Origin of the sequence: Roseovarius sp. (assembly GCF_030373445.1) — a bacterium.
Lineage (GTDB): Bacteria > Pseudomonadota > Alphaproteobacteria > Rhodobacterales > Rhodobacteraceae > Roseovarius.
Genome location: NZ_JAUCYU010000004.1, coordinates 169,509 through 280,480, shown reverse-complemented (window position 1 = coordinate 280,480; position 110,972 = coordinate 169,509). Strand labels below are relative to the sequence as shown.

At 67.5% G+C, this 110,972-nt stretch carries 109 protein-coding genes, 1 tRNA gene and 1 pseudogene (2 of these 111 cut by a window edge); 47 read left to right on the top strand and 64 right to left on the bottom strand.

Annotation, left to right across the window (positions count from 1 at the left end):
• The 8 genes from QUV18_RS09750 to QUV18_RS09715 all read right to left on the bottom strand — a co-directional run.
• Positions 1-98 carry the 5' end (the start) of a 6-hydroxynicotinate reductase gene (locus QUV18_RS09750; protein WP_300893657.1) on the bottom strand. 1,360 nt of this gene lie to the left of the window's left edge, so 98 of the gene's 1,458 nt are visible here — the first part of the coding sequence; it begins with the start codon at positions 96-98; the stop codon falls past the left edge of the window.
• Complete coding sequence (locus tag QUV18_RS09745) at positions 95-2,788, bottom strand: molybdopterin cofactor-binding domain-containing protein (RefSeq protein ID WP_300893656.1); 2,694 nt, start codon at positions 2,786-2,788, stop codon at positions 95-97. The genes QUV18_RS09750 and QUV18_RS09745 overlap by 4 nt, the downstream gene beginning before the upstream one ends.
• Positions 2,785-3,636, bottom strand: coding sequence for a xanthine dehydrogenase family protein subunit M (locus QUV18_RS09740; RefSeq protein WP_300893654.1), 852 nt, complete (start codon positions 3,634-3,636; stop codon positions 2,785-2,787). The genes QUV18_RS09745 and QUV18_RS09740 overlap by 4 nt, the downstream gene beginning before the upstream one ends.
• A gap of 139 nt (positions 3,637-3,775) precedes the next feature.
• Positions 3,776-4,471, bottom strand: coding sequence for an ABC transporter ATP-binding protein (locus QUV18_RS09735; protein WP_300893653.1), 696 nt, complete (start codon positions 4,469-4,471; stop codon positions 3,776-3,778).
• On the bottom strand, positions 4,472-5,179 hold the full coding sequence (locus QUV18_RS09730; RefSeq protein ID WP_300893651.1) for an ABC transporter ATP-binding protein: 708 nt from the start codon (positions 5,177-5,179) through the stop codon (positions 4,472-4,474).
• Entirely contained in the window at positions 5,176-6,120 is a 945-nt protein-coding gene (locus QUV18_RS09725; RefSeq protein ID WP_300893649.1) for a branched-chain amino acid ABC transporter permease, read from the bottom strand. The genes QUV18_RS09730 and QUV18_RS09725 overlap by 4 nt, the downstream gene beginning before the upstream one ends.
• The gene (locus tag QUV18_RS09720) at positions 6,117-7,043 is read right to left on the bottom strand and encodes a branched-chain amino acid ABC transporter permease (protein WP_300893647.1); all 927 of its coding nucleotides are present in this window, start codon (positions 7,041-7,043) and stop codon (positions 6,117-6,119) included. The genes QUV18_RS09725 and QUV18_RS09720 overlap by 4 nt, the downstream gene beginning before the upstream one ends.
• 135 nt (positions 7,044-7,178) lie before the next feature.
• Positions 7,179-8,138 carry an L-malyl-CoA/beta-methylmalyl-CoA lyase gene (locus tag QUV18_RS09715; protein WP_300893646.1) on the bottom strand — a complete coding sequence of 320 codons (960 nt, stop codon included), beginning with the start codon at positions 8,136-8,138 and terminating at the stop codon, positions 7,179-7,181.
• 391 nt (positions 8,139-8,529) lie between these two features.
• Between QUV18_RS09715 and QUV18_RS09710 the strand changes: the two genes are divergently transcribed.
• The 4 genes from QUV18_RS09710 to QUV18_RS09695 all read left to right on the top strand — a co-directional run bounded on the left by QUV18_RS09710 (position 8,530) and on the right by QUV18_RS09695 (position 11,344).
• A complete protein-coding gene (locus QUV18_RS09710; protein ID WP_300893644.1) occupies positions 8,530-9,513 on the top strand; it encodes a hypothetical protein in 984 nt (327 codons plus the stop codon).
• Between the two features lie 196 nt (positions 9,514-9,709).
• Entirely contained in the window at positions 9,710-9,916 is a 207-nt protein-coding gene (locus QUV18_RS09705) for a cold-shock protein (RefSeq protein WP_300893642.1), read from the top strand.
• A 107-nt stretch (positions 9,917-10,023) separates the two neighbouring features.
• Positions 10,024-10,278, top strand: a complete 255-nt coding sequence (locus QUV18_RS09700) for a hypothetical protein (protein WP_300893640.1) — start codon at positions 10,024-10,026, stop codon at positions 10,276-10,278.
• Positions 10,279-10,351: 73 nt separating this feature from the next.
• Positions 10,352-11,344, top strand: a complete 993-nt coding sequence (locus QUV18_RS09695) for a fatty acid desaturase (RefSeq protein ID WP_300893638.1) — start codon at positions 10,352-10,354, stop codon at positions 11,342-11,344.
• Here the strand turns inward: QUV18_RS09695 and QUV18_RS09690 are convergent.
• Positions 11,341-11,826 carry a hypothetical protein gene (locus QUV18_RS09690; RefSeq protein WP_300893636.1) on the bottom strand — a complete coding sequence of 162 codons (486 nt, stop codon included), beginning with the start codon at positions 11,824-11,826 and terminating at the stop codon, positions 11,341-11,343. The two genes, QUV18_RS09695 and QUV18_RS09690, sit on opposite strands and share 4 nt — an antisense overlap.
• Positions 11,827-12,045: 219 nt before the next feature.
• Between QUV18_RS09690 and QUV18_RS09685 the strand changes: the two genes are divergently transcribed.
• A complete protein-coding gene (locus QUV18_RS09685; RefSeq protein ID WP_300893633.1) occupies positions 12,046-12,534 on the top strand; it encodes a hypothetical protein in 489 nt (162 codons plus the stop codon).
• Here QUV18_RS09685 and QUV18_RS09680 read toward each other — a convergent pair.
• Both QUV18_RS09680 and deoC read right to left on the bottom strand, forming a co-directional pair.
• The gene (locus tag QUV18_RS09680) at positions 12,522-14,867 is read right to left on the bottom strand and encodes an aldehyde dehydrogenase family protein (protein WP_300893632.1); all 2,346 of its coding nucleotides are present in this window, start codon (positions 14,865-14,867) and stop codon (positions 12,522-12,524) included. The genes QUV18_RS09685 and QUV18_RS09680 overlap by 13 nt on opposite strands.
• A gap of 51 nt (positions 14,868-14,918) precedes the next feature.
• On the bottom strand, positions 14,919-15,881 hold the full coding sequence (gene deoC / locus QUV18_RS09675; RefSeq protein WP_300893802.1) for a deoxyribose-phosphate aldolase: 963 nt from the start codon (positions 15,879-15,881) through the stop codon (positions 14,919-14,921).
• Positions 15,882-16,102: 221 nt separating this feature from the next.
• Here deoC and QUV18_RS09670 point away from each other — a divergent pair, with 221 nt between their 5' ends.
• The 4 genes from QUV18_RS09670 (at position 16,103) to QUV18_RS09655 (ending at position 20,290) form a co-directional block, all read left to right on the top strand.
• The gene (locus tag QUV18_RS09670; protein ID WP_300893630.1) at positions 16,103-17,068 is read left to right on the top strand and encodes a zinc ABC transporter substrate-binding protein; all 966 of its coding nucleotides are present in this window, start codon (positions 16,103-16,105) and stop codon (positions 17,066-17,068) included.
• 4 nt (positions 17,069-17,072) lie between these two features.
• A complete protein-coding gene (locus tag QUV18_RS09665) occupies positions 17,073-17,870 on the top strand; it encodes a metal ABC transporter ATP-binding protein (RefSeq protein ID WP_300893628.1) in 798 nt (265 codons plus the stop codon).
• A gap of 297 nt (positions 17,871-18,167) precedes the next feature.
• A complete protein-coding gene (locus tag QUV18_RS09660) occupies positions 18,168-19,367 on the top strand; it encodes a metal ABC transporter permease (RefSeq protein ID WP_300893627.1) in 1,200 nt (399 codons plus the stop codon).
• Positions 19,364-20,290, top strand: a complete 927-nt coding sequence (locus tag QUV18_RS09655; protein WP_300893625.1) for a metal ABC transporter permease — start codon at positions 19,364-19,366, stop codon at positions 20,288-20,290. Before QUV18_RS09660 ends, QUV18_RS09655 begins: the two co-directional genes overlap by 4 nt.
• Before the next feature lie 85 nt (positions 20,291-20,375).
• Here the strand turns inward: QUV18_RS09655 and QUV18_RS09650 are convergent, their stop codons facing one another.
• A complete protein-coding gene (locus tag QUV18_RS09650; protein ID WP_300893623.1) occupies positions 20,376-21,092 on the bottom strand; it encodes a 2-dehydro-3-deoxygalactonokinase in 717 nt (238 codons plus the stop codon).
• Positions 21,089-21,505, bottom strand: a complete 417-nt coding sequence (locus tag QUV18_RS09645) for a TIGR01244 family sulfur transferase (protein WP_300893622.1) — start codon at positions 21,503-21,505, stop codon at positions 21,089-21,091. Before QUV18_RS09645 ends, QUV18_RS09650 begins: the two co-directional genes overlap by 4 nt.
• 132 nt (positions 21,506-21,637) lie before the next feature.
• Here QUV18_RS09645 and QUV18_RS09640 point away from each other — a divergent pair, with 132 nt between their 5' ends.
• Both QUV18_RS09640 and QUV18_RS09635 read left to right on the top strand, forming a co-directional pair.
• Positions 21,638-25,216 (top strand): hydantoinase B/oxoprolinase family protein, encoded by a 3,579-nt coding sequence (locus tag QUV18_RS09640; RefSeq protein WP_300893619.1) that lies wholly within the window; start codon positions 21,638-21,640, stop codon positions 25,214-25,216.
• A gap of 73 nt (positions 25,217-25,289) precedes the next feature.
• A complete protein-coding gene (locus QUV18_RS09635; RefSeq protein ID WP_300893618.1) occupies positions 25,290-25,553 on the top strand; it encodes a hypothetical protein in 264 nt (87 codons plus the stop codon).
• 10 nt (positions 25,554-25,563) lie between these two features.
• Here the strand turns inward: QUV18_RS09635 and QUV18_RS09630 are convergent, their stop codons facing one another.
• The 10 genes from QUV18_RS09630 to QUV18_RS09585 all read right to left on the bottom strand — a co-directional run bounded on the left by QUV18_RS09630 (position 25,564) and on the right by QUV18_RS09585 (position 33,871).
• Positions 25,564-26,007 (bottom strand): molybdenum cofactor biosynthesis protein MoaE, encoded by a 444-nt coding sequence (locus tag QUV18_RS09630; protein ID WP_300893617.1) that lies wholly within the window; start codon positions 26,005-26,007, stop codon positions 25,564-25,566.
• A 5-nt stretch (positions 26,008-26,012) separates the two neighbouring features.
• The gene (gene moaD, locus QUV18_RS09625) at positions 26,013-26,258 is read right to left on the bottom strand and encodes a molybdopterin converting factor subunit 1 (RefSeq protein ID WP_300893615.1); all 246 of its coding nucleotides are present in this window, start codon (positions 26,256-26,258) and stop codon (positions 26,013-26,015) included.
• A gap of 4 nt (positions 26,259-26,262) precedes the next feature.
• The gene (gene pgsA, locus QUV18_RS09620) at positions 26,263-26,922 is read right to left on the bottom strand and encodes a CDP-diacylglycerol--glycerol-3-phosphate 3-phosphatidyltransferase (RefSeq protein WP_300893614.1); all 660 of its coding nucleotides are present in this window, start codon (positions 26,920-26,922) and stop codon (positions 26,263-26,265) included.
• Between the two features lie 195 nt (positions 26,923-27,117).
• Entirely contained in the window at positions 27,118-28,989 is a 1,872-nt protein-coding gene (gene uvrC, locus QUV18_RS09615) for an excinuclease ABC subunit UvrC (RefSeq protein WP_300893613.1), read from the bottom strand.
• Between the two features lie 286 nt (positions 28,990-29,275).
• Positions 29,276-30,058, bottom strand: a complete 783-nt coding sequence (locus QUV18_RS09610; protein WP_300893611.1) for an SDR family oxidoreductase — start codon at positions 30,056-30,058, stop codon at positions 29,276-29,278.
• A 17-nt stretch (positions 30,059-30,075) separates the two neighbouring features.
• Positions 30,076-31,038 carry a calcium/sodium antiporter gene (locus QUV18_RS09605; RefSeq protein ID WP_300893610.1) on the bottom strand — a complete coding sequence of 321 codons (963 nt, stop codon included), beginning with the start codon at positions 31,036-31,038 and terminating at the stop codon, positions 30,076-30,078.
• Positions 31,035-31,223, bottom strand: coding sequence for a hypothetical protein (locus QUV18_RS09600; RefSeq protein ID WP_300893807.1), 189 nt, complete (start codon positions 31,221-31,223; stop codon positions 31,035-31,037). The genes QUV18_RS09605 and QUV18_RS09600 overlap by 4 nt, the downstream gene beginning before the upstream one ends.
• On the bottom strand, positions 31,204-32,001 hold the full coding sequence (locus QUV18_RS09595; RefSeq protein ID WP_300893609.1) for a S49 family peptidase: 798 nt from the start codon (positions 31,999-32,001) through the stop codon (positions 31,204-31,206). The genes QUV18_RS09600 and QUV18_RS09595 overlap by 20 nt, the downstream gene beginning before the upstream one ends.
• A 179-nt stretch (positions 32,002-32,180) precedes the next feature.
• The gene (locus QUV18_RS09590) at positions 32,181-32,942 is read right to left on the bottom strand and encodes an ABC transporter permease (RefSeq protein WP_300893608.1); all 762 of its coding nucleotides are present in this window, start codon (positions 32,940-32,942) and stop codon (positions 32,181-32,183) included.
• Positions 32,939-33,871 (bottom strand): ABC transporter ATP-binding protein, encoded by a 933-nt coding sequence (locus QUV18_RS09585; RefSeq protein WP_300893607.1) that lies wholly within the window; start codon positions 33,869-33,871, stop codon positions 32,939-32,941. The genes QUV18_RS09590 and QUV18_RS09585 overlap by 4 nt, the downstream gene beginning before the upstream one ends.
• Before the next feature lie 275 nt (positions 33,872-34,146).
• Here QUV18_RS09585 and QUV18_RS09580 point away from each other — a divergent pair, with 275 nt between their 5' ends.
• Positions 34,147-34,833, top strand: coding sequence for an SGNH/GDSL hydrolase family protein (locus QUV18_RS09580; protein WP_300893606.1), 687 nt, complete (start codon positions 34,147-34,149; stop codon positions 34,831-34,833).
• A gap of 87 nt (positions 34,834-34,920) precedes the next feature.
• Here the strand turns inward: QUV18_RS09580 and QUV18_RS09575 are convergent, their stop codons facing one another.
• The 6 genes and pseudogenes from QUV18_RS09575 to rpiA all read right to left on the bottom strand — a co-directional run bounded on the left by QUV18_RS09575 (position 34,921) and on the right by rpiA (position 41,484).
• Entirely contained in the window at positions 34,921-36,339 is a 1,419-nt protein-coding gene (locus QUV18_RS09575) for a Do family serine endopeptidase (protein ID WP_300893801.1), read from the bottom strand.
• A 230-nt stretch (positions 36,340-36,569) separates the two neighbouring features.
• Entirely contained in the window at positions 36,570-36,767 is a 198-nt protein-coding gene (locus tag QUV18_RS09570) for a DUF2065 family protein (RefSeq protein WP_300893605.1), read from the bottom strand.
• Positions 36,768-37,246: 479 nt separating this feature from the next.
• Positions 37,247-38,089, bottom strand: a pseudogene (locus tag QUV18_RS09565) (protease modulator HflC); the annotation flags it as partial.
• A complete protein-coding gene (gene hflK, locus QUV18_RS09560; RefSeq protein WP_300893604.1) occupies positions 38,089-39,258 on the bottom strand; it encodes an FtsH protease activity modulator HflK in 1,170 nt (389 codons plus the stop codon). The pseudogene QUV18_RS09565 and the gene hflK, both read right to left, overlap by 1 nt.
• 69 nt (positions 39,259-39,327) lie before the next feature.
• Positions 39,328-40,683: a glutathione-disulfide reductase gene (gor, locus tag QUV18_RS09555; RefSeq protein WP_300893602.1), complete on the bottom strand. Its 1,356-nt coding sequence runs from the start codon at positions 40,681-40,683 to the stop codon at positions 39,328-39,330.
• A gap of 12 nt (positions 40,684-40,695) precedes the next feature.
• Positions 40,696-41,484, bottom strand: coding sequence for a ribose-5-phosphate isomerase RpiA (gene rpiA, locus QUV18_RS09550; protein WP_300893599.1), 789 nt, complete (start codon positions 41,482-41,484; stop codon positions 40,696-40,698).
• Between the two features lie 346 nt (positions 41,485-41,830).
• On the opposite strand from rpiA, the gene QUV18_RS09545 reads away from it, so the two are divergent.
• The 3 genes from QUV18_RS09545 to QUV18_RS09535 all read left to right on the top strand — a co-directional run bounded on the left by QUV18_RS09545 (position 41,831) and on the right by QUV18_RS09535 (position 44,953).
• Positions 41,831-42,538 (top strand): glutathione S-transferase family protein, encoded by a 708-nt coding sequence (locus tag QUV18_RS09545; RefSeq protein ID WP_300893597.1) that lies wholly within the window; start codon positions 41,831-41,833, stop codon positions 42,536-42,538.
• On the top strand, positions 42,538-43,911 hold the full coding sequence (locus QUV18_RS09540; RefSeq protein WP_300893596.1) for an L-serine ammonia-lyase: 1,374 nt from the start codon (positions 42,538-42,540) through the stop codon (positions 43,909-43,911). Before QUV18_RS09545 ends, QUV18_RS09540 begins: the two co-directional genes overlap by 1 nt.
• A gap of 139 nt (positions 43,912-44,050) precedes the next feature.
• Positions 44,051-44,953, top strand: coding sequence for a hypothetical protein (locus tag QUV18_RS09535; protein ID WP_300893594.1), 903 nt, complete (start codon positions 44,051-44,053; stop codon positions 44,951-44,953).
• Between the two features lie 41 nt (positions 44,954-44,994).
• Here QUV18_RS09535 and QUV18_RS09530 read toward each other — a convergent pair whose 3' ends face one another.
• The gene (locus tag QUV18_RS09530) at positions 44,995-45,663 is read right to left on the bottom strand and encodes a thiamine diphosphokinase (RefSeq protein ID WP_366914632.1); all 669 of its coding nucleotides are present in this window, start codon (positions 45,661-45,663) and stop codon (positions 44,995-44,997) included.
• A gap of 239 nt (positions 45,664-45,902) precedes the next feature.
• Here QUV18_RS09530 and QUV18_RS09525 point away from each other — a divergent pair, with 239 nt between their 5' ends.
• Positions 45,903-48,221 (top strand): hypothetical protein, encoded by a 2,319-nt coding sequence (locus QUV18_RS09525; protein ID WP_300893592.1) that lies wholly within the window; start codon positions 45,903-45,905, stop codon positions 48,219-48,221.
• Between the two features lie 130 nt (positions 48,222-48,351).
• Complete coding sequence (locus QUV18_RS09520) at positions 48,352-48,810, top strand: DUF2267 domain-containing protein (RefSeq protein WP_300893591.1); 459 nt, start codon at positions 48,352-48,354, stop codon at positions 48,808-48,810.
• A 4-nt stretch (positions 48,811-48,814) separates the two neighbouring features.
• On the opposite strand, the gene QUV18_RS09515 is transcribed toward QUV18_RS09520, so the two are convergent.
• From QUV18_RS09515 to QUV18_RS09490, 6 genes are all read right to left on the bottom strand, one after another.
• Positions 48,815-49,579, bottom strand: coding sequence for a TIGR01458 family HAD-type hydrolase (locus QUV18_RS09515; RefSeq protein ID WP_300893590.1), 765 nt, complete (start codon positions 49,577-49,579; stop codon positions 48,815-48,817).
• A gap of 42 nt (positions 49,580-49,621) precedes the next feature.
• Entirely contained in the window at positions 49,622-50,623 is a 1,002-nt protein-coding gene (locus QUV18_RS09510) for a helix-turn-helix domain-containing protein (protein WP_300893588.1), read from the bottom strand.
• A 57-nt stretch (positions 50,624-50,680) separates the two neighbouring features.
• Positions 50,681-51,250 carry a sarcosine oxidase subunit gamma family protein gene (locus tag QUV18_RS09505; RefSeq protein WP_300893587.1) on the bottom strand — a complete coding sequence of 190 codons (570 nt, stop codon included), beginning with the start codon at positions 51,248-51,250 and terminating at the stop codon, positions 50,681-50,683.
• On the bottom strand, positions 51,243-54,191 hold the full coding sequence (locus QUV18_RS09500) for a sarcosine oxidase subunit alpha family protein (protein ID WP_300893585.1): 2,949 nt from the start codon (positions 54,189-54,191) through the stop codon (positions 51,243-51,245). Before QUV18_RS09500 ends, QUV18_RS09505 begins: the two co-directional genes overlap by 8 nt.
• Complete coding sequence (locus QUV18_RS09495; protein WP_300893584.1) at positions 54,188-54,475, bottom strand: sarcosine oxidase subunit delta; 288 nt, start codon at positions 54,473-54,475, stop codon at positions 54,188-54,190. Before QUV18_RS09495 ends, QUV18_RS09500 begins: the two co-directional genes overlap by 4 nt.
• Before the next feature lie 70 nt (positions 54,476-54,545).
• Positions 54,546-55,796 (bottom strand): sarcosine oxidase subunit beta family protein, encoded by a 1,251-nt coding sequence (locus tag QUV18_RS09490; RefSeq protein WP_300893582.1) that lies wholly within the window; start codon positions 55,794-55,796, stop codon positions 54,546-54,548.
• 113 nt (positions 55,797-55,909) lie between these two features.
• On the opposite strand from QUV18_RS09490, the gene QUV18_RS09485 reads away from it, so the two are divergent.
• Together QUV18_RS09485 and QUV18_RS09480 are read left to right on the top strand one after the other, a co-directional pair.
• The gene (locus tag QUV18_RS09485; protein WP_300893581.1) at positions 55,910-56,845 is read left to right on the top strand and encodes a GlxA family transcriptional regulator; all 936 of its coding nucleotides are present in this window, start codon (positions 55,910-55,912) and stop codon (positions 56,843-56,845) included.
• A 107-nt stretch (positions 56,846-56,952) separates the two neighbouring features.
• Positions 56,953-57,678 (top strand): type 1 glutamine amidotransferase, encoded by a 726-nt coding sequence (locus QUV18_RS09480; RefSeq protein ID WP_300893579.1) that lies wholly within the window; start codon positions 56,953-56,955, stop codon positions 57,676-57,678.
• 88 nt (positions 57,679-57,766) lie between these two features.
• Here QUV18_RS09480 and zapE read toward each other — a convergent pair whose 3' ends face one another.
• The gene (gene zapE / locus QUV18_RS09475) at positions 57,767-58,825 is read right to left on the bottom strand and encodes a cell division protein ZapE (RefSeq protein ID WP_300893800.1); all 1,059 of its coding nucleotides are present in this window, start codon (positions 58,823-58,825) and stop codon (positions 57,767-57,769) included.
• Positions 58,826-58,969: 144 nt separating this feature from the next.
• Between zapE and QUV18_RS09470 the strand changes: the two genes are divergently transcribed.
• On the top strand, positions 58,970-60,208 hold the full coding sequence (locus tag QUV18_RS09470; RefSeq protein ID WP_300893571.1) for an MFS transporter: 1,239 nt from the start codon (positions 58,970-58,972) through the stop codon (positions 60,206-60,208).
• Positions 60,209-60,218: 10 nt separating this feature from the next.
• On the opposite strand, the gene QUV18_RS09465 is transcribed toward QUV18_RS09470, so the two are convergent.
• The 9 genes from QUV18_RS09465 to QUV18_RS09425 form a co-directional block, all read right to left on the bottom strand.
• A complete protein-coding gene (locus tag QUV18_RS09465; RefSeq protein ID WP_300893570.1) occupies positions 60,219-61,136 on the bottom strand; it encodes an alpha/beta hydrolase in 918 nt (305 codons plus the stop codon).
• Complete coding sequence (locus QUV18_RS09460) at positions 61,133-62,050, bottom strand: ornithine cyclodeaminase (protein WP_300893569.1); 918 nt, start codon at positions 62,048-62,050, stop codon at positions 61,133-61,135. The genes QUV18_RS09465 and QUV18_RS09460 overlap by 4 nt, the downstream gene beginning before the upstream one ends.
• A complete protein-coding gene (locus tag QUV18_RS09455) occupies positions 62,047-62,667 on the bottom strand; it encodes an HAD family phosphatase (RefSeq protein ID WP_300893568.1) in 621 nt (206 codons plus the stop codon). Before QUV18_RS09455 ends, QUV18_RS09460 begins: the two co-directional genes overlap by 4 nt.
• Positions 62,668-62,676: 9 nt before the next feature.
• Positions 62,677-63,639, bottom strand: a complete 963-nt coding sequence (locus QUV18_RS09450; protein ID WP_300893567.1) for a DMT family transporter — start codon at positions 63,637-63,639, stop codon at positions 62,677-62,679.
• Positions 63,640-63,715: 76 nt separating this feature from the next.
• Positions 63,716-64,159, bottom strand: coding sequence for a YaiI/YqxD family protein (locus QUV18_RS09445; RefSeq protein ID WP_300893566.1), 444 nt, complete (start codon positions 64,157-64,159; stop codon positions 63,716-63,718).
• A complete protein-coding gene (sthA, locus tag QUV18_RS09440) occupies positions 64,156-65,601 on the bottom strand; it encodes a Si-specific NAD(P)(+) transhydrogenase (protein ID WP_300893565.1) in 1,446 nt (481 codons plus the stop codon). The genes QUV18_RS09445 and sthA overlap by 4 nt, the downstream gene beginning before the upstream one ends.
• A 69-nt stretch (positions 65,602-65,670) precedes the next feature.
• Positions 65,671-66,504 (bottom strand): S-formylglutathione hydrolase, encoded by an 834-nt coding sequence (gene fghA, locus QUV18_RS09435; RefSeq protein ID WP_300893564.1) that lies wholly within the window; start codon positions 66,502-66,504, stop codon positions 65,671-65,673.
• Between the two features lie 3 nt (positions 66,505-66,507).
• Complete coding sequence (locus QUV18_RS09430) at positions 66,508-67,218, bottom strand: nitroreductase family protein (protein ID WP_300893563.1); 711 nt, start codon at positions 67,216-67,218, stop codon at positions 66,508-66,510.
• Between the two features lie 13 nt (positions 67,219-67,231).
• The gene (locus QUV18_RS09425) at positions 67,232-68,164 is read right to left on the bottom strand and encodes an AEC family transporter (RefSeq protein ID WP_300893562.1); all 933 of its coding nucleotides are present in this window, start codon (positions 68,162-68,164) and stop codon (positions 67,232-67,234) included.
• Between the two features lie 288 nt (positions 68,165-68,452).
• On the opposite strand from QUV18_RS09425, the gene QUV18_RS09420 reads away from it, so the two are divergent.
• Positions 68,453-68,662 (top strand): DUF4287 domain-containing protein, encoded by a 210-nt coding sequence (locus tag QUV18_RS09420; protein ID WP_300893561.1) that lies wholly within the window; start codon positions 68,453-68,455, stop codon positions 68,660-68,662.
• Positions 68,663-69,052, top strand: coding sequence for a cupin domain-containing protein (locus QUV18_RS09415; protein WP_300893560.1), 390 nt, complete (start codon positions 68,663-68,665; stop codon positions 69,050-69,052). It abuts the gene before it with no gap.
• 82 nt (positions 69,053-69,134) lie between these two features.
• Here QUV18_RS09415 and mbfA read toward each other — a convergent pair whose 3' ends face one another.
• Positions 69,135-70,112 carry an iron exporter MbfA gene (mbfA, locus tag QUV18_RS09410; RefSeq protein WP_300893559.1) on the bottom strand — a complete coding sequence of 326 codons (978 nt, stop codon included), beginning with the start codon at positions 70,110-70,112 and terminating at the stop codon, positions 69,135-69,137.
• A 136-nt stretch (positions 70,113-70,248) separates the two neighbouring features.
• On the opposite strand from mbfA, the gene QUV18_RS09405 reads away from it, so the two are divergent.
• From QUV18_RS09405 to QUV18_RS09380, 6 genes are all read left to right on the top strand, one after another.
• On the top strand, positions 70,249-72,306 hold the full coding sequence (locus tag QUV18_RS09405; protein ID WP_300893558.1) for a hydantoinase/oxoprolinase family protein: 2,058 nt from the start codon (positions 70,249-70,251) through the stop codon (positions 72,304-72,306).
• A 169-nt stretch (positions 72,307-72,475) separates the two neighbouring features.
• Entirely contained in the window at positions 72,476-74,209 is a 1,734-nt protein-coding gene (locus QUV18_RS09400) for a hydantoinase B/oxoprolinase family protein (protein WP_300893557.1), read from the top strand.
• Between the two features lie 79 nt (positions 74,210-74,288).
• On the top strand, positions 74,289-75,398 hold the full coding sequence (locus tag QUV18_RS09395) for a DUF2793 domain-containing protein (protein WP_300893556.1): 1,110 nt from the start codon (positions 74,289-74,291) through the stop codon (positions 75,396-75,398).
• 11 nt (positions 75,399-75,409) lie between these two features.
• Positions 75,410-75,730 (top strand): hypothetical protein, encoded by a 321-nt coding sequence (locus QUV18_RS09390; protein WP_300893555.1) that lies wholly within the window; start codon positions 75,410-75,412, stop codon positions 75,728-75,730.
• Positions 75,727-76,104 (top strand): hypothetical protein, encoded by a 378-nt coding sequence (locus QUV18_RS09385; RefSeq protein WP_300893554.1) that lies wholly within the window; start codon positions 75,727-75,729, stop codon positions 76,102-76,104. The genes QUV18_RS09390 and QUV18_RS09385 overlap by 4 nt, the downstream gene beginning before the upstream one ends.
• Positions 76,105-76,244: 140 nt before the next feature.
• On the top strand, positions 76,245-79,241 hold the full coding sequence (locus QUV18_RS09380; protein ID WP_300893553.1) for a calcium-binding protein: 2,997 nt from the start codon (positions 76,245-76,247) through the stop codon (positions 79,239-79,241).
• Between the two features lie 13 nt (positions 79,242-79,254).
• On the opposite strand, the gene glmM is transcribed toward QUV18_RS09380, so the two are convergent.
• Positions 79,255-80,595, bottom strand: coding sequence for a phosphoglucosamine mutase (glmM, locus tag QUV18_RS09375; RefSeq protein ID WP_300893799.1), 1,341 nt, complete (start codon positions 80,593-80,595; stop codon positions 79,255-79,257).
• Between the two features lie 221 nt (positions 80,596-80,816).
• Here glmM and smpB point away from each other — a divergent pair, with 221 nt between their 5' ends.
• Complete coding sequence (smpB, locus tag QUV18_RS09370) at positions 80,817-81,293, top strand: SsrA-binding protein SmpB (protein ID WP_300893552.1); 477 nt, start codon at positions 80,817-80,819, stop codon at positions 81,291-81,293.
• Between the two features lie 68 nt (positions 81,294-81,361).
• Here smpB and QUV18_RS09365 read toward each other — a convergent pair whose 3' ends face one another.
• On the bottom strand, positions 81,362-81,928 hold the full coding sequence (locus tag QUV18_RS09365) for a helix-turn-helix transcriptional regulator (protein WP_300893551.1): 567 nt from the start codon (positions 81,926-81,928) through the stop codon (positions 81,362-81,364).
• A 71-nt stretch (positions 81,929-81,999) separates the two neighbouring features.
• Here QUV18_RS09365 and QUV18_RS09360 point away from each other — a divergent pair, with 71 nt between their 5' ends.
• On the top strand, positions 82,000-83,148 hold the full coding sequence (locus tag QUV18_RS09360) for an MFS transporter (RefSeq protein WP_300893550.1): 1,149 nt from the start codon (positions 82,000-82,002) through the stop codon (positions 83,146-83,148).
• Between the two features lie 7 nt (positions 83,149-83,155).
• Here the strand turns inward: QUV18_RS09360 and QUV18_RS09355 are convergent, their stop codons facing one another.
• Both QUV18_RS09355 and QUV18_RS09350 read right to left on the bottom strand, forming a co-directional pair.
• Complete coding sequence (locus QUV18_RS09355) at positions 83,156-83,983, bottom strand: hypothetical protein (RefSeq protein ID WP_300893549.1); 828 nt, start codon at positions 83,981-83,983, stop codon at positions 83,156-83,158.
• A gap of 1 nt (position 83,984) precedes the next feature.
• Complete coding sequence (locus tag QUV18_RS09350) at positions 83,985-84,422, bottom strand: ABA4-like family protein (protein ID WP_300893546.1); 438 nt, start codon at positions 84,420-84,422, stop codon at positions 83,985-83,987.
• A 96-nt stretch (positions 84,423-84,518) separates the two neighbouring features.
• Here QUV18_RS09350 and QUV18_RS09345 point away from each other — a divergent pair, with 96 nt between their 5' ends.
• On the top strand, positions 84,519-85,124 hold the full coding sequence (locus tag QUV18_RS09345) for a TetR/AcrR family transcriptional regulator (protein WP_300893544.1): 606 nt from the start codon (positions 84,519-84,521) through the stop codon (positions 85,122-85,124).
• Between the two features lie 10 nt (positions 85,125-85,134).
• Here the strand turns inward: QUV18_RS09345 and QUV18_RS09340 are convergent, their stop codons facing one another.
• Together QUV18_RS09340 and QUV18_RS09335 are read right to left on the bottom strand one after the other, a co-directional pair.
• Positions 85,135-85,785 carry a GntR family transcriptional regulator gene (locus QUV18_RS09340; RefSeq protein ID WP_300893542.1) on the bottom strand — a complete coding sequence of 217 codons (651 nt, stop codon included), beginning with the start codon at positions 85,783-85,785 and terminating at the stop codon, positions 85,135-85,137.
• Between the two features lie 32 nt (positions 85,786-85,817).
• On the bottom strand, positions 85,818-86,510 hold the full coding sequence (locus tag QUV18_RS09335; RefSeq protein WP_300893540.1) for a SprT family zinc-dependent metalloprotease: 693 nt from the start codon (positions 86,508-86,510) through the stop codon (positions 85,818-85,820).
• A 117-nt stretch (positions 86,511-86,627) separates the two neighbouring features.
• Between QUV18_RS09335 and QUV18_RS09330 the strand changes: the two genes are divergently transcribed.
• Positions 86,628-86,957 (top strand): TIGR02300 family protein, encoded by a 330-nt coding sequence (locus QUV18_RS09330; protein ID WP_300893538.1) that lies wholly within the window; start codon positions 86,628-86,630, stop codon positions 86,955-86,957.
• Between the two features lie 89 nt (positions 86,958-87,046).
• A tRNA-Ala gene (locus tag QUV18_RS09325) sits at positions 87,047-87,122 on the top strand.
• A gap of 683 nt (positions 87,123-87,805) precedes the next feature.
• On the opposite strand, the gene QUV18_RS09320 is transcribed toward QUV18_RS09325, so the two are convergent.
• Both QUV18_RS09320 and QUV18_RS09315 read right to left on the bottom strand, forming a co-directional pair.
• Complete coding sequence (locus QUV18_RS09320; RefSeq protein WP_300893536.1) at positions 87,806-88,177, bottom strand: VOC family protein; 372 nt, start codon at positions 88,175-88,177, stop codon at positions 87,806-87,808.
• Between the two features lie 42 nt (positions 88,178-88,219).
• Positions 88,220-89,182 carry an acetyl-CoA carboxylase carboxyltransferase subunit alpha gene (locus QUV18_RS09315; protein WP_300893534.1) on the bottom strand — a complete coding sequence of 321 codons (963 nt, stop codon included), beginning with the start codon at positions 89,180-89,182 and terminating at the stop codon, positions 88,220-88,222.
• A gap of 159 nt (positions 89,183-89,341) precedes the next feature.
• Between QUV18_RS09315 and QUV18_RS09310 the strand changes: the two genes are divergently transcribed.
• Complete coding sequence (locus tag QUV18_RS09310; RefSeq protein ID WP_300893532.1) at positions 89,342-90,241, top strand: DMT family transporter; 900 nt, start codon at positions 89,342-89,344, stop codon at positions 90,239-90,241.
• On the opposite strand, the gene QUV18_RS09305 is transcribed toward QUV18_RS09310, so the two are convergent.
• From QUV18_RS09305 to QUV18_RS09295, 3 genes are all read right to left on the bottom strand, one after another.
• Complete coding sequence (locus QUV18_RS09305) at positions 90,238-90,849, bottom strand: class I SAM-dependent methyltransferase (RefSeq protein ID WP_300893530.1); 612 nt, start codon at positions 90,847-90,849, stop codon at positions 90,238-90,240. The genes QUV18_RS09310 and QUV18_RS09305 overlap by 4 nt on opposite strands.
• Positions 90,846-91,460, bottom strand: coding sequence for a hypothetical protein (locus tag QUV18_RS09300; RefSeq protein WP_300893528.1), 615 nt, complete (start codon positions 91,458-91,460; stop codon positions 90,846-90,848). The genes QUV18_RS09305 and QUV18_RS09300 overlap by 4 nt, the downstream gene beginning before the upstream one ends.
• A 119-nt stretch (positions 91,461-91,579) precedes the next feature.
• Positions 91,580-92,188, bottom strand: coding sequence for a LysE family translocator (locus tag QUV18_RS09295; RefSeq protein WP_300893526.1), 609 nt, complete (start codon positions 92,186-92,188; stop codon positions 91,580-91,582).
• 82 nt (positions 92,189-92,270) lie between these two features.
• Here QUV18_RS09295 and QUV18_RS09290 point away from each other — a divergent pair, with 82 nt between their 5' ends.
• Together QUV18_RS09290 and QUV18_RS09285 are read left to right on the top strand one after the other, a co-directional pair.
• The gene (locus tag QUV18_RS09290; RefSeq protein WP_300893525.1) at positions 92,271-92,714 is read left to right on the top strand and encodes an Lrp/AsnC family transcriptional regulator; all 444 of its coding nucleotides are present in this window, start codon (positions 92,271-92,273) and stop codon (positions 92,712-92,714) included.
• A gap of 89 nt (positions 92,715-92,803) precedes the next feature.
• On the top strand, positions 92,804-93,283 hold the full coding sequence (locus QUV18_RS09285; RefSeq protein ID WP_300893523.1) for a hypothetical protein: 480 nt from the start codon (positions 92,804-92,806) through the stop codon (positions 93,281-93,283).
• 62 nt (positions 93,284-93,345) lie between these two features.
• On the opposite strand, the gene QUV18_RS09280 is transcribed toward QUV18_RS09285, so the two are convergent.
• On the bottom strand, positions 93,346-93,939 hold the full coding sequence (locus QUV18_RS09280; RefSeq protein WP_300893521.1) for an MliC family protein: 594 nt from the start codon (positions 93,937-93,939) through the stop codon (positions 93,346-93,348).
• 202 nt (positions 93,940-94,141) lie between these two features.
• Here QUV18_RS09280 and QUV18_RS09275 point away from each other — a divergent pair, with 202 nt between their 5' ends.
• Entirely contained in the window at positions 94,142-95,542 is a 1,401-nt protein-coding gene (locus tag QUV18_RS09275) for an aminotransferase class III-fold pyridoxal phosphate-dependent enzyme (RefSeq protein ID WP_300893518.1), read from the top strand.
• 133 nt (positions 95,543-95,675) lie between these two features.
• On the opposite strand, the gene QUV18_RS09270 is transcribed toward QUV18_RS09275, so the two are convergent.
• Positions 95,676-95,996 (bottom strand): BrnA antitoxin family protein, encoded by a 321-nt coding sequence (locus QUV18_RS09270; RefSeq protein ID WP_300893517.1) that lies wholly within the window; start codon positions 95,994-95,996, stop codon positions 95,676-95,678.
• A 234-nt stretch (positions 95,997-96,230) separates the two neighbouring features.
• On the opposite strand from QUV18_RS09270, the gene QUV18_RS09265 reads away from it, so the two are divergent.
• A complete protein-coding gene (locus QUV18_RS09265) occupies positions 96,231-96,644 on the top strand; it encodes a universal stress protein (protein ID WP_300893515.1) in 414 nt (137 codons plus the stop codon).
• A gap of 69 nt (positions 96,645-96,713) precedes the next feature.
• Here the strand turns inward: QUV18_RS09265 and QUV18_RS09260 are convergent, their stop codons facing one another.
• Both QUV18_RS09260 and QUV18_RS09255 read right to left on the bottom strand, forming a co-directional pair.
• Positions 96,714-97,412: an SDR family NAD(P)-dependent oxidoreductase gene (locus QUV18_RS09260; RefSeq protein ID WP_300893513.1), complete on the bottom strand. Its 699-nt coding sequence runs from the start codon at positions 97,410-97,412 to the stop codon at positions 96,714-96,716.
• On the bottom strand, positions 97,409-97,999 hold the full coding sequence (locus tag QUV18_RS09255; protein ID WP_300893511.1) for a DUF1285 domain-containing protein: 591 nt from the start codon (positions 97,997-97,999) through the stop codon (positions 97,409-97,411). The genes QUV18_RS09260 and QUV18_RS09255 overlap by 4 nt, the downstream gene beginning before the upstream one ends.
• Before the next feature lie 69 nt (positions 98,000-98,068).
• On the opposite strand from QUV18_RS09255, the gene QUV18_RS09250 reads away from it, so the two are divergent.
• The 4 genes from QUV18_RS09250 to QUV18_RS09235 are packed head-to-tail and all read left to right on the top strand — an operon-like array spanning position 98,069 to position 104,743.
• Complete coding sequence (locus QUV18_RS09250) at positions 98,069-99,076, top strand: MoxR family ATPase (protein WP_300893509.1); 1,008 nt, start codon at positions 98,069-98,071, stop codon at positions 99,074-99,076.
• Positions 99,073-99,951: a DUF58 domain-containing protein gene (locus QUV18_RS09245; RefSeq protein ID WP_300893507.1), complete on the top strand. Its 879-nt coding sequence runs from the start codon at positions 99,073-99,075 to the stop codon at positions 99,949-99,951. Before QUV18_RS09250 ends, QUV18_RS09245 begins: the two co-directional genes overlap by 4 nt.
• Positions 99,948-102,698 (top strand): DUF4159 domain-containing protein, encoded by a 2,751-nt coding sequence (locus QUV18_RS09240; protein ID WP_300893505.1) that lies wholly within the window; start codon positions 99,948-99,950, stop codon positions 102,696-102,698. Before QUV18_RS09245 ends, QUV18_RS09240 begins: the two co-directional genes overlap by 4 nt.
• Positions 102,695-104,743: a hypothetical protein gene (locus tag QUV18_RS09235; RefSeq protein WP_300893503.1), complete on the top strand. Its 2,049-nt coding sequence runs from the start codon at positions 102,695-102,697 to the stop codon at positions 104,741-104,743. The genes QUV18_RS09240 and QUV18_RS09235 overlap by 4 nt, the downstream gene beginning before the upstream one ends.
• Before the next feature lie 4 nt (positions 104,744-104,747).
• Here QUV18_RS09235 and QUV18_RS09230 read toward each other — a convergent pair whose 3' ends face one another.
• Entirely contained in the window at positions 104,748-105,107 is a 360-nt protein-coding gene (locus tag QUV18_RS09230; RefSeq protein ID WP_300893501.1) for a hypothetical protein, read from the bottom strand.
• 135 nt (positions 105,108-105,242) lie between these two features.
• Here QUV18_RS09230 and QUV18_RS09225 point away from each other — a divergent pair, with 135 nt between their 5' ends.
• The 5 genes from QUV18_RS09225 (at position 105,243) to QUV18_RS09205 (ending at position 110,660) form a co-directional block, all read left to right on the top strand.
• Positions 105,243-106,682: an FAD-linked oxidase C-terminal domain-containing protein gene (locus QUV18_RS09225; RefSeq protein ID WP_300893499.1), complete on the top strand. Its 1,440-nt coding sequence runs from the start codon at positions 105,243-105,245 to the stop codon at positions 106,680-106,682.
• A gap of 59 nt (positions 106,683-106,741) precedes the next feature.
• Positions 106,742-107,887, top strand: coding sequence for a glycolate oxidase subunit GlcE (gene glcE, locus QUV18_RS09220; RefSeq protein ID WP_300893798.1), 1,146 nt, complete (start codon positions 106,742-106,744; stop codon positions 107,885-107,887).
• Positions 107,884-109,206, top strand: coding sequence for a glycolate oxidase subunit GlcF (gene glcF / locus QUV18_RS09215; protein ID WP_300893497.1), 1,323 nt, complete (start codon positions 107,884-107,886; stop codon positions 109,204-109,206). The genes glcE and glcF overlap by 4 nt, the downstream gene beginning before the upstream one ends.
• Positions 109,207-109,260: 54 nt before the next feature.
• Positions 109,261-110,073, top strand: coding sequence for a trypsin-like serine protease (locus tag QUV18_RS09210; RefSeq protein WP_300893495.1), 813 nt, complete (start codon positions 109,261-109,263; stop codon positions 110,071-110,073).
• A gap of 119 nt (positions 110,074-110,192) precedes the next feature.
• A complete protein-coding gene (locus QUV18_RS09205) occupies positions 110,193-110,660 on the top strand; it encodes an Hsp20 family protein (protein ID WP_300893493.1) in 468 nt (155 codons plus the stop codon).
• A gap of 74 nt (positions 110,661-110,734) precedes the next feature.
• Here the strand turns inward: QUV18_RS09205 and QUV18_RS09200 are convergent, their stop codons facing one another.
• On the bottom strand, positions 110,735-110,972 hold the final stretch of the coding sequence (locus QUV18_RS09200; RefSeq protein WP_300893491.1) for an META domain-containing protein. The gene runs 995 nt beyond the window's last position; the window shows 238 of its 1,233 coding nt (coding positions 996-1,233); the start codon falls outside the window, past its right edge; the stop codon is at positions 110,735-110,737.

Sequence of the window (110,972 nt, the reverse complement as noted above, 5' to 3'; positions counted from 1 at the left end):
CGGTCGCAGGCGCCGACCTTGCCCTCGGCGATGTAGCACATGACGGGGCAGGCGTCGCAGCGGATCTTCTCCTCGGTCTGCCTGCGCTTTTCGGTCATTCTTGCGCCTCGCGGATCGCGGCCAAAACCCGGTGCGGCAGGGCGGGCAGCTTGGTGACTTTCGCGCCGGTCGCGTGGCGAATGGCGTTGAGGATGGCCGGCGCCGTCGGGATCAGCACATGCTCGCCCAGCCCCTTCAGCCCCATCGGCCCTTCCGGGTCGGGCACCTCGACGAAGATCGATTTCACCTCGGGCATGTCGCCGGTGGTGGGGATCAGGTAGTCGTGCAGGTTCTCGGTGCGGCCGGGGATGTATTCCTCCATCAGCGCGAGGCCCAGCCCCTGCGCCACGCCGCCCTCCACCTGCCCCTCGGCCAGCAGCGGGTTGATGACGCGCCCGAGGTCATGGGCGGCGGTGATGCGGGTGACCCTCACGATGCCCAGGTGCACATCGACCGTCAGTTCCGCCATCTGCGCCCCGAAGCCATAGACGGCATAAGGGCTGCCCTGCCCGTTCTCGTCAAGCGGGCTGGTGGGCGGGTCGTAGGTTTCCTCGGCTGCGAGGACATAGCCATGGCCGTCAGGGGTCAGGTCGCGCAGCGCGACCTGGCGCTCGCCCCGGTCGTCGGTGACGGTGAGCGTTTCGCCGACAAGGGTGATCCGGGCATCCTCGGCCATGTTGCTGAGCGCGAGGATACGGCCCCTGAGCGCCTGCCCCGCCAGCAGCGCCGCCTTGCCGGTCACGTAGGTCTGGCGCGAGGCGGAGGTCTTGCCGCAATCGGGTGTCAGGCCGGTATCCGGCCCGATCAGGCGGAACTGCCCCACCGGCAGACCCAGCGCATCGGCGCATATCTGGGTGATGACGGTGTTGGAGCCCTGCCCGATATCGGTGGCGCCCTGGTGCAGGATGAGCTCGCCCTTGGCGGTGATGCCGACGCGGATGGTCGAGGGATTGGGCAGGCCGGTATTGCCGCAGCCGTACCAGCAGGAGGCAACACCGACACCATGCCGGAATCGACCGCCTTCCGCGTTGGCCATGTCGGCACTGGCCAGCGCCGCTTCCCACGGCCCTTTCAGAGCATCGAGGCAGGCCGCGATGCCGACACCGTGCAGCACCTGCCCGCAGACCGTCGATTGCCCGTCCTGCAGGGCGTTCAGCCGGCGGAAGGCGAGGCGGTCGAGCCCGGCCTTCATGGCGAGGTCGTCGTAGAGCGCCTCCTGCAGGATTGCCGCCTGTGGCACGCCGAAGCCTCGGAACGCGCCGGAGATCGGCTGGTAGGAATGGATCGCCCGCGCCTCGGCGGCGTAGTTGGGCGTGTAATAGGGGCCGGAGGCATGGACCGGCACGCGGCCGGCCACCGTCGGGCCCCAGCTGGCATAGGCACCGGTGTTGAAATCGCCGTCGAAGATCATGCCGGTGACCCGCCCCTCGGCATCCACCCCGGCGCGGCCCGACATCCTCGCCGGGTGGCGCTTGGTGGTCGAGGCCATGGATTCGGCGCGGGTGTAGATCATGCGGGCCGGGCGGCCCGTCTTCAGGGCGACGAGGCCGATGAGCGGTTGCAGGGAGAGGTCGAGCTTGGAGCCGAACCCGCCGCCCGCTGCCGCCGGGATGATACGCAGTTTATGCGGGTCGAGGCCGAGGACGCGGGCGGTATCGTCACGGTCCATCACCGGCGCCTGCGTACAGGCCTGTATGACCAGCGTGTCGCCTTCCAGCCATGCCACCCCGGCCTCGGGCTCGATATAGGCGTGCTCGATATAGGGGGTCTCGGCCTGCGCCTCGGCCACGTGAACGGCATTGGCCAGCGCGGCCTCGGCATCGCCGCGCCGGACCACGCCGGCAATCAGCAGGTTGTCGGGGCGGTTGTCGTGCACGGGCGCGCCGGCATCCGCCTCCTGCCAGGTTATCGGGAAAGTCGTAAGGTCGAGCGCCTCGATGACCCCGGCCTCGCCCGCCACCAGCGCCACGGCCTCGCCCCGCAGGCGGGCGCGATCCTCGGCCAGCGCGGGCTGGTCGGCGAAGGGCGGGATGGTGCCGAAGATATTGGCGCCGGGAATGTCGCTTGCGGTGAAGACATGCACCTCGCCGGGCTGGGCGGCGCGCCACGTCTCGATATCGCCGAGGGTGAATGTCGCGGGGGCGGACGGCGCCCGGACGGCGCGGACCAGCAGCGTATGCTCTGGGCAGGCATCGGCGCCGTAGATCTCGGTGCCGGCCACCTTGGGGCCGCCGTCGAGGCGTTCGACCCGCGCGCCGACCGCATGGCCCGCTTCGGGCATCTGCGCGGGCGCGCCGGGGGCGGCGTCGAGCACCGCGTCGATGATCTTGGTATAGCCGGTGCAGCGGCAGAGCACGCCGCCGAGGGCTTCCTGGGCCTCGGCCCGTGTCGGCTCGGGCCGCTCCTGAAGGAAGGCGGTGGCGGTCATCAGCATACCCGGCGTGCAGATGCCACATTGGGCGGCGCCGTGGCGGAGGAAGGCCTGTTGCAGCGCGGTGGCCTGCAACCCCTCGACCGTCTGAACGTCGCGCCCCCCCGCCTGGGCCAGCGGCGTCAGGCAAGCGCAGACCGGGGCGCCATCGAGCAGCACCGTGCAGGCCCCGCAATCCCCCGCGTCGCAGCCCACCTTTGTGCCGCGCAGGCCAAGCCCTTCGCGCAGCACCTCGGACAGGCGGCGGGAGGGGTCGGCGGGCAGCGTGACCGGGTCGCCGTTGACGGTGAGGGATATGGTGGCGGTGGCGCGGTTCATGCGGCGGCCCTTGCCGGTTGGGTGAGGTCATCCACGGCCCGGCGCAGCAGTTCGGCGGCGGCATGGGCGCGGTACGGGCCGTCGGCGCGGATATCGTCGATGGGCGACAGGGCGGCGGCGACGGCGGCGTCCGTGATGTGCTGCGAAAGACCAGAGGAGGGCTGGCCGGCGAGGGTGGCTTCGAGGTCCGTCAAGCGGGTCGCCACGGCGCTGCAGGCGCCCACCGCGAGCCCGGCATCGCGGACGGTGCCGCCCTCGATATCCAGACGCACGGCGACCATGGCGATGGAGATCACGAGGTATTTCCGCGCGCCGAGCTTCAGGAAGCGGGAGGTGCCGCGGGTGGCCTTTTCGGGAATTGTGATGGCAGTGACCAGCTCGCCCGGTTCAAGCGCCGTTCGGCGCGGACCGTTAACAAAGTGTAAAAGGGGGAGCGTGCGCGTGTTCTTGGCGGAGGCGATCTCTACCTCCGCATCCAGCGCCGCCAGGCAGGGCATCCCGTCGGCGGCGGGAGAGGCGTTGCAGATATTTCCGGCAACCGTGCCGGAATTCTGGATCTGGACCGACCCCACCTCGCGCGCGGCCTGTTTCAGCATGTCGAACGCCGGCGGCAACTCGGCCCGGATCACGTCTGTCCAGCTCGTCGTGGCGCCGATCCGGAACCCGCCCTCCTCGCGCTTGATCCCCCGAAGCCCGGCAATGCCGGTGATATCCAGCACCGGCCCGGTCAGCGTGCGCCCCTGCGTGGCCGGGAACAGGTCGGTGCAGCCCGCGGCGATCGTGACCGGCCTCTCCGCCAGCACGTCCAGCGCGCCCTGCAGCGTATCGGGCCGGTGATAGGCGGCCACGTGTCTCTCCCTGTTCGTGTTGCTGGCCGGATGGTGCGGCACCCGCGAAAGACAGTCAACACAAAGACAAGATCGCGCCGTGGCACGCCTTATGTGCCCAAAGATTAACCGAAGTCCTTCACCTGCGCGCGCCCCGCGGTCAGACGCCCACGTAGCGGTCGACGATGCTGTGATCCTGCCGCAGCGCCTCGGCCGGCATCACGTCGCCGTTGCGCCCGTTCTCGATGAAGGCCACCCGGTCGGCCACGGACAGCACCGCGTCGACCCGCTGTTCCACCAGCAGGATCGCCACGCCTGCCGCGCGCATCTTGACGATCACCTGCCGGATCGCCTCGATCATCGAGGGTTGGAGCCCCTCCGTCGGTTCGTCGAGCAACAGCGCCTTGGGCCGCAGGCACAGCGCGCGGGCGGTGGCCAGCATCTGCTGCTCGCCACCCGACAAGGTCTGCGCCTTCTGGTCCATCCGCTCGCGCAGGCGGGGGAAAAGGTCGAGCACCTCTTCCAGTACGTCCTTGCCGGAACCGCGCACGCGCAGGCCGATCTCGAGGTTCTGCGCGACGGTGAGGCCGGAGAAGAGGCGCCTGCCCTGCGGAATGTAGCCGATGCCGTGGCGCGGCACCTCGTGCGGGGGCAACCGGCTCACTTCGGTGCCGTCCAGCACCACGCGGCCCGACATCAGCGGCAGCAACCCCATGATCGCCTGCATCGTCGTCGTCTTGCCCGCCCCGTTGCGGCCGAGGAGACAGAGGATTTCACCGGCTTCGACCTTCAGCGACAGGTCCCGCAGCACCTGTGCCCGGCCATAGCCCGCGTTGACGGCATCAAGCTCCAGCATTCATCCCGTCCCCAGGTAGGCCGCCTGCACGGCGTCGTTTTCATGGATCTGCTGCGGCGTCCCCTCTGCCAGCACCTCGCCGAAATTGAGCACGGTGACACGGTCGGCGGTTTCCATCACCACGCTCATGTTGTGCTCGATCAGCAGGATCGTGGCCTCGGCGGACAGCTCGCGGATCAGCGCCTTAAAGGCGTCGATCTCGCTGTCGGCAAGGCCTTGCGTCGGCTCGTCGAGAATCAGAAGGCGCGGGCGCTGGACAAGGCCCATGGCGATTTCCAGAAGGCGCTGGTGGCCATAGCTGAGGTTGCCCGCCTCCTCGTCGCGGCGGTCGAGCAGGCCGACGCGATTGAGGGCATCGTCGACGGCCTCGTCGACCGCGTCGCCCTGAAGGCGGCGGCGGGCGGCCAGCGCCACGTTCTCTGCCGCGGGCAGGCGGGCGAAGACGGAGGTGATCTGGAACGTGTAGGCCATGCCGCGCAGGATGCGTTTATGTGCAGGCAGCGCGGTGATGTCGGCGCTGTCGAACTGCACCGTGCCGGAAGACGGCGGAATGCGCCCGCAGATCATGCCCACCAGCGTCGTCTTGCCGGCACCGTTCGGGCCGATCAGGGCGCGCACCTCGCCCTCCTCCAGATCGAAATCGACACCCGTTACGGCCTTCAGCCCGTCGAAATGCTTCGACAGGCCGCGTGTCGAAAGCAGCGTCATGGCAACCACCTCCAGACCCGGCGGCGCAGCTCGCCCGTCAGGCCCTGCGGCGCGAAGAGCGTCAGCAGCACCAGCGCCACGCCGACGATCAGCAGGTAGGCGGTGGTCACGCCGGAACTCAGGTCGATCAGGTAGAACATGAAGAGCGTGCCCACGAAGGGGCCGAGCACGGTGCCCGCGCCCCCCAGCAGCACCCAGAGCAGCGGGAAGATCGAGTACTGCACGCTGGCAAACGTCGCCCCGGCATAGCCGAAGAGCAGCCCGTAGAACGCCCCCGCCGCCGCCGAGATCGTGCCGGAGATCACCATCGCCCCCCACTTGTGCGCGAAGGTGTTGTAGCCGAGCATCCTGACCCGTTCCTCGTTCTCGCGGATCGCCACCAGCGTCTTGCCGAATGGCGCGCGGACAAGGCGGAGGCAGAGCAGCAGGCAGACGGCGAAGAGGCCCCAGGCGGCGAAATAGCGGTTCTCGGGGTTGCTGAGGTCGATGCCCCAGAGCATCCGGTCGAAAGCCTGGATGACAAAGCCCTCGTCGCCCCGGGTGTATTCGCCGAAATAGAGGATCGTCAGGTACCCGGCCTGCGCGAACATCAGCGTCACGATCAGGAAGGCGACGCCCGTTGTCCGCAGTGCCAGAAGCGCCAGCGCCGCCGCCACGACCGCGCCGGCAAGGATGCCCACGATCAACGCGGGCGCGGGGGTGAACCCCGCGTACTGGATGGTCAGGCCCATGCCGTACATGCCCGCCGCGAAGAACAGCGCGTGGCCGAGGCTCAGCAGGCCGGTATAGCCGAAGAGGATGTTGTACCCCACGGCATAGCTTGCCAGCACCATGATCCGGGCGAGGTTTCCGTGGTGATAGGCGGGCAGCACGAATTGCAGCGCGAAGAGCACCGCCAGCAGGCCGAGATGCAGGGTGAGGGTCTTCGCCGTGGCACTCATGCCGCGCGCGTCCCGAACAGGCCCTGCGGACGGAAGACCAGCACGAGGCCGACCAGCAGGGTGGCGAGGATCTTGGCAAGTGTCGGCGAGAAGAAGACCGAGATGATGCCGTCGCTGAGCCCGATGAAGATGGCGGCGACCACCGTGCCGGGCAGGCTGCCCAGCCCGCCGATGATGACGACGATGAAGCTCAGGAGCAGCGGGTCGGCCCCCATCAGGTAATGCGCCTGCTGGATCGGCACGATCAGCACGGCGGCCAGCGCCGCCAGCGCCGCACCGATGCCGAAGACCAGCGCATAGACCCGCTCGACCGGGATGCCGAAGGCCAGCGCCATGTCACGGTCGGCCTGCGTGGCGCGCATCAGGAGGCCGATGCGGGTGCGCGCCATCATCAGCCAGACGCCCACCAGAACCACGCCCGCCGCGCCGATCACGGCCAGCTTGTAGGTCGTGGTCGACAGGCCCCAGGGGAAGTAGAATTCGAACCCCTCCTCGCCCCATTCAAACCACGGTATTGCAAGCCGCTGGTTGAACGGCGCCTCGACCGGGCGCGCCTCGGGGCCGTAGGTCATCAGGGTGAGCTGCTGGATGATGTAAAGCAGGCCGATCGTGGCGACGATGGTGCGCTCCGGGTCATAGTCGATCCGCTTCAGGATCGTCATGTCCGCCGCCGCCGCGATGGCGCCGACGACAAGCGGTGCGATCACCAGTGCCGCGACGAAGCCCAGCGCCGGGTGCCCGCCCACCGTCTGGGCCACGAACCACGCGATCACCGCGCCCAGCATGAAGAACTCGCCATGCGCGATGTTGACGACGCGCATCACGCCGAACACGAGGCTGAGGCCCACGGCCGTCAGCGCAAGCACCGCCGCCGTGACCGCACCCTCGAGCGAGGCCAGAAGAATGTAGGGACCCAGTTCCATGTTGCGCCAAGGATTGCCCGGCTCATCCGCGAAGGGCAAGCGAAATAGGGGGCGATGCCCCGAACGTCGGAACCCGTGCGGATTTCAACGCCTCGCCATGGGGCCTCGGCCCAGGAAAGCGTCGGGCGGCGGGGCTTACATGGCCTCGATCATCTCGGCCTGGCGCACGATGCCCTCGGCCTGCTTGATCGAGGCGATGTCGACCAGGCGGCCCTTGTAGGTGGTGGCGCCTTCGCCGCGGGCCTTGGCGTCTTCCATCGCCTGGAGGATCTCGCGGGCCTCCTGAACCGCCTCGTCAGAGGGGGTGAAGATCTCGTTGGCGAGCGCGATCTGCTTGGGGTGGATGGCCCATTTGCCGACCATGCCGAGCGTGGCGACGCGGCGGGCCTGGGCGCGGAAGCCTTCGTCGTCGGAGAAGTCGCCGAACGGGCCGTCGACCGGCAGGATGCCGTGGGTGCGGCATGCGGCGACGATGGCGGCGGTGGCCCAGTGCCACGGGTCGGGCCAGTAGCTCTGGCCTTCATGAAGCATGTAATAGTCTTTCTGCGTGCCGCCGATGCCGGTGGTGGACATGCCCATCGAGGCCGCGAAATCGGCCGCGCCGATGCTCATCGCCACCAGCCGGGGCGAGGCGGCGGCGATCTCCTCGACATGGGAAATGCCGGCGGCGGATTCGATGATCACCTCGAACTTGATAGGTTTTTCGCGGGCTTGCGCCTTTTCCACGGCCGTCACAAGCGCGTCGACCGCGTAGATGTCGGCGGCGCAGCCGACCTTGGGGATCATGATCTGGTCGAGGCGGTCGCCGCCCTGTTCCAGCAGGTCGACCACGTCGCGATACCACCAGCCGGTGTCCAGCCCGTTGATGCGGACCGAGAGCGTCTTGTTGCCCCAGTCGACCTCGTTGATGGCCTTGATGGTGTTGGCGCGGGCCGCGTCCTTGTCGGTGGGGGCGACGGAATCCTCGAGGTCGATGTTGATCACGTCGGCGGCGGAAGCGGCCATCTTTTCAAAGAGTTTGACGTTGGAGCCGGGGCCGAACAGCTGGCAGCGGTTGGGGCGGGAGACCGGGGCGGGTTGCAGGCGGAAACTCATGTCGGGCACCTTATGAAGAACGGAAATTGCGTCAGGTTCGCCGCAACCGGTATAAAATTGCCGGGGCAATCGCAACCATTTTGCGGGTGCAGAAAAGGCGGTGTTCGCCCATCCTGCCGCGAATCGGGGTTAAGCCCAGGAAAACAAGGGAAATGGCGTATCGGTTTCACGTCGGTATTACGTCGGTATTACGTCGGTGTTTTTCACCGTGCGCCCCCGGGTTATTGTGCCGCGCGCCACGTTAACACCCCAGATGCAGGGAAGGCCGACCGGCCCCGCCGCCCACATGACGCTTGACCGGTGGCCGGGATGGCGCATCATGTCGGGCGTGCGATGGCCCGTTCCGGGCGGCACCATTTCAGACAACCTGTTCCTTTCGGAGATACCCGCAATGCGTTTCTTCATCCTGGCGGCCCTGCCCGCCCTTTCCCTCGCCTTTCCCGTTCAGTCACAGGAGGCGGCGGCGCCGCCGCTGTCGGTCAAGTCGTCGGAGATCACCCGGCTCGACACGCTGCGCAACTACAGCGCCGATGACAGCCTTGTCTGTTGTGCCGTCGAGGTGCTGGAAAGCGGGCCGGAGCACGATTTCGTCTACATGCACATCCTGCTCGACGTCGAATGGACCGAGGAGATCAAGCGGATCAGCTATTATGGCGGCAACGACATCAAGCTGAAGCTGCCCGGCCAGACCGACCCGGAGGAGTACCTGCAGCCATGGGGATCGATGGACTGGTACCCGGAGGTGCGCACCTCCACCGCCTCGATCAGCGAAAGCCGCGACCGGAAATGGCCCGATGTCGACAACGACACCTATCTCGAGGCGGTCTTCACCGTGCCGTCGGACGCGATGGAAGGGACGCTGATCATCGGCAAAAAGGACGAACCCACGGTCGAGTTTCCCCTCGACCTGTCGGGCGAGGTGACCGAGTTCCCGCAGGCCGGCAGCCTGTGGGACGTGGAGATCACCGGCCTGTCGCTGGCGGACGAGGTGGCGACCGACCGCGGCTCTCGCGGGCAGTCGGTGGCCGGGCGGGTCACGCCGGCCTTCGGCAAGCTGGTGAAGGTCGACATGACCCTGACGCCCAAGCGCGACCTGAAAGCCGATCGCCTGAACGGGAACAACGCCGCCTCGTTCACGTCGAAGCATGTCTGGCTGGTGGGGCCGGAGGGCCTGCCGCTGGCGCTGGTGGGCGAGGCGCGCGACAATGGCGGGCGCCTGACGCTGTCGAGCAGCAATTCCAGTACCACGAACTGGCAGGGGGAAGGGACGACGGGGCAACTCGAGCGGACCTATTACTTCCTCGGTTCGGGGGCGGCGGGCGACTACCAGCTCTACTTCAAGGACGTGAACGTGAGCAGCGCGACACTGGAATAGGCGTGGGCGGCGGCCCGTCATCTATCCGGTTTAATCGGGCACGTGGCATTGCGGACCGGCCGCGGGCACCCTATGTCTAAGGGGTGAAGCATCTTCCTTCGACCATCTGTTTCCCCAGGGCTTCAGCTGTTCTTATGACGACACTGAGCCAGGTCACCGCATCTTGCGGGTGACGCCACAGACAGGAGACGACACGATGGCCAATGGCACCGTGAAATGGTTCAACCAATCCAAAGGCTTCGGCTTTATCGCCCCCGAGGGCGGCAGCAAGGACGTTTTCGTTCATGCCTCCGCGCTGGAACGGGCCGGCATTCACCGGCTCGACGACGGGCAGGCCGTGACCTTCGATATCGAAAGCGGCCGCGACGGGCGGGAATCGGCGGGCAACCTCGCCCTGGCGTAAGCCGTGAACACGTGACGACCGGGACGGGGGCGGCCAGGCGGCTTCCCCCGTCTTTTCATTTGAGCCGGCGGCAGATGCCGGGCACAACAGGAGAAGGAGACGACGCGATGCCGAAACCGACCAAGCCCGGACAGGCCGCCGGAACCCCGACACGGGCGGAAACGCTTCTGGAAAAGACCACGCGCGCCGCGTGGGACATCATCGACGACGAAAACGCCAAGCGCGATCTCAAGACCGAGCGGCTGCGCGAGGCGCGGCTGGCGCGCGCCAATGATTCAGCCGACGAGACAGCGGTTGACGAGACGCCCCCGATGACCAAGACTGCGCGCAAGAAAGCCCGGGCCACGTCAGGCACGTCCTGACCGGCGGCGCAGTGCCGCCCCAGCCTTCACCGGGCCGAAAATTCACGGCATTCTCCCACGGAAAGGTATCGGATTGAGACCTTCAGACTGGACCCGCACGCTCGCGCAGTATCGCGAGCCCTTCCCCCTGCGCAGCCTTCTCGAACTGGCCGTCACGCTGCTGCCGTTCCTCGGGATCTGGGCGCTGGCATGGTGGGCGCACACGATCAGCCCGTGGCTGTCGCTGCCGCTGGCGGTGGTGAACGCCGCCTTCCTCGTGCGGCTGTTCATGATCCAGCACGATTGCGGCCACGGCGCGTTCTTCAAGGATCGCAAGCTGGGCGACTGGGTCGGGCGCGGCATCGGCGTGCTGACCCTGACCCCCTATGACGTGTGGCGGCGCACCCATGCCATCCACCACGCCTCCTCGGGCAATCTCGACCGGCGCGGGGTGGGCGACCTGCCGACGCTGACGGTGCGCGAATACCGCGAGAAAACCCGCCTCGGCCGGGCCGGCTATCGCCTCGTGCGGAACCCGGTCTTCCTGTTCGGGATCGTGCCGTTCTACACCTTCTTCCTGCAACACCGGGTGCCGGCCGGGCTGATGCGCTCGGGCTGGCGCTACTGGTTCAGCGCGATGGGCACCAACCTTGCCATCGCCGCGGTGGTGGCGCTCCTGGCGTGGCTGGGCGGGGCCGATGTGCTGCTGCTGATCTACCTGCCCACGACGCTTCTGGCGGCGATGGCGGGGATGTGGCTGTTCTACGTACAGCACCAGTTCGAGGAGACGCACTGGGACCGCGAGGAGGACTGGAACATCCAGGAGGCGGCGTTGCATGGCAGTTCCTATTATGACCTGCCGGGCGTGCTGCGCTGGGTCACGGCGAATATCGGCGTGCATCACGTGCACCACATGGCGAGCCGCATTCCCTTCTACCGGCTGGGCGAGGTCCTGCGCGATCACGATATCCTGTCGCGGATGAAGCGGCTGACGCTGATGGACAGCATCCGCTGCGCGCGGCTGCACCTGTGGGACGAGCAGAGCCGGCGGCTGGTGTCCTTCGCCGGGGCGCGGGCGGTGGCCTAGCCCCGGATCAGCAGGGCGCCGCGGGGCACGAAGACGTTGCACCGGCCCGGCGGCGGCTGGTGCCCGACGGGGCGGTTTGGATACCAGAGGCGGCAGAGACCCGGCGGCGGCATGGCGCCGGGCGGCACGTGGTGGCCGGCCCGGCCGTGCCGGGGCCGGGCCGCGCGGTTGTTCCCGGACAGCACCCGGACGAGCACGCCGGAGGAGGCGTCGATCAGCACGCGGGAGCCGTCATTCGCCGCCGCGTACCAGAGGCCGCGCTCGAGCCGGCGGCCGTAGTCGCGGTAATAGGCCTCGGGCCCGAGCAGGCGGTAGAGATCACGCGGGACGTAGTTGCCACGAACCAGGGCATCGCGCCTTCCGTCATTGAAGCCTTCGCGGTAGGCGCGGGTCTCGTTCAGGCTCTGGGCAGAGGCGTCGGATACCGCGAGGGCCAGGGTTGCAAACGCCGCGAGGGTGGCGGAGCGGGGAAATGTGGGCATGGTCGATCCTTCCGGCTTTCGCCGCGCAGCTGACACGCGATGGGGGGCGGATCGGAAGGTGTGCCGGGCTGGCGGCGCGATCTCGGCAGGCGGCTGCCGACACGGCGCCGGGCGGCGGGCGGCTTCTGGCCGATGGCGCGGGACATCGCCGCCATTGCCCCGCCGTGGCCGCCTGCCCTATCCTGTCGCGGAGTACCCCCCCGGGAAAGGATGGCCGCCATGCTGATGCAGTGGCTCGAAGGGCTCAGCTATGTCGTCACCGTGCTCGGCTTTCCGATCGCGATCTTCGTGATCGTCCGCGAGGAGCGGCTGCGGCGGATCAACGAGGAGCACGAGCTGCACCGCAACCTGACGCAGGAATATGACGGCTTCCTGCGGCTGGTGATGGACAATGCCGACCTTTTGCTGATGAGCCGCGGTGTGCCGAAGTCCACGCTGACCGAAGAGCAGCAGGAGCGCCGGCAGATCGTGTTCGAGATGCTCGTGTCGCTGTTCGAGAAGGCCTATATCATCCTGCATTCGGAGCATCTGACCGGCGATGCCAGGCGGCGCTGGCTGTCGTGGGAGGATGACATGATCGAATGGCTGCGCCGGCCCGATTTCCGCGCGGCGCTGCCCCGGCTTCTTGAGGGCGAGGATGACGAGTTCAGCGCCTATATCACCGGGCTGACGGAGAAGGCCGACCGGCGGGGCGCCTATTCGCCGTAGGGCACCCAGACGGTTTTGACCTCTGTCGCCTGGTCGAGGAAGGCGCGGCCTTCGGCCTCGGGCGCGAACCAGTCGCGGGCGTGGCCGTTATTGACCCATGTGCGTTTGAGGTTGCCGGCGCTGGCGCGTTCGATTTCCCCCGAGACGTCGGAGGAGGAGAAGGACCACGCGGCGTCGATATCGGCGTGGCCGGCGAGGTGGGGGGCGAGTTCGGTGTGCGAGCCGGTGAGGATGTTCGCCACGCCGCCCGGCACGTCGGAGGTTTCGAGGATCTGCACGAATTCCAGCGCCGGGAGCGGGAAGGGTTCGGAGGTCAGCAGCACCGCGCGGTTGCCCATCGCCATGACCGGGCCAAGGACGGAGACGAGGCCGAGGAGCGGCGCCTCGTCGGGGCAGATGGCGCCGATCACGCCCACCGGTTCGCGCATCGCCAGCGCCATGCCGCGGAGGGGGACGCCATGCGCCTGACCGTCGAACTTGTCGGCCCAGGCGGCATAGGTGAAGAGGCGGCTGGTGGCGGCCTCGACCTCGCGCTTGCCGGTGCGGGTGCCGGTCTGGGCGTCGATCTGTGCGGCGAAATCGGTGGCGCGGGCCGAGAGGTTCTCGGCCATGTAGTAGAGGATCTGCGCCCGGGCATGGCCGGGGGTCGAGGCCCACGCAGAGGCGCCGCGGGCCGCCTCGACCGCGTTGCGGATGTCCTTGCGGTTGGCGATGGGCACCTGGCCCAGCAGCTTGCCCGTACGGGAGTGTATGGTTCGGGAGTAACCGCCGTCGGGCCGGGCCTGCTTGCCGCCGATATAGAGCTTGGGGGTGCGGTCGATGCCGTCGTCGGGATCGCCGTTGCCGGGGAAGGGTTCGATGGGTTTGAGTTTCTTCGAAGTGCCCGACGGCTTGAGATAGGCCGACAGCCCCTCCCACCCGCCTTCGCGGCCGAAGCCGCTTTCGCGCACCCCGCCGAACGGGGCGGCGGCGTCGAACATGTTGGTGCCGTTGACCCAGACCACGCCCGCCGCCAGCTTCGGCGCCACGTCGAGCGCGAGGTTGAGGTTCTCGGACCAGACCGAGGCCGCCAGCCCGTAGCGGGTGTTGTTGGCAAGCTGCACCGCCTCGGCCGGCGTGCGGAAGGTGGTGCCGACGAGGACGGGGCCGAAGATCTCCTCCTGCATGAGCGGGTCGGCGGGGGACAGGCCGGTGATGAGCGTGGGCGGGTAGAAGGCGCCGGTTTGCGGGGTGTCGATATCGGCGCGGTAGGTCTGGCCGCTGGTGCAGGCGTCGACCATCTTCGCCACGCGGTCGCGCTGGACGGGGTCGACCATGGCGCCGATATCGATGCACTTGTCGAGCGGGTTGCCCATGCGCAGGTTGGCCATGCGATGGCGCAGCTTGTCGTGGAAGCGGTCGGCCACGCCTTCCTGCACCAGCAGGCGGGAGCCGGCGCAGCAGACCTGACCCTGGTTGAACCAGATGGCATCGACAAGGCCTTCGACGGCGGAATCCAGGTCGGCATCGTCGAAGACCACGTAGGGCGACTTGCCGCCCAGTTCGAGGGTGAGCGCCTTGCCCTGCCCTGCCGTGACCTCGCGGATGCGGCGGCCGACGGCGGTGGAGCCGGTGAACGCGACCTTGTCGATGCCGTCATGGGCGACGATCATTTCGCCGACCGAGCCATCGCCGGTGACGATGTTCACCACGCCCTTCGGCAGCCCGGCCTGCCGGCAGATATCTGCGAAGAGCAACGCCGTGAGCGAGGTCCATTCGGCGGGTTTCAGGACCACGGTATTGCCCGCCGCCAGCGCCGGGGCGATCTTCCACGACAGCATCAGCAGCGGGAAGTTCCACGGGATCACCTGACCGCAGACGCCGAGTGCCTGCTGACCCGGCCTCTCGCTTTCCAGAAGCTGGGCAAGGCCGGCGTGGAAGTAGATATGCCGCTGGGCCAGCGGCACGTCGATATCGCGCGCCTCGCGGATGGGTTTGCCATTGTCGAGGGTTTCGAGCACGGCGAAGAGGCGGGCGTGTTTCTGGAGGAGGCGCGCCAGCGCGTAGAGGTACCGCGCCCGGCCGGGCCCGCCGAGGCGTTCCCACTTGCCCTGCGCCTTGCGGGCCGCCGCCACGGCCGCGTCGACATCCGCCGCGGTGGCCTGTGTCAATGTTGCCAGCACCTCGCCGGTGGCCGGGTTCTTCGAGTCGAACCCCTCGCCCGGCTCGGTGAAGGTGCCGTCGATGAAATGGCCGAACCGGTCGCCCTGGTCGACCAGCCAGGCATAGGCGTCGGCGGCGCTTTCGGGGGCCGAACCATACGCCATCGTATCGTATATGTCGCGCACACTCATGGCTTCTTCTTGGTCCAAATACTCAAATGGCGCAACGCCGGCCCCGCGCGATCACGCAACGGCATGGCGCCACCCGGCGGAGTAATCGCCCGTTACGTGATGCTCCAGCTGCCGCTCGATATCCCCGAGCAGCGACGACGCCCCGAAGCGGAAGAGGTCGGGGCGGAGCCAGCGGTCGCCCAGCTCCTCCTTGATCATCGAGAGGTAGACGAGCGCGTCCTTCGCCTTGGAAATCCCGCCCGCCGGTTTGTAGCCGACGCGCCAGCCGGTCGCGGCGTGGTACTCGCGGATGGCGCGCAGCATGACCAGCGTCACCGGCAGGGTGGCGTTGACGCTTTCCTTGCCGGTCGAGGTCTTGATGAAATCCGCCCCCGCCATCATGCAGACCAGCGAGGCGCGGGCCACGTTGCGGAGCGAGCCCAGCTCGCCGGTGGCGAGGATGGCCTTCACATGCGCCTCGCCGCAGGCCTCGCGAAAGGCGCGCATTTCGTCGTAGAGCGCCTGCCAGTTGCCGGTCAGGACGTGGCGGCGGGAGATGACGATGTCGATCTCGCGGGCGCCGGCGGCGGTGCTGGCCTCGATTTCCGCGACGCGCAGGGGGAAGGGCGACAGGCCCGCAGGGAAGCCGGTGGAGACCGCGGCGACGGGGATGTTGGTGCCCTGCAGGGCGGCGACGGCGGGGGCGACCATCTCGTGGTAGACGCAGACGGCGCCGACGGTGAGGCCTTCCATGCCGAGGGCTTCGAGCAGGTCGTGGCGCACCGGCTGGCGGGCCTTGGCGCAGAGGCGGCGGACGCGTCCCTCGGTGTCGTCGCCCGAGAGCGTCGTGAGGTCGATGCAGGAGATTGCCCGGCAGAGCCACGCCGCCTGGTGGTCCTTCTTGACGCTGCGGCGGCCCGGCAGGGTTTTCGCGCGGCGTTCGATGGCGGAGGTGTTGGCCTGGACCGAGCGGAGCCAGCCGAGGTCGAGCGGGAGGCCCGCGTTGCGCGGCTCGACCGCCTGCGGCAGGTGCATCTGCGCGGGGTCGGTTTGCGTGGGTGCGGGGGCGTCTTGCGTGTCGCTCATGGGGGAAGCGTTGCACGGGGCCCCGGCCTTGGCAAGCGGGCCGCGGCGGCAGACTTGGGCGGTTTCGGCGGGGGAATGCCGGGCAAAATGAGAATAAGTCGCAACTGCATTGACTTTTTGCGAATGACTCGCATATTCATGAGCCAAGACAACCGAAAGGACCGCGATTCATGCTGACCCTGCGACGTCACTTCCTTGGATTGATCCTGGCCGGTACGGCGCTGGCCGCGGGCCCGCTGCAGGCGGCCGAGGAAAGGATCGGCGTGGTCGCCACGACCAGCATGATCGCCGATGCCGCGCGGCAGGTGGGCGGCGAACTGGTCGAGGTGCAGGGGCTGATGGGCCCCGGCGTCGACCCGCATTCCTATCGCCAGACGCGCACCGATATCGTTGCGCTCACGCGCGCCGACCTGGTGCTGTGGCACGGGCTTTACCTCGAGGCGCAGATGGAAGAACTGCTGCTGAAGCTGGCCGAGCGCGGCAATGTCGTCGCCGTGGGCGAGGCCGTGCCGGTGGACGAGCGGATCGGCCACGAGGATTACGAGAACAAGTTCGACCCCCACGTCTGGATGGTGCCGGAGCTGTGGGCGCACGTGGTGCGCGGTGTGGAAGCGGCGCTGGCCGAGACCGCGCCGGAACATGCGGAGGTGTTCGCCGCCAATGCCGAGGCGCACCTGGCCGAGATCGACCGGCTGGGCGCCTATGCCCGCGAGACGCTGGCCACGGTGCCCGAGCCCGCCCGCGTGCTGCTGACCGCGCATGACGCGTTCGGCTATTTCGGGCGGAGCTATGGTTACGAGGTTGTCGGCATCCAGGGGATTTCGACCGAGTCGGAGGCCGGGCTGGACCGGATCAGGACGCTGGTCGACATGCTGGTCGAGCGGGAGATCGGGGCGGTGTTCGTGGAAAGCTCCGTCTCCGACCGGAACATGCGCGCGCTGGTCGAAGGGGCCGCGGCGCAGGGCCACGAGGTGAAGATAGGCGGCGAGCTGTTTTCCGACGCGATGGGCAAGCCGGGTACTTACGAGGGCACTTATATCGGGATGATCGACCATAACGTGAGCACCATTGCCGGGGCGCTGGGGGGCGATGTGCCCGAGCGGGGCATGACCGGCAAGCTGGCGGCGGGGAGTTGAGGCGATGAACCTGACGCTTGCAGCGAAGGACGGGCGCAACCAGCCCCGCGACGAGGGGCGGGCCGAAAGCCCGCTGGCGGTGCGGGGGCTGACCGTTTCCTATGGCGAGAAGCCGGCGGTGTTCTCGGTCGATGCGACGTTCCGGGCGGGGGCCATGACGGCGATCGTGGGCCCGAACGGGGCGGGGAAATCGACGCTGTTGAAGGCCGCGCTGGGGATCGTGCGGCCGCTGTCGGGGAAGGTGACCTGTTATGGCAAACCGCTGGCGAAGCAGCGCGGTCGGATCGCCTATGTGCCGCAGCGGGCGAGCGTGGACTGGGATTTCCCGACGCGGGTGATCGACGTGGTGCTGATGGGGTTGTACCGGCAGCTTGGGCTGCTTGGCCGGGTCAGGGCCGGGCAGATGGAGACGGCGCTGGCCTGTCTTGACCGCGTCGGCATGAGGGAGTTTGCCGACCGGCAGATCGGGCAGTTGTCGGGCGGGCAGCAGCAGCGGGTCTTCCTGGCCCGGGCGCTGGCGCAGGGGGCGGAGCTGTACCTGCTGGACGAGCCGTTCGCCGGCGTGGATGCGGCGACGGAAAAGGCGATCATCGCCGTGCTGAAAGAGCTGAAGGCGCAGGGCAAGACGGTGGTGGCGGTGCATCACGACCTGTCGACGGTGCCGGAGTATTTCGACCGGGTGTTCCTGATCAACACCACCCGGGTGGCCGAGGGCACGGTCGAGGAGGCGTTCACCGAGGCACATCTGCACGAGGCCTATGGCGGGCGTCTGGCGACAGCGCAGATGTCGGTGGCGGGGTAGGATTTCGCAATGGCTTGGACGTGGCACGATCCGCGCCCCGGTTTCGGAGCCGGGGCCTTGTGGCTGGCCCAGAGGCCCCGGGCCAGGCCCGGGGCGGGGGATGTCTGGACTGCCGGGCGATCGCCAGGCCGCGGGGTGGCGACGCAACGGTGGTGTTGGGCAGTTTATCCCCGCCAAATCAGTGTGACGTCAAAGGGCAGTTCTGCCTTCACCAAATCGCCAGCCCGTCGGGGCGGCCTGGCGGTCGCGCGGCGGCGCGCCAAGGCGCGCCTTGATTCCGCGCGCGGGGTTTGAGCCATGCTGCTTGAGGCCCTTACCCTGCAACTTGGTTACAACGCTACGCTGGTGACCATCGGCGCCACCCTGTTGGGTATCGCGGCCGGGGCGACGGGCACGTTCCTTTATGTCGGCAAGCGGGCGCTGGTCAGCGATGCAATCAGCCATGCGACGCTGCCGGGTGTCGGGCTGGCGTTCATCGCGATGGTGCTGCTGGGGGGCGACGGGCGGTTCCTGCCGGGGTTGTTGCTGGGCTCGGCCGTCTCCGCCGCGATTGGCCTCCTCTGCGTGAGCTGGCTGTCCACCCGCACGCGACTGGCGGAGGATGCGGCAATCGGGGCGGTGCTGTCGGTGTTCTTCGGGCTGGGGATCGTGTTGTTGACGGTGATCCAGACGATGAGTTCCGGGCGGCAGGCGGGGCTCGAGACGTTCCTGCTGGGCTCGACCGCGGGGATGCTGTGGAACGACGCGGTGATCATCGCGGCAGGCGGCGCGCTGGTGCTGGCGCTGGTGGTACTGTTGCGGCGGCCGATGACGCTGGTGGCGTTCGATGCCGAGTTCGCGGCCTCGACCGGAGTGGACGTGCGGCGGACCGATCTTGCGATGATGGGGCTGGCGCTGGCAATCACGGTGGTCGGGCTGAAGATCGTCGGGCTGATCCTGATCGTGGCGCTCTTGATCATCCCCGCCGTCGCGGCGCGGTTCTGGAGCGACCGGATGGGCCGCGTGGTGGGCATCGCAGGCGCCATCGGCGGGGCGTCGGGCTGGATCGGCGCGGCGCTGTCGGCGACGGCGCCGGACCTGCCCACGGGGCCGATCATCGTCATCGTCGCCGCGAGTTTCTTCGCCGTCTCGCTGCTGTGCGCGCCGGGGCGCGGGGTGCTGGCGGCAGTGCTGCGGCATCGCAGGTTCCGGGCAAGGGTGCATGTGCGGCAGGGGCTGCTGGCACTGGCGCAGGAGCAGCCGATCTACGAGGGGCTGACGCTGCGGCTGATGCGGCGGGCGGGGCTGATCCGGGCCGACGGCGTGGCCACGGAGGCGGGGCGCGCGAAGGCCGCCCGCGCGCTGCTGGACGAACGGCGGTGGCAATTGCTGCGCGCCGACCCGCGGCACGAGGCGGCCGCCGCACGGTATGACGGGCTGACGCCGCTGGAGACGCTTTTGACGGCGGACCAGATTGCCGAGCTGGACCGGGCGCTGAAACCGGAGGTGGCGACGTGATGGGGCTGGAATTCGTTTCGCTGTCGCTGCCGCCGCTGCTGATCGGGATCTTCGCGGCGATTGCCTGTGCCCTGCCGGGAAATTTCCTGCTGCTGCGGCGGCAGGCGCTGATTGGCGACGCGATCAGCCACGTGGTGCTGCCGGGGATCGTGCTGGCCTTCCTGGTGACGGGGGCGGTGTCGGCCTGGCCGATGCTGTTGGGCGCGGGGGCGGCGGCGCTGGTGACGGTGCTGCTGATCGAGATCATCCGCCGGGTGGGCCGGATCGAGCCGGGCGCGGCGATGGGGGTGGTGTTCACCGCGATGTTCGCGGGCGGCGTGCTGCTGCTGGAGCAGTCGGATACGTCGAGCGTGCATCTCGACGTTCAGCACGCGCTTTACGGCAACCTCGAAAGCCTGATCTGGCTGGACGGGCTGGGCTGGGCGTCCTTGCTGGATTGGGAGGCGCTGAAGGGGATACCGCCGGAACTGCCGCGGATGTTCTTCACGCTGGTTTTCGTCTGCGGGTTCATCTTCCTGCTGTGGCGGCCGCTGAAGCTGTCGACCTTCGACGAGGGGTTCGCGCGGACGCTGGGCCTGCCCACCGGGCTGATCGGGCTGTCGCTGGTGGTGGTGGCGGCCACAGCGGCGGTGGCGGCGTTCGACGCGGTGGGGTCGATCATCGTGATTGCCATGTTCATCTGCCCGCCGGCCGCGGCGCGGATGATGACCAACCGGCTGGAGCGGCAGATCGGATGGTCGGTGGGGTTCGCGACGCTGTCGGCGGTGTTGGGCTACGTGCTGGCGGGGTACGGGCCTTTGTGGCTGGGCGGGCAGAACGCGGTGAGCGCGGCGGGGATGATCGCGACGGTGTCGGGGGTGATCCTTGGCGTGGCGGCTTTGGCGGGGCCGTGCCGGCATCGGGCGGGGGCGCCTGCGGGGTAGTTCAGAACCGGGGGCCAGCCCCCGGACCCCCGGGATATTTTTGGCCAGAAGAAGCGTGGGGCGGGTTTGACCGTCTGGCCTTGGCTCAGAGACCCAGGGCCTTGCCGACGGCGGCGAGGCCGGGGGCGAGGAGGTCGTCGGGGGTGTGGGTGGCGCAGGGGACGCTTTGGGCCTTGAGCGCGGTGGCGACGGGGGCCGGGGGCGGGGCGATGACCGCGACCTGCTGGCCCAGCCAATAGGCGCGGGCGGCGGCAAGCTCGGCGCCGATGAGGTGGCCGGTGAGGGCCTGCAGGTTGCCGGAAACCTCGGCCGCGCGGAGATGGGCGGCGAGGCGTTCGGGGCGGCTGAGGCTGTCGGCGATGGCGTCGGCATCGGGGGTTTCGGCCCCGCCCAGCGCGTCGACCAGCCGGGGGGTGAGGAAGCTTTGCGAGCTGACCGCCTCGCCCGCGCTGATATGCACCCAATGGCTGACCGGGCCTTCGGTGACGTTGATCACCCCGTCCCAGTCGGGCTGGGACGCGAGGAAGCCCGCGAGCCAGAGCCGGACCCAGCCGCCGATCACGTCGGCCGGGGTTTTCTGGCTGAAGCCGGGCAGGCCGGGGCCGGAGGCGGGCAGGATCGGGGCGGGCAGGCCGGCGGGGGTGCCGTCGCCGATGCGGAGGATGCGGTCGGCGGGTTCGGAAAGTGCCTCGAGCGCCGCGCTCTCGCTGCCGGCGGCGACCTGCTCGAGCAGCCGCCCCCCTTTCATGGCGCAGGCGCGCACCCCTTCGGGGGCGAGGCCCAGCGCGACCCAGCCGGTCATTGCGCGTTGAGCTGGCGCAGGAGCCCCGACACGTCATAGCCCGCCGCCGCCGCGCGGCGTTCGATCTCGGCATCGTCCATGGTGCCGTGCTGGGCCAGCGCCCAGAGCATGGTGCAGCGCGTGCCCGAGCGGCAATAGGCCAGCATCGGCTTGGGCATGGTGTCGAGCGCGGCGCGGAACTCGTCGAGCGCCTCGGGGGTGATCATGCCCGAGACGATCGGGACGGTGCGGACCTCGAGCCCCTCGGCCTCGGCCGCCTCGGCGATCAGGGCGTAGCCGGTCTGGCCCGGCTCTTCCCCGTCGGGGCGGTTGCACATGATCGAGCGGAAGCCGGCGCCCGCGATCTCGCGCATGTGCTCGACGTCGATCTGCGGTGAGACGGTGTATTCATCGGTGATCTGGCGCAGGTCCATTGGGCGGACTCCCGTTAGCTTTCGTTGGCGGTATTAGCGCTGAAAACCGCACGGATTTCAATGCCATCCGGCGTTGACATTTGCCGGCACGGGGCCAAACCTTGCCTGACGCTGGGTGAGGAGGCGCGAGCGATGGGCGAGGCCCGGTGGGAATTCTGGATCGACCGGGGCGGCACCTTCACCGACGTGGTGGCGCTGGCGCCCGATGGCGGCGTGCATACCCACAAGCTGTTGTCGGAGAACCCCGAGCGCTATCGCGATGCCGCCGTGCAGGGCATTCGCGAGGTGATGGGCGAGGCGGGGAATTTCGCCGACGGGTCGATCCGGGCGGTGAAGATGGGCACGACGGTGGCGACGAACGCGCTGTTGGAGCGGAAGGGCGAGCGGGTGCTGCTGCTGATCACGGAGGGGTTTCGCGACCTGCTGCGGATCGGATACCAGACGCGGCCGCGGCTGTTCGACCTGCATATCAGGCGGCCCGACCTGCTGTACGAGGAGGTGGCGGAGCTGGACGAGCGGCTGGATGCCGATGGTGCGGTGGTGCGCCCGCTGGACGAGCACAAGGCGCGGATCACGCTGCAAGGGGCGTATGACAAGGGCATCCGGGCGGTGGCGATTGCCGGGCTGCACGCCTATCTCAACCCGGAGCACGAGCGGCGGGTGGCGGATATCGCGGCCGAAATCGGGTTCACCCAGATCACCGCCAGCTACCAGGTCAACCGGCTGGCCAAGCTGGTGGGGCGCGGGGATACGGCGGTGGTGGATGCGTACCTGTCGCCCTTGTTGCGGCGCTACGTGGAGCAGGTGGCCGATGCGCTGGACGTGGGGCGGGCCTGCGAGGCGCTGTTGTTCATGCAGTCGAATGGCGGGCTGACCGATGCGCGGCTGTTCCAGGGGAAGGACGCGATACTGTCGGGGCCGGCGGGCGGGATCGTCGGCATGGTCAAGACCGGCGAGGCGGCGGGGCATGACCGGCTGATCGGGTTCGACATGGGCGGGACATCGACGGATGTCAGCCACTATGCCGGCGATTACGAGCGGAGCTTCGAGACGGAAGTGGCGGGCGTGCGGATGCGGGCGCCGATGATGGATATCCATACCGTGGCCGCCGGAGGCGGATCGATCTGCAAGTTCGAGGACGGGCGGTTCCAGGTCGGGCCGGAGAGCGCCGGGGCGGACCCGGGGCCGGCGTGCTATCGGCGGGGCGGGCCGCTGGCGGTGACGGATTGCAACGTGATGCTGGGCAAGCTGAACGCGGCGCATTTCCCGGCGGTGTTCGGGCCGGAGGGGGACGCGCCGCTTGATGCCGACGTAGTGAGACAGCGGTTTGCCGAGCTGGCCGAGGCGGTGGCGGCAGAGACCGGGGAGGCGGCGCGCAGCCCCGAGGAGATGGCCGAGGGCTTCCTGCGGATCGCCGTCGATAACATGGCCAATGCCATCAAGAAGATCTCGGTGCAGCGCGGGCATGACGTGACGCGCTATACGTTGCAGTGCTTTGGCGGCGCGGGCGGGCAGCATGCCTGTCTGGTGGCCGATGCGCTGGGGATGACCCGCGTGCTGATCCATCCGCATGCCGGGGTGTTGTCGGCCTATGGCATGGGGCTGGCCGAGGTCCGGGCGATGCGCGAGGTGCAGATGGACGCGCCCTTGGCGGAGGTCGAGGCGGCACGGGAGGTGCTCGACCGGATCTCGGGGCAGGCGAGGACCGAGGTCGAGAGCCAGGGGATCACCGATATCGACGTCGAGACACGGGCGCATCTGCGCTATGACGGCTCGCACCAGGCGCTGGAGGTGCCGTTCGGTGACGCCGACGCGATGCGCGAAGGGTTCGAAGAGGCGCACCGCCAGCGGTTCGGTTTCGCCTCGCCCGAGCGGGAGATCGTGTTCGAGATGCTGAGCGTCGAGGCGATCGGGCGCACGGGGCAGAGCCCCGGCGCGGCCCTGCCGGAGGGAGATGGCAGGCCGGTGGCGCAGGTGCCGGTGCATATCGAGGGCGAACGGCGGGAGGTGCCGTTATACGAACGGGAGAGGCTGTCGCCGGACAGCCGGATCACCGGGCCGGCGATCATCACCGAGGCCACAGGCACCAACGTGGTCGAGCCGGGCTGGGCCGCGTCCGTGGACCGGATGGGCAACCTGCTGCTGGAACGGGTCGAGGCCAAGGCGCGGGATCATGCGGCGGGAACGGGCGCCGACCCGGTGCTGCTGGAGGTGTTCAACAACCTGTTCATGTCTGTGGCCGACCAGATGGGCGCGACGCTGGAGAACACGTCGGCCTCGGTCAATATCAAGGAGCGGCTGGATTTCTCCTGTGCCATCTTCGACGCGCGCGGCGACCTGGTGGCGAACGCGCCGCATGTGCCGGTGCATCTCGGGTCGATGTCGGAGTCGATCAGGACGGTGATGCGGCTGAACCCGGACGTGGCGCCGGGCGATGCCTATGTGCTGAACTCGCCCTACAATGGCGGCACGCATCTGCCGGATGTCACGGTGGTGACGCCGGTTTTCGTGGGCGACAAGCCGGTTTTCTGGCTTGGCTCGCGCGGGCATCATGCGGATATCGGGGGGCGCACGCCCGGCAGCGCGCCGCCCGACAGCCGGCACATCGACGAGGAAGGCGTGCTGATCGACAACGTGAAGCTGGTCGACAAGGGCAGGTTGCTGGAGCAGGAGGCGGAGGCGTTGCTGGCCTCGGGGCGCTACCCTTGCCGCAACATCCCGCAGAACATGGCCGACCTGAAGGCGCAGATTGCCGCGAACGAGACCGGGCGGCAGGCGCTTCTGAAGGTGGTCGACAATTTCGGGCTGGACGTGGTGCGGGCCTATATGGGCCACGTGCAGGACAATGCCGAGGAAAGCGTGCGGCGGGTGATAGACCGGCTGACCGACGGGCGGTTCACCTACCCGATGGATCATGGCGCGGTGATCGAGGTGAAGGTGACGGTGGATGCGGAGACCCGCGAGGCCACGATCGACTTCACCGGCACCAGCCCGCAACACGAGGGGAATTACAACGCCCCCAGGTCGATCTGCCGGGCGGTGGTGCTGTACGTGTTCCGGACGATGGTGGGGGCGGAGATCCCGCTGAACGAGGGCTGCCTGAAGCCCTTGAACATCGTGATCCCCGAAGGCTCGATGCTGAACCCGGTTTACCCGGCGGCGGTGATTTCCGGCAATACGGAGGTGAGCCAGGCCACCTGTAACGCGCTTTACGGCGCGCTGCACGTGATCGCGGGAAGCCAGGCGACGATGAACAATTTCGTCTGGGGCAATGACCGGTTCCAGAATTACGAAACCATCGCCGGGGGCACCGGCGCGGGGCCGGGGTTCGACGGGTGCGACGCGGTGCAGACGCATATGACCAACACGCGGATGACCGACCCGGAGATCCTCGAGAAACGGTTTCCGGTCAGGTTGGAGGAGTTCTCGATCCGGCCCGGATCGGGGGGTGCGGGCCGGTGGCGTGGCGGGAACGGGGTGATCCGGCTGTTGCGGTTCCTCGAACCGGCGACGGTGACCACGCTGTCGAATCACCGGATCATTCCGCCCTTCGGCGTGGATGGGGGCGAGCCCGGGAAGGTGGGGCGCAACTGGGCGGTTCTGCCCGATGGGGAGCGGCGCGAGATGGCTGGAAATGACGAGATAGAGCTGCCCGCGGGCAGCGTTTTCGGCATGGAAACCCCCGGCGGGGGCGGTTGGGGCGCGCCATAACCCGCCGATCCGGCTTTGACAGAAAGGTGAAATCGCGCGACACTGTGCTACCTCCAGTGGAGGAGGATCCGGTATGATCAGGAAGATCACCCTTCTGCTGCTGTCGCTGGGCTTTGTCCTGGGCGGGGTCGTGTTTGCCCTGAACGAGCTGAACCTTGCGACCGGAAGCAGCAACCAGGACCATATCTATATCGCGCTGTTCGGCGGCGGGCTGTTGGGGTTCGTCGGCGTCGTGCTGTTCTTCGCCGGGATCCGGAAACCCGATGACGAGGCGGACAGGTATTATGCCGTCGGCGGCTCGACCCTGGCCGAGGATCCGGAAGACTACCGCGACTGAGCGCGGCCGCCTACCAGCGGTTCAGCGCGTCTTCATCCTCGTCCCGGGCGGCGACCCAGTCGGCGCCGTCCTGTGCCACTTCCTTTTTCCAGAACGGCGCGCGGGATTTCAGGAAATCCATCAGGAACTCCGCCGCCTGGAAAGCGTCGGCCCGGTGCGGGGCGGCGGTGGCGACCATCATGATCATCTCGCCCGGCGCCAGCGGCCCGTAGCGGTGGATGACCAGAAGGTCGCCGGTGTGCCAGCGGTCGGCGGCCTCTGACGCGATGGCCTCGATCGCCTTTTCGGTCATGCCCGGGTAATGCTCGATCTCCATCGCGCGGAGGCCGCCACCCTCCAGGTCACGGACGATGCCGGTGAAGGTGACGACGGCGCCCATGCCCGCCTGGCGCGCGGCGAAGGCGCCGGCCTCGGCGCCGAAATCGAACGGCTCTGCCTGAACGCGGATCTCCATGCGCCTCAGCCCCCGGTCATCGGCGGGAAGAACGCCACCTCGCGCACGCCGTCAAGGGGGGCGTCGAAATCGGAAAGCTGCTGGTCGACCGCCACGCGCAGCGCGGAAAGGTCGGCGAAGGCGGCGGCATAGCGCTCCTCGCGGCTGCACAGGTCCTCGACCAGCTCGCGCACCGTGCCGGGGGGCGTTTCGATGCAGTCTTTCGGATGGCCGATGCGTTCGCGCACCCATGCGAAATAGAGAACATCCATCACGTCAGTCCTTCAGAAACGGAGTCGCCTTGCGGAAATAGTCGAACCCGGTGATGAGCGTCAGCGCCGCGGCGATCCAGAGAAGCCAAAGGCCCACATGGCCCGACCAGACCATGCCGGTCATCTTCCATTGCAGGCCGTGCAGGTCGTCCTCCTGCCCGCGCAGGATGGCGTCGACGAGGTTCTGATCCATGCCTTCGGTGCTGGCCCAGAGGTAGTGCTCGAACACGCCCTGGGCAAAGAGCACGGCGATGGCGACCATCTGGGCGGTTGTCTTCCACTTGGCGAGCTTCGTGACCTTGAGCGTGCCCGCCGTGTCTCCGAGGAATTCGCGCAACCCGCTGACGAACACCTCGCGGAAGAGGATCACGGTGGCCGGCAGGACCAGCCAGGGCGACATGCTGGAATAGCCCACGATCACCATCAGCGCGATCACCACCATCGCCTTGTCGGCGATGGGGTCGAGCATGGTGCCGAGCTTGGTGGTCTGTTTCCACATCCGGGCGAGGTAGCCGTCGAAATAGTCGGTGATCGCCGCGCCCACGAAGAGGACAAGCGCAAACCAGTCGGCCCAGGGCCGGGTGAAATAGAGGAACATCACCGCCACCGCCGGCGCCGCCAGCAGCCGGAGGGTGGTGAGCACGTTTGGTATGGTCCACGTCATGGGGCCAGTCTTAGACCTTTCCGGAGGCACGGGAAAGGTCAAGCGTGGGTCTGGCCGGGGTTGGTTGGCCGCTTGTCCTGTCGTGCTCCTCTTCGGGGTGAACCGCCCTTTGCGCCGCTTGAATGGCGGTGTCAGGGGCGGTGAGGAATGGGGATGAGGTAAGCACGGGAAGGGGCCGTGGAAACCCCCGGGCGCCTAGCCCTTCTCGTGGAAATAGTCGTAGACCTTCTGGGCCAGTCCTTCCGACACACCCTCGACCGCCTTGAGGTCGCTCAGGGCCGCGCGGCTGACGGCCTTGGCGGAGCCGAAATGGGTAAGCAGCGCGCGTTTGCGGGCCGCGCCCACGCCGGGGATGTCGTCGAGCGGCGAGGCCGAGACGCCCTTGGCGCGTTTCGCCCGGTGGGTGCCGATGGCAAAGCGGTGCGCCTCGTCGCGCAGGCGCTGGATGAAATAGAGCACCGGGTCGTTGTGGCGCAAAGCGGTGGGGCGCTTGCCGACACGGTGGAATTCCTCCTTGCCGTGGTCGCGGTCGATGCCCTTGGCGACGCCGACCATGGGGATATCCTGCACGCCCATCTCGCGCATGATCTGGGCCACGGCGCTTACCTGCCCTGCCCCGCCGTCGATCAGCAGCAGGTCGGGCCAGTGCCCCTCTTCCCGGTCGGGGTCTTCCTTCAGCAGGCGCTTGAAGCGGCGGGTCAGCACCTCCTTCATCATGCCGAAATCGTCGCCCGGGGTCAGGTCGTCGCCGCGGATGTTGAACTTGCGGTACTGGTTCTTCATCAGCCCGTCGGGGCCGGCGACGATCATGGCGCCGACGGCGTTGGTGCCCTGGATGTGGCTGTTGTCGTAGACCTCGATGCGTTTCGGCGGCTCGTCCAGCTCGAACGCCTCGGCCAGACCCTTGAGCAGCTTGGCCTGCGTCGCCGTCTCGGCCATCTTGCGGGCGAGGCTCTCGCGGGCGTTGCGCAGGGCGCTGTCGACCAGCTCGGCCTTCTCGCCACGCCTGGGCACGAGGATCTCGACCTTGCCGCCGCGCTTGCCGGAAAGGGCGTCGGCCATCAGGTCTTCGTTCTCGATCGGGTGCGAGAGGATCACCTGCCGGGGCGGTTCCTTGTTGTCGTAGAATTGACCGAGGAAGGCCTCGAGCACCTCGGCCTCTTCCACGTCGGCGCCGACGCGGGGGTAGAAATCGTTGTTGCCCCAGTTCTGCCCGGCGCGGATGAAGAACACCTGCACGCAGGCCTGTCCGTTCTCGAGATGCAGCGCCAGCAGGTCGGCCTCGGTCACGGTGCGGGGGTTGATGCCCTGGGCCGTCTGCACCTGGGTCAGCGCCTTGATCCGGTCGCGCAGGGCGGCGGCGCGCTCGAACTCCATCTGTTCGGAGGCGTCCATCATCTGGGTCTTCAGCTTCTCCTGCACGTCGGTGGAGCGGCCGGAGAGATAGCGCTCGGCGTCGCGCACCTGTGCGCCGTACTCCTCTTCCGAGATGTAGCCGACGCAGGGCGCGGTGCAGCGCTTGATCTGGTATTGCAGGCAGGGGCGCGTGCGGCTTTCGAACATGGAATCCGAGCAGTTGCGGAGCTGGAACACCTTCTGAAGCTGCGCGAGCGTCCGGTTGACCGCGCCGGCGCTGGCGAAGGGGCCGTAATAGGCGCCCTTTTCGGTCTTGGCGCCCCGGTGCTTCTTGATCATCGGGTAGGGGTGCGCCTTGGTCACCATGATGTTGGGGAAGCTCTTGTCGTCGCGCAGGAGCACGTTGTAGCGCGGCTTCAACTGCTTGATGAGGTTCTGTTCGAGCAGCAGCGCCTCGGTCTCGGTCGAGGTGGTGAGGAACATCATCGACGCGGTTTCGCGGATCATCCGGGCGATGCGCGGGGTGTGACCGGCGGGGCGGGCATAGTTCGACACCCGCGCCCGGAGGTTGCGCGCCTTGCCGACATAGAGCACGCGCGCCTGCGCATCGAGCATCCGGTAGACCCCCGGCGAGGCGTCGAGCGTCTTCAGGTAGCCCTGGATCACGGAATGGCCGGTGCGCGGCGCGGTTTGCTGGGGTTGCTCGGTCATTGGGGGTACTTGATGATTCTTGGGCCGGGCTGCAATCTTAACCGGGTGAGATCAAGAGGAAAGCTTTCCACGATTCTTGTGGATAACTCTGCGGACAACTTCTTGGCATACCAAAATTTCCGTTGTTTTTGGCTGAGTTCGTTGACCTGATTAAATTTTAGGCAGTTTTTCAATGTATTGAAATCATTGGATAAAAAACTGTATATACAGCAATCTACTGAAAACATTAAACTTTTTGTAACGCTTCCCTCACGGGCGCGTGACAGGTGTACAACTTGTGGCAGGATCAGGGCTCGACGCCTTGGATGTCGGGTGTCTGCCATCCGAGGTGCTGGCCGCCGTCTACGCAGATCAACTGGCCCGTGACGGCCCGCGCGTCGAGCAGGTAGCCCAGCGCGGCGGTGATATCGGTGGCATCGGCGCCGCGTTGCAGGACGGTCGCCTGCCGCTGCCGGCGGAAGTGGTCGTCGCTCTGGCGGTGGCCGATGATCGTGGGGCCCGGGCCGATGCCGTTGACCCTGACCCTTGGCGCCAGCCCCTGCGCGGCGGTTTGCGTCAGGGTCCAGAGGGCCGACTTGGCGATGGTGTAGCTCATGAACTCGGGCGTCAGCTTGCGGACGCGCTGGTCGATCATGTTGACGACGAGGCCTTGCGCCACCGGCTCGCCGTTCTCTTCCGTTTCCGGGTCGGGCACCTGGGCCGCCAGCGCCTGGATCAGCACGAAGGGCGCGCGCAGGTTGCTTTCGAGATGCCTGTCCCAGCTGTCGCGGGTGGCGGTGTCGATCTTGTCATACTCGAAGATCGAGGCGTTGTTGACCAGCGTCAGGATGGGCCCGCCCAGCGCCTCGGCCGCGCGGGGGAGAAGGGCCTGCACCTCGTCCTCGACGAGCAGGTCGGCCTGAAGCGCCACGGCGCGGCGGCCCATCCCCTCGATCTCGGTCACCACGTCGGCGGCGGCGTCGGCGGAGGTGGCGTAATGCACCGCCACATCATGGCCGCGCCGCGCCAGTTCCAGCGCCATCGCGCGGCCCAGCCGCTTGCCCGCCCCTGTCACCAATGCCCCTGCCATGTGCCCTGCCCCCTGTTTCAGCTCAGTACGACAAAGACATAGATGAGATAGAGCGCCGTCAAGGCAATGCCCCAGAGACGGTTGATATCCATCCTCAGGAACACGAACGGCCCCAGCAGCAGCGACGCCGCCAGCATCACCCACAGGTCGAATTGCAGGAATTCCGGGTCAACGGGGATTTCGCCGATCATGGTGGTGATGCCGATGATGGCGAGAAGGTTGAACAGGTTCGACCCAATCACGTTGCCGAGCGCCACATCGGCCTGGCGGCGGAGCGCGGCCATCACGGTGGTCGCCAGTTCCGGCAGCGAGGTGCCCAGCGCCACCAGCGTCAGGCCGATGACCGAGTCGCTGACGCCGTAGCGGCGGGCGATGATCGAGGCATGGTCGACCAGCAGGTCGGCGCCCAGCGGCAGGCCGGCAAGGCCCAGCACGAGGAAGACGAAGATCTGCCACCACGGCATATCCGGATCGGCGCCCTCGACCTCTTCCTCGTCATCGGGGTCGAGTGCTGCGGCCGCGCAGGCCCGGCGGTGGTTGCGGGCGTCGCGGAAGGCGTCGGCCAGCACGTAGCCCAGCATCGCGAGGAGCACGGCACCGGCCAGCATGTCGAAGGTGCCACGGAAGGCGAGGCCGATGAAGACGACCGAGCCGCCGATCATGAACAGGTAGGTCTTGCGGGTCTCGCACTGGCTGGTGTGCAGGCCCGAGATCAGCGCGGGCACCCCCAGCACCAGCAGGATGTTGGCGGTGTTGGAACCCACCACGTTGCCCAGCGCGAGGCCCGGCTTGTCATCGAGCACCGCGTTGAGCGAGATCAGCAGCTCCGGCGCGGAGGTGCCGAAGGCGACGATCGTCAGGCTGACGATCAGCGCCGGTATGCCCACCCGCAGGCTGAGGTTCACCGCGCCCTTCACCAGCGCGTCGCCCGCCAGCAGCAGGATGAGCAACCCGAGTCCCGCGTAGAGCCATGGGATCATTTCTTGCCCTTCCGGCAGTCGCAGGGACCCTTGCCGAGCCGGAACCGGCCGCAATTGCTGCAGCGCGCCGAGGCCAGCTTCTGCTGGCCGGGGAACCTCAGCTTGCCGAACATGGCCATGACCACCATGAACACGAGGAAGAGTATGACGATCTTGACGATCACGTCAGAGGCCGAAACGGGCAAAGGCCGCCCGCTCCTCGATCGTGTCGATGGCATCCTGCGCCATGGTGGCGCCGAACCGCTGGAACAGGCCGCGCTTCTTGCCGTAACGGGCAAAGCGCACCTTGTCGCCGTAGAGCGCCTTCAGCTTGGGCACCACGTGCCCCACCCCGTCGACGAGGCCCAGCTCGACCGCGCGGGCGCCCAGCCAGAACTCACCGGTGAACAGGTCCTGCCGGTCGGCGAGCCGGTCGCCGCGGCGGGACTTGATATAGGCGGTGAAGGTCTCGTGCATCTGGTCGAGGAGGGATTTGAGGCGTTTGACGTCCTCCTCCTTCTCGGGAAGGAACGGGTCGAGCATGCTTTTCGATTTGCCGGCGGTGTAGACGCGGCGCTCCACCCCCTGCCGGGCGAGCAGGACATGCGCGCCGAAACCCGCGGAGATCACCCCGATCGAGCCCACGATCGAGCTGTCGTCGACCCAGATATCGTCGGCCGAGGCGGCCAGCCAGTAACCGCCCGAGGCCGCCACGTCCTCGACGAAGGCATGCACGGGGATCGCCTTCTCCTCGGCCAGCCGGCGGATGCGGGCGGCGATGAGGGAGGATTGCACGGGCGAACCACCGGGGGAGTTGATCACCAGCGCCACGGCCTTGGGCTTGCCCCGCTTGAAGGCCTTTTCGATGATCGGGGCCATCGCCTCGTCATTGAGCTGGGCGCGCCCGCCCGTACCGATGGCACCATTCAGGCGGATCACGGCGACAAGCGGCCCGCGGTCGACAAGGGGCAAAGAAAGCTTCATCCGCCCGATGTAGATTGCGCGGGCCCCTATAACAAGGCGCGGGCCCCCGCTGTTTTCCGCCCCGGGCGAAAAAACTTGTGCGCAAGGCACATTATGCGGCGGTCTTACCCTGCGGCACGCAAGGATCGCGTGCCGCCCCGGCTTTCATCGCTCAAAAAATACCCGGAATCCGACGGCACTCACGAGCGGATGCGCCAGCCGGTCTTGAAGATCAGCCAGATGATCCCGATGCAGATCGCCGTGAACAGCCCGATGGCGAACAGGCTGAACCCGATCGCCACGTCGGCCTGCCCGAAGAACGACCAGCGGAACCCCGAGATCAGGTAGACCACCGGGTTGAACATGGTGATCGTCTGCCAGACCGGCGGCAGCATCGAGATCGAGTAGAACGAGCCCCCGAGGAACACCAGCGGCGTGATGATCAGCAGCGGGATGAGCTGAAGCTGTTCGAAGTTCTTGGCCCAGATGCCGATGATAAACCCGAACAGCGCGAAGGACACGCAGGTCAGCAGCAGGAAGGCGACCATTGCCAGCGGGTGCTGGATGTTCAGGTCGACGAAGAAGGCCGAAGTGCCGAGGATCACGATGCCGATGAACAGCGCCTTGGTCGCCGCGGCGCCGACATAGCCCAGCACGATCTCGAGAAAGTTCACCGGCGCCGAGAGCAGTTCGAAGATCGTGCCGATGAATTTCGGGAAGTAGATGCCGAAGGAGGCGTTCGAGATGCCCTGGGTCATCACCGTCAGCATGATCAGCCCCGGCACGATGAAGGCGCCGTAGCTGACACCTTCGACCTGGTCGATGCGGCTGCCGATGGCGGCGCCGAAGACGACGAAGTAGAGCGAGGTGGATATCACCGGCGAGATGAAACTTTGCAGGAGCGTGCGGAAGAAGCGCGCCATTTCGAACGTGTAGATGGCGCGAACGGCTGTCAGGTTCATGCCGCGTCCTCCTCTTTGACGAGGCTCACGAAGATTTCCTCGAGGCTCGATTGCTTGGTCTGCAGGTCCCTGAGCGCCACGCCCCTCTCCGACAGTTTCTGCAGCAGCCGGGTGATGCCGGTCCGCTCGGCGTTGGTGTCGTAGGTGTAGGTCAGCGCGCGGCCGTCGGGGGCCAGTTCGAGGTGATACTCCTCGACGCCCTCGGGCACGGCCTTCAGCGGTTCGGTCAGCTCGATCCGCAGGCTCTTGCGGCCCATCCGCGTCATCAGTTCGGATTTCTCCTCGACCAGCAGGATCTCGCCCTTGTTGATCACCGCGACCCGGTCGGCGATGGCCTCGGCCTCCTCGATGTAATGGGTGGTCAGGATGATGGTGACGCCGCTTTCCTTCAGGGCCGCCACCACCTGCCACATGTCGCGGCGCAGCTCCACGTCGACCCCGGCGGTGGGCTCGTCGAGGAACAGCACGCGCGGCTCGTGACAGAGCGCCTTGGCGATCAGCACGCGCCGCTTCATGCCGCCCGAAAGCTCCATGATCTTGGCATCGCGCTTGTCCCAGAGGGAGAGCTGCCGCAGCGTCTTTTCGAGGAAGGCGTCGTCGCGCGGCTTGCCGAACAGCCCGCGGGAGAACCGCACCGCGTTGATGACCTTCTCGAACGGTTCCAGCGCGATCTCCTGCGGGACCAGGCCAATCATCTGCCGCGCGGCGCGGTAATCCGCGATGATGTCGTGGCCGCCGACACGGGCGCTGCCGCCGGTGGGGGTGGTGATGCCGCACAGCGCCGAGATCAGCGTGGTCTTGCCCGCGCCGTTCGGCCCCAGCAGGGCCAGGATCTCACCTTCCTCGATCTGCAGCGAGACGCCCTTCAGCGCCTCGAACCCGCCCTCGAAGGTCTTGCGCAGGTCTCTGACATCGACAATAGGGGCCATGATCTCACCTGTTCGCGATTGGTAATCCGGCCAAACTAACTTTCGCGCCGCCAGTTGCAATTGCCCCTGACCGCAGTGCGAACTGTGCGAAAATCGCGGAATCGCCGGGCGTCCCTGCAACTGTTTCCCGTGAGCGAACAAAGCGAGTCAGAATTTTGTTGAGAATCAAACACTTTGCTGCCACGTTCTTTTTCTGGGGGCGTCACGGTCGAAGATGAGAGCTTTTCTGCTCTCGGCTTTCTCTTCGGTTGTTCAAGAGTCGGACGTCTGTTGCCATGAAAATTTCCCGTTTGTTCAAGCTGGCCGCCGCGGCCCTGTTGCTGGCCGGTTGCGGCGAATCCGTCAGCCGCGATCACCCCTCCCGTATCCTCTTCGTCGGCGACTCGATGCTTGCCTCGCACCGGATGTCCGACCGGGCGGTGGCCGATGCCGTCGAGCAGACGCTGCGCGAGCCCGTTGTCGACCGTTCGGTGATCGGCGCGCGCTTTTTCTACCCGCTTCCCATCTCGGGCAGTGCCGGGCTCAACATCACCAAGCAATACGTGCCCGGAAAGTGGGACTGGATCGTGGTCAACGGCGGCGGCAACGACCTGTGGCTGGGCTGTGGCTGCGTGGTGTGCGATGGCAAGCTGAACCGGCTGATCTCGAAGGACGGGCGCAAGGGGCGCATCCCCGGCTTCCTGTCGGAACTGCGCCAATCGGGCGCGCAGGTGGTCTACGTGGGCTACATGCGCAGCCCCGGCCGCGGCTCTCTGATCGAACATTGCCGGGACGAGGGCGCCGAGCTGGAGCGCCGGGTCGAGAAGCTGGCGGCGCTCGACAGCGGGGTGCATTTCCTGTCGCTTTCCGATCTCGTGCCCGAGGGCGACGCGTCTTATCACGCGCTCGACATGATCCACCCCTCGATCAAGGGCAGCAATGCCATCGGACAGATGGTGGCGAACATCATCGAAGGGCCGTAGGCGGCCCGACACCTGACCGACGCATGAAAACAGCCCCGGAGTTGTCCTCCGGGGCTGTTCTGTCTTTCGGTATGCGGGCGAGGCCGGTTACTCGTTGCTTTCGCCGCTCTCGCCGCTTTCTTCCAGCGACAGGGCCACGAAGCGCGGCTCGCCGGCGCGGCGGACGAGAAGCAGGAGCGACTTGCGCCCGGCTTCGCGGGCATCGTTGATGCGGTCCTCGAAATCGCCGATGGCGCGCAGCTTCTGCTGGCCGGCCTCGGTGATGACGTCGCCGGCGCGCATGCCCTTCTCGTAGGCCTCGGACAGCGTGTCGATGTCCTTGACGACAAGGCCGTCGGACTCGGGGTCGAGTTCGAGCTGGCCACGCAGTTCATCGTCGAGCGGCGCAAGGGTCAGCCCGAGCACGGTTTTCTCGGCCTCTTCCTGTGCCTCGGGCTCATCCTCGCCCGGTTGGGCGGCGGGAATGGCGCCTTCGGCCTCTTCGCGGCGGCCAAGCTCGACCTTGAGCGTCTTGGTCTTGCCTTCGCGGAAGACGACCACGCGCACGGTCTTGCCGACCGGGCTGTTGCCAACCTGCCGGACAAGGCTGCGGGTGTCGGTGACTTCCTTGCCGTCGAACGACATGATCACGTCGCCCGCTTCCATGCCGGCGTCGGCGGCCGGGCCTTCGGGCACGTCGGTAACCAGCGCGCCCGCGACCTTCTCGAGACCGATGGCTTCGGCCACGTCGTCGGTGACGTCCTGGATGCGGACGCCGAGCCAGCCGCGGCGGGTTTCGCCGAATTCCTTGAGCTGGTCGACCACGCGGGTGACGACGTTGGAGGCCATCGAGAAGCCGATGCCGATCGAGCCGCCGGTGGGCGACAGGATGGCGGTGTTCACGCCGATCACCTGGCCGTCGAGGTTGAAGAGCGGGCCGCCCGAGTTGCCGCGGTTGATGGCGGCGTCGGTCTGGATGTAGTCATCGTAGGTCCCCGACAGCGCCCGGTTGCGGGCCGAGACGATCCCGGCGGAGACGGAGAAGCCCTGCCCCAGCGGGTTGCCCATGGCGACGACCCAGTCGCCGACGCGGGCAGCGTCGCTGTCGCCGAAGCTGACGAAGGGCAGCGGCTTGTCGGTGTCGACCTTCAGCAGCGCGATGTCGGTCTTGGGGTCGGTGCCGACCACCTCGGCCGTCAGTTCCTCGCCCGAGAAGAACTCGATGATCACCTCGTCGGCGCTTTCGATGACGTGGTTGTTGGTGACGACATAGCCGTCTTCCGAGATCACGAAGCCGGAGCCGAGCGCCGAGGTGCGGCGGGGGCCGTCACCGTTGCGATCCTGGAATTCACGAAAGAAATCCTCGAAGGGCGAGCCTTCGGGGACGATGGGCGAAGGCCCTGTGCCCTGTGCCACCACGGTCGACGTGGTGATATTGACGACGGCCGGGCTGACCGTGTCGGCAAGATCGGCAAAGCTGTCAGGGCGCGCCTGGGCCGCGATGGCCTGGGCGATGACGAGGCCCATGGCGAGCGCCGTCAGCCAGAAGGCCCGCAACGCGCCGCGCCCGTCCTGTTGCTGTGCGATGGTTTGTGCTGTCAATGGAAACTCTCCTCCGGTTGATCCGATTGTCATCATCGGTAGGGCAGTTATTGTCCTGAGCTTCTATTTATGAACGGTTGCCCGAGACGCAAAACTTGGCAAGCCGGTGTCACGACCATGTGAACCTGTCGCGAGCCCCAAATCAAGCGCGCAGATCAGGCGCCGAGCATCTTTGCGCACCAGACGAGCACCAGCCCGGCGGCGATCGAGCCCAGCCCGATCAGCCGGCGGCTGTCATGCGGCAGGGCGCGCAGGGCGGCGAGCAGTTGCTCGACAAGCGAAGGGGCCAGTGCGTAGACCAGCCCCTCGACCACGAGTACCAGCCCGAGGGCCAGGAAGAACGTGGCAATCAATTGGCGACCTCCTCGGCGGGGTCTTCCGCCTCCGTCTCCTCGTCGGCGGCGGTGTCGTCGGCGGCCTGGTCATCCGTGGCGGTGTCGTCGGTGGCCGGCGCATCGTCGGCCGCCTCCTCGGCGGTCGCGTCGTCGGTGGCCGGTTCGTCGGTGGCGGTATCGGCTTCGGTGGCGTCCTCCGTGGCGTCGGCGTCATCTGCTGCCGCGTCTTCCTCGGTGGCGTCACTGTCCGCACCGTCGTCTTCAACCCCCTCGGCGGCCTGCTCGCCCGCACCTTCCGCGGCTTCGGCGGCCGCTTCGGCCTCCTGCTCCGCTTCCTGCTGGGCCGCGTCCTCTTCCAGCCGCCGCCGTTCGCTTTCGGGCAGGTCCGGCGAGATTTCCGTCTCCGGGGCCATTTCGCGCAGGCGATCCAGGTCGATCTCGTCGACGGCAACCTCGCCCAGCCCGTCGGCGCGAACGGCGTCGAACATCGGGCCGAGGAATTCGCTGCTCGGCGAGAAGACGATGGTGGAGTTCTCTTCGTTCATCGCCCGCTCGAGGGCAGAGAGGGAGCGGTAGAAGGCGAAGAAATCCGGGTTGTTGCCAAAGGCCTCGGCATAGATCCGGTTCCGTTCGGCATCGGCCTCGCCCCGGGCGATCTCGGCCTCGCGTTCGGCGTTCGACACGGTTTCCACCACGGTCCGGTCGGCGGCGGCGCGGACGCGCTGTGCCGCCTCGTTACCGCGGGCGATCTCGTCGGCCGCCTCGCGTTCCCGTTCGGCCCGCATCCGGGCGAAGGTGGCGTCGAGGTTCTGCTGCGGCAGGTTGGTCTGTTTCAGCCGCACGTCGACGATCTCGAGCCCCAGCCCCGCCGCGCTGGCGCGGGCCTGCTCGAGGATGCGGACGGCAAGGTCGCGCCGCTGCGGCGACAGGATCGTGTCGGATGTCACCTGGTCGGCACCCAGCACCTCGCGGATCTGGGCGTTCAGGACCGAGGCGAGCCGGTCTTCGGCGACGCGCGTGCCGCCGATGCCGACAGCCTGCCGGAACTGGACCACGTCGGCGATCCGGTAGCGGGTGAAGGCATCGACCACGAGGCGGCGGTCATCCGACGGCGTGACCTCGATCGCGTCGGTGTCGAGCGACAGGATCCGCCGGTCGTAGCGCACGACCTCCTGGATCACCGGGATCTTCACCCCGAGGCCGGGCTCGTCGATGACCTTCTTGATCTGGCCGAATTGCAGCACGAGGGCCTTTTCGCGTTCGTCCACGATGTAGAGCGAGGACAGGATGCCGATGACGACAACGGCAAGGATGGGCAGAAAGAGAGCGGATTTGCGCATCAGTTCGATCCTTCGTTGCCGGCGGGCCGCGAACGGCGCAATTGGTCGAGGGGCAGGTAGGGCAGCACGCCCTCGCCGTTGGCCCCGGTGGATTCGTCGAGCAGGATCTTGTCCATCTTGCCGAGCGTGCGCTCCACCGTTTCGAGGTAGAGGCGGCGCTGGGTCACTTCGGGCGCCTGGTTGAATTCCTGGGCCACGGCGATGAAGCGGCTGGCCTCACCGATGGCTTCGTTGACGACGCGGGCGCGGTAGCCCTCGGCCTGTTCGAGCACCTGCGCGGCTTCACCGCGCGCCTCGGCCAGGACACGGTTGGCGTAGGCGTCGGCCTGGCGTTGCAGGCGGTCGCGTTCCTGTTCGGCGGCCTGCACCTCGCGGAAGGCGTCGATCACCTCGCGCGGCGGGTCGGCGGTGTCGAGGTTGACCCGGACGATGTTGATGCCGCTGTCATACTCGTCGAGCGTCGTCTGGATGTTCTCGCGCGCGGTGTCGGCGATGATGCCACGGTCGCGGTTGAGGATCGGCGCCAGGTTGGTCGCGGCGATGATCTCGCGCATGACCGCCTCGGACACCGCCTGCACCGTCAGTTGCGGATCGCGGATGTTGAACAGAAGCTTGGCGGGGTCGTTGATGTTCCAGACCACCTGGAAATCGATATCGACGATATTGGCATCGGTCGTCAGCATCAGCCCGTCACCGCCCGAGGAAGAGCCCCGGCCGCTGCCGATATTCTCGGTGCGCTCGGAGGTGACGTTGATGACCTCGGCGGTGACGAAGGGCCACGGCGCGAAGTTCAGGCCCGGATCGCCGGTGGAGTAGTACTTGCCGAGGAACAGTTCGACCGACTGTTCTTCGGGCTTGACGGTGTAGAAGCTGGCCATCGCCCAGAGCACGACGGCGATAAGCCCACCCAGAACGAAGACGCCACGCCCGAAGCCTGGGCCGCTGCCGCCGGGACCGGCGCCGTTGCCCTTGCCCGAGCCGCCGCGCCCGCCCATGAGCACGCGGAGCTGATCCTGGCCTTTCCTGACAAGCTCGTCGATCTCGGGGATTTGCGAGCCCCCTTCCGGCGGGCGTCGCCCGCCCCGGTTGCCCCGGCGGTCGTCATCGTCTCCGCCGTTCCCTCCCGAGTTTCCGCCGCCGCCCCAGGGGCCGCCAGAATGTCCAGCCATTTAACCTCTTCCTCTGTTTTGGCGTCCGTCCAAACGCTACTTCATAACCTGTGGTTTCACAGGCAAAAATCAACCGGTGCGCGCCGGCTCCCGCATTGTCACGATCTCTTCCGACATGGTGGGGTGCACGGCCACGGTGCGGTCGAAATCCTCCTTCGTGGCGCCCATCTTCACCGCGATGCCGGCCAGCTGGATCATCTCGCCCGCGCCGGGCGCGACGATGTGACAGCCCAGCACCTTGCGGGTTTCCTTGCTCACGATCAGCTTCATCAGCACCCGGTCGGACCGGCCGGCGAAGGCCTGCTGCATCGGCTTGAAGGAGGTGGCATAGACCTCGATCGGTTCCTGCTCGGCCGCGTCCTCTTCGGACAGGCCGACGGTGCCGAACTCGGGCTGGGTGAAGATCGCCGTCGGGATCAGCTCGTGATCGACGGGGGTGGGGTTGCCTTTGAACACCGTCTCGACGAAGGCCATTCCCTCGCGGATGGCGACGGGGGTCAGGTTCACCCGGTCGGTCACGTCGCCGATGGCATAGATCGAGGGCACGCTGGTCTGGCTGTACTCGTCGACCACCACCTCGCCCTTGCGGCCGAGTTTCACGCCCACCTCTTCCAGCCCCATGCCGTCGGTATTGGGGGTGCGGCCGGTGGCGAAGAAAATCTTCTCGAACGTGTGCTCGGTGCCGTTGGTGCCGGTCACCTTGTAGCCATCGCCGGTTTTCTCGACCCGCTTGATGTCGGTCCCGAGATGCAGGTGGATGCCGGCGGCGATCATCTCGTCGGCGATCAGGCCGCGCGCCTCCTCGTCGAAGCCGCGCAGGATCTGGGCGCCGCGGTAGAACTGCGTCACCTCGACGCCGAGGCCGTTGAGGATGCCGGCGAATTCGCAGGCGATGTAGCCGCCGCCGATGATGAGCATGGATTTCGGCAGCGTCTCGAGGTGGAAGATGTCGTTCGACACGAGCCCCTCGTCGGCGCCGGGCAGGTCGGGGCGGACCGGGCGGCCACCCGTGGCCAGCAGGATGTGCTTGGCCGAGAAGGATTCTCCCGTCGACAGCTTGACGGTATGGGCGTCGTCCAGCGTGGCGCGGGCGTCGTAGGTGTCGACGCCGGAATTCTTCAGCAGGTTGCGATAGACGCCTTCCAGCCGGTCAAGCTCGGTATGCAGGCGGGTCTTGAAGGCATCCCAGTCGAAGGCGCCGGCCTCGATCTTCCAGCCATAGGCCTTCGCGTCTTCGATATGGCCGGGATATTCGCTTGCAAACACCATCAGCTTCTTGGGCACGCAGCCCCGGATCACGCAGGTGCCGCCATAGCGGTCTTCCTCGGCCAGCGCCACCTTTGCGCCGCCCTGCGCCGCCACCCGGGCCGCACGCACGCCGCCCGATCCGCCGCCGATCACGAAAAGATCGTAGTCGAAGCTCATATCGTCTTTGTCCTAATCCTGCAGGTCGGAGAAGAGATTGTCGGATTCCACGAAATCCAGACGGTCTTCTTCCACCGTGCCTTCGTTGATATCGCGCGTCTCGACCTTGCCGTTGCCGTGGCCGAGGATCACGATGTCGCAGATATCCATGAAAAGCCCGTTTTCAACGACGCCCGGCATCTGGTTGAGCACCATGGCGAGCTGATGCGGGTTGCCGATGCGCCCGAGATGGAGGTCGATGATGTAGTTGCCCTCGTCGGTGATGTAGGGGTGGCGGCCGTTCATCCGGAGCGAGGCGTCGCGGCCAAGCACGTCCATGCTGACCAGAAGTTCCTCGATCAGGGCGCGGGTGGTCTGCCAGCCAAAGGGGATAACTTCTACCGGCAGGGGGAAGGCGCCGAGGGTTTCGACCTCCTTGCCGATGTCGGCGATCACGATCATCTGGTCCGACGCGGTGGCGACGATCTTTTCCTGAAGCAGGGCGCCGCCGCCGCCCTTGATCAGGTTCAGGTTGCCGTCGAACTCGTCCGCGCCGTCGATGGTGAGGTCGAGCCACTTGGCCTCGTCCAGGCTGATCACGTCGATGCCCACGTCGCGGGCCAGCTCGGCCGTGCGGGTCGAGGTGGGCACGCCGCGGATCTTGAGCCCGTCGTCGCGCACGAGCTCGCCCAGGCAGCGCACCATCCAGGCGGCGGTGCTGCCGGTGCCGAGGCCCACGCGCATGCCGTCCTCGACATAGTCGACGGATCGCTTGGCGGCGACGAATTTCGCCTTGTCGATGGGCGACAACTCTCCGGACATGACAGGCAACTCCCCGAACTCTCTGGCCGGTTATAAGAGAGTTGCGCGCACGGTGCGAGGGGCAATTGCCGCAAAAAAGCGGGGGAAACGGGCCCTAGACGGGCGGAACCACCCCGACCTGAAGCGGCATCGTCACCGTGCGGCCCGGATCGGCACCGAACATGGCGAGCCAGAGCGTGGCAAGAAACAGAACGAACCAGGCGGCAGACATGGCGCCCCTCCTTTCGGGATATGTGGAGCGGAGGGTAGGCAGAGATGGTTAAGGGCCGGTGAAATTCCCCGATCCGGGCGCCGGGAGGTCGTTTTCGGGCATGACAGGCCGGGCCGGGCCACGTATGCGCGGCGCATGACCCGACCCTATCGCCTGCATTACGCCCCCGACAACGCCTCGCTCATCATCCGGCTGGTGCTGGAGGAGATGGGCGTGCCCTACGAGACCGCGCTGATCGACCGCAAGGCAAGGGGCCAGAAGGCGCCCGCCTACCTGAAGGTGAACCCCGCCGGGCTGATCCCCGCGCTGGAGACGCCCGAGGGGCCGATCTTCGAGACCGGTGCGATCCTTCTGTGGCTGGCCGACCGGCACGGCACGATGGCACCGGCGCCCGACAGCGCCGAGCGGGGCGCCTTCCTGAAATGGCTGTTCTTCACCTCGAACACGCTGCACGTGGCGATGCGGATGCGGTTCTACCCGGCGCAATACGTGGGCGACGACCCGGCCGCGCAGGCCGCGCTTCGGGAGCATCTGAAGGGCGAGATCGCCCGGCACCTGACCCTGATCGAGGCGCAGGCGGCGGAGGGGCCGGGCTGGCTCTGCGGGGCCGGGCAATCGGTGCTGGATTTCTACCTTGCCTGCCTTCTTCGCTGGATACAGCTCTACCCCGCGGCGGAGGACAATGGATGGTTCCGGCTCGCGGATTGGCCGCTTATGCAGGCCATGGCGACGCGTCTGGAACGTTGCAAGGCGGTCAGGGCTGCCATAGATGCGGAAGGCCTGGGCGAGACGCCGTTTACCGCCCCGCGACATCCGACACCACCAGAAGGCAGCGCCACCTGATGTTTCTTTCCGTCTTCGACATGTTCAAGGTCGGCATCGGCCCGTCCTCCTCGCACACGATGGGGCCGATGGTGGCGGCGGGCAAGTTCCTCGACAAGATGCGCGCGGCGCCGTTCGGGTTTCACGGGGTGAAGGGTTCGCTTCATGGCTCGCTGGCGTTCACCGGCGTGGGCCACGCGACGGACCGGGCGACGATCCTCGGGCTGGCGGGGTTCCTGCCGGAAACCTATGACCACGAGCAGGCCGAGAAGGTTCTGGAGGAAATCCGCGAGACGCATACCGTGTCGCCCGAGGGGCTGGGCACGCTGCAGTTCCACCCCAAGGACGACCTGACCTTCGATTTCGGGCCGAACCTGCCCGGCCATGCCAACGGCATGATCCTGATGGCGACCGACAAGCAGGGCGACGTGATCCTGCAGGAGACCTATTATTCCATCGGCGGCGGCTTCGTGATGACCGAGGCCGAACTGGCGGCGGGCCGGAACACGGAAGAGGGCGAGCCGGTGCCCTACCCGTTCAAGAGCGCCGCCGAGATGCTGGAAATGGCCGAGACCAGCGGCAAGTCCATCGCCCAGATGAAGAAGGCCAACGAGATTTCGCGCGGCGGGTCGGAGAACCTGAAATCGGGTGTCGGCCGTATCTGGCAGGTGATGAACGACTGTATCGAGCGCGGGCTGACCACCGAGGGCGAACTGCCCGGTGGCCTGTACGTGAAGCGCCGGGCCAAGGGGATCGCCGATGCGCTGGAGGCCGAGCGGGGCACCAACCTGAACGCGCCTCACAAGATCAACGACTGGATGAGCGCCTATGCCATGGCCGTCAACGAGGAGAACGCCGCCGGCGGGCAGGTGGTGACCGCGCCCACCAACGGCGCGGCGGGCGTGGTGCCGGCGGTGATCAAGTACTGGCTGGAGCATGTGCCCGGCGCGTCGGAGGCGCAGGTCGAGGATTTCCTGCTGACCGCCGCCGCGATCGGCGGGCTGGTCAAGTACAACGCGTCGATCTCCGGGGCGGAAGCGGGGTGCCAGGCGGAAGTCGGCAGCGCGGCGGCGATGGGCGCGGCCGGGCTGGCGGCGGTGCTGGGCGGCACGCCGCAACAGATCGAGAACGCGGCCGAGATCGCGCTGGAGCATCATCTCGGCATGACCTGCGACCCGGTGAAGGGGCTGGTGCAGGTGCCCTGCATCGAGCGCAACGGGCTGGGCGCCATCAAGGCGGTGAGCGCGGCCAGCCTGGCGCTGCGCGGCGACGGCACGCATCTCGTGCCGCTCGACGCCTGCATCGAGACCATGCGCCAGACCGGCGCGGACATGAGCGAGAAGTACAAGGAAACCTCGCTCGGCGGGCTGGCGGTGAACGTGCCGAACTGCTGAGGGGCCGGGAGCGTGGAAAGCTCGGGCGGCGTGGGCCGATGTCCCGCGGTGCGGGTTGCAGGTTTCTGCCCCCATGGCCACCCGGCACGGCGGTTGCTACACTCGCGCCGAACACGTGCCTGACGAGTGGACCTGACGAATGCCCGATCCTGATGACGCGACACGCTACCTGTATTTCTGCCGCCATGACGGGCTCGGGTTCCAGTATTTCGCGCTGAGCTGGCTGCTTGGCATCGCGGAAGGGCGGGATTGCACCGTGTTGGTGGATTGGCGCAGCCTTTCCTTCGTCCGGTCAAGGAAGCAATCGTTCACTTCCGAGGCCCTGCATCGGTATTTCAGACTTCGCCATCCCAGGCTGATCTATGACCCGGCCGAAATCGAAAGGATCCTGAAGGATGAGGCCGCGCAGGTAACCGGCGCCCAGTTCGGGCGATTCACCGGCCCGGTGCAGCGCAGCGCCTCAGATATCCCGTTCCGGATGATCAAGAGCATCGCCGAGGCGCATGATATACGCCCCCGATGGCTGGGCCCGTATATCGAACTCGCCAAACCGCTGCAGGAGATTCATGACCGCTATGTCGAAAGGGTGTCGCGCGCGGTCGGTGTGCACGCCCGTCTGGGCAACGGCGAGCGTCTGAAGAACCCCGCCATGCAGGCGCGGATGGACATTCCCTTCGAGGCCTTCTTCGAGGCGATGGATACGCATCCTGATCGCGACTTTCTGCTTTGTACCGACACGCCGGCCTTCCTGCAGGCCAGCCTCGACCGGTACGGGGATCGCGTCATGGTGGTCCCGCGGGCGATGCCGCCGGAGGGAGATGGGCCCGGTCACCTTGCGATGGAAGGCGGGGCGAGCGTCGGAAGTGATGGTCTGCAACTGCTTGGCGATGCGATGCTGGACATGCTGTTGCTGGGGGAATGCGGCTCGCTCATCTGCAACAACAGCGCTTTTACCTACCACGCACGGGAATGCCGCGGTGTTCCGACACAGCTCGTTTTTGACGAACCATCGACCTACGCGATCGGCTGGCAGCTTCCCTGAATGACGGGAGGACCGGAGGGCGATTGCCCGGTGCCGCAACCCTAATCCCCCGGCCAGAGCGCGGTGGTGCCCAGCAGGGCGCGGGCGACCGTCTCGAAGCTCTGCTCGGGCAGGATGACAAGCATCTTGGGGGCGGTGAAGGACATGTGCACCGTGCCGGTCGAGATGTTCGAGGTGCCGACCCGCCCGTCGGGGGCGAAGTTCAACCCGTTGATCGGCCATTGCAGCCCGTCCGACACCCCCTCGACCGCGCCCATCGGAAAAAGCGACACCCGCACCTCCGGCGCAAGGTCGAGCGAGATGGACGGCGGGGCGAGGAAGACAAGCTCCTCGGCCCCCAGCAGGATGCAGCGGCGGCCCGGATAGCGGACGAGCGTGTTATAGGCGGCGAGCGCATGATCGAGCCGGTCGCCGGAAAAGCCGATACCGATGACCAGCGGCGCGCGGATGTTGCGCAGGCATTTCTCGAAATCGGTGCTGTCCTGTTCGGCGATGCGGTGCTGGGCGGCGGGGGGCAGGGCGCGCCGGGCCGCCTCGGACACCGAATCGAAATCGCCGATCACGGCGGCCGGTTCGACCCCGTGGGCCAGCGCCGCATCGGCCCCGCTGTCGGCCGCGACCACCTGCGGCGCCAGTGACAGTGCCCGTTCGATACGCGTTTTCGTCACCGCCGCACCACCGATCAGCGTGACTGGTTCACTGGCATGCACAATCAAGGCAAGACTCCGTAGATTGTAACCCGATTAAGAAATAGAACACATTCTAACCACTAAATGATACGGTAATACTCCAAGAATCGAACCGCTTTGGTCTAGGGGATCATGGTAAACACGAGGCCTGCGGGCAGATCAATGTGAGCGAGATTATGGTAAGTACAAGTAAAATCCTGACGGTTTCATACGGCACCTTCTCATGCACGCTTGAAGGCTTTGACGACTCGTTTGAAACCATGAAGGCGATTGCGGAGTACTTCCGTGACCTCGCCGCCGATGACCGGTATTTCGGGGCAGAGCCGCCGACGCCGGACGCCGAGATGCTGGCCCGGATCGCCGAGCGCGAGATCGCTCGCCGGGTCGAGGCGCACGAGAACGAAGGCCGGATCGTGCTGCGCGCCGCCGAGGCCGCGGCACAGGCGGAAGAGGTTGCGCCCGAGCCCGCCCCGGCGCCCAAACCCGAGCCGAAGCAGATTGCCGCCGCTGCCGCTCTGACCCGTGTCGAGGACGAGAGCGAGGCGCTGAAAACCGCCATCCACGCGCATACCGAGGCCGACGAAGCCGAAGCCGAGGCCGCCCAGCCCGTGGCCGAAGAAGCCGCGGACGAGATCGCCCCCGAAACCGCCATCGAAACGCCCCCGCAGGAGCAGCAGCCGCTGGCCGCCGAAGCCCCTGTCATGGAAGACCCGGTGATTACCGAGGACGAGGTCGTGATCGCCGAGGCACCCGTCGCCGAGGAAGACGATGCGGCCCTGCAGGAGGCCATGGCCGGCCTCGCGGCAGAAGAGGACGATGCCGAGGACTACGACGACGAAGAGCTGAACGCCTTCGCCGATGTCGCCGGGGAGGACCAGGACGAGCCTTTCGCCGGCTACGACGAAGATTACGCCGAGGACGATGTCGAAGAGGTGATCATCCCCCCGGCCCCCGCCGCCGAAGAGGCCGACAGCGTTGCCGCGCGGCTGCGCCGGATTCGCTCGGTCGTGGCGCATTCGAACGATGGCTATGCCACCGACGACTATTCCGAGGACGAGCACGCGCAGGACTTCCTGCAACGTACCGCCGAGGAGCTTGACGCCACGCTGGCCGAGGATGACGCGGCCGTGGCCCAGGCGGAAGAAGCGGCCGAGGACAGTGACGAGGACGACGCCTTTGCCGATCTGAGCGCCCGCCTGGCCGAGGCTGCCGATGACGCGGCAGAGGACCCGGCCGACGTTCTGGAAACGGCCGAGTCGGACGCCGACGAGGCGGAGCTTGATGACGGGCTGTCCGAGGATACGCTGTCGCAGCTTCTGGCCGACGCGATGCCGGCGGATGAGGCGCCCGTGCGGGAAACTGCGCAGGACACCGTGACCGAGGCAGAGTCCGCCCCGGAAGTAGAACCCGACGCGGAAACCGATGACGCGGCCCCCTTCGTCCTGACCGGTGAAGAGCAGGTCGCCACGGAGACCGACCACCCGCTCCGGGCCCGCGTGCTGAAAATGAAGCGCAGCGAATTCGAGGCGGCGATCGCCTCGGGCCAGATCGAGGAAGATTTCGACGACGAGGCACAGGTTGCCGCCGCGCCGGAAACGTCCGCCCCGGCCGATGATGGCGAGGCGATGCTGAGCCCCGAGGACGAGGCCGAGCTGCAGCGCGAGCTGGCCGAGGTCGAGGCCGAGATGGAACAGGGCGCCGGTTTCGACGAGGAGCCTGCCGCCCACGAGATGCTGGGCGACGAGGCCGGGATCGACGAGGCGGCGTTCGAAACCGCCGACGCGGATACCGCCGAGCCCGAGCAGATCTTCGAGGAACCCGCCCCCGAGGCCGAAGCCCGTGACGACGCGATGCACGAGCCGGACGACATGCCCGGTGCCCGCAGGGCCGCGCGCCTTCAGGGATCGGACACCGAAACGGACGCCTCGCGCCTGTTCGACACCGCCGACACGCATTTCGAGGCACCCGACTCGAACAAGCGCCGGAATGCCATCCAGCACCTGCGCGCCGCCGTGGCCGCCACCAAGGCCGAGAAGAACGCCGGCAGCACGCTGGAGCAGGAAACCGACGAAGACCCCTATCGCTCTGACCTGGCCAGCGTGGTGCGCCCGCGCCGCCACCGGGCCATGGGGTCCGACGAAAGCCCGCGCTCGCGCCGCCCCGGTGCCGAGACACGGCAGGCCCCGCTGAAGCTGGTGGCCGAACAGCGGGTCGATACGCCGCGCGACCCTGTTCGCCCGCGCCGCGTGTCGGCCCAGCTTTCGGGCCAGGCGGAAAGCGCGCCGGTGGAAGAGGGCGGGTTCAGCGAGTTCGCCGAGCAGATCGGCGCGAGCACCCTGCCCGAGCTTCTGGAAGCCGCCGCCGCCTACATGGCGGATATCGAGGGCCGCCAGCAGTTCTCGCGCCCGATGCTGATGGGCAAGCTGAAGGAGGTCGAGCTCGACGCCTTCTCGCGCGAGGACGGGCTGCGCTCCTTCGGGCACCTGCTGCGGCAGGGCAAGCTTCAGAAGGTCAAGGGCGGGCGGTTCTCGATCACCGACCAGACCGAATTCCGAGCCCAGGCCCGGCACGCCGGCTGAACCAAGGCGGATTGAACATCAGAAGGCCCCCGGCGGAAACGCCGGGGGTTTTTCGTTGCGCGCCGGAGACAGATCAGCCGATACGGTCTAGAAGCAGTTGCCAAGGCGACGTGCAGCGAAGGAGGACCCGATGCCGATGCCATGGACCTATCGCCACGCCTCGAAGGAATGGCGGGCGATACTGGACGACCTGAAAGAGCGGATGGACCTTGAGTCGGACAACTCGGCCTATACCGCGATGGATGGCGTGCTCCAGGTGTTCCGACGCCGTTTGACCGCCCAGCAGGGTATTGATTTCGCGTCGATTCTTCCATCCATCCCGCGAGCGGTGCTGATCAACGGCTGGCAGGTGGAGGAACCGCCCCTGCCCTTCGCCGACCGTGCCACGCTGGTGCGCGAGGTCATGGCGGTGCGGAAGGATCACAACATCACGCCCGAGACCGCCATCGAGGCGGTGGCATGGACCCTGCGGCGCTATACCAGCCGCGCCGACCTGGAGCGGGTGCTAAAGCGCCTGCCGGAGGGGGCGGTGGCATTCTGGCATGTCGAGGTGGCAGACCCGAAGGAAATCGAACAGAGGATCTTCTGAGGCGTCAGGAGAGCAGCCAGTCGACCGCGGCCGAGAGGTCGGCGGCCACGTGGCTTGGCGCCGGGTCTGCGCCGGCTTCGTCGCCATCTCGGTACTTCCCGGTCTTCACCAGCACCGCGCGGCCCAGCCCGGCGCGCAGGGCGCCGGCGACATCCGCCTCGTGATCGTCGCCGACCATCGCCGCGTCTTCCGGGGCCACGCCCATGTCCCCCAGCGCGGCGCGAAAGAACGCCTCGGCCGGCTTGCCCAGAACCTCGGCGGTCTGCCCGCTGGCATATTCCAACGCCGCGACGAAGGCGCCGACATCCATGCTCAGGGCGCCGTCGGCATCATAGAAGGTCCGGTTGGCCGCGAGCGCGTAGAATGCGGCACCGTCGGCGAGGATGCGGAAGGCCGCGTTTAGCGCGTCGTAGGTGAAATGGGTGCCGGCATCGCCGACCACCAGGGCGCCGGGCGCTTCTGCTTCCTCGAAGCCCTCGAAATCCTCGGCCAGGTCGGGGTGGATCAGAAGGTGCGCCGTCAGCCCGTTTTCTTCCAGTTTCTCGCAGGCCGCCTTGGCGGGGGTGAACAACTCTTGATCCTCCAGCTCGAACCCCATTTTGCGCAGCTTTTCCAAAAGCTTGCGCCGCGGTGAGCGGGTCGAGTTGGTCAGGAAGCGCACCGGCAGGCCCGCCGCGCGCAGCTTCGCCACGGCCTCGGCCGCGCCGGGCACGGGCCGGTTGCCTTCGTATAAGACCCCGGAGAGATCGAGGAGAACGCCTTTTACCATGGCAAGAGGATGGCCAAACGCCGTGCGGCGGTCAAACCCCTCTTACGCGGCGCGGCCGGCGCCCGCGAAGGCATGGCGGCGCACCTCGCCCGGCATCTGGCCGTACTTGCGATGAAACCACTTCTTCATCAGCGTCACGTTGGAAAACCCGCAGGCGACCGACACCTCGCCCACCGGAAGCGAGGTCTGCGCCAGCAGGCTGTGGGCCCGTTCGAGCCGCAGGTCGCGGTAGACCTTGAGGGGGGTCTGGCCGAGATACTCGCTGAACCCGCGTTCGAGCTTGCGGGGGGAGACGTCGAGGATATCGGCGATCTGGCCGACGGTGAGCGTGTCCTCGAGGTGGTCGCGCATGATCTGGAGGGCTTCGCAGATCACCTCGTCGCCCTGCGCCATGCGCTTGTAGCGCCAGTGCTCGCCCGAGCCGCATTCGGCCTGCGGCTCGTTGAGCCCGAGGTCGCGGGCCAGTGCCACGCGGGTGAATTCGCCATCACGGACGCCAACGAGGTCAACCATCATCCGGATCGCCGAGACATGGCCGGTGGCGCTGCTCATGGCCTTGTGGTGACAGGTGGTGCCCTCGACGATCTCGGGGCCCTGGGCGCCTTCCTCGACCCCGGGGCGGAAGCTGGGATGCACCGCCAGCCGCTTGGTGGCCAGCACCCCGGCGGCGAGCGGCACGAAGACGGCCGCCCCCACCACGCAGACGCGGGCAGCATTGCGGATGGCGGCGCGCAGGGTGGTCAGGCCCCCGGCCGAGGGCTGCCACGGCGTATCGGTGCCGCCGATCAGCACCAGCGTCTGGTCGGGGCCGCAGACCGGGCCGCAGGCCTGCGACAGCTTGGCCTCGCCCCGGATATGCACCCAGTCATAGGCGGGCTGCCCGGTCAGGCGGTTGGCGCTGCGCAACACGTCGATGCAGGCCTCGGCCAGGAAGGCCACGCTGTCATCCTGGCTGATGAAGACGAATTCGCCGGACAGGCTGCGCCGCCCCGACACGGGTGTCGCCACCGCGGTACGGGCGCGTTCGAAGTTCTCGAGATACATGTGCTATCTTCCTTTCCCTTCGTGGCGCGGAGCCCTGAAATCCGCGTTGTGAATCCCTTAGCTGACGTTCTTGATCGAGGTTTCCACGGCATGCAGGAACGAGCCGGCCGAGGAACTGGCGGAGAGGAGCAGGAAGCTGTCCTGCCCGGTGCGTAGGATGATGGTGCCCAGATGCTCCATCACCGTGCGCGCGGCGTCCCCGACGGCGAAGGCGTCGGGGTGAATGTCGAGCGGGCAGATCCGTTCCAGCGCCGTGCGGGCGCGGGGGCCGGACAGCTCCAGCGCGACCCACGTGTCGGTCTGGTCGGTGAGATAGGCGGTATCGCCGATCCGCCCGGCGACGATCGTTTCGGCATCCGGCTCGGCCCGGTGGAAGAGGATGAACGCCTGGTCGGGGGCCAGCCGCAGGAGCGTGGCCCCGTCTTCCTGTGCGGTGGTCGATTTGCCGGGCGCGGGCAGATCGGCGCCATAGCCCTTGGCAATCGCGGCCAGCGCCGCATCCTCGCCGCCCAGTGGCAGGGCGACGGCCACGATCGCCAGATCCTTGGGCGCGCGCAGGTGGATGCCGTCGAATGTCTCGTCCACGCCGGCCAGCGGCGGGGCGGATGTGAGGGTGAACTCAGCCACGGAGACGCTCTCCTTCCGGGTCGATGAAATGGGCCGACACGATCTCGACCTCCATCTCGGTGCCGTGCACCGGGCTGACGGCGCGGACGATCTCGCCCTTGCGCTCGTGGCCCGACTTGATGAAGCCCAGCCCGATGGAATGGCCGAGGTTCGGCGAGTAGGCGACCGAGGTCATCCAGCCCTGGTCGTTCTCCATCACCGCCTCCTCGCCCTTGTTGATGAAGTGCGACCCCGTGATCAGCTTCTGCGACCGGTCGACGGGGCGGAAGCCCATCATCCGGATCGCATCGTCGCGGATCATCTCGGGGCGTTGCGAGAGGACGTTGCCGATGCATTCCTTCTTCTGGCTGACCATCTTGCCCAGCCCGATATTGTGGGCGGTGGTCTGGCCGTTCAGCTCGTTGCCGACGGCATGGCCCTTCTCGATGCGCATGACGCTAAGCGCCTCGGTGCCGTAGGGGACAGCGCCGAACTCGGCGCCAGCCTCGTTCAGCACCGCCATCATCGAGTTGCCATAACGCGCGGGCACGGCGATTTCATAGGCCAGCTCGCCCGAGAAGGAGATGCGGAACAGCCGCGCGGGCGTGCCGCCGCAGACGGTGATCTCGGCGCAGGACATGAAGGGGAAGGCTTCGTTCGAGAGATCGACATCCTTGTCCACCACCTTGCGCAGCAGGTCGCGCGATTTTGGCCCGGCGACGGCGAACTGGGCCCAGCCGTCGGTGGTGGAAATCAGGTGCACGTCCATGTTGGGCCACAGGCACTGGCGTGCAAATTCCATCCGGCGGAAGACCAGCACGGCATTGGCCGTGGTCGTGGTCATCACGTAATGGTTCTCACTTAGGCGAGCGGTGGTGCCATCGTCGTAACAGATGCCATCCTCGCGCAGCATCAGGCCATAGCGGACCTTTCCGATCTTCAGGGTCGAGAAGGTGTTGGCATAAACCTTGTCGAGAAACGCCCCGGCATCCTTGCCCTTGATGTCGATCTTGCCCAGCGTGGTCACATCGCAGATGCCCACCTTCTCGCGGGCCGTCTTGGCCTCGCGGTCAACGGAGTCGCGCCAGCCCTTCTCGTCGCCCTGAACGTACCATTCCGCCCGCAGCCAATTGCCGACGGTGACGAAGCTGGCGCCATGCTCCTCGGCCCATTTGTGCGAAGGGGTCAGCCGGTAGGGGCGGAAATCCTTGCCGCGTGCCCGGCCTGCCAGCGCGCCCATGGGCACGGGGGTGAAGGGCGGGCGGAAGATGGTGGTGCCGGTCTCGGGGATCGTCCGGCCGGTGATCTCGGACATGATGGCGAGCGCCGGGATATTGGCGGTCTTGCCCTGGTCGGTGGCCATGCCGAGCGTGGTATAGCGCTTGAGATGCTCGACCGCGCGGAAGCCTTCCTGGTGCGAGAGCTTCACGTCCTTCACGGTCACGTCGTTCTGCTGGTCGAGCCAGGCGCGGTGGCGGCTCTCCGGCACGTACCAGAAGGCGGCGGTGTCCTGCGGTTCGTCCTCGGCCTCGACCGGGTCGGCCTTGGCGGGGGTGAACCCGAGGTCGGAAATCTGCGCCTCGGCCTGTGCCCGGCCTTCGGCCAGGGCGGCGGCCAGCGTCATCGCGCCATTGGCCGCGCCCGCCACGACCATGCCGGCGGGCATGGTGCCGCCCGGCACGAAGGCCTTGATGTCGTCGCGCCATTCCGGCTTGCCGCGCTGGTGGCAGGTAAGGTGCACGTTGGGGTTCCACCCGCCCGAGACGGCGAGGCAGTCGACCGGCAGAACCTGCCCGTCGGTCAGGGTGATGGATTTCAGGCCCTTGCGGCCCACGGTGTTGACCACGCTTGCCCCGCGGATATGCCGCACGTCGGGCAGGGTGATGGGTGCCGCCCGGTCGCGGCTGTCGATCACGGCGCGGATGTGTACGCCTTTCGCCGTGAGGTCGGCCGCCGTGCGCCAGCCATCGTCGTTATTGGTGAAAACGGCCACTTCCTTGCCCGGCGCCACGCCGAACCGGTTCACGTATGTCCGCACGGCGCCGGCCAGCATCACGCCGGGGCGGTCGTTGTTGCCGAAGGCGATGGGCCGCTCGGTGCTGCCGGCGGCGAGGACGGCGCGCTTGGAATAGATCCGCCACAGGATTTGCCGCGGCTTGCCGGCGCTGTCGGCAAGGTGGTCGGTGCAGCGTTCGAGCGCCCCGTAGATACCGTGATCGTAGGCGCCGTAAACGGTCGTCCGCGTCATGATGCGCACGTGGCCCATCGACGCCAGTTCGGCCAGCGCCTGCGCCGCCCAGTCGTGGCCCGCCATGCCACCCAGTTCCAGCGTCTCGGAATTGAGCCGCCCGCCGGCGACGAAATCCTCGTCCGCCAGGATCACGCGCGCCCCGGCCCGTGCCGCCGCCAGCGCCGCCGACAGGCCCGCAGGCCCCGAGCCGATCACCAGCAGGTCGCAATGCAGGAAGCCCTTGTCATACTGGTCGGGGTCTTCCTGCATCGACAGCCGCCCCAACCCCGCCGAGGCGCGGATCGCCGGTTCGTAGACCTTTTCCCAAAAGGCTTTCGGCCACATGAACGTCTTGTAATAGAACCCCGCCGACAGGAAGGGCGACAGGAAATCGGTGACCGCCATCATGTCGTGCTCGAGCGAGCCGCGATGGTTCTGGCTGGTGGCGGTGAGCCCGTCGAACAGCTCGGCCATGGTGGCGCGGGTGTTGGGCTCGGTATGGGCGCCGGTGCGCAGGTGCACCAGCGCGTTCGGCTCTTCCGAGCCGGCGGTGAACACGCCGCGCGGACGGTGATACTTGAACGACCGGCCGACGAGCCGCTGGCCGTTGGCCAGCAGGGCGGAGGCGAGCGTGTCACCTTCGAACCCGGCCATCTCCTTGTTGTTGAAACGGAACGTGAGGGGTTTCGCGCGGTCGATCAGGCCGCCGCCGATGCGGTTGGGTTGAGTCATTTGTCCCGCCCCCTTGCGCGCGCCACGTCGCGGGCCAGTTCGACCTGGGTGATTTCATGGGTCAGCGTGTCGCGCGTGACCACCAGCCACGAACGGTCGCCCTGTTCGTGGTACCAGAGCTCCTGGTGCTGGCCGGCCGGGTTGTCGCGCAGGTAGCCGTAATCGTGGAACTGCTCCATCGCGCCTTCGGCCTGCCAATCGGGCCGGTCGATCAGGCTGGCATCGCCGAGATAGACGAATTCGGCGGCATCGCGCGGGCCGAGAAGGGGGTGCGGAATGATCATGCGTTGGCCCCCGTGTCCGGCGTTGCGCAGTGAGTATTTTTGGAAAGATGAAAGGTCATGAGCACGCCCGTCAGTGGAGGTTGGGCTGGTTGCCCACGCCTTTTTCGTCGATGATGTTGCCGCTGCGGAACCGGTCGAGGCGCATCTGCGCGGCGGTCGGGTGCGGCTCGTCCTTGGCCAGCAGGTGGGCGTAGGCGTAGCCCGAGGCCGGCGTCGCCTTGAACCCGCCGTAGCACCAGCCGCCGTTGAAATAGAGCCCGTCGATATGGGTCTTGTCGATGAAGGGCGAGCCGTCCATCGACATGTCCATCAGCCCGCCCCAGGACCGCAGAAGCCGGGCGCGGCCGATCATCGGCATGATCGCCATGCCGCCCTCGGCCACGTCCTCGACCACCGGCAGGTTGCCGCGCTGGGCATAGGTGTTGTAGCCGTCGATATCTCCGCCGAAGACAAGCCCGCCCTTGTCAGACTGGCTGACGTAGAAGTGGCCGGCACCGAAGGTGATGACGCCCGGGAGAACAGGCTTCAGACCCTCGGTGACGAAAGCCTGCAGCACGTGGCTTTCGATCGGCAGGCGCATGCCCGCCGCGGCCATGACGCGGCTTGACGAGCCGGCGACGCAGACCGCCACCTTCTTCGCCTTGATCGCGCCGCGGTTGGTCTCGACGCCAAGGCACTTGCCATTCTGGATGTCGAAACCGGTGACCTCGCAATTCTGGATGATGTCGACGCCGCGGCTGTCGGCGCCGCGGGCATAGCCCCAGGCCACCGCGTCGTGCCGGGCGGTGCCCCCGCGGCGCTGGAAGAGGCCGCCCTTGATCGGGAAGCGGGCATTGTCGAAGTCGAGGAACGGAAGCTCGCGGCGCAGCGCGGCGGCATCGGCCAGCTCGGCATCGGCGCCGGCGAGGAACATCGCGTTGGCGCGCCGCACGAAGGCGTCGCGCTGGCCGTCGGTGTGGAAGAGGTTGAGGATCGAGCGCTGCGACACCATCGAGTTGTAGTTGGTGTCCTGCTCGAGGTTCTCCCACAGCTTCATAGACATCTCGTAGAACGGCTCGTTCCCGGGCAGCAGGTAGTTCGAGCGGATGATCGTGGTGTTCCGCCCGATATTGCCCGAGCCGAGCCAGCCCTTTTCCAGCACGGCGACGTTGCGATGGCCGAATTCCTTCGCAAGGTAATAGGCCGTGGCAAGGCCGTGCCCGCCGCCGCCGATGATGACGATATCGTATTCCGCCTTCGGCTCGGGGTCGCGCCAGACGGGTTTCCATCCCTTGTTGCCGGTCAGGCCTTCCTTGAAGATCCTGAATGCTGAATAGCGCATCGGGCGGATATCCTTATCCTTGAGTTGCCCCCAGCATGACGCGTTCCGCGTCGCTCGACTTTCCCGAAATAGTCGGATACGTGTCTTTTATGGACAGTATTGGTACAAAATCCGTGACCACGCGGCGAATCGGCATCCTGCCGATCGACGGGTTCGCGGTTATGTCCTACGCCGCGCTGACCGAACCGATGCGGGCGGCGAACGTGCTGGCGCGGCGGACGCTTTACGAGATGATCAACATCTCGGCCTCGGGCCACCCGATCGCCAGTTCCGGCGCGGCGCTGGTCATGCCGCAGGCCAAGGTGGGCGACGACCTGTCGCTCGACTACCTGTTCGTCGTCGCGGGCGGCGACCCGACCACCTATGACAACCGCGCCGTGATCAACTGGCTGGCACGGATGGCGCGCGAGGGCGTGCCTCTGGGCGGCGTGTCGGGCGGGCCGATCATCCTGGCGCGCGCCGGGCTGATGGCGGGGCGGCGGATGACGGTGCACTGGGAACATGCCGCGGCGCTGGCCGAGATTTCGCCGCACCTGCTGATCGAACGCTCGCTCTACGTGATCGACCGCGACCGGGTGACCTGTGCCGGCGGCTCGGCGCCGATGGACCTGATGCACGCGCTGATCACCCAGCACCACGGCAAGCCCTTCGCCCGGCTGGTGAGCGACTGGTTCATGCATACCGAGGTGCGCCCCTCGGCCGGGCCGCAGCGCGCCGGGCTGGTCGAGCGGGTGGGGGTGAACAACGCTGCCATCCTCGACGCGGTCGAGGTGATGGAGGCAAACGTGGCTGACCCGGTCGACCTGGCCCACCTGGCCCAAACCGCCGGGCTGTCGGAACGGCAGCTCAACCGGCTCTTCACCGACAAGCTGGGCCGGCCGACGATGCGCTATTACCGCGAGCTTCGGCTTGAGAAGGCACAGAGCCTGTTGCGCAACTCGCCCCTGTCGCTGACCGAGATCGCGCTGGCCACCGGGTTCGCCAGCTCCTCGCATTTCTCCCGGGCCTATGCCGCTCAGTACGGGCAGCCGCCTTCCGCCTATCGCTGAGGCGCCGGAGCGGGCCGATTGCGTCACGCGGGGCGCGGTTTGCGGTCGCCGCTTGTCAACGCGCCGGCCCGCGCCATAGTCTCGGGCGCGAGAGAACGGAGGGCCCCATGCATATTCTCGTCCTGCAGCACGAACGTGTCGAACATCCCGGCGTCTTCCGGAAGTTCCTGCGCGAAGACGGCCACACATGGGAGGCGATCGAGCTTGACGAGGGCGAGCCGCTGCCCGCCACGACCGAGGGGTTCGACGCGCTCTGGGTCATGGGCGGGCCGATGGACACCTGGCAGGAGGACATTCACCCCTGGCTGAAGGAGGAAAAGGCCTTCATCCGCAAGGCGGTGGCCGAGGAAGGCATGCCCTATCTCGGCGTCTGTCTCGGGCATCAGCTTCTGGCCGAGGCGCTGGGCGGCACGGTGGGTCCGTCGAAGACGCCCGAGGTCGGCGTGCTCGACGTGCACCTGACCGAGGCCGGCGCCAGCGGCGTGTTTTTCGACGGGCTGCCGGAGAAGTTCGACTGCCTGCAATGGCACTCGGCCGAGGTCACCGCGCTGCCCGAGGGGGCGCAGGTGCTGGCCACGTCGCCCGATTGCGCCGTGCAGGCGATGAAATGGGAAACCCGCGCCTATTCCGTGCAGTTCCATGTCGAGATCGAATCCGACACCGTGCAGAACTGGAACAACATCCCCGAATACGCGGGCGCCCTCGACAAGGTGATCGGCCCGGATGCCGCGCGCGAGGTCGAGGCGACCTGCGACGCCCGGATGGAGGCGTTCAACGAGGTGGCCGAGCGGATCTACATCAACTGGCTTCAGGCGACATCGCGGGCGGGCTGACATTGCGGGGGGCTTTGCCCCCGACGTTGAAATCCTTCGGAATTTCAACGCCTCCCCCAGGATATTTCCGGCCAGAAGAAGCCGGGTGTCAGCTCTCTGCCCAGCCCTCGGATTGCATTTCGCGCAGGCGGCTGGCGGTGCGCTCGAATTCGAAGCTGCCCTCGCCCTCGACATAGAGGTATTCCGGCTCGGCGGCGGCGGAGCAGATAAGCTGCGTGCCCGCCTCGTAAAGCGCGTCGACAAGGGTGACGAAGCGCTTGGCCTCGTTGAAGTTCGAGCGCGAGAGCTGGGGGATGTTTTCCAGCACCAGAACCCGCGCCGCCTCGGCAATGGCGAGGTAGTCGGCGGGGCCGAGCGGCTTGGCGCAAAGGTCGTAGAAGCTGGCCCGCGCCACCCCGTTGCGGAAGGCGGGGATGGTGACCTCGCGCTTGTTCACCACGAGGGTATGGGGCGCGCTGTCGCCATCGGTGAGATCGTTCCAGACCGCCTTGATGTTCTCGCGCGCCTCGGCGTCGATCGGGGTGAAATAGGTCTGCGCCCCGGCCAGCCGATCCTGCCGGTAATCGGTGGGGCCGGCCATCTCGTGCACCACCATCCGCTCCTTCACCAGGTCGATGAAAGGCAGGAAAAGCTGGCGGTTGAGGCCGTTCTTGTAAAGGTCGTCGGGCACGCGGTTCGACGTGGTGACCACCACGACACCGGCATCGAACAGCGCCTCGAAAAGCCGGCCCACGATCATCGCGTCGGTGATGTCGGTGATCTGCATCTCGTCGAAGGCCAGCAGGCGGACGCGTTCCGTCACTTCCTTCGCCACGGGGGAAAGCGCGTCCTCCACCCCCTTCTTGCGGGCGGCGTGCATCCCGGCGTGGATTTCCTGCATGAAGGCGTGGAAATGCACCCGGCGGTTGGGCACCTCGATCGTATCGACGAAGAGGTCCATCAGCATCGACTTGCCACGCCCGACCCCGCCCCAGAGGTACAGCCCCTTCGGTGGCTCGGGCGCCTTGCGGAACCAGCCCTTCTTCTGCGGTTTCGCAAGATCGGCGCGGATGCGCTCGAACTCGGGCAGCGCCGCCTCCTGCGCGGCGTCGCGGGTCAGCTTCCCCTCGGCGACGAGGCGGTCATATCGTTCCGGCAGCGTTTCCATCCGCCCCGCATAGCGCGCCCGCGCGGCCATGAAAAGCGCCTCTGCCGCGCTTCCGTCACGAACGGTGATTGTGACCCGCACAATCCTTGAATTGACGCCGCTTCCCGGCGGGGTAAGGTGCGCGGGCTGCGACAGGAGCGCGTCATGCAGAAATCGACCCCGCTTTTCACACCGGTGCTGATCGCCGGATGTGCAATCATGCTGATCTCGTTCGCGATCCGCGCCTCCTTCGGTGTCTTCCAGATCCCGATTGCCGAGGAATTCGGCTGGCTCCGGGTCGAGTTCTCGATGGCCATCGCCATCCAGAACCTCGCATGGGGTATCGGCCAGCCGATCTTCGGCATGCTGGCCGAGCGGATCGGCGACCGCAAGGCGATCGTGATGGGCGCCGTGGTCTACGCGCTGGGGCTTGTCCTGTCCTCCACCGCCGTTACGCCGGGCGCGCTTCAGGTTTACGAGGTGCTGGTGGGCTTCGGCATCGCCGGCACCGGCTTCGGCGTGATCCTTGCCGTGGTGGGCCGCGCCAGCTCTGACGAGAACCGCTCGATGAGCCTTGCCATCGCCACCGCCGCCGGCTCGGCCGGGCAGGTCGTCGGCCCGCCCCTGGCCGAGGCGCTGCTGAGCGTGATGAGCTGGCAGATGGTGTTCGTGGCCTTCGCCGCGATCATTCTCTCCGCCCTTCTGATGCTGCCCCTGATGCGCGCGCCCGAGCCGATCTCGAAACCGGAGCTCGAAGAAAGCATGGGCGCGATTCTCGGAAAGGCCTTCCGCGACCCGTCCTACACCCTCATCTTCCTCGGCTTCTTCTCCTGCGGCTACCAGCTTGCCTTCGTCACCGCCCATTTCCCCGCCTTCGTGACCGAGATGTGCGGGCCCATCGCCTCGGGCAGTGTGCTGCACGGGATCGGCATCACTTCGACATCCGCCCTCGGCGCGGCGGCCATCGCGGTCATCGGCGTGGCCAATATCGCCGGCACGCTGACGGCGGGCTGGCTGGGCAAGCGTTACTCCAAGAAATACCTGCTCGCCGCCGTCTATACCGGGCGAACCATCATCGCCGCGTGGTTCATCATGGTGCCGATGACGCCCACGACCGTGCTGCTCTTCTCGGTCGGCATGGGCTCGCTCTGGCTGGCCACCGTGCCGCTGACCAGCGGCCTGATCGCGCATCTCTACGGGCTGCGCTACATGGGCACGCTCTATGGCATCGTGTTCTTCAGCCACCAGCTCGGCAGTTTCCTGGGCGTCTGGCTGGGCGGGCGGATGTACGACATCTACGGCAATTACACCGCCGTGTGGTGGGTCGGCGTGGGCGTCGGCGCATTCTCGGCGCTGGTGCACCTGCCGGTGAAGGAGAACCGTCTGAAACCGGCGCTGGCCTGATACCGCGCCGTCAGAGCACCTGCTTCGTCGCCGCCATGACCGCATCGGGGTGCGTATAGGCCAGCGCATGACCGGCATCCGGGACCACGGCCTGCCGGGCCTGCGGGTTCCACTCCGACAGCGTATCCTTGCAGGTCAGCGGGATCACATCATCCTTCTCGCCCCAGATCGCCAGCACGGGCACCCCGGCCCCGGCAATGGTGCGGTGGGCGTCTTCGAGATCCTCGTCGAGAATGCCCCGCAGCGAGGACAGCACCGCAGGCGCAAACCCTTTCAACCGGGTCTCGGCGATCTGCAGGTCGACGATCCGGTCGACGCGTTCGTGCCCCCCGCGCTCGGATTCCGTCGCCCGGCGCAGCGACTTGGCATAGAACCCCAGCATCATCCAGCGGCCAAGGAAATTGTACTTCACCGCCATGTCCGCCACCGGCCCAAGGTCATGGCCCAACCCCGCCGGCGCCAGCAGCACAAGCTGTCGCAGGCGCCCCGCCTGCTGTGCCGCGAAAGCCGAGACGATGGCGCCGCCCATGGAATAGCCCAGCAGCGTGATCTCGCCCGTCACCCCTTGGTCCTCGAGCAACTCGTCGAGCTGGCGGATGAAGAACGCGCTGTCCTGCGCGCCCCTCGGCCTGTCGGAAAAGCCGCGGCCGTAGAGATCGTAGGTCAGCACGCGATAGCCTGACTGCGCCAGATCTTCCGCGATCGGCCCCCAGACGAAAGAGGGCGTCGTCAGCCCGTGAACACAGACGGCCACAGGCCCGTCCTCCGGCCCGAACCATTGGTAATGGGTGACACCCTGCGACAGGGTGGCGAACTGCCCCGGCGCGGCCTCCCGCCGGGTTCGGTTCATCCGGGGCCGCAACGCCTCGACCGCGAAGGGCCAGATCGCCACGGCCGCGATGATGGCGATGACGGCCCACCAGGTCATTGCGCGGCGGCCCAGGCGTCGAGGATGTAGCGGCTGGTCATCAGGTCGAGATGCGCGCCGCCGCCGTTCTTGAAAAGCGTGATCTCGTCGTCGCTCTCACGTTTGAATTTCCCCGGCTCGTAGTAATCGGCGACAAGGTCGTCGCGCGCGATCACCCCCGCCTCGAGCGGGATCTTGATCTCGCCGATATGGCCCACCGTCGTGTCGTAGCTGTCGACGAAGACGCGCGCCCGCTTGAGCGCGTCGTCATCCACCTCGCGCATGTCCGGGCGGTAGGCGCCGATCAGGTCGACATGCTGTCCGGGGCGGAACCATTCCCCCTTCAACAGTGGTTCGGTCGACATCGTGGCGGAGGTGACGATATCGGCCGCGCCAACCGCCGCCTCCAGATCATCGGCCACCTGCAACCCGGGGCAGTCTTCCACCATCGCTTCGGCATTCTTGCGGGTGCGATTCCACACCGTGAAGCGCGCCTTCGGGAAGGCGGTGGAATAGGCCTGGAACAGCGACCGGCCCACCGTGCCGGCGCCGACGATCAGGATATTCTCGCTGTCGGGCCGGGCCAGTTGCGTCGCGGCGTAAAGGCTGTCGCCGGCCGTCTTCCACTTGGTCACGAGGTGAAAATCGATCACCGCCTCGAGCTGCCCGTCCCCATCACCGAAGACACAGACAGACCCGTGGATCATCGGCTTGCCGGCCTTGGGATTGCCCGGAAAGATCGTCGCCGATTTCACCGCCAGCCCCATGCCGTCGATCCACGCCGAGCGCGACAGAAGCGTGTCGGGATCGCGGTACAAGAACGTATCCCCGATCTCGGCCTTGGGCAGCCTGTGCCCGGCCTCGAACGCCGCGCACAGCTTCATCCAGTCGAGATGTTTCTCGCCCTCTTCGAACGGGATCATGGTGACACTCATGCGATATTCTCCTGCGTCAGAAGCCCCTCTTCGACCAGCCGCCGGGCCAGCCCCTCGGGCGTTTCGAAACGGTGTGTCTGCCAGCCGCGCGCGGCGGCGGCGGCGATATTGTCCTCGCGGTCATCGGTGAAGAACAGCGTCTCCGGGTCAAGCCCGCAATCGGCCTCGACGGCGGCGTAGATCTCTGGGTCGGGCTTGATCATCTTCATCTCGCCGGAAATATATCGGCGGTCGAATTCCTTGAGGAAGGGAAACTGCGCCTCGCTCAGCGGAAAGTTCTCCTTGCCGAAATTGCTCAGCGCGAAGACCGGCACGCCCTTCGCCCTCAGCGCCCGCAGAAGCTTCACCGAGTCCGGGATCTCCGGTTGGGCAATCTCCGTCCACTTCCAGCGGAACTTCAGTACCTCCTGCCGCCACTTCGAATGCGCCCAGGCGGTGTCTTCCACCACGTCGGCAAAGACATTGCCGGCATCGATCTTCACCATCATCCCGTGAATATCGACCTCGCCGAACATCTCCCGGCGCTTGGCCTTTCCCAGCACCCGGTCGAAATACTTCTCCGGCTGCCACTCGATCAGCACGTTGCCGATGTCGAAAATCACCGCGTTGATCGCCATGAAACGCTCCTATCTCCTGACCGGCCCATCGGCCACGTGGGTGCCTTTGCGCGACTCGCGCCAGACAAGGTAAAGCCCCGACCCGAGGATCAGCGCGATGCCGGCCCAGGCCACGGCGTCGGGCCACGTGCCGAACACCGTGACCCCCCACAGGATCGCCATCGGCATCGAAACATATTCGAACGGCGCGGCAAAGGCCGCCTCGCTCAGCCGGTAGGCCTGGCTGATGAAAAGGACGCCCGCCAGCCCGCTGAGGCCCAGAAGGACGAAGATCGGGATATCCGACGGATCCACCGGCGCCCAGGCCCGCAGAAGGAAATCAAGGTCCGCGGGCGCCATCTCCGCAAGCTTGCCGTCGCCGATGCTCAGCCCGATGGCCGCACTGACGACCAGGAAGCAGCTTTGCGAATAGATCGCCATGGTCGCGGCACTTTCCGTGTCGCCGATCCGCCGGGCGATGATGTGCATCACCGCGTAAAGCGAGGCCGCGATCATCGGGAAGACCGAAGCCAACTGAAACGCCGACGTGCCCGGCTTGGCGATCAGCAGCACCCCCACGAACCCCACCGCGATGGCCGCCCAGCGCCGCGCGCCCACCCGTTCGCGCAGGAAGATCACCGAGAAGACGGTGATGACCAGCGGCGAGACGAAGAAGATCGCCACCGCGTCGGCAATCGGAAGGGCGGCCAGCCCGAGGAACAGGAAGGAGTTGGCGAACACCACGCAAAGACCCCGCGCGGCATGGGCCAGCGGCCGCCGCGTGCGGAACACATTGATCCCGCCAAAGAACGGCATCACGAGGACCAGGAAGGTCGGAATGCCCACCAGCGCCCGCAGGAACACCACCTGGTGCAGCGCGTAATCGTCCGAAACGAACTTGATCGCCACGTCGTTGAGCGAAAAGCACAGCGCCGCCGTGAACGCACAGAGCGCGCCCACCAGGTTCGTCCGTTCTATGGAAACCTGTGTCATGAAGTCCCGTTCGCTGTCCCCGGCAACAAACGGGAGCAGGCGGGGATTGTAAAGCGCCGCGCCCCGGAAAAATGGCTCAGCGCGCCGCCTGCCGAAGCGCCCGCTCCAGCGCGTCGAGAAACCTTGACCGGTCGGCCTTGGTGAACCCCTTGCCGCCGCCCTGCCGGAACGGATCGGCGGCGCGCAGGTCGCTCATCAGGTCGCGCGTGGCCAGCGCCGAACCCACGTTGCGCTCGGTCAGCGCCTCGCCATTGGGCTTCAGCACCAGCGCGCCACCCTCGACACACCTCGCTGCCAACGGAATATCCCCCGTGATCACCACGTCGCCCGCCCCGGCCCGCTCGGCGATCCACTTGTCGGCCTCGTCCGGCCCCTCCGGCACGATCACGGTTTCGACGGCCGGGTTGGCCGACGGCCGGATGCCGCCATTCGACACCATCTTCACGCCCACGCCGTGCCGCGTGGCCACCCGCTCCACCTCCGCCTTCACCGGGCAGGCATCGGCATCGACGTAGATCACGCCTTCTTCGCCTTTGGCTTCTTCTCCGCTTCCCGCTTCACCTTGTACGCCTCGGGGATGGGCATCCGGTTGAACGCATCCAGCCCGGCGATCTTGTAGGCCTCGGCCAGCGTCGGGTAGTTGAACGTGTTCTGCACGAAGTAATCCACCGTCCCTTTCAGGTTCAGCACCGCCTGCGCGATGTGAATGAGTTCCGTCGCCCCCTCGCCCACGATCTGCACGCCCAGCACGCGCCGGGTCTTGAGGCTGAACAGCATCTTCAGCATCCCGTGCTCCAGCCCCATGATATGCCCCCGGCTGGTCTCGCGGAACCGGGCCACGCCCACCTCGTAGGGAATGCCCCGCTCCTGCATCTCTTCCTCGGACATGCCACAGGTGGAAATCTCCGGCACCGAGTAGATGCCATAAGGAAACCACGGGCTTTCCGGCAGCGTCGGCGTGTCCAGCGCATGGCACGCCGCGATCCGCCCCTGCTGGATCGAGGTCGACGCAAGGCTCGGATGCCCGATCACGTCACCGGCCGCGTAGATATGCCCAACCGACGTCTGGTAACTCTTCCGGTCCACCTCGATCCGCCCGCGATGGTCGGTCCCGATCCCCACGGCGTCGAGGTTCAGCTTCTCCGTCGCCCCCATCCGCCCGGCGGCAAAGAGCAGCATCTCGGCCCGCACATGCCGCCCGTTGGCCATGCTCACCTCGACATGCTTCCCGGCATCTTCGATCTGCTCGATGGCCGACCCAAGGCGCAAATCGACCCCGTTATCCCGGATCTGGTGGGTGAATTCCTGGATGATGCGCGTGTCGATGAAATCAAGGAACGTATCCCGCGGCTCGATCAGCGTCACCCGCACGTCGAGCGCCGAGAACATGGTGGCATATTCCACCCCGATCACCCCCGCGCCCACCACCACAAGGCTCCGCGGGATCTGCGCCAGCTCCAGGAACTCGTCGCTGTCGACGATGGTCGAGCCGTTGAAGGGCACGTAATCCGGCCGGTAGGTCTTTGTCCCGGTCGAGATCAGGAACCTGTCGGCGGTCAGCCGGCTGACCTCGCCCGCCTCGGTGGCCACCTCCACCTCGTTCGGGCCGATGAACTTCGCCATGCCGTTCAGCGTGTCCACATGGTTCCGGTTGAACTGGTGTTCGAGGATATCGACCTCGTAATCGAGCGTCTTGTGCAGCCGCGACTTGAGGTCCTGCGCCCCGATATCCTCCTTCACCCGGTAGGACCGGCCGTAAAAGCTCCGCTCACGCCAGCCGGAGAGGTTCAGCACCGTCTCCCGCAGCGTCTTCGACGGGATCGTCCCGGTATGCACCGACACGCCGCCCAAGCGGTCGCGCCGGTCGATCACCAGCACCCGCCGCTTCAGCTTTCCCGCCTGGATCGCGGCCGACCGCCCGGCGGGGCCGGAACCGATGATGATGAGGTCGTAATGGCTCATGCAATATCCTTCCCAAAATCGGCGGGTGAGCCGGGCCGCAACACAGTGGCCCGACAGTCTAGGGGCTGATCAGCCCGCATAAAGCGCCTCGGCATGGAAGCTCACGTGGTCCTCCATGAAGGTCGAGACGAAGAAGTAACTATGGTCATACCCCGGCTGCAGCCGCAAATTGGCCTGCTGCCCGCGCTCGGCCACGGCATGGGCAAAGTCATGGGTGTTCAGCAACTTGTAGAACTGGTCCTTCGTCCCGGTATCCGTCAGGATCGGCCCGTCGAACCCGTTCTCCCGCATCAGCAGCGTCGCATCATGCGCGGCCCACACGGCCTCGTCATCGCCCAGGTAACCGCCCAATTGCTTCCGGCCCCAGTCGCTCGCCGTCGGATGGCAGATCGGCGCGAAGGCCGAGACCGAGCGATACCGCCCCTTCAGCCCCATCGCCAGCGTCAGCGCGCCATGCCCGCCCATCGAATGCCCGGTGATGCCCTGCCGGCTTGCATCGATGGCAAACTCTTTCGCCACCAGCTCCGGCAGCTCCTCGCCGACGTAATCCCACATCCGGAAATGCTTCGCCCACGGGTCCTGCGTGGCGTTCACGTAGAACCCCGCCCCCTGGCCCATGTCGAACGAATCCTCGTCGGCCACGTCCTCGCCGCGCGGGCTCGTATCGGGGAACACCAAAGCGATCCCCTGCTCGGCCGCCCAGCCCTGCGCGCCCGCCTTGGTCATCGCATTCTCATGCGTGCAGGTCAGCCCCGACAGGTACCACAGCACCGGCACCGGGCCGTCCTTCGCCTCTTCCGGCAGGAACAGGCCAAAGGTCATGTCGCAGTTGCAGGCCTCCGAGGCGTGCTTGTACACCCCTTGGACCCCGCCGAAACAGGCGTTCTCGGAAACGGTTTCCATGGTTCAATCCTTCCTTTCCGCGTCGCCGCGATGGACGCTCATGATCTCTTCAATCGGTTTCTTGATGGTTGCCGCCTTCGGCACCGTAGCATCCCGGGCCGCGTGGCCCACGGTCAAAATCATCACCGGCTTTTCATTTTCCGGCCTGTCGAGCAACCCGTTGAGAAATTTCATCGGGTTCGGCGTATGCGTCAGCATCGACAGCCCCGCCGCGTGCAGCGCCGCAATCAGGAACCCCGTCGCAATCCCCACGCTCTCCGGCACGTAGTAATGCTTCCGCCGGCTGCCATCCGGGTTCACGCCATAGCGCTGCGCGAACACCACGATCAGCCAGGGCGCGTCCGTCAGGTGCGGCTTGCTGGCATCCGTCCCGATCGGCTCCAGCGCCGCCAGCCACGCGTCGCCGGCGCCGCCCTCGTAGAACTGCCGCTCCTCCTCCTCGGCCGCCGCCCGGATCTTCGCCTTCATCTCCGGGTCGGCCACGGCCGCGAAATGCCAGGGCTGCTGGTTCGCCCCGCTCGGCGCGAGGCCCGCCGTCTCGATCGCCGCGGCGATCACCTCTTCCGGCACCGCCCTTGTCTCGTACTCCCGCACCGTGTGCCGCTGCCGCATCAGCGCGCGGAACGCCTCGACGGCCTCCAGCGCCTCTGCATCGCTCAGCTCCCGCCGGTGCGGCAGGGAAAGCGGCTCGTATCCCGATGGCATCTCGCCCATGCGACCGATCCTTTCAGTAAAGCTGCCCCACCCAGCCGATCACCAGCGACACCGTGACCACCGCCAGCGCCGTCGAGATCAGGATCGACGCCGAAACCCGCTGCGGCGCGATCCGGTAATGCTCGGCCAGGATATACACGTTCCCCGCCACCGGCAGTGCCGCCGCGGCGATCATCACGGCGGCGGCATAGGGCTCCACCGGGAACAGGATCAGCGCCGAGAACGCCACCGCGCCGGGGTGTAGCACCAGCTTGCTGAAGCTCAGCCAGCCGGCGATCAGCGGCCGCTCGGCCTTCTTCGTGGCCAGCGACGCGCCGATGGCGAACAATGCCCCGGGGGTCGCCGCGCCCCCCAGAAGCGACAGGAAATCGTTCATCACCCCGGGGATCGGCAGCCTCAGCGCCGACCAACCCAGCCCCAGCACGATCGACACGATCATCGGGTTCTTCAGCAGGCCCAGGCCCACCGTCTTCAGCGCGCCCAGTCCCACGGCCCCGTCACGCGACCCGGTCACCAGGATCACCACCAGCGAGCCGAACACGATCAGGTCGATCGACAGCACCAGCATCACCGACCCGATCGCCGCCTCGCCCATCAAGAGCGTCAGCATCGGCACGCCAAGGAACCCCACGTTCCCGATCACCCCGCATTGCGATTCGAACGCCGCCTCCTCGATCGAGGCACCGCGCAGGAACGCCGCCATCATCACCACGCCATAGACGAAGGCCGTGGCCCACAGGTAGGCGGCGATGAAGCGCATGTTGAACACCTCGCCGAAGGACAGGTTCGCCGAGAACCGGAACAGCATCGCCGACAGCGCGAAGTAGAAGACGAACTTGGTCAGCCACGCCGTCGCCTCCTCGGTGAAAAAGCCGGTGCGCCCGGCCCCGAAGCCAAGGCCGATCACGCAGAAGAAGGGCAGGGTCTGTAAGAAAATTTCCAGCATCGCCCGCTTGTTAGCACGCCTCACCGGCGGCGCAAATGGAAAGGGGGCAGCGCGCCGCCCTGCCCCCTTCTGCCCGGCGCATTGGGATGTCGCACCGGGCCTGCCCTTGCGCGGCCAGCCGCACCCCTGCATCGGCCGCCCCGCCAGCTTGGACCGGCAATGGTTAACAAACCGTTGCAACCACCCGCGCCCAGCCGCCGGGAGAAAAGAAATCACCCCGGCCGGACCGCGAAACCGCTATAGCTTGCCGCAGCCGGGCAGGTGGCCCGGCGATGAAAGGCAGACACGATGACCGACAAGATCAAGGGCCCGGCCTCCTACTTCCCCTCCATCGAGGCCAAGTACGGGCGCCCCATCGCGGAATGGAAAGACCTGATCCGCGCCCAGCCCGGCAAGAAGCACATGGAACTGGTGACATGGCTGAAACAGGAGCACGGCATGGGCCACGGCCACGCCAATGCCCTCGTCGCCGACACCCTGCGCGAGGATGCCGGCTGAATGGCGCGCCGAGACTACGACCCCGCCACCGCCCCGCCCGACGACCGGCCCGCCGTCAAGGCGCGGGCCTTCGACACCGCGGGCCCGCGCGCATGGCGCGGCTCATTGGCCGGCGAGGCCATCGGCTCCGCCAACACCATCCTCGCCTACGCCACCGACACGATCGGCGAAGGCCCGTGCCTGCACGTCCATCCCTATGACGAAAGTTTCGTGGTCATCATGGGCCACGCCCGCTTCTTCATCGGCGACGAGGTGATGGACGCCGCCGCCGGCGACGTCCTGCTCGCCCCGGCCGGCCAGCCCCACAGGTTCGAGAATGCCGGCCCCGGCCGCCTCCAGACCATCGACATCCACCATTCCCCCCGCTGGATCCAGACCGACCTCGACTAGCCCCTCCGCCCAGGCTTCTTCTGGCCGGCAATATCCTCGGGGGTGAACTGGCCGCAGGCCAGGAGGGGGCAGACAGCCCCCTCTACCCGCTCCCGATCAGCACCCCGGCCGCGAACACCAGCGCGCCGCCCAGCACCACCTGGAACGCCGCCCGGAAGAACGGCGTCTCCATGTACCGGTTCTGGATCCACGCGATCGCCCACAGCTCCACGAACACCACGATGAAGGCGATGATCGTCGCGGTCCAGAAATCCGGGATCAGGTAAGGCAGCGCGTGGCCCAGCCCGCCCACCGTGGTCATCACCCCGCTGGCGATGCCGCGCTTCACCGGGCTGCCCCGGCCCGACAGCTCGCCATCGTCGCTGGCGGCCTCGGTGAAGCCCATGGAAATCCCCGCCCCCACGCTGGCGGCCAGCCCGACAAGGAAAGTGGTCCACGTATCCTGCGTGGCAAAGGCCGTGGCAAAGATCGGCGCCAGCGTCGAAACCGACCCGTCCATCAGCCCGGCCAGCCCGGGCTGCACCCATGTCAGCACGAACTGCCGCCGCGCGGTGCGCGATTCGGTGGCGCGGGCGTCCTCGTCGAGATGTTCCTGCTCAAGCTCGCCGGCCCGGTCCTGGTGCCCCGCCTCCGCCGCTGCAAGATCACCCAACAGCTTCCGCGTGTCCGCATCCGTCGTGTTGGCCGCCGCCTTGAGGTAGAACGCCTCCGCATCCCGCTCCATCGCCTCGGCTTCCTCGCGGATCCGCTCGATCCCGAGGTTCTCCACCAGCCACACCGGCCGCCGCGCGTAATACCCCGCCACGTGCTCGCGCCGAATGAGCGGGATGACCTCGCCGAAGCGCTTGCGGTGCAGCTCTATCAGCGCCTTGCGGTGGCCATCCTCCTCTTCCGCCATCCCGTCGAAGACGCGGGCGGTATCCGGGTAATCCTCCCGCAGCATCTCGGCGTAGCTCCGGTAGATGCGCCCGTCATCCTCTTCCGAGGATATGGCGAGGGCGAGGATTTCCTGTTCGCTCAGCTCCGAAAACCGGCGGCGGGAGGACATTCCGGGAATCATGTGACAGCCTTTCGAATTAGAACAATTCTAAACTATACGGCCCGGCCGCAGGATCAAGGCCCGAAACCCGCCGCGTTGACTTTTCCCCAAGCCTCGACAACGCTCGCATCCGACAGGCACAGGGGTATCAGGGCAGATGGCACAGGAACGGTCCGGGCTGGTGGCGGGCATCGACGTGGGCGGCACGTTCACCGACCTATTGCAGCTCGACCAGGCGACCGGCGCCGTGCGCATCGCCAAGGTGCCCAGCACGCCCGACAACCAGGCCTTCGGCGTGATGAACGCGCTCGCCTCGGCAGAATGCGAGCTCGCCGCGCTCGACCTCATCGTGCACGGCACCACGACCACCACCAACGCCGTCCTCGAGCGCAAGCTCAGCCGCACGGGCCTCATCACCACGCAAGGTTTCCGCGACGTGCTCGAACTCGGCCGCCGCACACGGCCACAGGCCTACGGCATGACCGGGCAATTCACCCCCCTTATCCCCCGCGACCTCCGACTCGAAGTGCCCGAGCGCACCGATGCCGCAGGCCAAGTCGTCACCCCCCTCGACGAAACCGCCCTGCGCGCCGCCGCCCGAACCCTGCTCGACGCCGGGTGCGAGGCCGTCGTCGTCCACTTCCTCCACTCCTACGCCAACCCCGCCCATGAACAGCGCGCCGGCGCCGTGCTGGCCGAGATCTGGCCCAACAGCCACATCACCCTCGGCCACGCCATCCTGCAGGAATCCCGTGAATTCGAGCGTGGCGTCACTGCCGCCGTCAACGCCAGCGTCCAGCCCATCCTCGACCGCTACCTCCGCCGCCTCACCGAAAGCCTCGCCGAGGGCGGGTACGACCGCGACGTGCTGGTGATGAACGGCAATGGCGGCATGGTCTCCTCCCGTTTCGTGGCGCGCGAGGCGGCAAAGACCGTCATGTCCGGCCCCGCCTCGGGCGTGATGGCCGCCGCCTATACCGGCCGCATCGCCGGCATGCCCGACCTCTTGACCTACGACATGGGCGGCACCTCGACCGACGTGGCCCTCGTACGCGGCGCCGAACCCGCCGTATCGAACGAGATCGAGATCGAGTACGCCATGCCGATCCACGTGCCGATGGTCGACGTGCGCACCGTCGGCGCGGGCGGCGGCTCCATCGCGCGCGTCAACGCCGCCGGCCTATTGGAAGTCGGCCCTCAAAGCGCCGGCGCCGACCCCGGACCCATCTGCTACGGCCGCGGCGGCACCGAGCCCACAATCTCCGACGCCAACCTCCTCCTCGGCCGGCTCGACCCCGGCCGCCTCGCGGTCAAGGGCGGCGTCACCCTCGAAACCGTCGAAGAGATCTTCGCCGAACGCCTGGGCCGTCCCCTCGGCCTCACTGCCCACGAAGCCGCGCAAGCCGTCGTGCAGCTTGCCAACACCACCATGGCCGGCGCCATCCGCATGGTCTCCCTTTCCCTCGGCGCCGACCCGCGCGACTTCGCCCTCTTTGCCTTCGGCGGCGCCGGCCCGCTCCACGCCGCGGCGCTCGCCCGCGAACTCGGCGTCCCCCGCGTCCTCGTGCCCAGCCGCCCCGGCATCACCAACGCCATCGGCTGCGTCGTCGCCGACCTCCGCCACGACTTCGTGCAAACCATCAACACCCCCGTCGATGCCTTGGCCGACACCCAGCTCGCCGACATCTTCGCCGCCCAGAAAGCCGAGGGCGAACGCCTCATCGCCAAGGAGCGCGTCGAAATCCGCGACCTCCGCCATCTCTACAGCGTCGACATGCAATTCGTCGGCCAGACCCACCTCCTCCGCGTAGACCTTGAGACGCCGGAGATCGACAACGCCAGCCTTCGCGAGCTTTTCGAGATCGCCTATTTCCGCCGCTTCCGCGTCGAGCTTTCCGAAATCCGCGCCAACGTGGTCAACGCCAACTGCTCCGTCATCGGCGCCCGCGTGCCCCTCGACCTCTCCACCCTGATCGACCCGTCGGGCCGCAAACCCACCCTCGCCGAAGCCCAGACCGGCACCCGCCCCGTCCGCTTCGGCAGCGACATCCACGACACCCCCGTCTACTGGCGCGACCACCTCCCCCTCGACGCCTCCCTCGAAGGCCCGGCCATCATCCAGCAGATGGACACGACCCTGCTCATTGAACCCGGAGACACCGCCAAGGGCGACGAGCACGGCAACATCATCCTCCACGTGGGGGCGCCAACATGACCCCAACACACACCCGCCCCGGTCCTGAGCCGGGGCCCCGACCGGCGCAGGAAAAGAGGTCCCGGGTCAAGCCCGGGACGGGAAATGCGCCTTGTCCGATACCAGGCAATACCCGCCCCGGCCCCCGAGCCGGGGCCTCGCACCACGAAACGAACCCGGGACGAGCCGCATGATCGACCCCATCACCCTCTCCGTCATCCAGGCCGGCCTGCAACAGGTCTGCGACGAGATGGATCTTAGCTTCTCCCGCGCCGCCTTCTCCCCCGTCATCGCCGAGGCCAACGACCGCTCCGACGGCATCTACGACGCCACCGACGGCGCGCTCATCGCCCAAGGCGCGGGCGGCCTGCCGGTCTTCGTCGGCACCATGCAATACTCCACCCGCACCCTCATCCGGATGATCCGCGAGGGCCGCGCCGGCGCCCCCGAGCCCGGCGACATCTACATCGTCAACGACCCCTATCTCGGCGGCACCCACCTGATGGATGTGCGCTTCGCCCGCCCCTATTACCGCGACGGCCAGCTCTGGTGCTGGCTTTCCAACACCGGCCACTGGCCCGACACAGGCGGCGCGGTGCCCGGCGGCTTCTCCGCCTCCGCCACGGCGGTGGAACAGGAGGGCCTGCGCCTGCCGCCCGTCAAGCTCTTCAAGAAGGGAAAGCTCGACGACGAGATCTACGCCATCATCTGCTCCAACATCCGCGTCGCCGACCAGCGCATCGGCGACGTCAAGGCCCAGGCCGCCGCCCTCGATCTCGGCGCCGCCCGGCTCGACGCGCTGCTCGACCGCTACGGCGACGCCACCGTCTCGCAGGCCATCGCCGAGCTCCGCAAACGCGCCGCTGCGCAAATGCGCAGCTTCATCGCCGACATCCCCGAGGGCACGCACCAATCCACCGCCTGGGTCGACAGCGACGGCGTGGTCAACGAACCCCTCGCCATCCGCCTTGCCGTCACCCGCCAGGACGACCAGCTCACCTTCGACTTCACCGGCTCCAGCGCCCCCTGCGCCGGGCCGATGAACTCCGTCCGCGCCACGACCCTCTCCTCCGTCTACCTCGCCATGCGCCACATCTTCCCCGAGGTCCCGATCAGCGCCGGCGCCTTCGAGCCCTTCACCATCACCGGCATCGAGGGCACCTTCCTCGACGCCCAGTACCCCCGCCCCGTCTCGGGCTGCGCCGCCGAAGTCTCCCAACGCATCGCTGAAGCCGTTTTCGCCGCCCTCGTCGAGGCGCTGCCCGACCGCGTCACCGCCGCCCCCGCCGGAACCTCCGGCAACTTCGCCCTCGGCGGCCACGATCCGGCGAAGGGCCGCGACTTCGTCATGTACCAGCTCTCCGGCGGCGGCTATGGCGGCTATGCGGGGGGCGACGGCATCACCAACGGCTGTTCCACCATCGGGATCTCCAAGGCCCCGCCGGTGGAAATCATGGAACAGGCCTTCCCCGTCCTCTACCACCGCTACGCCCTGCGCGAAGGCTCTGGCGGGGCGGGGCAGATGCGCGGCGGCTTCGGCCTCGATTACGAGCTCGAGCTCCGCCGCGGCGATGCCAAGGCCAGCTTCGTCATGGATCACGGCCGCTTCGGCCCCCAGGGCGTGCTCGGCGGCGCCGATGGCGCGCCCAACGAGGTCACCGTCTGGCGCGGCGGCACGGCCTACGTCCCCGAACACCTCTCCAAGGAACAGGACATCCCCCTCGCCCCCGGCGACCGCGTCCGCGTGAAAACCCCCGGCGGCGGCGGATACGGCGATCCGCTCACCCGCGACCCCGCGCTCGTCGCGCGGGACGTTGCGCTGGGCCGCTACACGACGGAACAGGCCGAATCCCTCTTCGGCGTCGTCCTCTCGCCCGATGGTGACGTCGACACCGCCGCAACCACCTCCAGGCGCGGCGCCTGAGCCGCGCAACGCACGGTCCTCTCAATACCCGTTAACGCACCGTACCCTAGACCGCCGGCTTCTTAACCAAGGAGCCGATATGTCCGACATCACCGCGCGCCTCGACCTGCCGCTGATCCAGCCGTCCCAGGCGCAGAAACACGTCACCCATAACGAGGCGCTCCAGGTGCTCGACGGCCTCGTGCAGGCGGCGCTGGAAGAGACCGGCGCCAACACCCCGCCCTTCGAGCCCGTCACCGGCACGCTCTACGCCATCGGCCCCGGCCCGACCGACGACTGGGCCGGAGAGCCGAACAAGCTGGCGCTGCGCATCACCGAGGCGTGGCTCTTCATCGATCCACAAGTTGGCTGGCGCGCCTGGGACAAGGCGACCGAACAGTTCAAGGTCTTCGACGGCAGCGACTGGGCCGAGATCCTCCCCGACCTGAACAACCTCGACGGCGTCGGCATCAACACCGCCTCCGACGGCACCAACCGCCTCGCCGTCGCCTCCGCCGCCACGCTCCTCACCCACGAGGGCGCGGGTCACCAGCTGAAGATCAACAAGGCCGCCGGCACCGACACCGCCTCTCTGCTCTTCCAGTCAGGCTTTACCGGCCACGCCGAGATGGGCCTCGCCGGCGACACCGCCTTTTCCATCAAGCTCAGCGACGACGGCAGCACGTGGCACGACGCCCTGCGCGCCGACCCGGCGACCCAGCAGATCGAAACCGATTTCCAGCTCACCGGCGACGCGGTCCAGCAATCGCCCACCGACATCACCACCGGCCGCCTCATGCGCGCCGATTACGGCTTCGGGCCCGGCAACCTGCTGGGCACCGTGGCGCAATCCGGCGGCACACCGACCGGGGCGGTCATCGAACGGGGCAGCAATGCCAACGGCGATTACGTGCGCTTTGCCGACGGCACGCAGATCTGCTGCGGAAAGATCGCCGTCGACGTGACCGACGGCACCCTGCAGACATTCCCCCTGCCCGCCGCCCACCAGACGAACTCGATCGTGGCGGCGATGCTTGGCAATGTCATCAACAACGTGAACGTCGCGCTGGAACTGAGGAACATCGGCTCGGTCTACGCCAATGCAAATACAGGTCAGCTGGCCGTCAACCTTCTCACGCCGGGCACATCGACAGACCCGGCATCCGACTCGGAAAAGATGACCTACATGACGGTTGGCCGCTGGTTCTAAGGAGGAACGACATGAACATCACATTCTCACCCATGCGCCGGGAGGGCCGGTATACGCTGGTCAGAACCGGCGACACCCTCACGATCGACGGCGAGGCGTTCGACTTCTCGACCGTTCCGAACGGCGCCACTCTCCCGGGGGAAGCGATCAACTCCGACTGGATCGCGGGCCCGGTCGCGCGGGACGCGAACGGCGTCCTCACGGTGCCGCTCATCCTGCCTCACGGCCCCGGGGCGCCCGATGAGACACGCTTTCCCGCGCCGCTCTCGCTCACGGCGGACGGGCCGGTGCACCTGCCACCCCACGACACCCGGAAGGAGGGCGCAGCATGAGCAACATCGACCTCACGAAACTGGTAACCGCCGACGACAAGGCGCGCCGCGTAGCCGAGGCACGGGCCCTGGCCTCGAAAGAGGAATGCCGCCGCCGGATCCTGGCGGTCGTCGACGCGGCCACGCAGATGAATCTCGTCCAGGCGATGCTCGTCCGCGACACGGGCCCGCATGGCGAACTTGGCGAGGAACAGGTCGCAACCCCCACGCTCCGCGACGGGGATGTCGACACGATCCACCAGATGCAGGTCTGGATCGCGGCCATGCGGGCGGCCTGCGCCGCGGTTGCGGGCGACCCCTCTCATCCGCCGGCCGCCGACGCCCACTGGCCCGCCCCACCCGACGGCCTCGCTGAACTGGCGGACCGGTTCTGATGCGAAGGTAAACGGAACGGAAATAGCCAACCCGTCGAATTAATTTCGACGGGTTTTTCACGGTCTCGCCCCATTGCCATCCCGCTTCGGCACCACATCCCGCGCCATCCCTGCCGGCGGTGGAACAAGGGGTGAGCAGAATGGAACTGCAACTGAGGGGCAAGATCTCGGCCGGACAGGTCGCACTGGATACGGCGATCAGCGATCTTCGATACGTCAACGGCCCGAACGGCCCGGTGCTGGTGTCGGTCTCGGGGCCCGCGGGCGGGCTCGCGACCTTCCGGCTTCGCGAAGACCTGCTGCCCCAGCGCGGCGACCAGGTCCATTACAATACCGGCCAGGTCAGCGGCGCCGGCCATGACCTGCTTGTCACCGACTCCGGCGGCGCCATCCGCGTCTACGCCACCGGGTTTAGCCAGGACGGCATCCTGCGCTACACCCTCGGCACCGGCGGCGATCTCGGCGGTCGCGCGATCCTTGGCGGCGCCGATATCGGCGCGGCCCCGGCCGTGGCGGCGATCACCGAAGGAGGGGATATCCTGCTCGCCGATCCGGGGCAGTCGGGCTTCTCGGTACACGCCATGGGCGGCTCGGCCCTCGGGCAGGGTTACACCGTCGCCGACACCTCCGCGACCCATGCCGACGCCATCTCCGCCGCGGCCGCCACGCGCATTGCCGGCACCGATATCGTGGTGGTCGCCAGCCAGTCCGAACACGGCGTCACGGCCTACACCATCGGCGCCAGCTCGGCCCGCGCCGGCGACAGCGTCGGCCCGGCCCAGGGCCTTGGCATCATGGTGCCCACCGACATCGCCATCGTCACGACGGCACAGGGCAGCTTCGTGATCGTCGCCTCCGAACCCTCGAACGGCGAATCCGGCGCGCTCAGCGTCATGCAGCTCGACGCCCAGGGCGGGCTGACCCCCACCGACCACGTGCTCGACACCCGCGAGTCGCGCTTCTGCAACGTCCAGAAGGTGGCGACCCTCACCCATGACGGACACACCTACGTCGTCGCCGCCGGCGGCGACGGCGGCGTCACGCTGTTCGAGATGACCCCCGACGGGCGGCTCGTCCATATCGACAGTTTCGAAGGCACGCTCCAGGCCCCGCTCGGCGACGTGACCGCGCTCGAATTCGCCGTCGTCGGCGACGAGCTACAGGTCTTCGCCGCGACCGAGGAAGACACCGGCATCGCCGTGCTCCGCGCCGACCTGTCGCAACAGGGCATCGTCCTCGTCGCCGACAACGGCAACGACACCCTCACCGGCACCGGGCAGAACGATATCCTCTTCGACGGCACCGGCACCGACAGGCTGGAAGGGCGCGGCGGCGCCGACCGCTACGTGTTCACCGCCGATGGTCAGACCGACACGGTCATCGGCTTCAACCCCGCCCAGGACATTCTCGATCTCTCGGGCCTGCCCTTCCTCTACGACGTCTCGCGGCTCGAGATCGTCAGCACCTCCTACGGCGCCCGCATCACCCATCGCGGCGAGACCATCATCCTGCGCAGCGCCAACGGCCAGCCGCTCGACCCCGAGGCGGTGCGCGCCGCGGTCGAGGTGAAGATCAACCGCAGCTTCTCCGCCCCCACCCTCGACCTCGAGGGCACCGACGGGCCCGACATGCTGCGCGGTGACTGGGGCTCGGACACGATCGTCGGCGGTCACGGCAACGACACGCTCGAAGGGCAGGACGGCGCCGATTCCCTGATCGGCGGGCGCGGCGATGACAGCATCATGGGCATGGGCGGAAGCGACAACCTGCGCGGCGGTCGTGGCCGCGACCGTCTCTTTGGCGGCGAGGGCGACGATACCATCCAGGGCGGCAGCGACGATGACCGCCTCGTCGGCCACAGCGGCAATGACAGGATGTACGGCCAGGGGGACAACGACACCCTCAGCGGCAGCCAGGGCAACGACACGCTGCATGGCGATCTCGGCGACGACCGGCTCGACGGCGGCGCCGATGACGACCGGCTCGACGGGGGCGACGGCGCCGACACGCTGCTCGGCTCGAGCGGCAACGACACGATGGACGGCGGCGAGTTCCACGACGCGATTCACGGCGGCACCGGGAACGACGTCGCCCTGGGCGACAGGGGCCACGACACGATCCACGGCGACGAGGGCAACGACACGCTGCTCGGCGACCCCGGCAACGACCATCTCTACGGTGGCGCGGGTCACGATCACCTGGCCGGCGATATCGGCCACGACACGCTCTGGGGCGAGGATGGCCGCGATACGCTCGTCGGCGGCTCCGGGCGCGACTCCTTCTATGGCGGCGCGGACGCCGACAGCCTCATCGGCGGCGCCGGCGACGACAGGCTTCGCGGGCAGGACGGCAACGATACCCTGCAGGGCGACGACGGCAACGACACCATGACCGGGAACCGGGGCGATGACCGGCTCGATGGCGGCGCGGGCACCGATGTCCTCTATGGCGGCGGCGGCAACGACCGGCTGGAGGGCGGCCGCGATGCCGACAGGCTCGAGGGTTCGCACGGCCAAGACACCCTGTCGGGCGGCCACGGCCATGACGAGATCACCGGCGGGCGCGACAACGACCTCCTGACTGGCGCCCGCGGCAACGACACCATGACCGGCGACCACGGCCGCGACGAGCTGCGCGGCGGCAGCGGCAACGATGTCATGAACGGCGGCACCTCGTCAGACCAGCTTCACGGCGGCACCGGTCATGACGTCATGAACGGCGACGAGGGCCACGACCGGATCAACGGCAACAGGGGCAACGACCGGATCGACGGCGCCATCGGCCGCGACACGATCTCCGGCGGGCATGGCGACGACCTGATCCGCGGCGGCGCCGACGCCGATTACCTCAACGGCAACAGCGGCGACGACACCCTGACCGGCGGCACGGGCGCCGACACCTTCGTCTTCCGGCCGGGGGGCGACGCAGACGTCATCACCGATTTCGACCCTGCCGAAGACCGGCTGCAGCTCGACAGCGGCTGGAGAGACGCCGGCATGAGCAAAAGCGCCTTCGTCACCGCCTACGCCCGCGACACGCCCGACGGCATCGTGCTCGACATGGGCAATGGCGATACCATCCTGCTCGAGGATTTCCACAACCTGAACCGGCTCGACGATGCGCTGATCTTCGGCTGACGCGCGCGCCGGGTCAGCTCGCCGCCTGCACCGCGTCGACCACGCTGTTGAGAACATCGTCCAGCAGCGTGGGCTCGACCGCCTCGGCCATCACCCGGATCAGCGGCTCGGTCCCCGACTTGCGGATCAAGAGCCGCCCGTCATTGCCCAGCCGCGTCTCGGCCTTGGCAATCGCCTCCTGCACGGCCTCGGCCGACAGTGGCTGCGCCCCCTGCTTGTAGCGCACGTTCACCAGCTTCTGCGGCACCGGCTCGAACACCCTTGCCAGCTCGCTCGCCGGCTTGCCGGTCTCGACCATGCAGCCCAGGAACTGCAACGCCCCGATCAGCCCGTCGCCGGTCGTGGCATAATCCGTCATCACGATATGCCCCGACTGCTCGCCGCCCAGCGTGTAGCCCCCGGCGCGCATCTCCTCGACAACATACCGGTCGCCCACCGCGGTCCGCTTCAGGTCGATGCCCCTGGCATTGAGATGCCGTTCCAGCCCGAGGTTCGACATCACCGTCGCCACCAGCGTGTTGCCCGCCAGCCGCCCGTCCTCGGCCCAGCGCGTGGCGATCAGCGCCATGATCTGGTCGCCGTCCGCCACCTGCCCCTTTTCATCCACCAGCACCACCCGGTCGGCATCGCCGTCAAGGCAGATACCGATATCCGCCCGCGTCTCCAACACCTTCTGCGCCGCCGCCTCCGGATGGGTCGAGCCGCAACCGTCGTTGATGTTGTACCCGTTGGGCTCCACCCCGATCGGGATCACCTCGGCGCCCAGCTCCCAAAGCACGCTCGGCGCCGTGCGATAGGCCGCGCCATGGGCGCAATCCACCACCACCCGCAAGCCGTCCAGCCGCTTGCGATAGGGGAAGGTCGTCTTGGCATATTCCACGTAGCGCCCGCGCGCGTCCTCGAACCGCTTCGCCCGGCCGATATTGTCGGGCTTCGACAGCGGCACGCCGTTCTGCATCATCTCCTCGATGCCCGCCTCGGCCTCGTCCGACAGCTTGAACCCGTCCGGCCCGAACAGCTTGATGCCATTGTCACGCGCCGGGTTGTGGCTGGCCGAGATCATCACCCCCACATCGGCCCGCAGCCCGTGGGTCAGGTACCCGATCGCCGGCGTCGGCACCGGGCCCAGAAGGAACACGTCCATGCCGGTCGAGGTGAACCCCGCCGTCAGCGCATACTCGATCATGTAGCCCGACCGCCGCGTGTCCTTGCCGATCACCACCCGGTGCTCGTTCTGGTCCCGGCGAAAGAACCGGCCCGCCGCGGCGCCCAGTTGCAGCGCCATCTCGGCCGTCATCGGCCAGCTGTTGGCCTCTCCCCGCACACCATCGGTTCCGAACAGCTTTTCCGACATGTCTTCCACTTCCTCGTCACGCGCCCGGCCTGTCGCGCCGGCGCTCATTTTTACCTCCTTATCCCCTGTGCCGGGGCCTGTCCAATCACGGCTCGCGACAATCCTGTGGCATTCCTCCCCCATCCGGCCCCCGATCGGCGAACCCCCGCCTTTCCTCCCGCGCCCCCATGCCCTATATTGCATCCTTCCGGCATCACGACAGACGCCCAGAGGACCGCCCCATGGCCAAACCGAAGGACAACCCGAACTACAAGGTGGTGGCCGAGAACCGGCGCGCCCGGTTCGACTATGCCATCGAGGAAGACCTCGAATGCGGCATCATCCTCGAAGGCTCCGAGGTGAAATCCCTGCGCCAGGGCTCGTCGAACATCGCCGAAAGCTACGCCATGGTCGAGGAGGGCGAGCTCTGGCTGGTGAACGCCTACATCGCGCCCTACGAACAGGCCAAGACCTTCCAGCACGACGAACGCCGCAAGCGCAAGCTGCTGGCCTCGAAGAAGGAACTCGCCCGCCTCTGGAACGAGACCCAGCGCAAGGGCATGACGCTGGTGCCGCTGGTGATGTATTTCAACCATCGCGGCATCGCCAAGCTCAAGATCGGCATCGCCAAGGGCAAGAAGACCCACGACAAGCGCGAAACCGCGGCCAAGCGCGACTGGAACCGCCAGAAACAGCGCCTCCTGAAAGAACACGGCTGAGGCAGGGGCCCGATTTCTTCAAAAGAAATCGACCCGAAATCTTTTAAAGATTTCGGCCCCTTACCGCCTCACAATGTCTCCACCAACCGCGCGTGGCTGCCATCCGACAGCCGGAACCGCGTCCACGCCATCGGTCCCTCGCGGATCTCCAGCAGGCGGCTCGCCCGTCCGCTCGTCCGGAACGCCATCACCGGCGCCGCCATGTCGTACCAGCCCGCGCTTTCCAGCCGGCCCTCCGCCGCCACGATCTCGGCGCTGGCGCATTCCCACAACAGCGCCCCGTCAAGCTCCTCCGGCGGGCGCCGGAAACTCCGCGCCCGCGCCCCCGAGAAGGCCAGCAGCCGGTGGGTCAAATCACAGACAAGATGCACCGGCGCCGCGCTGTCCCGCACGAACTGTCCCAGCCGCCGGTCCGCCGCCCCGGTCAGCCGCGCCGCCAGCAGGTCGGCCAGCGCCCGCGCCTCCGCCCCGCCGGGCCGCTGCTCGCCCCGCTCCCAGCGCGAGATCTGCGGCTGCGACACGCCGAGCAACTCCGCCGCATGGCTCTGCTTCACCCGGTGCAGCGCGCGCCACGTCCTGAGCCCGCGCCCCAGGTCGTTCCGGCATCGCGGCGGCATGACAGGGGTCTCGTCCATGGTGTCTGGAATATCTTATGCCTCGCGCCCGCGGCAAGCGCCATCTATCGCGGCCTCACGGAGGTGCCGCAATGCTGCTCGGACGACGTGAAACCTGGATCTACCTGACCGGCCTCCTGGCGGCGGCGCAGATGGGCAAGATGCCCCTGCTCATGCCACTGATCTCGCCCGAGCTCGGCCTGTCGCTGCTGGCCGGCGCCATCGTCATCTCGCTGATCGAACTGGGCGGGGCGCTCTTCGGCGCGCCTGCCGCCGGCATCGCGGCGCGCTGCGGCGAATGGCGCACCCTGTCGCTGGGCCTTGCCCTCCTTGCTGCCGGCAGCCTGGGCGAGGCGCTGGCCCCCACCGGCCCCTGGCTCACCGCCGCGCGCGTCGCGGAAAGCGCCGGCTACCTCGCGGTCATCGTCTCCGCCCCGGTGCTGATGGCGCGCGAGGCGCAACGCCTCTCCCCCGGCACGGCCCTCGTGGTCTGGAGCACGTTCTTCCCGGCCGGGCTCGGCCTCGGCACAGTCCTGTCGGGCGCGCTGGCCGCCCCGCTTGGCTGGCGCGGCGTGCTGCTCTTCTGGGCGCTGGCGGGGGCCGCCCTCTGGCTCTGCGCGCCCCGCCTCAGGTCCGATGCAAAACCGACCGCCCCGATCACCGCCTTCCGCCCCTCCGGCGCCTCGCTCGTCCTTGCGGCGGGCTTCGGCGGCTTCACCTGCTTCCACGTGGGCATCCTCGCCCTGATGCCGGAATTCCTGATCTCGCAGAAAGGCGCGACACCAGGGCTGGCCGGCCTCGTCACCGGGCTCGGCGGCTTCCTCACCATCGCCGGCATCGCGCTGCCGCTCTGGCTCTCGCGCCGCTATCCCCTGCGGTTCTCCCTGCCGCTTCTCACCCTCGGCCTGCTCCTGCCCGCCGTCCTGCTCTTCGGCATCTTCCACCCGGCCACTTCCCCCGGCACCAGCGCCGCGCTCTTTCTCGCGCTCAACCTGCTGGCGGGCCTCTTCCCGCCATTGGCCTTCGGCTCCATCCCCCGCTTCGCCGGGCCCGGCGGGCTCGGCCCCGCCAACGGCGCCCTGGCCCAGGCGGGGGCGGCCGGCTCCCTCCTCGGCCCGCCGGCCTACGCGGCGGTCGTCTCCCACGCCGGCTGGCTGTCCGCGGCGGGCTTCGGCCTCGCCCTGTCCCTGATCCCGCTGCTGCTCCTCTCCGCCCTGGAGTCCCGCAGCCTGCCCCGCTGAGACCGGCCTAGAACACCGGCAGCAACGGCAACCCGGCCAGCGCCTGCACGAACGTGGCAAGGGTGACGGCAACCAACAGGCCCGCCGTCACCTGCACCGCCCGGCGCGCCGCCAAGGGCGACAGCAGCGCCGCGCAGCCAAGCCCGGCCAGCGGAAGGAAATGCATCGCGTGGGTGGCGAAGAAATGCGCCACCCGCAGGTCTCCCACCTCGCGCGACCAGCCCATCAGCGGCAGCGCCGCACCGGTCACCGGATCGCCCACCAGGTGCCCGTTCATCGCCGAAAGCGTACCGGCAACGGGCACGGTCAGCGCGAAGGTCAGGATCAGCCCGAGCGCGATGGAGAGCCGCAGCGCCGGCGACAGGCCCGCCGCCGCGTTGCGCCCGATCGCCAGCCCGTAGACCAGCGAGGCCGAGGTCAGCGTGACCGCCAACGCGCCCATGACCATGTAAAGCACCGCCATCGCCGGGATCTCGGTGTTGAAATGCGAGGCGGTACCGAACATCGCCGCGCCGCCGATCCACAGGGTTTCCAGCAGGACCGCCGCCACCACCACGACCGAGAAGACGCGATAGGCCGGGCGGCGGGTGACCCCCTCGGGCAGCCAGCGGGCATAGAAGGCCAGCGTCAGCATGTAGACGCACAACGCCACCTGGAACTTCACCGGCTTGATCCAGATCGCCTCTCCCTGGAACAGCCGCGGATCCAGCAGCATCGCCGGCACGGTCAGGGCCAGCGACAGGCCGAGAAACAGGCCGGTGGCGGCAAAGCGCGGCTCGGCGGTGAAAATTCCGTGGGGCAGGCCACGCACGGGAAGGGCGGTTGCATCACTCATCTCAGGCGGCTTTCGGTTGGGGCCGGGTCACCGCGCGGGCGGCGCGGAGGGCGAGGAAAAGGACAAGGCCCACCGGCCCGAACAGGAAGGTCAACCCAAGGCAGGGGATGACGAGGACATGGGCAATGCCCTCGCGCCGGGCCGTTCGCACCTCCCACGCGCCGACGAACAGGTCGAAGGCGAGGTAATGCAGCCAGCCCGCCAGGACGATCCACGGAGACTGGAACAGCAACGTGACGTTTTTGAGCGTGTCGAACCCGCCCTCGGCCCCGGACCAGTAGGCGAGGATGATGGCGCCATAGGCCAGCGACAGAAGCGCCGGGAGGGCCAGGCCCGAGACGGCCTGCGCGATACGGGGGGCCAGCGGGGAAAGGGCGAGCGCCAGCCAGCCGAGCATGGCCAGCGGGTTGGCAAGGGAAAAGAGCGTGTCGGGGGTCATGCGAGCCTCCATCTGGACAGTGACAAGATTAGGGGTAGGTTGCTATCTGGACGCTGTCAAGATAATCTTGCTCGACGAGGTGACGGAGGGCGGAACATGGCCGGGAAACGGGACAGCTATCATCATGGTGACCTGCGCGCCGCGCTCATCGCCGCGGGCGAGGAAGTGCTGGCCGACACCGGCGTCGAGGGCTTCTCGCTTCGGCAGGTGGCACGGAAGGTGGGGGTCAGCCATTCCGCCCCGGCGCATCACTTCGGCGATGCCGGCGGGTTGCTCCGGGCGATGGCAGCCGACGGGTTCCGGCGGTTCCTTGCGGCGATGCGCCGGCGGCAGGCGGAGGCCGGGGATGACCCGCGCGAGATGTTCCTCGGCTCGGGGCTGGGCTACGTGGAATTCGCCGAAGGCGCACCGGCGCTCTTCCGGCTTATGTTCGGCTCCGACCGCATCAAGGACGTGCCCGACGCGGCGTTCGAGGAGGCGGCACAGGCCGCCTTCCAGCACCTCGTCGACGACGTCGCGCGGCTGCGCGGTATTTCGCCCTACGAAGACGAGACGGCGATGGCAGACGTGATGGCGGCGTGGAGCATGGTGCACGGCTTTGCCGACCTGCTGCTCGCCGGACGGATGAAGGCGGTACAGGCGATGGCCGGGCCGGCGCGCGAGCGGTTCTTCCGGCAGGTGCTCCTGCGGGTCATGACCTGACGCCGCGCGGTCAGGCCAGCAGCATCTTCAGCCCCTGCGTCACGTCCGAGCGCACGGCAAGGCGCAGCCCGGGCTCGTCCCCCGCCTTCAGCGCCGCGATGATCAGCCGGTGATAATGCGGCGGGTCCTTGCGCTGCAGCCGTCCGTAAAGCGCCCGCATCGTCGGGCCCAGCTGAAGCCAGACCGTCTCGGCCATCGCCAGCATCGCCGGCGCCTGCGCGCGCAGGTACAGCGTGCGGTGAAACTCCAGGTTACGGCGGATATAGCCCACCGCGTCATGCCGCGCCGTCATCTCGGCGATGTGGCCGTTGATCGACTGTAACCGGTCGATAAGCGCGATATGGGCGCGCGGCAGGGCACGGCTGGCGAGCTCCACCTCGAGCAGCGCGCGCAGGGCGGCCAGTTCCTCGATCCGCTCGTTGCCAAGCTCGGGCGTGGTCACCCGGCCCGAACTCGACACGGTCAGCGCCCCCTCGGCGGAAAGCCGGCGGATCGCCTCGCGCGCCGGGGTCATCGACACGTCGTACTCGGCGGCCAGCCCCCGCAGGGTCAGCGCGTGGCCGGGCGGCAGTTCGCCATGCATGATGCGGGTCCGCAGGCCCCGGTAGACACGGTCATGGGCGGAACTGGGCGCCGGATCGGGGCGGGGTGTGATCAACATGTCGGTATTTGTGATCACGCGCGCGCCCCTCGTCAATCGCCAAACCGGTAGCGGTGAAGGGTGGACCCGTTGTCGCGCAGCCAGCGGCGGGCGGGCCCGTAGCCCGGTTTGAGGCGGTCGACCGTGTCCCAGAAGGCGCGGGAATGGTTCATCTCGGCCAGGTGCGCGACCTCGTGCGCGGCGACGTAGTCGAGCACGTCCCCGGGGGCAAGGATCAGCCGCCAGGAATACATCAGCCCGCCATTATGCGAGCACGACCCCCAGCGCGAGCGCGTGTCGCGCAGGGTCAGGCGGCTGTACGGCCGGCCCAGCGCCGCGGCATAGCGGTCCGAGGCCTCGGCCAGCCGGTCGCGCGCCTGCGCCTTGAGCCACGCCCGAAGGCGGGCGGGCACGTCTTCGGGCGCGCCGGGCACATGCAGGGCGTCGCCCTCGGCACGAACGCTGCGGCCCTGGCCCGCGACGATTCGGACAGGGGTGCCCGCGAAGGGCAGCTCGGCACCCAGCCCCACCAGCACCTCGTCGGGCCTCTGGCTCAGCTGCTTGCGCAGCCATCCGGCCTTTTCCTCGGCGAATTCCAGCGCCTTCCGCTCGGCCACGCCGCGCGGCAGGGTCAGCGTCACCCGCCCGTCAACGCCCGAGACGCGCAGCGAAATCCGCCGGGCCCGGGCAGAGCGGCGCAGAATCAGGGCAACCGGGGGGTTGCCGGGAAGGACGTGATGGCCCATATGCCCTCGACACAAGCTTTTCGCGCAGGCCGGTTCAAAGCCTTTGACACCTCACCGGACTTATGGCAGGTGGCGCGGATTGTCTGCAAGACCAGAGAGTTTCAAGAGGGATCACCCATGCCCAAGGAAGAATGGGGCGTAAAGCGCGTCTGCCCGACCACCGGCAAGCGGTTCTACGACCTGAACAAGAACCCGATCGTCAGCCCGTATACCGGCGAAGTGGTGGAACTGGAAACCGGCAAGAGCCGGTCGATCACCGCCGACGCGGAGGACGCGGAGACGAAGAAGATGAAATCCGGCAGCAACGACGTGGATTCGGACGTGCTGGACGATGATGATGATGTCGATGTCGATCTGGGCGATGACGTGCTCGATGACGACGACGACGACGACAACGTTTCGCTCGACGACATCGCCGACGTGTCGGACGAAGACAACGAGAACTGATGGCGCAGGGGCGGGATTTTCCACTTGATCCCGCCCGGCGCTTTGCCTAGATAGCGGCAATTGCCGGACCCGACAGTCCGGACAGGTACGGGGCCTTAGCTCAGCTGGGAGAGCGCTTGCATGGCATGCAAGAGGTCAGGGGTTCGATCCCCCTAGGCTCCACCAAACTTCCCCTTTGGAAAGCAACAGTCAGGTTGGCCTGTCTCGTCAGGGAAATGGCATCCGACAGGACGGCCAGCCCCGAAGCGGCCGTGAGCCGCGATAACGTCCGGCGTCTGAAGTGCGGACGGAGCGGTCATTGAATCCCGACGGTGCGAAGCCGCGCATCGACGGGCCGTGGTGCGGCGAACCGACGGTGGTAGTTGCCACTTTATAGTTGCGACGTACATCCGACCAACGAGCGTGGCACTCCATTTGCCAAATCGCCGTGCCGTCGGTACGGCCCGTCGATGCGCGGCGGGCTAAAGCCCTTTGTTCCGCGCACGCGCTTCGTTGTCAGGTCAGCTTTGGGCTCCAACCCGCCCTTCGCCGCGTGCTGCCTGAACGACAGCTTCGGATTTTAACGCACGCGACGCGACGCGACGCGGGAGAGGCAAACCTTTCCGACGAAAGAGGCAATCCTGCCGCAGGGCCGAGCTTGCATCGCTGATGTCTAACGATACTCCGCTGCGCCGAAGGCAGCACGTCGTGACCCGGCCCCACCCCTTCAAAGGTCAGTGACCGGCAAGTCAGGGTATCTCCCTGCGGGCGGCCGCTTCACGGTCTTCGAGGCTGGCGTAGTCGCCTGACATGTCCGGATACATCCAGGACCCACCCTCCGGATAAGATGCGAGAGGCGCCCCGGCCAGTCATTCGGCGGGCGCGTGGAACACCGCCTCAAGCCGGTTGCCATCGGGATCGGCAAGGAACGCGGCGTAGTAGGACCCCTGGTATTCCGGCCGCAGACCGGGGGCGCCGGCATCCCGTCCGCCGCCGGCCAGCCCTTCGGAATGAAACCTATCGACGCTCTCCCGGTCAGGCGCGCTGAACGCCACATGCGTGCCGTGGCGGGCGGCGCCCTCGTCCTGCTGCAGGCCGAAATCCTGCCCGCCTTCGATCCCGTAGGTCAGCATCGTTTCGTTGGCCCACAACAGCGGCAGGCCCAGCACCGGCATCAGCCGGTCATAGAACCGCCGCGCCGCCTCGAGATCCGAAACACCAAGCGTCACGTGGTCGAACATGGCCGCCATCCCTCAAGCCTCCGGGTCGGCGCCCCGCCGTCGTCAGGCCGCCAGCCCCTTGCTGCCCATCGCCAGGAACTTGTCCCGCCGCGCCTTCACCAGCGCCTTGCGGGACTTCTCCGACAGCTCGCCCAGCAGCCCCTCGATGGTCTCGCCCACCGCCTTGATCGTCTTCGGCGGATCGCGGTGCGCGCCCCCCAGCGGCTCGGGTATGATCCGGTCGGTCACGCCCAGCTTGTGCAGGTCCTGCGCCGTCAGCCGCAGCGCCTCCGCCGCCTCCCGCATCTTCTCGGCATCCTTCCACAGGATCGAGGCACAGCCCTCGGGGCTGATCACCGAGTAGACCGAATGCTCCAGCATCGCCACGCGGTTCGCACTGGCAAACGCCACCGCCCCGCCGGAACCGCCCTCGCCGATGATCACGCTCACCAGCGGGACGCCGATCTGCAGGCAGGTCTCCGTCGCCCTTGCAATCGCCTCCGACTGGCCCCGCTCCTCGGCCCCCTTGCCGGGATAGGCGCCGGGCGTGTCCACCAGCGTGATCACCGGCAGGTTGAACCTGTCCGCCATCTCCATCAGCCGGATCGCCTTGCGATAGCCCTCGGGCCGCGCCATGCCGAAATTCCGCTGGATCCGGCTCTTGGTGTCGTTGCCCTTCTCGTGCCCGATCACCATCACCGGCCGGTCGTTGAACCGCGCCAGCCCGCCCATCACCGCCTGGTCGTCGGCGAAATTCCGGTCGCCCGCCAGCGGCGTGTACTCGTGGAACAGCGCCTTGATGTAATCGCGGCAATGCGGCCGGTCGGGGTGCCGCGCCACCTGGCATTTCCGCCAGGGCGTCAGGCCCTTGTACAGGTCCTGAAGCATCGTGGCCGCCTTCTTGTCCAGCGCCCCGGCCTCTTCCGTGACATCCATATCCTCGTTCGCCCGCGCCATCGCCCGAAGCTCTTCGGCCTTGCCTTCGATCTCGGCCAGCGGCTTTTCGAAGTCGAGGTAATTGGTCATCCACGTCGCTCCCGTACTGTCGTGCCCGTATATGGCGGCTGAAGGGTGGATTTGCAAACAAATCGACACCCCGACAGGGGCTGTCAGCACCCCCGCGCCACCGCCTTGCGGCCACGCCCTCACCGGCTAAGCTGCCCCCGATACGACAGGAGCCCGCCCGTGACCGCCCCCGCCACCCCGCACCGGCCCGACAACCTGCCCCTCGCCGTGGGCACCATCGTCTTTACCGTGCTGGGCCTGTCGCTGGGCGACGCCATCATCAAGCTCACGTCGTCGAGCTTCCCGCTCTGGCAGATCTTCACCCTCCGGTCGGCCCTCGCCCTGCCCCTGCTGCTGGGCGTGCTCGCCCTCTGGTTCCCCGCCGCCCTCACCCGCCCCGCCGCGCCGGGCTGGACAGCCCTGCGCAGCGCGCTCCTCGTCACCATGTGGGTCGCCTACTACGCCTCGCTTCCGCACCTGCCGCTCGCCATCGCGGCGGCGGCCTACTACACCCTGCCGCTCTTCATCACCCTCTTCTCGGCGCTCGCCGCCCGCGACCGCATCCCGCCGCTGGGCTGGCTCGCGGTCGCCCTCGGCTTCGCCGGGGTCCTGCTGATCCTCCGCCCCGACGCCGGCCATTTCAGCGCCTACGCCCTCCTCCCCCTCCTCGCCGCCATGCTCTACGCCGCGGCGATGATCTTCACCCGCACGAAATGCCGCGGCGAGCACCCGATGATGCTGGCCCTCGCCCTCAACATCGCCTTCGTGGTGGCGGGCGGGCTGGCCACCCTCCTCCTGCCTCAAACCAGTTCCGGCTTCCTCTCCGCCCCCTGGGCCGCCATGACCCCGGCCAACTGGGGCGCCATGGCGATCCTCGCGCTCTCCATCATCATCGGCAGCGTCGGCACCGCCATCGCCTACCAGGCCGGGCCCTCCTCGGTCATCGGCACGTTCGATTTCGCATACGTGGGCTTCGCCGTGGTCTGGGGCGTGATCTTCTTCGCCGACATCCCCGGCCCGGTCACGCTGGCCGGCATGGCCCTGATCGTCGCCGCCGGCATCCTCTCGCTCCGCCGCTAGAGCTTCCGCGCCAGCAGGATCCCGTGCCCCCCGCAGGTCTCGTCGTTCAGCACGTAGGCCACGACCTCCGCCCCACCCTCATGCAACAGGCTGGCATACTCCTCCCCCTCAAGGCTCGCATGGTAGATCGGCTCGTCCCCCACGCAGCCCTCCGCCTCGCCATCTCCCGGCCCCACCGTCAGCATCAGCGGCCCGCCCGGCCGCAAATGCCGCAACAACCGCGGCACCACCTGCCGCTGCTCGTCCCGCGTCAGGTGAAAGAAACTGTCCCACGCCAGCACCCCGTCGAACCGCTCCTCCAGTGACAGCGCCCGCATATCCGCCACGCGCCAGTCGCCCTCCGGCCGCCTTGCCCGCGCGATTTCGATCATCGCCGCCGCGCCGTCCACGCCGGTCACGGCAAACCCCAGCCCCGCCAGGTAATCCGCCATCGGCGCCCCGGTGCCGCACCCGACATCCAGCACCCGGCCGCCCCCGGGGATCATCCCCGCGAACCGGTCCAGCCACCCGCGCTCGAACAGCACCCGGCTCCGCTCCCGGTCATACCTTGCCGCGTTCCGCTCGTAGACCTCCAGCACCCGGCCCGCCAGTTCACCCAGGTCGCTCACGCCTCCAGCCCCGCCCGCAGCGCCAGCTCGGGCGAGGCCAGCACCGGCACGCCCAGGTCCGCCAGCAGCTCCGCCGCGCCCGCCATCGACACCTGCGCCAGCACCACACAGCCGATCTCCCGCCCGCTCCCGATCACCTGCCGAACCTCCCCGGCCACCACCGCGTCAAACGCCGCTTGCTCGCCCGCCTCGAAGAGCGGCCAGAACCGCATCAACGGCATCGGATGCACCACGGCCTCGCACCCCTCTGCCGCCAGCGCCCGCTCCAGCAATCCAAGGCTCGGCCCCCAGGTACTCTCCAACCCGTAAACCAGAAGCACCGGCCCGCCGATCCTTGCCGCCGCCTGCATCATCGGCCAGTCCACCCGCATCGCGCCCGCCTTCTCCGCCGCGGGCCCGATCGTCGTGCAGGTACAGATCACGACGCCCTCCGCCCCGGCCACCGCATCGGCGATCTCCGCCTCCAGCTCCGCCGAAACGCCGCCCTGCGCCCGGGCCAGCCAATCCTCCCTGACCTCCTGCCGCAGCTCCGCCCCCGGCGAAACCCGCGCGCCCAGCGCCTCGAACCGCGCCCGGTGCCCCTCGGCCGTATGCAGCAACGTCACTCTCATACCCACCGCCATAGCACGCGCCCGCCCGGCCCGAGAAGCACCCCCGCGCCACCGACGCGAAACACCCGACTTCTTCTTGGCCAAAATACTCGAAATTCCCGACGCCCGCGCCGAACGCCTCACGCCGAGGCAGGCCACAACACCGGCACCAGCGTCACCACCAGCAGCACCGCCATGGTCCAGTTGAACACCCGCAGCCGTGTCCGGTTCTTCAAGAGCCGCCGCATCTGCTGGCCCAGCACGGTCCAGCCCGTGGTGCTGATCACCGACACCACCACGTAGACCCCGGCGACCCACAGAACCGCGGTCACGTCCCGGCTGGTCGCGTACAGCGTGATGGCGCTCAACGCCATGCTCCACGCCTTCGGGTTCACCCACTGGAACGCCGCCGACTGGAAGAACGACAGCGGCTTGCCCTCCACCTCTACACCCGCCTCCTTCGGCGGGGCGGCATGCGCGATCTTCCACGCCAGGTACAACAGGTACCCCACGCTCAGCACCTTCAGGATGGTGTAGCTCGGCGTCCACAGGTCGAACACCTGCATCACCCCCACGCCCACCAGCAGAACCATCGACGGAAACCCGATCCCGATGCCCATCATGTGCGGCACGGACCGGCGGAAGCCGAAATTCGCCCCCGAGGCCATCAGCATCAGGTTGTTCGGCCCCGGCGTCATGACCGTGACGAAGGCAAAGGCGACAAGGGCGGTGAATATCTCGAGTGTCATGAACGCAAACCTATTCCGTCACCGGCGCATTTGAATTGCTTTCTTTTGCGTCTGGCACAGAAATTTGCAATCATTCACCCCCATGGACCACATCAACCAACAAATATTGCAGGAGCTGACCCGCAACGGAAGGATCAGCAACCTCGACCTCGCCGAACGAGTCGGCCTCTCCCCCTCCGCCTGCCTCCGCCGCGTGCAGGAGCTCGAACGCCGTGGCGTCATCTCCGGCTACCGCGCCGTGCTCGACCGCACCCGCCTCGGCATCGGCTTCGTCGCCTACGCCACCGTCGGCCTGAACACCCACACCAAGGCCAGCCAGGAAGCCTTCGAACGCGCCATGGCCCGCGCGCCCGAAGTGGTCGAATGCCACAACATCACCGGTTCGGTCGAATACCTCCTCCGGATCGAGGTGGCCGACCTGCCCGCCTACAAGGCCTTCCATACCGACGTGATGGGCATCCTCCCGCAGGTCAACGCGATCACCACCTTCGTCGTCATGGGCTCCCCCAAGGACGCCCGCGGCTAACCGGATCGGCGCATGTCTTGTCAGCGTCACGTTGGCATCGTTACACTTCCAACGACGAACCAACGACAAGAACTCGAAGGGGAGACACCATGAAAACCACGTTCACCGCCGCCGCCCTCGCCGCGCTCCTTGCCGCGGGCCACGCTACGGCCCAAGCCTATACCAGCGACGGCACCGCCAAGGGCCAGTCCCAGACCGAGGTGATCGAGGTCGGCGCCGATCACCAGTTCATGAACATCCGCACCACCTACAACAGCTTCGAGATGGAGGATTCCACCAACCCGATGAACAAGCTCAGCGGCCCCTGCTTCGGCGTGCTCGAGGTCCGCGGCGGCGCGGTCGAAGGCAACGGCGTCTGCGTGCTCGACGGGCTGGAGGGCGACCGGGTGACGCTCGGCTGGAACGCCCGCCGCCGCGACCCGCAGGGCAACATCCACGGCTACTGGCACATCAGCAGCGGCAGCGGCCTCTGGCTCAAGGCCTCGGGCGGCGGCACCTTCATGTCCAACGTGAACCCCGCCAACGGCACCGCCACCAACACGCTCCGCGGCGCCGTCACCCTGCGCTGAACGACGCCCTCACCACCACCACCCCGCCCCGGCCCCCGAGCCGGGGCCTCGCGCGGCGCCCGTCACCGCTCCTCCACCAATTCGCATTCGTAACTCGTCCCGTCCGGGTCGGGCTCGCGATACGTCGCCCGGTCTCCCTTCATCCAGATCGACCGCCCGAAGCTCCCCTCGTATTTCGCACCCGAGGCCGCCATCACCTGCACCCCGGTATCCACCGAATCCCCCCGCTCGAATCGCAGCGATGGCAGCTCCGTGTCGAAGAACATCGTCACCACCTCGTTCGCCGGGTTCCCGCCACAAGCCCAGACCGCCGTGCCCGTGGGCGCCTCCAGCATCCACCGCGCCACCAGCTCCGCCTCCCGCCGAAGGTATTCCCCCTCGACACAGGCGCGCTGATCCTCCGCCTTCCAGCACTCGTCGCGCCCCTTGATCCAGCCCCTCTGATAGGCCCGCAGCTCGGCCGCCTCACCGCCCGCAGCCTCCAGCGCCGCCGCGTACCGCCCGGCCACCCGGCGGTCGAGCGCCGCCAGCCCCGCATCGGCACAGATCATCTCCTCCGCAGTTCTCCCGGCCTCGCCGCAATCGAAGGACGGGCCCTCCTGCGCGCCCGCCACCCCCGCCAGCATCACCAGAATCACGCCCAGAATCCGCATCATCTCTCTCCTCCTCGGCCAAGGCCCCCGTTCCAGCCTACCCCCGAACGCCCGCGCCACAAACCGCCCATCTCCCGCCCCGGAAACGCTGGCCTTATACGCGAATGACCACTGGCCCTAACAGTCTCGCCCGATCTGGGTCTGATATGATCAAATGACATCGCCCGGCCCCTCCCGCCGGGCCCAACCTGATGGAGCATTCACGATGGACGGCAAACCGCTTGATAACGACCTCTCCGGCGTGGTCGAGGCCGACCGCGCCCATGTCTGGCACCACCTGATCCAGCACGCCGGCTGGACCGGCCCCGACGCCAAGGCCGACCCCCGCATCATCGTCGAGGGCAAGGGCATGCGCGTCTGGGACCAGCACGGCAAGGAACATCTCGACGCCGTCTCCGGCGGCGTCTGGACGGTAAACGTCGGCTACGGCCGCGAGCGCATCGCCAACGCCGTCCGCGACCAGCTGCTCAAGCTGAACTACTTCGCCGGCACCGCCGGCTCGATCCCCGGCGCGAAATTCTCCGAGAAGCTGATCTCGAAGATGCCCGGCATGAGCCGCGTCTACTTCACCAACTCCGGCACCGAGGCCAACGAGAAGGCCTTCAAGATGGTCCGCCAGATCGCCCATAAGCGCTACGGCGGCAAGAAATACAAGATCCTCTACCGTGACCGCGATTATCACGGCTCCTCCATCGCCGCCATCTCGGCCGGCGGGCAGGACCAGCGCGGCGAACAATACGGCCCCTTCGTGCCCGGCTTCGTCCGCGTGCCCCACTGCATGGAATACCGCGCCCAGTGGGATCTGGAGGGTGAGGAATACGGCCTCGCCGCCGCCAACGCGATCGAGGAGGTGATCCTCGCCGAAGGCCCCGACACCGTCGGCGCCCTCTGCCTCGAGCCGGTCACGGCGGGCGGCGGCGTCATCACCCCGCCGCCGGGCTACTGGCCCCGCGTGCAGGAAATCTGCCGCAAGTACGACATCCTCCTGCATATCGACGAGGTCGTCTGCGGCGTTGGCCGCACCGGCACCGAATGGTTCGGATACCAGCATTACGGGGTCGAGCCCGATTTCGTGACCATGGCCAAGGGCGTGGCCTCGGGCTATGCCGCCATCGCCTGCTGCGTGACGAACGAGAAGGTGTTCGACATGTTCCAGGACGACACCTCCGACCCGCTCAACTACTTCCGCGACATCTCGACCTTCGGCGGCTGCACCGCCGGCCCGGCGGCGGCGCTCGAAAACCTCGCCATCATCGAGGAGGAAGGCCTGCTCGAGAACACCACGAAGATGGGCGACTACATGCTCGACCAGCTCCGCGCGCTGAAGGACAAGCACAAGGTGATCGGCGACGTCCGCGGCAAGGGTCTCTTCCTCGGCGCCGAGCTGGTGGCCGACCGCTCCACCAAGGAACCGGCGGAAGAGAAGATGGTCCAGGCCGTCGCGGGCGACTGCAACGCCCAGGGGGTGATCATCGGCGTGATGAACCGCTCGGTCCCGGGCCTCAACAACACGCTCTGCTATTCCCCGGCGCTGATCGCCACCAAGGACGATATCGACCAGATCATCGACGCCACCGACAAGGCCCTCACCAAGGTCTTCGGCTGACCCGCCTCCGCCCGTCCCGCAACCGCGGGGCGGGCCCCGAAACACCCGTCCCGGCCCCCGTGCCGGGACCTCGAGCCGACCAGCGGCCCCGGGTCAGGCCCGGGGGCGGAAACAGAGATCCGTAGGCTGGGTCTCACCCCAACCGCTTCCGCAACGCCGCCTCCACCCGCACCTCTTCCGCAACTTTCATGTGCGCATAGGTTCCCAGAAGCCGGTTGATCCGCCGCTGGTATCCCTTCCCCATCGCCCGGTAGAACTTCGCCACCGACGCATCGAGATAGAGCGTCACCTTCTCTTTCCCCTCCGTGACGTCAAGGTCATGCTCCAGCGTGTGCCACGCGTCGGGCACCGTTTCGGCCACCTGCCTGGGTATCCAGGCGTCCTGCATCAGGTAGATCATGTCATGCATCAGCCGCTCCTGGGCGATGCGCTGCGTCTTGGTCTTCCGGGCCATGGCTGCTCTCCTTCTCGTCACCGGAGCGCACCTTCCCGCCAATTTCTCACCAAACCCTGACCCCACCGCACCGACGCGATACCGACAAAATACCGACGTTATACCGACGTCGGATTTTCCGGCCCTCCGGACCCCAGAAACACCGCTTTCGTCCCCCATCCGTCGCAGGGAAACTTCCCCGAAAGGCCTGATCGTCTAGGGTCGTAGGTCAACCACTTGATTCGGAGACGCGCCATGCCCCGCCAGACAAGGCTGATCCTCTGCCCCATCAACCTTCGCCACGCCAAGGTCGAGTACAACGCCTATTCCGAAGCGGTCGACATGGCCCGCCGGCGCGGGGCCAGGCTCATCCTCGCCACCGTCGCGCCCGAGATCGAGCGCAACATGAACATATACAATTCAGATACTTACTGGGGCGAACAGCTTCAGATCTTCCTCAAGGCCCACCCCGCCGACGGGGTCGAGGTCGAGCCGATCGTGCGCAAGGGCGCGGTTCACCGCCAGATCGTCAAGCTCGCCGACGAGCGAAATGTCGACCTCATCGTGATGGAGGCCGCGAACCCCAAGGTACAGGATTACCTTCTGGGCACCACGGCCTCCCACGTGGTCACCCATGCGGAATGCTCGGTCTACGTGGTGCGCAGCTAGGCGTGCGTCCCCCGGTTTAACCTGCCGGTAACGGGTGTCGGTCAATATGCCGCGCGGCGCGCAATGCGTTCAGAATCGCTCCACCCAGGGGCGAAGCGTTAACTCGTTCGACCATGCCGACCTGTCCTGCCGGATCAGGTCCAGATAGGCGCGCGCAATCGCGTCCGGGTCCAGCATGCTGTCCGGATTGTCGGCGGGCTCCGTCCGCCCGGGGTTCCTGATCGCCCCGTCGATATTGACCCAGGCCACGTGGATCCCCTGCGGATGCAGCTCCCGCGCCATGCTCTCGGCCAGCCCCCGCTGGGCGAACTTGCCCATCGCGAATGTCGCCGATTGCGGAAACCCCTTCACCCCGGCCGACGCCCCGGTGAACAGTATCGTCCCCCGCACGCCCCCCTCCGGCTCCGCCGCCAGCATCCGCTTCGCCGCCGCCTGCCCGGTCAGGAACGCGCCGAACGCAGTCACCTCAACGGCCTTCCTCACCGCCTCCGGATCAAGCTCCGCAACAGGCCCCCGCACCCGTGCCGAGGGGTTGTAGACCACCACCTCCGGCGCCCGGTCCAGCGCTTCGAAGAACGCCTCTACAGCCTTGATATCAACGGCATCCAGCGCCTCCGCCCGCGCCCCGGTCTCGGCCGCGAGCCCCTCGAGCTTGGCCACGTCCCGCGCCGCCAGGACGACCTCGTACCCTTCGCCCGACAGCAGCCTTGCCAGCGAGGCCGACAACCCCGGCCCGACCCCGACGATCACCGCCAGCTTCGCGCTCATGCCCCGTCCTCCACCTTCATCTCGTCGGCGGGAATGACCCTGAAGAAAACACCTTCGGACCATAGCCCGAACCAGCCCCCGGCCTCCTCGCCGATCTCCACCAGCCGGTAGAAACTCTTCCGGTCAATGAGCGCCTCAAGCCCGTCGCGCACCATGACATAGGGCGCCGGCTCCCCGGTCTCCCCGTCCCGTTCCACCCGAATCGGGTTGCCCTCCCCGGCGACCACCCGGTCGCCCACGTTGGTCTCGAAGATCAGGCTTTGCCCCTCGCCCTCGCCCTCTGCCTCGAAATCCACGGCGACAAAGGGCGCATCCTCCACCTCGATCCGCCATTTCTCGACCGGAGTGACCAAAAAATAGTCGTCTCCCTCCCGCTTCAGGATGGTCGAAAACAGCCGCACCAGCCCCTCGCGATTGATCGGCGTCCCCTCGTGAAACCACGTGCCGTCACGGGCAATCCGAATGTCCATATCGCCTGATAAATCAGGGGTCCAAAGGTGCACCGGCGGCAGGCCCTTGCCCTGCGCGGCCTTGGCCGCCTCGGCCAGGCTTTCCGTTGACGGGGAGTTGATCGTTTCTTTGCTCATTGCTTTTGCCATTTGCGTTATGCGCGATACACTCTTTCACAGGGATATAGCCTGCACAGGAGTTTTGCCATGTCAGACGACGCCGATCTGGTCCAGGGAATCGAAGCGCTCGAGGCCAAGCTGGCCGAGGCCCGCGCCTCGATCACCCACCGGTTCATCGGGCAGCCGCGGGTCGTCGACCTTTCGCTTTCGGCGCTCCTCTGCGGCGGCCACGGGCTGCTGATCGGCCTGCCGGGCCTCGGCAAGACGCGACTGGTGGAAACCCTCTCCACCGTCATGGGCCTGAACAGCAATCGCATCCAGTTCACCCCCGACCTGATGCCCTCCGACATCCTCGGCTCCGAGGTGCTGGAGACCGGCACCGACGGCACCCGCGGCTTCAAGTTCATCGCCGGCCCGATCTTCTGCCAACTCCTGATGGCCGACGAGATCAACCGCGCCAGCCCCCGGACCCAGTCGGCGCTGCTGCAGGCCATGCAGGAACGGCAGGTCACCGTCGCCGGGGAAGACCGTCCGCTCGCCCCGCCCTTCCACGTGCTGGCGACCCAGAACCCCATCGAACAGGAGGGCACCTACCCCCTCCCCGAGGCCCAGCTCGACCGCTTCCTCGTGCAGATCGACGTGAAATATCCCGACCGCGACACCGAGCGTGACATTCTGCTGGCCACCACCGGCGCGGAAGAGGCGAAGGCCCACCAGGTCTTCACCCCCGAGGAACTGATCGCGGCCCAGACCCTGCTGCGGCGGATGCCCGTGGGCGAACGGGTGATGGAAATGATTCTCGACCTCGTCCGCGCCTTCCGACCCGACGATGCAACAGCGTCCGAGACCGTGCGCAACACCGTCGCCTGGGGCCCCGGCCCGCGTGCGGCACAGGCGCTGATGCTCACCGTCCGCGCCCGCGCCATGCTGCAAGGCCGCCTCGCGCCGGATGCCGACGACGTGGCGGCGATGGCCCAGCCGGTGCTCACCCACCGCATGGCCCTCACCTTCGCCGCACGCGCCAGCGGCGAAAGCCTCGACGGGCTGATCGCCGACACCGTGGCCGACATCACCCGGATCGAGGCCGCCGCTTGAGCAACGTCGCCCCCCTTCGCGCGCGGGCCGAACACGAGGCGGCCCGCCTCCCCCCGCTTCTGGCGCGGGCGGAGCACCTGGCGGGCACCGTGCTCCTGGGCGAACACGGCCGCCGCCGCGCCGGGCTGGGCGACGATTTCTGGCAATACCGCCCCGTGCAGGCCGGCGACGAACGCCGCTTCATCGACTGGCGCCGCTCGGCCCGGTCCGATGCGCAATTCGTCCGCCAGCGCGAATGGCAGATCGCCCAGAGCGTGGTGATCTGGGTCGACGCCGCCGCCTCCATGCGCTTCGCCTCCGACCCGAAATATGCCGAGAAATCAGACCGCGCCCGCCTTCTGGCGCTGGCCGTGGCGATCCTTCTGAACCGGGCAGGAGAACGTGTCGGGCTGGCCGGGGCCGACCTGCCGCCAAGGCGCGGCGAGGCCCAGATGATGCGGCTGGCCGAGGCCCTGGTCAAGGACGGCGCCGACGATTACGGCCACCCGCAAAGTTCCGGCATGCTGCCCCATGGCCGCGCGCTTTTCATCTCCGATTTCATGGGCGACATCGCCGCCGCCCGCACCGCCCTCACCGGCGCCGCCGACCGCGGCGTTCAGGGCGTCCTGCTACAGGTGCTCGACCCCGCGGAGGAGGCATTCCCCTACCGCGGCCGCACCATCTTCGAAAGCGTCGGCGGAACGCTGGCCCATGAGACCCTCAAGGCCTCCGAACTGCGCGACCGCTACCTCGCACGCCTGGCCCAGCGCAAGGCCGAGCTGCAATCGCTCTGCGCCACGACCGGCTGGCAATACGGCCTCCACCACACCTCCGACAGCGCCCAATCCGCGCTCCTCTGGCTGTTCCGTGCCTTTGACGGGGGGCCGTCACGATGATGCTGGGCCCTATCGGCTTCACCGCCCCGTGGCTCCTCTTGGCGCTCGCCGCCCTGCCGATCCTGTGGATTCTGCTCCGTGCCGTGCCCCCCGCCCCGATCCGCCGCCGCTTCCCCGGCGTGGCGCTGCTCCTGGGCCTGTCCGACGACGATACCGTCACCGACCGCACCCCGTGGTGGCTTCTTCTCCTTCGTATGCTGGCCGTCGCCGCGCTGATCGTCGGCCTTGCCGGCCCCGTGCTGAACCCGCAGGATGACGGCGAACAAGCGGCCACCGGCCCGCTGCTGATCGTACTCGACGGCTCCTGGGCCGCCGCCCGCGACTGGCCGGCGCAGGAAGACCTGCTCGACGCCATGCTGGCCGAGGCGGGCCGCGAATCCCGCCCCGTCGCCATCCTCCGCCTGACCGAACCGCAGGCCCCCAACTTCCAGGCCGCCGAGACCTGGCGCAGCCGGCTCTCCGGCCTCGCCCCGTCCGCGTGGGAGGCCACGCCGGGCACCATGGCCGAAGCCGCCGCCATGCTGGGCGACGAGGATTTCGAGACGCGCTGGTTCTCCGACGGCCTCGCCCGCGACGGCCGCGAACGTCTCTTGTCCGAACTGCAATCGCGCGGCCCCGTCACGATCTACGAAAGCCCCGCACCGGTGATCGCCCTCGCCCCCGCCACCATCAACGACGGTGCCGTTCAGCTCACCGCCACCCGCGCCCGCAGCGGCACCCCGCGCGAGGTCACGATAGAGGCCCATGGCCGCGACCCTTCCGGCACGCCCCGGATGCTGGCCACCATGCCCCTCACCTTCGAGGCCGACGCCACCACCGCCACGGGCGAGCTTTCCATCCCCGCCGAACTGCGCGCCCGCCTCACCCGGTTCGAGATCGCCGGCCAGCGCCACGCCGGCGCCGTCACCCTGACCGATGACAGCCTCCGCCGCCGCGAGATCGCGCTCATCGCCGGACGGGAAGACCGTGAAGGCCTCGAACTGCTCTCGCCGCTGCATTACCTCGAACAGGCATTGATCCCCTCCGCCGATATCCTCGACGGCGCGCTGATCGACATCCTGCCGGCGAACCCCGACGTGATCGTGCTGGCCGATGTCGCCACCCTCTCCGGCGCCGAGCAATCCGAACTTCTCGAATGGGCGGAAGGCGGCGGCCTGCTCCTGCGCTTCGCCGGCCCGCGCCTTGCCGCCAGCGACGTCTCCCGCGACGAGGAAGCGCCGCTCATGCCGGTCCGCCTGCGCGCCGGGGGCCGCACCGTCGGCGGCGCGATGAGCTGGGGCGAGCCCAAGTCGCTGGCCCCCTTCCCCGAGGAAAGCCCGTTCTTCGGCCTCGAGATCAGCGACGACGTCACCGTCTCGGCCCAGGTCATGGCCCAGCCCGACCCCACGCTCGCTTCCCGCGTCATCGCCCAACTCACCGACGGCACGCCGCTCGTGACCCGCAAGCGCATCGGCGCGGGGCAGGTGGTGCTGTTCCACGTCACCGCCAATGCCGAATGGTCCACCCTGCCGCTGTCGGGCCTCTTCGTTCAGATGCTCGAACGGCTCGCCGTCTCCTCCGCCGTGGCCCTGCCGGACCTGTCGGAAATGCAGGGCACCACGTGGCAGCCGATCGAGGTGCTCGACGGGTTCGGCACGCTCGACGATGCGGGCACCCTGCCCGGCGTCGATGGCGAGACCCTCATCACCAACCCGATCGGCCCCGGCCTCCGCCCCGGCCTCTACGAAGGGCCCGACCGGCGGCTGGCGCTCAACGTCATCAAGGAAGATACCACGCTCAGCCCCGCCACCTGGCCCGCGAACGTTCCCGTCAGGGGCCTCGCCCGCCCGCCCGAGGCGCCGCTGGGCGGCTGGCTTCTGGCAGCCGCGCTGGTGCTGCTCATGGCCGATATCCTCGCCTCTCTCGCCCTCTCCGGCCGGCTGATGCCCGCCCGCGCGGCCTTGATCCTTGCGGCCCTGATGGCCCTACCCCAACAGGGCGAGGCACAGGAACAGGACAAGGCGCTTCTCGCCGCCTCCGAAGTGGTGCTGGCCCATGTCCTGACCGGCGACAGCCAGCTTGACGAGGCCGCCCATGCCGGCCTCCGCGGCCTCGGCGAAACGCTCTACTTCCGCACCTCGGTCGAGCCGTCGCAGCCCATCGGTGTCAACCTCGAAGAGGACGACCTCGCGCTCTACCCGCTCCTTTACTGGCCGGTCACGCCCGATCAGCCGATCCCGACTGCCGAGGCCTATGTCAAGCTCAACGAGTACCTGCGCACCGGCGGCATGATCCTGTTCGACACGCGCGACGCCAATGTCGCGGGCTTCGGCGCCTCCTCGCCCAACGGGCAGAAGCTGCAACGCCTCGCCCGCCCGCTCGACATCCCTCCGCTCGAACCCATCCCCGAGGATCACGTGCTCACCCGCACCTTCTACCTGTTGCAGGATTTTCCCGGCCGCTTCTCGGGCCGCGGCGTCTGGGTCGAGGCCGCGCCGGCCGATGCCGAGAAGGTCGAGGGGATGCCCTTCCGCAACCTCAACGACAACGTCACGCCGGTGGTGATCGGCGGCAACGACTGGGCAGCGGCCTGGGCGATGGATGAAACCGGCGCGCCGATGTTCCCGGTGGGCCGCGGCTATGCCGGTGAGCGGCAGCGCGAACTGGCCTACCGTTTCGGCGTCAACCTCGTCATGCACGTGCTGACCGGCAACTACAAATCCGATCAGGTGCACGTGCCCGCCCTGCTCGACAGGCTTGGCCAATGACCGGCTCCATCGTCTTCGACCCGCTGCTGCCATGGTGGCTGATCGCCTGCCTGGGCGGCATGGCCATTTTCGGAATTGCCCTGGCCCTGCTGCGCGGGCTCTCGGGCTGGCCCCTGCGCGGGCTGGCGGCGCTGGTGGTGATCGCCGCGCTCACCGGCCCGGCCTACCAGCAGGAAGAGCGTGACCCGCTGACCGATATCGTCCTGCTGGTCGAAGACCAGTCGGCCAGCCAGCGCCTCGCCGACCGCGCCACCACCACGGCAGAATCCGCCGAATCCCTCGCCGCCCGTCTGGAGGCGCGCGAGAACACCGAGGTCCGCCGCATCACCGTGCCCGATGGCGCCGACAATTCCGGCACGCAACTGATGACCGCCCTGTCCGAGGCGCTGGCCGAGGAACCCAGCGGCCGCGTCGCCGGCGCCATCCTGCTCTCCGACGGCCGCCTGCATGACCTCGACCGCGCCCCGAACCTGCCGGCGCCTCTGCACCTGCTGCACACCGGTCGGGAAGAGGACTGGGACCGCAAGCTCACCGTCGACAACGCCCCCGCCTTCGGCATCCTCGGCGAAGAGATCACGATGACCCTGCGGATCGACGATGATGGCGCCGCACCCGAGGGTGTGGGCACCGTGCCGGTCGACGTCTCCGTCGACGGCGAGGAGCCGCAGCGCTTCCAGCTTCCCATCGGGCAGGAGATCGACCTGCCGCTGACCCTGCCCCATGGCGGGCGCAACGTGCTGCAATTCTCCACGCCCGAGGCCGAGGGCGAACTGACCGATCGCAACAACACCGCGCTGGTGCAGATCAACGGCGTGCGTGACCGCCTGTCGGTGCTGCTGGTCTCGGGCGAGCCGCACCCGGGCGGGCGCACATGGCGCAACCTGCTGAAATCCGACAGCTCGGTCGACCTCGTGCATTTCACCATCCTCCGCCCCCCCGAAAAGCAGGACGGCGTGCCGGTGCGGGAACTGTCGCTGATCGCCTTCCCGACGCGCGAGTTGTTCCTCGAGAAGATCGAGGATTTCGACCTGATCATCTTCGACCGCTACAAGCGGCGCGGCATCCTGCCGTCAATCTACCTCGACAATGTGCGCGACTACGTCGAAACCGGCGGCGCGGTGCTGATCGCCGCCGGCCCCGATTTCGCCAGCGCCGACAGCCTGTACCGCACGCCGCTGGAGTCGGTCGTGCCGGCCCGTCCCACCGCCCGGGTCATCGAACGCCGCTTCCGCCCGCAGGTCACCGACCTCGGCCAGCGCCACCCGGTCACCGCCGGGCTGGAGCCCGAAACCGACGAGGGTTGGGGAAGCTGGATGCGCCAGATCGAACTGACCGAGCCCACCGGCGACGTGGTCATGACCGGCGCCGATGACAGCCCGCTCCTGGTGCTCGATCGGGTGGGCGAGGGCCGCGTGGCACTGCTCGGCTCCGATCACGCCTGGCTCTGGAACCGCGGCTTCGAGGGGGGCGGGCCACAGCTCGAACTGCTCCGCCGCCTCGCCCACTGGATGATGAAGGAACCGGAGCTCGAGGAAGAGGCGCTCTGGGCCGAGGCCACCGGCCAGCAGATGCGCATCATCCGCCGGTCACTGTCGGAAACCGTCGGGCCGGTCACCATCACCACGCCTTCGGGCGAAGTGATGGAGATGGAGCTGGAAGAGGTGTCGCCCGGCCGGTTCGAGACCCTCTTCGACGGCCCCGAGATTGGCCTCTACCGGCTCGAGAATGGCGATCATACCGCCGTCATCGGCCTCGGCCCCGCATCGCCCGTGGAGTTCGAGGAAACCATCGCCAGCGCCGAGCCGCTCTCCGAAGTGATCGACACCACCGGCGGCGGCGCTCTGGCGCTGGCCGATGGGCTGCCCCGCATCCGCGAGGTGCGCGAGGGCCGCCCCGCCGCCGGGCGCGGCTGGATCGGCATCACCCCGCGCGGCGCCTATGAAACGCGCGCCGTCACCCAGTTGCCGCTCCTGCCCGCGTGGCTGGTGCTGGCGCTGGCTGCGGCGCTCATTCTCGGCGGCTGGCTCAGGGAAGGGCGGCGCTGAGCGCTCAGGGCGAGAGTTCGACCCGCGTCAGCGTCTCGGCCCAGCCATTGACCGAGCAATGCGGCTTGACGAAGATCTCCCGCGTTCCGTCGGGGATGACGACGCCGCTGATCGACCGGGTAAAGGGCTGCTCCTTGACATGCGGATGCATCAGCTCGCGATAGGCCAGCCGGTTGCCCTCCTTGTCGAGCACCTCCCAGCCATCGGCGAAGTGATCCCAACCGGTATCGGCATGCTCGAGCGTCACATGCACGTTCCACAGCATGCCGACCTTCTCGACCGTCACATCCCTGACGACCGGTTCGTCGGCAAGGGCCGGGCCGGCGGCAAGGCCGGCCATCAGGAGAATCCACCGCAACTTCATGCGGCAACCTTAGGTCCGAATCGTGTGTCAGGCGGTCACGTCTTTGTGTGTGATCGGCGCGAACTTTTGGCCGAACGCATGACCTTGCCGAATTCGGCAATTGGTTATATTATTTTACCAATTGAGGAGATCCCGATGGAAATGCCCGCCCCCAACCCGGACATCCTGTCCAAGAAGGCCGAACTTGTCACGCGGCTGCTGGACATTCTGCCCGCCGACGCCGTCATCTCCGATCCGGCCGAAACCCGTGCCTACGAGTGCGACGCGCTGACGGCCTACAAGTGCCCGCCGCTGGCCGCGGTGCTGCCCTCGACAACGCAGGAGGTCTCGGACGTGCTGCGCATCTGCCACGAGATGGGCGTGCCCGTGGTGCCGCGCGGCTCGGGCACATCGCTGGCGGGCGGGGCGCTGCCGACGGAAGACAGCGTGATCCTCGGCGTGGCGCGCCTCAACGACGTGATCGAAACCGACTACGACAATCGCTTCATCCGCGTCCAGACGGGCCGCACCAACCTGTCGGTTACCGGCGCGGTCGAGGAAGACGGGTATTTCTATGCCCCCGACCCCTCAAGCCAGCTCGCCTGCGCCATCGCGGGCAACATCGCGATGAACTCGGGCGGGGCGCATTGCCTGAAATACGGGGTGACGACCAACAACCTGCTGGGCGTGACCATGGTGCTGATGGACGGCACGGTGATCGAGCTTGGCGGCGCGCATCTCGATGCCGAGGGCTATGACCTGCTCGGCCTGATCTGCGGCTCGGAGGGCCAGCTTGGCGTCGTGACCGAGGCCACCTTGCGCATCCTGCACAAGCCGGAAGGCGCGCGGCCCGTGCTGATCGGCTTCGATTCGAACGAGGTGGCGGGCGCCTGTGTTTCCGACATCATCAAGGCCGGCGTCCTGCCCGTGGCGATCGAGTTCATGGACCGCCCCTGCATTCGCGCCACCGAGGATTTCGCCAAGGCCGGCTACCCCGATTGCGAGGCGCTGCTGATCGTCGAGGTCGAAGGCAGCGAGGCCGAGATCGACGAACAGCTCGAGACCATCATGAGCATCGCCCGCACCCACGACCCGGTGGAACTGCGCCAGAGCGGCTCGGCCGAGGAAAGCGCCAAGATCTGGCTGGGCCGCAAATCGGCCTTCGGCGCGATGGGGAATATCAACGACTACATGTGCCTCGACGGCACGATCCCGGTCAGCCAGCTGCCTTACGTCTTGAAACGCATCGGCGAGATGTCGAAGGAGTTCGGCCTAGACGTCGCCAATGTCTTCCACGCGGGCGACGGCAACATGCACCCGCTGATCCTGTTCGACGCCAACAAGCCCGGCGACCTGGAGACCTGCGAGGCATTCGGCGCCAAGATCCTCAAGCTCTGCGTCGAGGTGGGCGGCTGCCTGACCGGCGAGCATGGCGTCGGTATCGAGAAACGCGACCTGATGGCGCATCAGTATGGCGAAAAGGACCTTGCCATGCAGATGGCCGTGAAGGACGTGTTCGACCCGAAATGGCTGTTGAACCCGGCCAAGGTGTTCCCGCTGGCCGCGTCCGACGCGCACAGGATCGCCGCCGAGTAAGGGGCGCTGCCCCTCGGCCTGCGGCCTCACCCCGGAGTATTTTTGGAAAGATGAAAGATTTGAGACCCGAGACCGAGGCCGAGTTGGCCGCGATCGTGCGTGACACGAGCGAGCCGCTGCGCATTCGCGGCGGCGGCACGCGGCCGATCGGGGTGCCGGTGAACGGGGCGCCGCTGACCACCGCGGGGCTGTCGGGCATCGACCTCTACGAGCCGGGCGCGCTGACGCTGGTCGCCAAGGCCGGTACGCCGGTGGCCGAGGTCGAGACCGCGCTGGCGGCCGAGGGCCAGCGGCTGGCCTTCGAGCCGATGGATCCTCGCGGCCTTCTGGGCACCGAGGGCGAGCCGACCATCGGCGGCGTCTTCGCCGCCAACGTCTCGGGCCCCCGGCGCATCCAGTGCGGCGCGGCACGGGATTTCCTGCTGGGCGTGCGTTTCGTCGACGGACGGGGCGAGGTGATCCGCAATGGCGGGCGGGTGATGAAGAACGTCACCGGCTACGACCTCGTCAAGCTGATGGCGGGCAGTTACGGCACACTGGGCATCCTGACGGAGGTGGCGCTGAAGGTGCTGCCGAAGACACAGGTGACAGGCTCGCTGGCCTGCGATGGGCTGGGTGACGAGACGGCCATCGCCGCGCTTTGCCGTGCGCTCGGCTCGCCCTTCGAGGTGACCGGGGCAGCACATTCGCAGGCCGGGCCAGAGGGCGCGGCCCGCACCGTGATCCGGATCGAAGGCACAGAGGCCTCGGTCGCCTATCGCGCCGCCGAACTTCAAAAGGTACTGGCCGCGTACGGCGAGTTCACCATCGACACCGACCCCGACAGCACGAAAGCCACGTGGCGTGCGATCCGCGATGTGCAGCCCTTCCACGGGACGGACGGCGATATCTGGCGCCTCTCGGTCAAACCCACCGACGCGCCCGGGCTGGTGGCCCGCATCGACGGCGCCGAGGCGCTCTACGACTGGGGCGGCGGGCTGATATGGTTGTGCGTCCCCAAGGGCACTGCCGGCCAGGACATACGCACCGCCATCGCGAAAACCGGCGGCCACGCCACCCTGATCCGCGGCACGCGCGGCGGCGGCGTGTTCCAGCCGCTCGCGCCCCCCGTCGCCGCCCTGCAGGAGGGCCTGCGCAAGCGGTTCGACCCGAAGGGCCTGCTCAACCCCGGCCTCATGGCCCAGGCACGCGAGGCAGCCGAATGAAGACCGAATTCTCCGAAGCCCAGCTTCAGGACCCGGCCACCGCCCGCTCGAACCAGATCCTGCGGGCCTGTGTCCATTGCGGGTTCTGTACCGCCACCTGCCCCACCTACCAGGTTCTCGGCGACGAGCTCGACAGCCCGCGCGGGCGCATCTACCTGATCAAGGACATGCTCGAGAACGACCGGACGCCGGACGATAAGACCGTCAAGCACATCGACCGATGCCTCTCCTGTCTCGCCTGCATGACAACCTGCCCCTCGGGCGTGCATTACATGCACCTCGTCGACCACGCGCGGGAGTATATCGAGGAGCGCTACCAGCGCCCCTTCTACGAGCGGGCCCTGCGCTGGACGCTGGCGCAGATCCTGCCCTACCCGACCCGCTTTCGCCTCGCGCTGCTGGGCGCCAAGATCGGGCGGCCCTTCGCGCGGCTGATGCCCGATGCACGGCTCAAGGCAATGCTCGAGATGGCGCCGAAGCGCATTCCCCCCGTCAGCCGCAATGACGACCCCCAGACCTTTGCCGCGCAGGGCGAACGCCGAAAGCGCGTGGCGCTGATGACGGGCTGTGCGCAACGGGCGCTCAACACCGATATCAACGACGCGACCATTCGTCTGCTTACGCGCCTCGGCTGTGAGGTGGTTGTGGCGGAAGGCGCCGGCTGTTGCGGGGCGCTGACCCATCACATGGGCAAGACGAAAGACAGCCACGCCACGGCTGCGAAGAACATTCGCGCCTGGGCCGCGGAGATGGATGGCGACGGGCTCGACGCCATCGTCATCAACACCTCCGGTTGCGGCACCACGGTCAAGGATTACGGCCACATGTTCCGGCAAGAGGCCTTGGCCGAGGATGCCGCAAGGGTCTCCGCCATCGCCATGGACGTCTCGGAACTCCTGATGACGCTCGACCTGCCGGAAGGTGCCGACGAGGGCATCAACGTGGCCTACCACGCCGCCTGCTCCCTGCAGCACGGTCAGAAGATCAAGACCTACCCGAAAGACCTGCTCAAACGCGCCGGATTCACCGTGTCGGAACCCGCCGACAGCCATCTCTGCTGCGGCAGCGCGGGCACCTACAACCTGATGCAACCCGCCATTTCCAAGCAATTGAAAGACCGCAAGGTGCGCACGCTGGAAGCGAAGAAACCCGACATCATCGCCGCCGGGAATATCGGCTGCATGATGCAGATCGGCAGCGGCACGGAGGTGCCGGTGGTACATACCGTGGAACTGCTCGACTGGGCCACCGGCGGGCCTAAACCGCCCGCCCTGATCGAGGGCGCCACACCGGTTCCGAACCTGCGCGGCACGCCCTAATTTGGCCCTATTGGATTGCTAGCCACCTTCGAAACAACACCAATCGGAGGGGCAATGTTCAGACCTGTCGCGGCGCTTATCATCCTGGTTCTGACGGCTGGCACGGCGCTGGCGGATACACGTCTGAAACGGCTCGACACCGGCGATGACGGCCGCGGGTGGGAAGCGGTCGGGCGGCTCGACATCGACGGGCGCGGCTTCTGCACCGGGGCGCTCATCGCGCCCGATCTCGTGCTGACGGCAGCGCATTGCCTTTACGACAAGGCCACGGGCGCCCGGGTCGATCACGCCCGCATCGATTTCCTTGCCGGCTGGCGCAACGGCCGCGCTTCGGCCTATCGCAAGATCCGCCGGGCGGTGCCGCACCCCGATTACGTCTACGAGGATGCAGTCTCGGCCGACCGGGTGCGCAACGACGTGGCCCTGCTCGAACTTTTCCATCCCATCCAGAACACCCAGGTCGTGCCCTTCCTGACCGATGAACGCCCCATGAAGGGTCAGGAGATCGGCATCGTCTCCTACGCCCGCGACCGGTCCGAGGCGCCGTCGCTGCAGGAAATCTGCGATGTGGTCGCCCGCCAGCAAGGCGTGTTGGTCATGTCCTGCGACGTCGATTACGGCGCATCCGGCGCGCCGATCTTCAGCTTCACCTCCGGCCAGCCCCGCGTGGTTTCCGTGGTCTCGGCCATGGCCCAGGTCGAGGGGCGCAAGGTCTCTCTCGGCACCCAGCTGACCCAGCCTTTGCACGATCTCAAAAACGCGCTGGACGCGGGTGAAGGCTTCTTCCAGCCCGGCGCACCGCAAATGTCGACCCTGGGCGAGCGCCGCGACACCGGGGCGAAGTTCGCCAGGCCTGGCGGCTCTTGAAATCCTCCGAAGACTTTCCCAGATAAGCGACACCGGCGCCGCCAGGCGGGCCGGTGATATCGCTGCCTGTCCCCATGGGAAGGCATTCACATAAGGGATCGCTCAAAGGAGGATGACCCATGCGTAACTTCGATCTTGCACCGCTTTACCGTGCAACCGTCGGGTTCGACCAGATCGCCGACATGATGGACCGCGTGCTTGCCGCCGACATCAATCAACCGACCTACCCCCCCTACAACATCGAGAAGACCGCCGATGATGCCTATCGCATCTCGATCGCCGTTGCCGGTTTCGCAGGCGACGACCTGATGGTCGAGGTCAAGGACGGCGCGCTTGTCGTGTCGGCCCGCAAGGCCGAGGATGACAGCCAGCGCAGCTTCCTGCATCGCGGCATCGCCACCCGCGCGTTCGAGCGCAAGTTCCAGCTTGCCGATCACGTGCGCGTCACCGGCGCGTCCCATGCCGACGGCATGCTTCATATCGACTTGGTCCGCGAAGTGCCCGAAGCGCTGAAGCCGCGCCGCATCGCCATTGCCAGCGGCGACTCGGTCGAGAAAGACGTGGTCGACGCGGAAACCGTCAACTAAGTGCTCCGGCCGGGCGCCTCGCCCGGCCACCGATCGTCAGACCGTTGCCCGGCCGGTCATCCCGGCCGGGTTTTTCATGCCGGCCGCCGGGCGGTCAGCAGCGTTTCGCCCGCCGGACCGATCAGCAGCAGCGCGCCGGTCTCGTCGATGTCGAACCGCACCACGTGCTGCAGCGCATCCAGCACGCGCTGCTCCTGCGTCATCATCGCCTCGGGGCAGCCCATCATCGTCGCAGCCATCTGGCCGAACCCCAGCCCCTCGCCATCCAGCATGTAGATGCCCGAGAACCGATTGCAGCCGGTGCGACCCGAC

Excerpts from the sequence above, each read along its gene's own strand:
- QUV18_RS09745 (WP_300893656.1), bottom strand. The coding sequence starts at position 2,788 with ATGAACCGCGCCACCGCCACCATATCCCTCACCGTCAACGGCGACCCG.
- QUV18_RS09735 (WP_300893653.1), bottom strand. The coding sequence starts at position 4,471 with ATGCTGGAGCTTGATGCCGTCAACGCGGGCTATGGCCGGGCACAGGTG.
- QUV18_RS09730 (WP_300893651.1), bottom strand. The coding sequence starts at position 5,179 with ATGACGCTGCTTTCGACACGCGGCCTGTCGAAGCATTTCGACGGGCTG.
- QUV18_RS09725 (WP_300893649.1), bottom strand. The coding sequence starts at position 6,120 with ATGAGTGCCACGGCGAAGACCCTCACCCTGCATCTCGGCCTGCTGGCG.
- QUV18_RS09720 (WP_300893647.1), bottom strand. The coding sequence starts at position 7,043 with ATGGAACTGGGTCCCTACATTCTTCTGGCCTCGCTCGAGGGTGCGGTC.
- QUV18_RS09715 (WP_300893646.1), bottom strand. The coding sequence starts at position 8,138 with ATGAGTTTCCGCCTGCAACCCGCCCCGGTCTCCCGCCCCAACCGCTGC.
- QUV18_RS09710 (WP_300893644.1), top strand. The coding sequence starts at position 8,530 with ATGCGTTTCTTCATCCTGGCGGCCCTGCCCGCCCTTTCCCTCGCCTTT.
- QUV18_RS09705 (WP_300893642.1), top strand. The coding sequence starts at position 9,710 with ATGGCCAATGGCACCGTGAAATGGTTCAACCAATCCAAAGGCTTCGGC.
- QUV18_RS09700 (WP_300893640.1), top strand. The coding sequence starts at position 10,024 with ATGCCGAAACCGACCAAGCCCGGACAGGCCGCCGGAACCCCGACACGG.
- QUV18_RS09690 (WP_300893636.1), bottom strand. The coding sequence starts at position 11,826 with ATGCCCACATTTCCCCGCTCCGCCACCCTCGCGGCGTTTGCAACCCTG.
- QUV18_RS09685 (WP_300893633.1), top strand. The coding sequence starts at position 12,046 with ATGCTGATGCAGTGGCTCGAAGGGCTCAGCTATGTCGTCACCGTGCTC.
- QUV18_RS09680 (WP_300893632.1), bottom strand. The coding sequence starts at position 14,867 with ATGAGTGTGCGCGACATATACGATACGATGGCGTATGGTTCGGCCCCC.
- deoC (WP_300893802.1), bottom strand. The coding sequence starts at position 15,881 with ATGCACCTGCCGCAGGCGGTCGAGCCGCGCAACGCGGGCCTCCCGCTC.
- QUV18_RS09670 (WP_300893630.1), top strand. The coding sequence starts at position 16,103 with ATGCTGACCCTGCGACGTCACTTCCTTGGATTGATCCTGGCCGGTACG.
- QUV18_RS09665 (WP_300893628.1), top strand. The coding sequence starts at position 17,073 with ATGAACCTGACGCTTGCAGCGAAGGACGGGCGCAACCAGCCCCGCGAC.
- QUV18_RS09660 (WP_300893627.1), top strand. The coding sequence starts at position 18,168 with ATGCTGCTTGAGGCCCTTACCCTGCAACTTGGTTACAACGCTACGCTG.
- QUV18_RS09650 (WP_300893623.1), bottom strand. The coding sequence starts at position 21,092 with ATGACCGGCTGGGTCGCGCTGGGCCTCGCCCCCGAAGGGGTGCGCGCC.
- QUV18_RS09645 (WP_300893622.1), bottom strand. The coding sequence starts at position 21,505 with ATGGACCTGCGCCAGATCACCGATGAATACACCGTCTCACCGCAGATC.
- QUV18_RS09640 (WP_300893619.1), top strand. The coding sequence starts at position 21,638 with ATGGGCGAGGCCCGGTGGGAATTCTGGATCGACCGGGGCGGCACCTTC.
- QUV18_RS09635 (WP_300893618.1), top strand. The coding sequence starts at position 25,290 with ATGATCAGGAAGATCACCCTTCTGCTGCTGTCGCTGGGCTTTGTCCTG.
- QUV18_RS09630 (WP_300893617.1), bottom strand. The coding sequence starts at position 26,007 with ATGGAGATCCGCGTTCAGGCAGAGCCGTTCGATTTCGGCGCCGAGGCC.
- moaD (WP_300893615.1), bottom strand. The coding sequence starts at position 26,258 with ATGGATGTTCTCTATTTCGCATGGGTGCGCGAACGCATCGGCCATCCG.
- pgsA (WP_300893614.1), bottom strand. The coding sequence starts at position 26,922 with ATGACGTGGACCATACCAAACGTGCTCACCACCCTCCGGCTGCTGGCG.
- uvrC (WP_300893613.1), bottom strand. The coding sequence starts at position 28,989 with ATGACCGAGCAACCCCAGCAAACCGCGCCGCGCACCGGCCATTCCGTG.
- QUV18_RS09610 (WP_300893611.1), bottom strand. The coding sequence starts at position 30,058 with ATGGCAGGGGCATTGGTGACAGGGGCGGGCAAGCGGCTGGGCCGCGCG.
- QUV18_RS09605 (WP_300893610.1), bottom strand. The coding sequence starts at position 31,038 with ATGATCCCATGGCTCTACGCGGGACTCGGGTTGCTCATCCTGCTGCTG.
- QUV18_RS09595 (WP_300893609.1), bottom strand. The coding sequence starts at position 32,001 with ATGAAGCTTTCTTTGCCCCTTGTCGACCGCGGGCCGCTTGTCGCCGTG.
- QUV18_RS09590 (WP_300893608.1), bottom strand. The coding sequence starts at position 32,942 with ATGAACCTGACAGCCGTTCGCGCCATCTACACGTTCGAAATGGCGCGC.
- QUV18_RS09585 (WP_300893607.1), bottom strand. The coding sequence starts at position 33,871 with ATGGCCCCTATTGTCGATGTCAGAGACCTGCGCAAGACCTTCGAGGGC.
- QUV18_RS09580 (WP_300893606.1), top strand. The coding sequence starts at position 34,147 with ATGAAAATTTCCCGTTTGTTCAAGCTGGCCGCCGCGGCCCTGTTGCTG.
- QUV18_RS09575 (WP_300893801.1), bottom strand. The coding sequence starts at position 36,339 with ATGGGCCTCGTCATCGCCCAGGCCATCGCGGCCCAGGCGCGCCCTGAC.
- hflK (WP_300893604.1), bottom strand. The coding sequence starts at position 39,258 with ATGGCTGGACATTCTGGCGGCCCCTGGGGCGGCGGCGGAAACTCGGGA.
- gor (WP_300893602.1), bottom strand. The coding sequence starts at position 40,683 with ATGAGCTTCGACTACGATCTTTTCGTGATCGGCGGCGGATCGGGCGGC.
- rpiA (WP_300893599.1), bottom strand. The coding sequence starts at position 41,484 with ATGTCCGGAGAGTTGTCGCCCATCGACAAGGCGAAATTCGTCGCCGCC.
- QUV18_RS09545 (WP_300893597.1), top strand. The coding sequence starts at position 41,831 with ATGACCCGACCCTATCGCCTGCATTACGCCCCCGACAACGCCTCGCTC.
- QUV18_RS09540 (WP_300893596.1), top strand. The coding sequence starts at position 42,538 with ATGTTTCTTTCCGTCTTCGACATGTTCAAGGTCGGCATCGGCCCGTCC.
- QUV18_RS09535 (WP_300893594.1), top strand. The coding sequence starts at position 44,051 with ATGCCCGATCCTGATGACGCGACACGCTACCTGTATTTCTGCCGCCAT.
- QUV18_RS09525 (WP_300893592.1), top strand. The coding sequence starts at position 45,903 with ATGAAGGCGATTGCGGAGTACTTCCGTGACCTCGCCGCCGATGACCGG.
- QUV18_RS09520 (WP_300893591.1), top strand. The coding sequence starts at position 48,352 with ATGCCGATGCCATGGACCTATCGCCACGCCTCGAAGGAATGGCGGGCG.
- QUV18_RS09515 (WP_300893590.1), bottom strand. The coding sequence starts at position 49,579 with ATGGTAAAAGGCGTTCTCCTCGATCTCTCCGGGGTCTTATACGAAGGC.
- QUV18_RS09510 (WP_300893588.1), bottom strand. The coding sequence starts at position 50,623 with ATGTATCTCGAGAACTTCGAACGCGCCCGTACCGCGGTGGCGACACCC.
- QUV18_RS09500 (WP_300893585.1), bottom strand. The coding sequence starts at position 54,191 with ATGACTCAACCCAACCGCATCGGCGGCGGCCTGATCGACCGCGCGAAA.
- QUV18_RS09495 (WP_300893584.1), bottom strand. The coding sequence starts at position 54,475 with ATGATCATTCCGCACCCCCTTCTCGGCCCGCGCGATGCCGCCGAATTC.
- QUV18_RS09490 (WP_300893582.1), bottom strand. The coding sequence starts at position 55,796 with ATGCGCTATTCAGCATTCAGGATCTTCAAGGAAGGCCTGACCGGCAAC.
- QUV18_RS09480 (WP_300893579.1), top strand. The coding sequence starts at position 56,953 with ATGCATATTCTCGTCCTGCAGCACGAACGTGTCGAACATCCCGGCGTC.
- zapE (WP_300893800.1), bottom strand. The coding sequence starts at position 58,825 with ATGGAAACGCTGCCGGAACGATATGACCGCCTCGTCGCCGAGGGGAAG.
- QUV18_RS09470 (WP_300893571.1), top strand. The coding sequence starts at position 58,970 with ATGCAGAAATCGACCCCGCTTTTCACACCGGTGCTGATCGCCGGATGT.
- QUV18_RS09465 (WP_300893570.1), bottom strand. The coding sequence starts at position 61,136 with ATGACCTGGTGGGCCGTCATCGCCATCATCGCGGCCGTGGCGATCTGG.
- QUV18_RS09460 (WP_300893569.1), bottom strand. The coding sequence starts at position 62,050 with ATGAGTGTCACCATGATCCCGTTCGAAGAGGGCGAGAAACATCTCGAC.
- QUV18_RS09455 (WP_300893568.1), bottom strand. The coding sequence starts at position 62,667 with ATGGCGATCAACGCGGTGATTTTCGACATCGGCAACGTGCTGATCGAG.
- QUV18_RS09450 (WP_300893567.1), bottom strand. The coding sequence starts at position 63,639 with ATGACACAGGTTTCCATAGAACGGACGAACCTGGTGGGCGCGCTCTGT.
- sthA (WP_300893565.1), bottom strand. The coding sequence starts at position 65,601 with ATGAGCCATTACGACCTCATCATCATCGGTTCCGGCCCCGCCGGGCGG.
- fghA (WP_300893564.1), bottom strand. The coding sequence starts at position 66,504 with ATGGAAACCGTTTCCGAGAACGCCTGTTTCGGCGGGGTCCAAGGGGTG.
- QUV18_RS09430 (WP_300893563.1), bottom strand. The coding sequence starts at position 67,218 with ATGGGCGAGATGCCATCGGGATACGAGCCGCTTTCCCTGCCGCACCGG.
- QUV18_RS09425 (WP_300893562.1), bottom strand. The coding sequence starts at position 68,164 with ATGCTGGAAATTTTCTTACAGACCCTGCCCTTCTTCTGCGTGATCGGC.
- QUV18_RS09420 (WP_300893561.1), top strand. The coding sequence starts at position 68,453 with ATGACCGACAAGATCAAGGGCCCGGCCTCCTACTTCCCCTCCATCGAG.
- QUV18_RS09415 (WP_300893560.1), top strand. The coding sequence starts at position 68,663 with ATGGCGCGCCGAGACTACGACCCCGCCACCGCCCCGCCCGACGACCGG.
- mbfA (WP_300893559.1), bottom strand. The coding sequence starts at position 70,112 with ATGATTCCCGGAATGTCCTCCCGCCGCCGGTTTTCGGAGCTGAGCGAA.
- QUV18_RS09405 (WP_300893558.1), top strand. The coding sequence starts at position 70,249 with ATGGCACAGGAACGGTCCGGGCTGGTGGCGGGCATCGACGTGGGCGGC.
- QUV18_RS09400 (WP_300893557.1), top strand. The coding sequence starts at position 72,476 with ATGATCGACCCCATCACCCTCTCCGTCATCCAGGCCGGCCTGCAACAG.
- QUV18_RS09395 (WP_300893556.1), top strand. The coding sequence starts at position 74,289 with ATGTCCGACATCACCGCGCGCCTCGACCTGCCGCTGATCCAGCCGTCC.
- QUV18_RS09390 (WP_300893555.1), top strand. The coding sequence starts at position 75,410 with ATGAACATCACATTCTCACCCATGCGCCGGGAGGGCCGGTATACGCTG.
- QUV18_RS09385 (WP_300893554.1), top strand. The coding sequence starts at position 75,727 with ATGAGCAACATCGACCTCACGAAACTGGTAACCGCCGACGACAAGGCG.
- QUV18_RS09380 (WP_300893553.1), top strand. The coding sequence starts at position 76,245 with ATGGAACTGCAACTGAGGGGCAAGATCTCGGCCGGACAGGTCGCACTG.
- glmM (WP_300893799.1), bottom strand. The coding sequence starts at position 80,595 with ATGTCGGAAAAGCTGTTCGGAACCGATGGTGTGCGGGGAGAGGCCAAC.
- smpB (WP_300893552.1), top strand. The coding sequence starts at position 80,817 with ATGGCCAAACCGAAGGACAACCCGAACTACAAGGTGGTGGCCGAGAAC.
- QUV18_RS09365 (WP_300893551.1), bottom strand. The coding sequence starts at position 81,928 with ATGGACGAGACCCCTGTCATGCCGCCGCGATGCCGGAACGACCTGGGG.
- QUV18_RS09360 (WP_300893550.1), top strand. The coding sequence starts at position 82,000 with ATGCTGCTCGGACGACGTGAAACCTGGATCTACCTGACCGGCCTCCTG.
- QUV18_RS09355 (WP_300893549.1), bottom strand. The coding sequence starts at position 83,983 with ATGAGTGATGCAACCGCCCTTCCCGTGCGTGGCCTGCCCCACGGAATT.
- QUV18_RS09350 (WP_300893546.1), bottom strand. The coding sequence starts at position 84,422 with ATGACCCCCGACACGCTCTTTTCCCTTGCCAACCCGCTGGCCATGCTC.
- QUV18_RS09345 (WP_300893544.1), top strand. The coding sequence starts at position 84,519 with ATGGCCGGGAAACGGGACAGCTATCATCATGGTGACCTGCGCGCCGCG.
- QUV18_RS09340 (WP_300893542.1), bottom strand. The coding sequence starts at position 85,785 with ATGTTGATCACACCCCGCCCCGATCCGGCGCCCAGTTCCGCCCATGAC.
- QUV18_RS09335 (WP_300893540.1), bottom strand. The coding sequence starts at position 86,510 with ATGGGCCATCACGTCCTTCCCGGCAACCCCCCGGTTGCCCTGATTCTG.
- QUV18_RS09330 (WP_300893538.1), top strand. The coding sequence starts at position 86,628 with ATGCCCAAGGAAGAATGGGGCGTAAAGCGCGTCTGCCCGACCACCGGC.
- QUV18_RS09320 (WP_300893536.1), bottom strand. The coding sequence starts at position 88,177 with ATGTTCGACCACGTGACGCTTGGTGTTTCGGATCTCGAGGCGGCGCGG.
- QUV18_RS09315 (WP_300893534.1), bottom strand. The coding sequence starts at position 89,182 with ATGACCAATTACCTCGACTTCGAAAAGCCGCTGGCCGAGATCGAAGGC.
- QUV18_RS09300 (WP_300893528.1), bottom strand. The coding sequence starts at position 91,460 with ATGAGAGTGACGTTGCTGCATACGGCCGAGGGGCACCGGGCGCGGTTC.
- QUV18_RS09295 (WP_300893526.1), bottom strand. The coding sequence starts at position 92,188 with ATGACACTCGAGATATTCACCGCCCTTGTCGCCTTTGCCTTCGTCACG.
- QUV18_RS09290 (WP_300893525.1), top strand. The coding sequence starts at position 92,271 with ATGGACCACATCAACCAACAAATATTGCAGGAGCTGACCCGCAACGGA.
- QUV18_RS09285 (WP_300893523.1), top strand. The coding sequence starts at position 92,804 with ATGAAAACCACGTTCACCGCCGCCGCCCTCGCCGCGCTCCTTGCCGCG.
- QUV18_RS09280 (WP_300893521.1), bottom strand. The coding sequence starts at position 93,939 with ATGATGCGGATTCTGGGCGTGATTCTGGTGATGCTGGCGGGGGTGGCG.
- QUV18_RS09275 (WP_300893518.1), top strand. The coding sequence starts at position 94,142 with ATGGACGGCAAACCGCTTGATAACGACCTCTCCGGCGTGGTCGAGGCC.
- QUV18_RS09270 (WP_300893517.1), bottom strand. The coding sequence starts at position 95,996 with ATGGCCCGGAAGACCAAGACGCAGCGCATCGCCCAGGAGCGGCTGATG.
- QUV18_RS09265 (WP_300893515.1), top strand. The coding sequence starts at position 96,231 with ATGCCCCGCCAGACAAGGCTGATCCTCTGCCCCATCAACCTTCGCCAC.
- QUV18_RS09260 (WP_300893513.1), bottom strand. The coding sequence starts at position 97,412 with ATGAGCGCGAAGCTGGCGGTGATCGTCGGGGTCGGGCCGGGGTTGTCG.
- QUV18_RS09255 (WP_300893511.1), bottom strand. The coding sequence starts at position 97,999 with ATGAGCAAAGAAACGATCAACTCCCCGTCAACGGAAAGCCTGGCCGAG.
- QUV18_RS09250 (WP_300893509.1), top strand. The coding sequence starts at position 98,069 with ATGTCAGACGACGCCGATCTGGTCCAGGGAATCGAAGCGCTCGAGGCC.
- QUV18_RS09240 (WP_300893505.1), top strand. The coding sequence starts at position 99,948 with ATGATGCTGGGCCCTATCGGCTTCACCGCCCCGTGGCTCCTCTTGGCG.
- QUV18_RS09235 (WP_300893503.1), top strand. The coding sequence starts at position 102,695 with ATGACCGGCTCCATCGTCTTCGACCCGCTGCTGCCATGGTGGCTGATC.
- QUV18_RS09230 (WP_300893501.1), bottom strand. The coding sequence starts at position 105,107 with ATGAAGTTGCGGTGGATTCTCCTGATGGCCGGCCTTGCCGCCGGCCCG.
- QUV18_RS09225 (WP_300893499.1), top strand. The coding sequence starts at position 105,243 with ATGGAAATGCCCGCCCCCAACCCGGACATCCTGTCCAAGAAGGCCGAA.
- glcF (WP_300893497.1), top strand. The coding sequence starts at position 107,884 with ATGAAGACCGAATTCTCCGAAGCCCAGCTTCAGGACCCGGCCACCGCC.
- QUV18_RS09210 (WP_300893495.1), top strand. The coding sequence starts at position 109,261 with ATGTTCAGACCTGTCGCGGCGCTTATCATCCTGGTTCTGACGGCTGGC.
- QUV18_RS09205 (WP_300893493.1), top strand. The coding sequence starts at position 110,193 with ATGCGTAACTTCGATCTTGCACCGCTTTACCGTGCAACCGTCGGGTTC.